The following is a 115,343-nucleotide window of genomic DNA, read 5'->3' as shown; positions in this document are numbered from 1 at the left end:
CCCAGGTGGCGGCCGTGGGCGTGGAAGCGGGCGTTGAGCTCCTCGGTCAGCGACGGCGTGTCCGACGGCGCCGTCTGGCTCTCGCCCTCCTCGCGCTCCAGCCGCTCGCGCAGGGCCTCGGCCTCCTGGGCGCGGGTGTCGCGCAGGTGCTCGCTCTCCGCGAGGCGCGAGCGCAGGGCCACATGGTTCTCGCGAGCCTCGTCCTCCACCTGAGCGGCGGCCTCCAGGCGGGCCTCGAGCTCGGCGAGCTCCGGGGTGTCCTCACGCAGGCGCTCGCAGCGGCGACGCAGCGCCTCCATGCGGGCCGCGGCACTGGTGACATCCACGTCCTGCCATCGGGTCTCGCGTGCGCGCAGGCAGGCATCGCGCCGGGAGCGCAGGGCGACGGCCCGCCCAGTGAGCTCATCGCGCCGGGCCTCAGCGGCCTCCTGGCGGGCGCGCAACTCGGAGACCTCCTGGGCGATCTGCTCCAGCCGGTCGCGCGCGTCCACGCCGATCGTCCAGGTGCGCGGGTCGGCAAGATCTCGGCGGTCGTCCTTGACGTGGGCGGTGCGCGAGCTCTTGACCTGGCCGGCGCGGGTCACGCCCCGCTCGATGCCGACCAGGGCGCCGGCATCCTCAACGCACCGGTGGTCGAAGCGGCGCAGCAGCTCGGCGTTGAGCCAGTCGGCGAGCCCGTCCCCGATGCCGGCGCGCGCTCCTCCTGCGCCCGGCACCGGCTCGATCTTGCGGGCCACGGCGTCGGCAGGCACCCCCGAGGGCGCGGTAACCGGCAGCATCCGGTCGTAGGACAGTCGCGCCCCCAACCGGTGGGAGTCGACCGCCTGGGCGACCTGCCGGTAGAGGTGGTCGGGCACGAGCAGGTGCCGGGCGAAGCCGGAGGCCACGGCCTCGATGGCGGCGCGCCAGTTCTCCTCGCCCTCCACGATGCGCAGGACCTCCCCGGCGAAGGGCAGCACGGAGCTCGGCTGGCCGATCGCCTCGGCGATGAGGCGGCGGGCCTCCAGCAGCGGACGGGGCATGGCTGAGCCGGTGGCGGTCACCTGCTCGGCGTCGGCGCGCAGCTCGGCAAGCCGGCTCCGCAGGCGCTCGAGCTCGACGACCAGGGCGGCCTCAGCCTCACTCAGAGCCTTCAGGTCCTGGTCGATCCGAGTCTCCTCGCGTCCCAGCGCCTGGACGAGCTCGTCAAAGGCGGCGTCGTCATCGGGAACCTCAGCCTCAAGAACCGCCAGGGCCGCCGCGAGGGAGCGGCGCTGGTCCTGGGCTCGGGCCAGGTCATGCTCGGCGGACTCCAGGCGGGCGGTGGCCTCCCCGAGCTCCGCGCCGCCGGCCCCCTGCCGCGCCACGGCCAGGTCCCGATGGGCGGCGCGGGCCTCATCCTCCGCCAGGGCCGCCCGGCGCACCTCAGCGCTCAGGGCCGCGGCGGCCTGGGCGGCCTTGTCCCGCTCGACTTCCAGGCGCTCCAGGCGCAGGCGCTGCGCGTGGTGCTCGACGGCGGCCGCGAGCGCACTGGTGCGCTTCTGCTCGGCGCGGGCCTCGGTGATGGTCCGGTCATGGTCCGCCAGCGGCCCCAGGACCTGCTCCTGCTCGCGGGCGGTGACGACTGAGGCGTGGGCGTCGCGCAGCTCGGAGAACTGCTCGACGGCGGCGTTCGCCTGGTCAAAAGTGGCAGGGGTGTCCAGCATGAAGTCACGCAGGAGCGTGTCCAGGCTGGTCAGGGACTTGGCGGCCTGGGTGCGGTGCAGGAGCCGCTGGGCGACCTCACTGGCCAGGCCCAGGCGCCTGCGGAAGGAGGCGGCGAAGGCATCGTACTTGTCGAACAGGCGCAGGCGCTCCCCCAGGTCACGGCGGATGGCGCGCCGGTCGATGCCACTGGCCACGTAGGGCATGAGCTCGTCCAGGTCGAGGTCGCCCTCGGCCAGGATGAGGGCCTGGGAGATGGCGTCCCCGGCGGCGCCGGAGGCCTTGGCGTGGAAGAGTCGCACGAGGGTCAGGCGCTCGGCGGGCTCCGCGCTGGCGAAGGTCAGTGCGATCCCGGAGCGGGTGGCGCCCTGCCGCAGGTAGTCGGTGGAGATCTCGCCGGTCGCGGGGTCGGGGCTGCGGCGGTAGGCGCCGCGCACGTAGCTGAGCACGGTGCGGGCGCGGTCGCTGCCACCGGAGTCCTGGGCGGCGGCGTTGAAGCGCAGGTTCTTGGCGGGCACGAGCACGGCCGCCAGGGCGTCCAGGAGGGAGGACTTGCCCGATCCCGACGGGCCGGTGAGCACCAGGCCGCGGCGGGGCACGGGCAGGTCGTGGTAGCCGCCGAAGGTGCCCCAGTTGTGGACCTGGACCCGGGCCAGGCGGTGCTGAGCGGCGGTGGGGTCCGCGGGGGCGGCGGGGCGGCGGCTCACTGATCCTCCTCGTCCGGGTCGGCTGCACCGTCCGCATCGTCCGGGTCGGAGCCCTCTGCCCCGGCTCCCGCTGCGGCGGGTCCCTCCGCCCCGGCGTCGTCCCCCAGCATGCGGCGGTACTCGCGGGCCACGGCGGCCACCTCGTCGGGCCCGAAGACCAGCGCGAGGATCGGGGAGATCTCGTAGCGCTCGCCCACTGAGGTCTCGCGCAGCAGGGAGGCCTTGAGCATCTTGGAGACCGAGGCGCTGACGCGCTTGTCGAAGCCGGACTCATCGGTGGAGGTGCGGGGGCGGTAGACGCGCAGGTGGTCGAGCAGCTCCTCGCGGTCCACGAAGGCGCGCTGGCCCGCGGCGGGCACGCGCAGCAGCAGGGTGCGCAGGTGCAGCAGGAGGGCGGTGTCGATGAAGGTCAGGGGCATGGTGCGCACGACGGACGGGGCGGCGCCGGTGGGGTCATCGGCGTTGCGCACGAAGGCCAGGCCCGTCTCGCGGTCGATGACGAGCGCCAGGAACATATCCGCCAGGTGCCGTTGGACGACGGCCTCATCACTCATGAGGGCGTTCCACAGGTCCGGCTGGCGCTCGGCGGACAGGTACGGGCCCTGGACCAGGCGCACGATGGCACGGCGCGTGTCGCGTGGCAGGGCTCCGGCATCGCCGTCCCACAGGGCGCCCGGCGCCAGGGAGGCGGGGTCGCGATCAGGCTCTGCAGGCTCTGGGGCAAGAGCATCGGGCGCCTGGGCCGCGGTCGCCTCGGCGGAGCCGGGCACCGCCTGCGCGTCAGCCGCGGAAGGGGCGCTGCGGAGGTCGTCACTCACGGAAGGATCCTCTCACCGGCGGGCGGTGTCGTCCGCCGCGCTCATGAGCAGGCGGGGGATGGTGGCGCTGCGGTGGGTGCCCGCCTCGGAGACCCAGGCGACGCACTCGACGGGGGCGGCGGCCTCCCGGTCCGCGGTGGCGGTGACGCCGTCGGCCCCATCGACCGGCTCGACCGCGAGGACCGCGCCGCGCTCGCGAGCCAGGAGCAGCAGGCCGATGACGCTGGCCAGGCCCTGGGTGGCGGGGTGGTCGGCCAGGATCTCGCCGATGGTGGCCACGCCGCGGGCCGCCAGGCTCGCCTCGATGGACTCGCCGAGCTCGGCCAGGTCGATCTCACTGGCCCGCACGACCTCCCTCATGGCCTCCAGGTCCAGGTCGGCGACGTCGTGGCGCACGACCTCCTCGGCAACCCGAGCGTCGGCGGGGTTGTGCAGGCGCCACGAGCCGATGCTCCCCAGGCTCATGCCGGTCAGGTCCAGGGCCGTGCTCATGCGCCGAATCGGGGAGGTGGTGGCGGCGGCGCGGGCCGCGAGCGCCTGGGCGCGGGCGAGCTCCTCGGCCAGGCGGCGGTGCTCCTCGAAGGCGCGCGACTGAACGAAGCGCCTCAGGGAGCGGGAGAAGCCGGTCATGGTCTGGCGGACGTTGGCGGACTCGGTGGACAGGGTCCCGCGCCAGTGGCGCAGGTAGCGGCGATCGGCGTCGGGCAGGAGATCGACGAAGGGGCGGGCCAGGACCTCGTCGAGGTGGTCGTCGAGGCGGGCTGAGGCCTCCGGGTCCTGGAAGAGCTCGAGGAAGGCGAGGAATGAGCGGCCCGCCTCGGAGGACTCGATGCGGTCGACGCCGCGAAAGACGTCGTCCAGCACCTCACCGCGTGAGCCGGGCATCTCGATGATGCGCTCGCGCAGGGAGCGGTTGAGCGCGATCAGCTCGGCGCGCACGCGGGAGAAGTCCCCGGGGACCTGCTCGGCCAGGGCGAGGATCTCGGCGAGGCGCTCGGCGCCCTCAGCGCCGCCGACTGGCTGGGTCTGGCCGGACTCGACGCGCTCGATCTCGGCGTCGATGGCGTCGCGCTGAGCGCGCAGGGCGGCCAGCCGGCCCTCGACAGAGGGGTCGGAGTCACGGACCAGGGCGTCGAGCTGGGAGGCGATGGTGGTCAGGCGCGACTGGGTGACGGCGGGGCGGGGGCGCTCGACCTGGGCGAGGTAGCGCAGAGCGGCCTCGGCGGGGGCGGAGAGCTCGTAGGTCTCCTCACGGCCGCCTGCCATAGTGGTGCGCACGAGGATGCCCTGGCTGCGCCACTGGTCGCAGTAGGTGCGGGCGGTCACGCTCTCGCCGAGCTCGACGCCGGCCTCCCGCAGGGCCGCGAGATCCTCCTCGATGAGGGCGTGCAGGTCGGCGGCGGGCAGGCGACGGACCTGGCCGCCCAGGTGCGCGGCCAGGACTGCGGCGGCAACGTGGGTGCGGTCCAGGCGCAGCAGGCGCAGGCCGGCGTCGGCATCCGGTCCGGTGCTCAGGCGGTGCAGCTCCAGGGCGGAGGCGACAACGCCGGTGGTCCGGGGCATGGGCACCTCCTGGTGCGTGGGGTCAGAGGCGGTTACGGCGCCATGGGCCATTGCGGCGCCGGCCAAGGCGGACCGGCCAAGGCGGCGCCGGCGAGCACGTGTCCTGGCCAGGATCGGTTGGCTGTGGCCCGCGCTTTGACACACCCTACGCGGGCGGTGGCGCCTCGTGGAGTTCGATGCCCGGGCCACCGGCCTGCCTGGCCGCAGCCCGGCGCCGGACTTGGTGGGGCGGCGCCGTCGGGGGCAGGCTGTCCTCATGAGCACACATGACAAACCCGCACCTCCCATTGCTCTGGCCATCGCGGGGAGCGAGGCGAGCGGCGGCGCCGGCGCCCAGACCGACCTCAAGACCTTCCAGCAGCTGGGCGTCTACGGCTGCGTGGCGCTGACCTGCATCGTGTCCATGGATCCCAAGAACGACTTCGACCACCGGGTCGTGGGCATTGAGCCGCAGGTCATCCTCGATCAGATCGAGGCCAATGTGGGCGTGCACGCCGGCATCGACGCCGTCAAGATCGGCATGCTCGGCTCGCTGCCCGTCATCGAGGCGGTTGATGAGGCCCTGGGCCGCTACGCCCTGCCCACCGTGGTCCTCGACCCGGTCCTGGTGTGCAAGGGCCAGGAGTTCGCCGGCGCCAAGGCGGTGGACGACGCCCTGCGCTCCAAGATCCTGCCGCGCGCCACGATGACGACGCCCAACCTCTTCGAGACCGCCACGCTGGCCGGCGTCGAGGAGATCACCACCGTTGAGGCGCTCAAGGACGCCGCCAAGCGCATCCACGACCAGGGCGTGCCCAATGTCCTGGCCAAGGCCGGCCCGTCGCTGGGCACCGGCACGGCCCTGGACGTCTTCTACGACGGCACCACCCTGGAGGTCCTCGAGGTCCCCGCCGTGGGCACCGAGCGGGTCCACGGCGCCGGCTGCACGCTGGCGGCCGCGGTGACCGCCGAGCTCGCCAAGGGGGCCACGCCCCTGGAGGCCGCCGTCACCGCCAAGGATGTGGTCGCCGCCTCCATCGGCATGCGCGGCAACATCCCCTTCCCCTACGTGTATCAGGGCTGGTACTCGGCCTGACGCAGCGCCGGAGCACGAAGCCTGCCGAGGATCCCGCCACTCCTTCCTTGCCGAGACCGACGACTGTCGGTCTCGGCAAGGATGCAGGAGTGTACGACTGACGCAGGACGCGCTGGGGCTGGGACGACACCTGGTCGGTGACAACCGCAAGAAGCGATGGCAAGATATCCGCATGAGGTTGACGCTGGCGATCGACGACGGGGAGCTCCCCTTGGTGCGGGAGCGTTTCACCCGCGATGGCGTCTCGACCAGTCAGTCACCACTGATCTCACGCAGAAAGGTCTTGGAGCGAATCACGTTCTCAGCGCGCGCCGATTCCCAACTTTCTCACCGCCATAGGGATTTATCAACCACCCGCCATCCACTAGAACGCACAACGCAGTGCCAGGACGACAATCAATAGAGATCAACAGCAACTGTCCATTTTCAATGCACTAATACTCCAAGACCATCAAGAAAGTTACACCACATCTCTTAGCACATAGTTGAGACCCCACAATTCAGCTAATCGACTCCCATAGCAACAGCATCCATATCCCATATAAATATCCTCTGACACAACCTCCCCCCTCAAGGAAGATTCCCTATGTCGCATACCTTCGAGGACTCGTTGACGATTCTCGCTAAAGCGCGATTCCCCATCCTCTATATCGAGACCTACGAGGAACAGCGGGCGCTTGCCAGCATTCACGCCACGCTTGGGCCGGGAGGCCGCCTCCCATCCCCTCGGCCAGTCCACACATGGAGTTGCAGCACTGGTCTGGTTGGGCCCGACGGTCGCACCGTGACAGGAACAACAGACCCCATGCATGCATTGGATGCCGCGTGTCGATTCAACGAAGCCGCCACCTTCGTCTTCCTGGACCTTCATGCGCATCTGGGAACAAACTCCATTCCGGCACCTCCCAACGTCGTGCGACGTCTCCGCGAGGTCGCCGCAGTATTCAAGAACGGCAGTCTTCGACGCACACTCATCCTCATCGCGCCATCCTTGTGCATTCCATCTGACCTTGAGAAAGAAATCCACTTGATGGATTTTCCTCTTCCCGCGAAGAACGACATTCGTCTCATCTTGGATACCCTAATCCGAGACAACGCGGCCTCCGGTCTGCAGGTTGATTTGAGCGAAGAGGACAAGGACCGCCTGGTCGGAGCTGCCGTTGGTCTCACGACCACGGAGACAGAAGGCGCGCTCGCCTATGCCATGGCCGAAGACGGCAGGCTCGACGCCTCCGACATCGAGATCGTCCTCAAGGAGAAGAAGCAGGCTGTACGTAAAGGCGGTCTACTGGAGTACGTCGACTCCGAAGGCGATTTAAACCAGGTCGGTGGGCTGGAGAACCTCAAGCGCTGGCTGGATCGACGCAGTAATTCCTGGCTCACCGAGGCGAAGCAGTACGGAATCAAGGCGCCCCGTGGTGTTCTCATCACAGGAGTACCCGGATGTGGAAAGTCGTTGACCGCCAAGGCTGTTGCCTCCACGTGGCAACTGCCTCTGCTCAGACTCGACATCGGCAAACTGTTCTCGGGCCTAGTCGGGTCTTCAGAGTCCAACCTGCGCAGCGCCATTCGCTCAGCTGAGAGCGCAGCCCCGGCAGTTTTGTGGGTCGATGAGATTGAGAAGGGATTTGCAGGGATCAACGGCGCGGCTGACTCCGGAACCTCAACTCGAGTCTTCGGCTCGTTCCTCACCTGGATGCAGGAGAAACGGTCAAACGTATTCGTTATCGCAACATCGAACAATGTCGAAGCACTTCCCCCGGAACTGCTCCGCAAAGGCCGATTTGACGAAATCTTTTTCGTCGATCTGCCATCCGCGAAGGAGCGTGCCGACATCTGGCATCTGCATATCTCTAAGCACGTTCTTACTGCTCCCCGTCACGCTTCTTTCAACCCGAGCAGAGCACTTCTCAACCGCCTCATCCAAGAATCCCAAGGTTTCTCAGGAGCGGAGATTGAGCAAGCCATTAACGATGCACTGTTTGATGCTTTCAGCGAGAGGCGCCCCCTTGTCGGACAAGATCTCCTCAATGCGGTCGAACGGACCGTGCCGCTTAGTGTCACGCAAGCCGAACAACTGGATGCGGTGCGAGCCTGGGCTCGGCCGCGAGCGGTCTCCGCGTCCAACGATCTAAGAACTGCGCCGGCGCGCACAGGTACCGTGCCACCCATGACATCATCCAGTCAGGCACCCCCGCCGCCCGACTTCCCATCAACAATGACCGGCTCAGCAGGTCGACACGTGGAGTTCTAAAAACATCATGAGTCTGACAGTCACCATCGTCCCTCTCGCCGCCGCTCTATTTGCCGCAGGTAAGGCCATTAGTGAAGGTAAGGCCCGTCCAGCTGCTCAGGATCCCTCTCAGATGTACGTTCAAACACGTATGAGCGATCCTGCGCTATTGGCTGGAGCTCTTCGGAGCCTTGGCCTCAACTGTCACTGGGAGACCTCGAACAATCTGAGAGTCTCCACAAGGCACAGGTCGGCTATTCTGGCCCGCGACAACTCTTCAGGTGTGTGGGTCGCGCGCTTTGCTGAAGGCTGGGCACTCGATGAAGCGCAGTCGTTTATCGCTGATCTCGACCACGCATATGGGCTACAGGTTCAAGACTCTGTGTTACGTAAACTGCGTGCGCGTGCGCCTGAACTCGGCATGCGCGTCGAGGAGCAAACTCGCGGCCATGAGCAACATGTCACTCTCGTCCTGACTGATGACCGTCGAGTCGACATGTCGGTAGACAGCCGAGGGGAAGTCCGTGCCGAGACTGTCGGCTTCACTGGTCATTCATGTCTGTCGCAGATCCCAGTGTTAGAGAAGCTTGTTGACGGACACGCTACCGAGAGCTCATTCACTTCCGCCTACGCCGCGCAACTTCAGAACATCACCCAGGAGAACACTGTTGCAACCCGACAGAATTGACGCTGCCATCTCTCGTCGTCCTCTGATCTGGCGCCTTGGTCACTCGGCTTGGATTCTGGTCATTGCAGGTAGTCTAGGTTTATTTGCTTTCGCCGGATGGCTCTGGGCAGGAAGCAAGGTGGGGACGCGACGCATGTGGATCATCGCATCGTTGTGGATCGCAGCCAGTGTTGTCATGTGGATTACTTTCGGAGGAGCCGAGAGTAATCCGACACTCGATCGCCTATCCAAAGGCGCCTTCGGCTCGGTGCTCATTCTGCTTGTCTGGATTGTCGGCACTATTCACGCACTATTCCTACGTCGCAGTGTCTTGCGAGCCGTAGCCGCGCGAGAGGAAAGGCTGAGGTTATTAGTGAATGGCTCAATACCATCCCATCAAGGCTATGCAACAATCACTCAGGTCCAGGCGACTCCACCTCGAGTATGCGCTCCTGGTTATCCCCAGTATTCTACCGCACGGCTAGTCCCGACATCCCAACCAGGCACGTCAGCTTCTCCGGCAAACTTTCACCACTTTCCCCCACAGCCAGCATCGTCCCGTTGGGCACCAGTACAGTCTGTACAACCTACACCCTCATCTGCACCAGGATCTTTTTCAGCACAGCCATCGAATGTTAGTCACAGCCATGCACCACATGGTGGTTTCGCACCCATTGATGTCAACACCGCCACTCGTGATCAGTTGATGGGACTGCCATCGTTAGACGCGGCCGCAGTCGATCGGATTCTTCGTGCGCGACAAGACTGTGGTGGATTCACAGACCTGGATCATCTAGTTGTCACCTCTTCTCTCCAGCCACATCAGTTGATTGCGCTGACCGAGCGAGTGTCCTTCAGCCCGCTTGCCCCGAACACCTCAAAACCCCCCACTTCGACCGGGCGCTTGCTCGACCTATAGATCGGAGGCGTTTACACATGGGTGAGGGTGCTACTATCGCACTGGCGCGGCTTATTGAGCAAACGGCCGCCGAAGGACCAGGCTGGAGAACTGCGATTTGGGTCCAGGGCTGCAGCATCCGCTGCGCAGGTTGTTTCAACCCAGATCTTTGGGGACACCATGGGGGCACTCCAACTCAGGTATCAGATATACTAGACCGCTTGCCGAGCAGCATCGAGGGAATCACACTACTCGGAGGAGAACCTTTCGAGCAGGCAGAGCCACTTGCCGCGTTAGCTAAGGAAGTTCGCGACCGAGACATGAGCGTCATGACCTTCACAGGATTTTTGCGGGAGGATCTTGAGGCATCTAATGATGCTAGCGTTCGTGCACTTCTCTCCCACACCGACCTTCTCGTGGACGGCCCTTTCGATGCTCAGCGGCTGGACACAGTCAGACCCTGGGTAGGTTCAACCAATCAGCGTTTTCATGCGCTGACCCCGCGATACGTCGATCTTGTCGCACAACTTCCAGCAATACCCGACCGACTGGAAATCCACGTTTCACCGACGGGCACTCTCGAAATCAATGGATGGGCATCTCCGGCCGTTCTCGAAGCGCTACTCAGCGATCTGTGAGTTTACGTCCAGCATTGGTTCCGCAGTAGGTGCGTGGAGGACCGGCGCTGCCTGAGCCGAGCGACCACGCAGACGGACGGACATGCCGCAATTCTCGGAAGTTCTCGTGCTTGGAGCAGTGGGCACACCTTCCACTTCCTAACCGGTTGTCAGTCTCTCTGGTATGCAGTTAGTCTGTATACCATGAGCGCCGCCACCGCCCGCCTCCTGCACGGCTTCCTGGAGACCTGCCTGCTCTCCCTCCTGGCCGACCACCCCGACTACGGCCTGGGTCTGGGCCAGCGCCTGGAGGCTGCCGGCCTGGGCCCACTGCCCGGCGGCACCCTCTACCCCGCGCTGCTGCGCCTGGAGAAGCGGGGCCTGGTGGCCGTGACCTGGCAGCCCTCAGCCTCCGGCCCCGCCCGCAAGTACTTCACCCCCACCCCCGCAGGCCACGATGAGCTGGCCGCCCGCCGCGAGGAGTGGCGCTCCTTCTCCTCCACCCTCGGCGAGATCATCGAGGGCGCCGCCCGGGCCGACGTCGCAGCCCCTCCCCCGCGATCCACCGCCTCCACGCGGGGGGCGTCCCGCTCATGAGCGCCACCCCGCCCAGCACCCTGTGGTACGCCTCCCTGGCCGCCGAGCTCGACGCCGTCGGCGTGGCCGCCGCGGAGGCCGGCCGGCTCCTGGAGGCCACGCGCGCCGAGGCGGAGGCCGCGAGCGCCGACCCCGCCGCCATGTTCGGACCAGCGACCCTCTACGCCCGCGAGCTCGCCGGCGCCCTGCGCGCCGCCGAGCCGGCGCGCCGCCCCCTGGCCCCGGCACCGGCACCGGCACCGGAGGTGGTGCTGCGCCTGCGGGGCCTGACCGTCACCCGAGGCGGGCTCGGCGGCGGGCCCCGCCTGCTCGGCCGTCGTCGTCGCGCCGTCCTGAGGAACGTGGACCTGGAGCTGCGCCGCGGGGAGGTCGTGGCCGTCGTCGGGGCGAATGGGGCCGGTAAGTCCACGCTCATGCAGGTCTGCGCGGGCATGCTCGCCCCCACGGCCGGAACGGTCGAGCGCACGGGGCGCTTCGGCTACGCGCCCCAGCGCGACTGCCTGTCCCCGCTGCTGACGGTTGACGAGCACCTGGCGCTCTTCGGGGCGGCCCGCCGCCAGTCCCGACGCCGATCCACCACAACCGGTCACCGTCTCCTGTCGCGCCTGGGCTGGCGGGCGCGCGGGGCACAGCGGCTGGGGACGCTCTCGGGCGGCACCCAGCAGAAGGTCAACCTGGCCCTGGCCCAGCTCGACGCCCCCGACCTGCTCCTGCTCGACGAGCCCTACCAGGGCTTCGACACCTCGGCCTACGAGGAGCTGTGGGAGCTCATCGACGCCTGGCGTGCCACCAGCGGGATCCTGCTGGTCACGCATCTGCTGCGCGACGTCGGGCTCGTGGACCGCGTGCTTGAGCTGCCCAGCCCGGAGGTGGACCGATGACCCGGCTCGTCGCCCGCGTGACCCTGGCAGAGCTCGCCAGGCGCCGCGGCGCCCTGGCCCTGACCCTCCTGCTGCCGCTGAGCTTCTTCCTGGTGCGCCTCGACACCCACTGGACGGCGCTGCGGCTGCTGTCCATGGGGCTGGGGTGGGCGGTCGCGACTCTCACCCTGTTCACGCAGGTCTCCGCCCGGCGGCTGGACCGGCGCCTGGTGGTGGCCGGAGCCTCGCCGACGTCGATCCACGCCGGCCGGCACCTGGCGGTCCTCGCCCTGGGGTGGGCGGTGGGCCTGGCCTACGCGGGGCTGGCGGCCGTCACGATCGGGCAGGACCTGCACCGTCCGGAGGCGGTGACCGTCATGCTCCTGCTCACGACGGCGATCGCCGTGCCCCTGGGGTCGCTGGTCGCCTCGCTGGTGCCGCACGACCTGGAGGGGGCGCTGGCACTCCTGGGGATCATGGCGGTGCAGTTGCTCGTGGACCCGGCCGACTCCTGGACGCGCGTCCTGCCGCTGTGGTCGACGCGTGAGCTGGCGAGCTACATCGTCGAGCCGGCCGCGGGGGCGCAGTACCTGCGCGACGGCCTGGCCCACGGCGCCACCTATCTTCTGGTGCTGGCCCTCATGGGCTCGATCCTCGGCTGGCGCCGCCTGCGCCCCCGGCGGGTGCCGGGGGTCGCGCCGGTCGCCGGAGCGGGGGTGGCGGAGGCTTAGCCGGGCGAGCGGAGGCCGGCGGCGGGCTCAGTCCTCGGCTAAGCCGCCCGACGTCGCCGTCCTCCACCGTCAGGACGGGCAGCCGCGCAGGCGCACGGACAGGCAGGTCACGCAGCCCTCGAGCTTCTCGTACTCGGAGATGTCGACCTCGGTGACCTCATAGCCCCGGGAGCGGAACAGCTCTGCGGACTTGGGCGCATCGGCCGCCATGAGCAGCCGATCGCCGCCCAGCAGCACCACATGGGCCCCCGACTCCTCGGGCACGGCCAGGAAGCTCTCCCACACCGAGGCGTCGTCCACGAGCGGCTCGTAGCCGATGACCGTGCCGTCGGGCAGCGCCGTGACCGCGGACTTCAGGTGCAGCACCTTGGTCAGCGGCACGCCCACGACCCGCGCCCCCTGCTCGGCGAGAATCTCACCGAGTTGGCGCAGGCCCTCGGCGTTGGTGCGCCCGCCCTGGCCCACCCATACGGTGCCGCCGAACTTGAGCACGTCCCCGCCGTCGAGCGTGCCCGGCGCCTCGATGCGGCGCACCGTGTAGCCCAGGTCGCGCACGGCGCGCTCAGCGGCCTCGGTCTCGGGCTTGCGCTCATCGGCGCCCGGGCGCGTCACCACGGCCACATCCCCGTAGACGACGACGGCGTCCTCGATGAACACCGCATCGGGGCAGTCCGGCGCGGGCTCGACCTCGATGGTCCTCCAGCCGGCGGCCTCCAGGGCCTCCACATAGGCCTGCCACTGGCGCTGCGCCAGCTCCAGGTCCACCTCGCTGCGCTCGATATGCGTGACCAGGCCCTCGGCCAGGCGGGGTCCGGGACGGCGCACCAGCGCCGCGAAGATCTCGGTCTCCATGAGCATCTCCTTCGATGCGGCCCCGCGCACGCCAGGGCCAGATGTGATAGAAAACGTTCCTTGTATGCATCCTCATGCAGGTCACTGCATGGTTTGTGGATCCCCACTGTACTCGACGAGGAGACACCGGACATCATGGGCAACGACGCTCACCCATCCCCCGTGCCCCCGGCACAGCCCGCCGCGGCCGCATCGCGGACCAGCACCGGCCAGACTCCCCCGACCGACTCCGGGGCGGGCCTGCAGCGGACCCTCAAGGCCCGGCACGTCAACCTCATCGCCGTCGGCGGCGCCATCGGCACCGGCCTGTTCGTGGGCACGGGCGCCTCCATCTCCACGGCCGGGCCCGCCGGGGCGATCGTCTCCTACGGCCTGATCGGCCTGGCGATCTACTTCATGATGACGGCCCTGGGCGAGATGGTCACCCACCGTCCCGTGGCCGGGGCCTTCGAGACCTACACCGGGGAGTACGTGGAGCCGGCTGTGGGCTTCATGCTCGGGTGGACCTACTGGTACTCCTGCGCCATGACGATCGCCGTCGAGCTGGTTGCCACCTCCATCATCATGAAGTTCTGGTTCCCGGGCTCCCCCTCCCTGCTGTGGAGCGCCCTGTTCCTGGCGATCATCCTGGGGCTCAACCTGTTCTCCGCCAAGGCCTTCGGGGAGGCGGAGTTCTGGTTCGCCGGCATCAAGGTGGTCACCATCATCGTCTTCCTCGTCCTGGGGGTGGCCATGATCGTCGGGATCATGGGCGGCGCCAGCCCCGGCCTGGACAACTGGGTGGTCGGGGAGGCCCCCTTCGTCGGCGGCCTGGGCGGGACCCTCGGGGTGCTCATGGTCGCCGGGTTCTCCTTCATCGGCGTGGAGTCGGCGGCCGTGGCCGCCGGGGAGGCGGAGAACCCGCGGGTGACCATGCCCCGGGCCATCAACTCGGTGTTCTGGAGGATCCTGCTGTTCTACGTCGGTGCGATCGCTGTGGTCTCGACCCTCGTGGCCTACACCGACCCGAGCCTGCTGCAGGCCTCGGAGGAGAACATCGCCGCCAGCCCCTTCACCCTGGTCTTCAAGCGCGCCGGCCTGGCGGCCGCGGCGGCCGTCATGAACGCCGTCGTGCTGTCCTCGGTGCTCTCCGCCGGCAACTCGACGCTCTACATCGGCTCGCGCCTGCTGTACTCCATGGCCCACACGGGCCGCGCCCCGAGGATCTTCGCGCGCACCTCCGCGGCGGGGGTGCCGGTGGCCGGAGTCATCGCGACCGTGGGGATCTCGACGCTCGGCTTCCTGTCCTCCCTGGTGGGCGACTCGGTGGCCTACACCTGGTTCTACAACGCCACCGGCCTGACGGGCTTCATCGTCTGGGCCGGGGTGTGCGTGGCGCACCTGCGCTTCCGGGCGGCCTGGCGGGCCCAGGGCCGCAAGGATGAGGAGCTGGCCTACCGGGCCAAGCTCTACCCCGTGGGCACCTGGCTCTCCCTCATCGTCTTCCTGGGGGTCATCGCCGGCCAGGGCCTCAACCTCGCCCTGTCCGGCGAGTTCACCTGGTACGGGGTGCTGGTGGCCTATGTGGGGCTGCCGATCGCCGTCGCCCTGTGGCTGGGCTACAAGGTGGCGCGCCGCTCCCGCCTGGTGTCCCTGCGGCAGATGGACCTGTCCGCCTCCGACGTCGCCGAGTAGCGCCGTCGGGCAGGGTCGCTGAGCGGCGCCAAGCGGGGTCGCCGAGCGGGCGGCGCCCCGGGACGGCCCGGTGCGGCGGTTGTCGTCCGGCGGCCGGCGGCGCGCCCCGGGAGGCCAGGGCCCCGGGGGAGGCGCGCCCCGACGTCGGGCCCGGCGGCCGGCGGGCCGGCAACCGATGGTCGGCGGCCGGCGCCTACTCGTAGGCGGGCTCGGGGACGATGTCGCGGGCCATGTTGGCGAAGCGCGACAGGTGCCCCTGGAAGGCCACCGGAATGGTGCGGGTCTGGCCGTTGCGGTGCTTGGCCACGATGATGTCGGCCTCCCCGGGGCGCTCCTCGGGGTTGTAGTACTCGGGGCGGTGCAGCAGCACGATGATGTCGGCGTCCTGCTCCAGGGAGCCGGACTCGCGCAGGTCGGACATCTGGGGCTTGTTGCCGGTGCGCTGCTCGGGTCCGCGGTTGAGCTGGGCGACGGCGATGACGGGGATCTCCAGTTCCTTGGCCAGGAGCTTGAGCGACCGGGAGAACTCCGAGACCTCCTGCTGGCGGGACTCCACGCGCTTGCCCGAGCTCATGAGCTGGAGGTAGTCGATGACCATGATCCCCAGGTTGTGCTGCTGCTTCATGCGCAGCGCCTTGGAGCGGATCTCCGGCATGGTCAGGTTGGGCGAGTCGTCGATGAACAGGGGCGCGTTGGACACGGGGTTGTAGGCCACGGCCACATCCGTCCAGTCGCGGTCCTCCATCTGGCGCGAGCCGCGGAGCTTGTTCATGTCCACCCCGGACTCGGCGGCCAGGATGCGCATCATGAGCTCCATGCGCCCCATCTCCAGGGAGAAGTAGCAGCTGGTGATGCCGTGGTGGATGGAGGCCGAGCGGCAGAAGTCGACGGCGAGGGTGGACTTGCCCATGGCGGGGCGGGCGGCGACGATGATCATCTGCCCGGCGTGCAGGCCGCCGGTGAGCTCATCGAGCTCCAGGAAGCCGGTGGGCACCCCGGTCATGGCGCCGTTGTCCCGGTTCTGGGCGGCCTCGATCTCCAGGTTGGCCTCGCCCAGGAGCTCGGCGACGGCGACGTAGTCCTCCCTCTCACCCTCGTTGTGGGCCACGGCGTATACCTCGGCCTCGGCCAGGGTGACGAGGTTGTCGATGTCCCCGGCGTCGGTGGAGTAGCCCAGCTGGGTGATGCGGGTGCCGGCCTGGACGAGCCCGCGCATCAGCGCCTTGTCCTTGACGATGCGGGCGTAGTAGCCGGCGTTGGCGGCGGTGGGGACGGTGGCCATGAGGGAGGCCAGGTAGGGGGCGCCGCCGATGCGCTCCAGCTCGCCCCGCTTGGAGAGCTCATCGGCCACGATGAGCGGGTCGGCGGGCTCGGAGCGGTTGTAGATCTCGACGATGGCGCTGAAGATCGACTCGTGGGCGGAGCGGTAGAACTCCGGGCCGCGCAGCACGTCGATGACGTCGGTGATGGCCTCCTTGCTCAGGAGCATGCCGCCCAGGGTGGCCATCTCGGCGTCCAGGTCCTGGGGCGGGAGGCGGTCGAAGGCCGAGTCGTAGCGCGCGTAGCCGCTGTGCTCCGGGCTCTCGGGCTCGTCGGCGCCCTCCATGCCGTCCATCACGCTCCCCTCCCGGTGCCTCGATCCGCGCCGGCCCGACGACGGTCGGCCCTCCTGTTCAGGCCGCGCGGGCGCTTGCGCGCGCGTGACCATAGCGGCTGTTGTCAGGGCGTGCAAACCCTCGACGGCGCACCTCTGGGGATATCCGGCAGATGGCTGTGGATGTGGCCACCTGCCCTGGGGATCTGCCAGGGCTCCCTGTGGATAAGTGTGTGCACAGCGACATCTGATCACACGACCGTCCGCACATGCTCCCTGTCATTCCAGGCAAAACAGCCATCAGGAAATACATAGGACTCTCTCACCAGATCACAACTTAATCTGTGGATAAGTGGGAATCTCTGTGGACAGAGGTGATCCTCGACTTGAGGTTAGGGCGCTTTGTGGGGGTCCTACAGGTCGATCGCCTTCGGTTTTCCCCAGATGCGCCCCCACCTATGAGTGCCAGGCACTTTCGGGCTTATTCTCAGGCTTCATTCAGAGACGTGGTGCGGGCGACATGCCGGTTCCTGTAGGAGTTCCACAGCCGTGTCGCCGGCGCCTCGGGGGTGGTCGGGCTGCTCGTCGCGACACGCCGAGGCCCGTCGGGCACAATTCAGGCCGTGCCCACCGCGCCCCGCAGCCTCAACCGGCAGATCCTCTCCCTGGCCCTGCCGGCCCTGGGGGCACTGGTGGCGGAGCCCCTGTTCGTCCTCATCGACTCGGCGATGGTGGGGCATCTGGGGACGGCGAGCCTGGCGGGGCTGTCCATCGCCTCGACGGTCCTGACCACCGCCGTCGGCCTGTTCGTCTTCCTGGCCTACGCCACCACCGCGACCACGGCGCGGCTCTTCGGGGCCGGGAGGAGGCAGGAGGGGCTGCGCGCCGGCGTCGACGGGATCTGGCTGGCCCTCATCCTGGGCCTGGGGGCCGGTTTGCTGCTGGGCGGTGGGGCCCCGCTCATCGTCTCGGCCCTGGGGGCGCAGGGCGAGGTGGCGGGCGCTGCCATCGCCTACCTGCGCGCATCGGCCCCCGGTATGCCCGGGATGCTCGCGGTCTTCGCCGCGACGGGCGTGCTGCGGGGGCTGCTGGACACGCGCACGCCTTTTATCGTGGCCGCGGCGGGGGCGGCTCTCAACGTTGTCCTCAACGCCGTGCTGCTTTATGGCGTGGGGATGGGGATCGCCGGCTCCGGGGCGGGGACGGCGATTGCCCAGAGTCTCATGGCGGTGGCGCTTGTGGCCCCGGTGATGCGCGCCGCCCGGGCTGAGGGCGTGGGGCTGCGGCCTCGCCGCGCCGGGCTCGGGGCCTCCCTGGGAAGTGGGCTTCCCCTGCTGGTGCGCACTCTCAGCCTGCGGGCGGCGATCCTAACCACGGTGTGGGCGGCGACGGCGCTGGGGCCTGTCCCTCTGGCGGCGCATCAGGTGGCCTTCGCCCTGTGGAGCTTCGCGGCCTTCGCCCTGGATGCCCTGGCGGTGGCGGCGCAGGCACTGGTCGGCACTGCTCTGGGGCGGGCTGATTCCTCCGGAGGGGACGCCCAGGGAGGTCCGGGGATCGGGGCTCTGCTGCGCCGGTGCCTGGCCTGGGGCCTGGGAGCGGGGGCGGGGATCTGCCTGGTCCTGGCGGTGGCCAGCCCGTGGCTGCCGCTGCTGTTCACCTCCGAGTCCGCGGTGGTGGCCGCGGCCATCCCCGTGCTGGTGGTCATGGCCTCGGCGATGCCCCTGGCCGGGGCCGTCTACCTGTTCGACGGCATCCTCATGGGGGCGGGCGATGGCCCCTACCTGGCCCGGGCGGGCCTGATCACGCTCCTGCCCTACGTGCCGCTGGCGCTGGTGGTGGGCATGGGCGCCGGAGGGCTGGTGACCCTGTGGCTGGCCTTCGCCTGGGTGTTCATGGGCGCCCGGGCCCTGACCACCGGCCTACGGGTCCGGGCGTGGATGCGCTGAGCGCTGCCGGGGCGGCTGGACCTTGCCGGGCCCGGGGACCATCGTCATGCCTGTGAGTGCAGCTGGGCCGCCAGGTCGCCGGATCGCAGTGCCCGTTTCACAATGCGCTCGGTAGCCGGGTTCTCACCGGCAGTCGTCCATCGGCGGCACAGGTCAAGGGCCCAGTCGGGGCGGGACTTGGCGGCGTCATTGATCCAGTTCGCCACCGAGTCCTGCACGTAGCGCGAGGGGTCGGCGCGCAGCGGGGTCAGGATCGGCTCGCCGCGCTCGGGGGCCTCCTTGAGGGCGGCGATATGAGTGGCCCAGACGCCGCGGGGCCGCAGTGACTCGCTGGCGAAGCGGCGGATGCGCTCGGAGGGGTCCTGCGTCCAGTCGGCCAGGTGGTCGATGCTGGCATCCAGATCGGACACGAGCGTGGGTCGGGCCGCCATCCACACCCACTCGCGCACCGAGAAGTGCTCGTCGTCCGCCAGGCCCCGCAGCTCCTGAAGCAGCCGAGCGGGTCCGGCACTCGAGCGCGCGGCGATGAGGAAGCAGGCCCACCCCGCACGGTGTCGCTGGGGTGGGAGGCCAGCCGCTCCACCTCGACGACCTGCGGGCGATCAGCCAGGGCCGCCCCGATGCGGGCCATGCGCTTGAGGATGCCCAGGCTCTGGGCGCGGTCGGCCTCGGCGAGAAGGTCATCGTCAGCCTCGGGCACAACAGCGCGCAGCAGCAAGAACTGGTCGATGGCCAGCGCCTCGGTGAGCGTGCGCGCAGGCGCCGTCCCGGCGTTGAGCGCCTCGAGATGCGCCGGGTCGATATCCGCCATGCGCGCCGTGCCTCGACGCCTGCTGCTCGTGGGCATGGCCTCAACCTACCTCGGCCTGCATCTCAGGGGCGGTGTAGGAGCGAGCGCATGCCAATGCTGAGGGGTAGGGACACCAGGGCCGGCACCGTGGGCGGCGGCTCATCACCAGGCGTGCCCTCATAGACCTCCGCCGGGGAGCGAGCGCCCAGCACCGTTAGAACCCTCTGACTCAGGGATGCACGGACCCGGGCGTGAGCCCGTGACGTGCTGCGTGCAGCCTCGCTGCTCCTGAGTGCCTCCGGGCCGCAAGAGCGCCTTCCGGATGGACTGGCTCGCCCGGCTGGGGGCGGCTATGCACATTCATTCATGACCTGGGTCGGGGTGATAGCAGAGGAATCCGCATGATTCTGCGGATTGGCCGCCCAAGCCCCTGGCGCTGCACCATGATGAATGTGCATGAGCGTCGCCGATGCACATTCATCCCTGTCGGAAGAAGCGCCCACGGAGACAGATCGTTGGAATTCCAACGATTCCTCATGCACGCACCCAAGATGAATGTGCAACGCGGGTCCGACCACGCTCCAACCCGACCGCCCGCGGCTACACCGCCGACACTCCCCTTGGCCCGCCAGAGTCATGGCTCGCTGCATGAGGAAGGGGATACCGTCGGTGAGGCGCACCAGTTCAGCGGCGACCTTCGGGGCCGGTTCAAGCCTCGCCCGGAGAGCCCCACCAACCCCGATCCCCGACAGGAGGCTCCGGAGCTGGCTCCTCGGCCTTCGCCAGTGACAGGGCTCCGGGGACACCTGGTTCAGGGTCACCCTTCGTACGTGGCCCACCACGTACACATGTACGTCATCCTCCACGTACATTTCTACGTGCCTGGTCACGTACATCTCGGGCCGCCCAGTGGCCCGGCCCGAGCCGCGGCCTGCTGGCTCATGCGCCGGGGGCGCCGCGCCTTGCCCCAGACACGCGAAACTCGATGCTTGGCGGCGAGCTCGTAGACAGAACTCACCACCAAGCATCGAGCTCGGTGCAGTGCGGGGCCGGCGACGACCAGCCGCGGGCCGGAGCGGGGCAGGCGGTCAGCCGCCCGCCCCCTGGGCCTCAGCGCTCGGCGACGACGTTGACCTCAAGGGGAGCGACGACGTCGGGGTGCAGGCGCACCGAGGCGCTGTGGCGCCCGGTGGACTTGATCGGGGGAACAACCTCGATCTTGCGACGGTCGATGGCCGGGCCATCGGCCTCCTTGACGGCCTCGGCCAGGGCGGCCGTGGTGACCGCGCCGAAGAGGCGGCCGTTGGCGCCGGCGGTGGCCGTCACGGTCACCACGTTCTCCGTCAGCCAGGCGCGGGCCGTCTGGGCCTCCTCCAGGGAGGCGATGGAGCGCTTGCGGCGAGCCTCGGTCATCTGGTCGATCTGCCGCTGGGCCCCCTTGGTCCAGGGCGTGGCCAGCTTGCGGGGCAGGAGGTAGTTGCGGGCGTAGCCGTCCTTGACCTCCACCACATCGCCGGCGGAGCCGAGCTTGGAGACGTCGTGGGTGAGGATGAGCTTGGTGGTCATGTCTCTCCCTCCGATCAGCGAGCCGAGCTCGAGTAGGGCAGCAGGGCCATCTCGCGGGCGTTCTTCACGGCCTTGGCGATCTTGCGCTGCTCCTGGACGGAGACACCGGTGACGCGGCGGGCACGGATCTTGCCGCGGTCGGAGATGAACTTGCGCAGCGTGGCGGTGTCCTTGTAGTCGATGACGCCGACCTTGATGGCCTTGACGGGGCCGATCTTCTTCTTCGGCTTGCGAAGTTGGGGCTTCGCCATAGTGGTACTCCTTGGTCTGAGCGCTCAGGGCGCTCTACGAGATAACGGTGATGATGAGGGGAACGGGGTGCCGCAGCGCCTCAGAAAGGGGGCTCGTCCCCGAAGGAGGTGGAGCCGCCGGTGGCCCAGGGGTCGTCCGGGGCGCCGCCGGCAGGGGCGCTGTAGCCGGGCTGGCCGCCGAAGCCGCCGCCCTGCTGGGGCTGCTGTCCCTGGCCGCCGAAGCCGCCCTGGTTGTAGCCCCCCTGGCCTCCCTGATTGAAGCCGCCCTGAGGCTGGCCCTGGTTGAAACCGCCCTGGTTCTGCCCGCCGAAGCCGCCCTGGCCTCCGCCGGTGCGGGTGACCTGGGCCTTGGCGCGCCGCAGCGAGGGGCCGATCTCATCGACCTGCATCTCCACGACGGTGCGCTGCTCGCCCTCACGGGTGGTGTAGGAGCGCTGCTGGAGACGGCCCTGGGCGATCACGCGCATGCCCTTGGTCAGCGACTCGGCCACGTTCTCCGCGGCGTCGCGCCAGATCGAGCAGCGCATGAACAGGGTCTCGGCGTCCTTCCACTCATTGGTCTGACGGTCGAAGGTCCGCGGCGTCGAGGCGATCGTGAAGGAGGCCACCGCAGCCCCCGACGGGGTGAAGCGCATCTCGGGATCCGCGGTCAGGTTCCCGATGATGGTGATGACAGTGTCTCCGGCCATGGGTCTCTCCGTTCCCGATGGGGCTCAGGCCTCGGGACGCAGCAGCTTGGTGCGCAGGACGGTCTCGTTGAGGCCGAGCTGACGGTCCAGCTCCTGGGCGATCTCGGGCGTGGTGGTCAGATCGGCGACGACGTAGAAGCCCTCGGACTTCTTCTTGATGTCGTAGGCCAGGCGGCGCTTGCCCCAGACATCGACCTTGTCCACGGTGCCCCCGTTGCTGGGGACAACCTGCAGCAGCTTCTCCAGCGACTGGGAGACTGTGCGCTCGTCCGTCTCAGGGTCGAGGATGATCATGATCTCGTAGTGACGCATGCTTGGTACCCACCTCCTCTGGTCTCAAGCGGTCACGGTCTTTCCGTGACAGGAGGGTTGATGCGTGCGCTGCGCTGATGGGCGGATGCCCGACGGCGCAGCCAAGTCGCCACAGTACCGGACACGCCCCATGGCCCGGAAGACGGGGGGTGGGCCGACGACGTGCCATGCGACACGTCGTCGGCCCCTGCGTCGAGGACGAGGATCTGCGTATTGGACGAGGGTTCGCGTCATCCGACTGGGGCTAGCACAGGGGTGAATGACGCAAAGGCTCGTCGTCGACGCAAAGGCTCGTCCGCGCCGCCCCATGGCTCGGAAGACGGGAGGTGGGCCGACGACGTGCCATGCGACACGTCGTCGGCCCACCTCACCGTTGGGGCCCGGCGCTAACCGCCGTTCTGATTCTGGTTCTGCTGGTTCTGGTTCTCCGGCTGGTTCGGCGGATTCGGCACCGGCTGCTGTGGATCAGGCACTTCCGGTTGCGGCTCGATCCCTCCGCCAGGGTTGGTGGGCTGATCGCCCGGTTGAGCGGTGTTGCCGCCTCCGCCCTCCCCAGTCGGCGCCTGCGAAGGCTCGGACGGCGCCTCCTGGGTGGGCGCCTGGGTCGCCTCGGCGGTCGGCTCCTGGGTGGGCTCCGGAGCGATCTCCTGGGTGGGCTCCTGGGTCGCCTGGGGAGCCTGAGTGGAGTAGTCCTCCTCAACCTCTCCCGGCTCGCCGTAGAGCGCGCCGCGAGTGTAGGAGCGGTCCGTGCGCGGGGGGAACTCCTCGATGGGAAGGTCCGCCAGGGCGGTCTCCATGTAGTCGACGAACAGGTCGGCGGGGTAGGTCGAGCCGGTGATCTCGTCGTACTCGCCCCACGGGGTGATGGACTCCTCCTCGCCGTTGGGGCCCGACTGGTAGAGGGTCACCGCCGTGACGACCTGCGGGGTGTACCCGACGAACTGGGCGGACTTGTTGTCCGAGGAGGACCCGGTCTTGGCGGCGACCGGCCGCCCCAGGGCCTGGACCTTGGTCGCGCTGCCGTCGTTGACGACCTGCTGAAGGGCGTAGCTGGTATCAGCCATGACACCCGAGTCGAAGGTCTGCTTGCCCTCGGTAGGGGCCGAGTAGGTCACGGTCCCGTCCGGGCCGGTGACGTTGTTGACGATATGGGTGTCACGGCGCACCCCCTGGGCCGCGAAGGTCGAGTACGCCGAGGCGATGTCGATGGTGTGCGGCGAGGCCGAGCCCAGAACGTTCTGCACGAAGTCATTCATGCCCTGGGTGTCCTCGGGGTATCCGGCACGGATCGCCACCTTGTTGGTCTCCTCGGGCCCCAGGTCCTCGTTGAGCTGGAGGTAGGGGGTGTTGACGGAGTCCTTGGTGGCCTCGATGAGGTTGATCCACCCGAAGGAGGCGTTGCGGAAGTTCTGGAAGGAGTGGCCCGCGATCGTCATCGGCGAGTCGCCCTTGTATCCGTTCGACAGGGTCAGGCCCTGCTCCATGCCGCCCACCAGTGCGAAGGGCTTGTAGGTCGATCCGGCCTGGGCCACGGCGTCCGTGGCGGTGTTGACCTGGTTGATCAGATAGTCAGGGCCGCCGTAGAGCGCCAGGAGGCCCCCGGTCTTGGCATCGACGGAGACCATCGCCACCTTCAGGTTCTCCGAGTAGCCCTCGGGCAGGCTCTGGGCGGTGCTGATGATGGCGTCCTGGTCGGCCTTGTCGATGGTGCTGGTGATGCGCAGTCCGCCGGTGTCGATCTGCTGATCGGTCAGCTTGGCATTCGTCTTGAGCTCGGCGCGCACCATCTGCAGCAGATGGCCGTTGGGCCCGGAGTAGACCTGCTCATTGGCCGGGGTGATGGTCTCGGGGAAGGCCGCCGAGTCGTAGTCGGCCTGGGAGATGTAGCCGTCGGCGAGCAGGTGGTCCATGACTCGCTGCCATCGCTCCTTGGCCTTGTCCGGGTTCTCGGCCGGGTCCCAGGCGCTGGGCGCGGGCAGGATGCCGGCCAGTAGGGCGGCCTCGGAGACGGTCATGTCCTTGGCGGACTTGTCGTAGAAGGCCTGGGCGGCCGCCTCGATGCCGTAGGCGCTGCGCCCGTAGTAGACCGTGTTGAGGTAGGCGCCCAGGATCTGGTCCTTGGACTGCTCCCGGTCGATCTTGATGGCCATGATGGCCTGCTGGAACTTCCCGAAGTACGAGTCCGTGGTGTCCACGTAGTAGTTCTTCACGTACTGCTGGGTCAGCGTCGAGGCGCCCTGGGTGTCACCGCCGCGCAGGTTGTTCCACAGCGCGCGGACGATGCCCTTGGGGTCCACGCCGTTGTTGGTGTAGAAGCTGCGGTCCTCCGAGGCCACGATGGACTGGCCCACGTAGTCGGGCAGGGTGGTGCTGTCCACGATGGTGCGGTCGATCTCGGCGAACTCGCCCATGACCGTGGTGCCGTCGGCGTAGTAGACGGTGGTGGTCTGGGCCTGGGCGAACTCGGAGGGATCGGGGACCTTGATGGTGGAGTAGGCGTAGGCGAACAGCCCGATGACGGCCAGGACGCCCATGAGGAAGCAGCCCAGCACGAAGCGCCAGCTGGGGATCCACCGGTGGATGGGGCCCTTGCCCGCACGGGGGTAGTTGAAGACGCGACGCCAGCCCGTGCGCTTGCTCGCCGCAGAGGCCTTGCCGCTCGCGCTCTTCGAGGTGGCACGAGGTTTCTTGGGAGGCTTAACGGAAGCCTGCCTCCCGGCGCTCAGCGCCTGGGAGAGCTTGCTGCCTCCAGGGCGGGGAACTCCCTGGTTCGTCCTGTGAGCCACGCGCTCCTCGTTTCGGTTGACTGTCATGACGGGCGGCAACGGCAAAGGTTGCCAATCTGTTGCCCAGTATGGCCGGACCTGGGGGCTGATGGATAGCGGGAGATTTCTGGGAAGCCGCCATGTGACCGGGAAGGCACCCGGCCGGCACCGGCCTCTGGCGCCCATGACCACCGGGCGCAAGAGGCGGCAGCGCAGGCCAAGGCCCGACCGCCATCCGCACCCGGCGCGCCCCCGAGGCGGCCCCGCCCCGAATACAGGCGTGAGCAAGGAGGCACCTCTATGACCAAGGCCTCCCCCACATGCCCGGACCTCCCGCGGGCGGGGCGGCGGGGTGGCTTTGGGCGGCGAGGCCTCCCACCCCATGAACCAGGCGGCCCCGTGGGGGCAGGAACCGGAGGGCTCAGGCCGCCTCGCCGTCGGGCACCGGATCCGCCCACGGGCCCAAAGCCCCAGACATCAGACGACCGCAGGCCCAGAGACCACCACCCCTGCAATCCCATGCCGTAAAACTACTGTGGCCATCGCCTCACCCATCTAACGTGGGAGTACGCACCACGGCGGTGCTCAGCCCGCCACCGTCCCGCCCCTGGAGGCTGCCCGTGGACGCCGTCATCATCATCCTCCAAGTCACCATCATCCTTGCCTGCCTCGTCTTCGGAGCGAAGAAGGGCGGGATGGCACTGGGCCTCATCGCAGGGATCGGCCTGGTCCTCCTCGTCTTCGTCTTCCGCCTGGAGCCGGGGGAGCCGCCCGTCTCCGTCATCCTGACCATCCTGGCCGTCATCGGCTGCGCCGCAACGCTGCAGCAGTCAGGAGGCCTTGACGTCATGATGCAGGCGGCCGAGCGCCTGCTCCGCCGCCATCCCGAGCAGGTGACCATCCTGGGCCCACTCGTCACCTGGACCCTGACCGTCCTGTGCGGCACCGGGCATGTGGTCTACACCATGCTGCCGATCATCGCCGACATCGCCATCAAGAAGGATATCCGCCCCGAGAGGCCCATGGCCGCCTCCTCCGTGGCCGCCCAGATGGGGGTCACGGCCTCACCGGTCTCCGTGGCCACCGTCTCGGTGGTGTCCATCATCGCGGAGAACACGGACAAGAACTGGTCAGTCCCCCAGATCCTCATGATCTCCATGCCAGCATCCCTGGCCGGCGTGCTGCTGGCGGCCCTGTGGTCCATGCACCGGGGCAAGGACCTGGACAAGGACGAGGACTTCCAGCGCCGCCTGGCCGACCCGGAGTTCAAGGCGAATGTCTACTCCGGATCCACCACCCTCATCGGCAAGGTGTTCCCGGCCGAGGCCTACCGGGCCACCTCGATCTTCCTGGGGGCGATCGCCGTGGTCGTCGTCCTGGGCGCCGTCGAGGCCCTGCGCCCCGCCTTCCCCGATCCGGAGACCAATGAGATCGAACCGCTGAGCATGAACCTGGCCATTCAGATCGTCATGCTCGCCGCGGGAGCGCTCATCCTGCTGACCTGCAAGGTCAACGCCGGGAAGATCGCCTCCACCGCCGTGTTCAAATCCGGTGCCACCGCCATGTTCTCGATCTTCGGAGTGGCCTGGATGACCGAGACCGTGGTGCACGCCCACCTTGACTCCCTCGAGAAGGGGCTGACCAGCGTCCTGGCCGATCACGTGTGGATGTACGCCATCGTGCTGTTCATCATCGGCAAGCTCGTCAACTCCCAGGCAGCCGGACTGCTTGTCGTCGCGCCGATGGCCCTGTCCCTGGGAGTCGACCCGGTCATCGTCATCGGCTTCATCGGAGCCTCCTACGGGTACTTCATCCTGCCCACCTACCCCTCAGACCTGGCCGCGATCGGATTCGACCCCACCGGCACCACGCGCATCGGCAAGTACATCATCAACCACTCCTTCCTGGTCCCCGGCTTCATCGGCGTCATCACCTCCTGCCTGGTGGGCACCGTCCTGGCCCAGCTGCTCCTGGCCTGAGCCGGTCGCCGACGCCGTCACGAGTCCGTCGCGCGCTGCCCGGCGCCCCCATGCCGGACTCGTGGTGGCGGGGCCCGGGGCGGCGGGGCGGCAGGGCGGCGAGGCCCGGGGCACCAGGAGCGTGACAGGCAGGTGTCGTGGCCTGCCACTAGGCTCGGGCCCATGAACACAGCCGCGGCCACGACCTCTGCCATCGCACTGCGCCTGGAGCTGCTGGGGCTACCCGCCCCCGCTGACGCCATCCAGGATGAGACCGACCGCCTCTTGTCCCCCATCGTCGCCCGCCAGCGCGAGCTCTCGCGCCGCCTGGCCCACCGGCCCTGCGCCACCGACAAGCGTATCCAGGCCTTCCTCGACTCCTACCTGGAAGACGCCCCCGTCGCCCCGACCCTGCCCCACACCACCTTCGTCCTGGACCAGCCCGGCCTGGCCCGCGCCCTGTCCCTTCCGGTTGGCGCCTCCAGCTTCGAGTCCGACTACGTGTCCAGCTACCGCGTGCAGGGCGGCGTCCTGCACAACCCCCGCAATGACCGGCGCACCACGGCCGGCGTCTTCCACGTGGCCGAGGGCGGCCTGCCCATCCCGGACGACAAGGCCGCCGTGCCACGCGACGTGTTCGCCCGCCTCCTGGACCACGCCCTCCAGGCCCCCGAGGGCCTCATGACCCTGCCCTGGGGCGCCGAGCAGCCCGAGCCCGCCCGCACCTGGGCCTCCCTGCTGCTGCGCCCCGTCGTCGTCCCCGAGGTTCCCGGCTACTCCACCGCCCGCAGCATGGAGATCCGCTTCATCGCACCGGGCGGACTGGTCTCCAACCTGGACTTCGTCGAGGGGATCTTCGGCAATGGCGGGGACCCCTACCTGCCGGAGAACGACGCCTCCCTGGCCCCCGAGTCCTGGACGGGGCACACCGGCTGCGTCATCCTGGCCCCCCACCTGACCGGCCTGACCAAGAAGGAGCTGGGCCTGCCCAGCTGGGATGAGGCCACCGAGCGCCAGCGCCGCGACGGCATGTGCTACCGCAGCGAGGACGAGCGCTACAACAACGGCCAGGCCTTCAAGTGCTGCGCCCGCGACCAGCGCGGCGTCGTGGTGACCATCATCGCGGACAACTACTTCGGCTACTGCAAGAAGGAGGTCAAGACCCAGATCGGGTACTCGGCCAACCTCTTCGGCTGCGTGGAGGAGGAGCACGCCGGCGGCGCCATCGCCCTGCCCCGCTACAACCTCGGCCAGGAGTACACCGAGAAGCACACGCCCGCCGAGGCCACGGTGGCCGGCGCCGTCGAGCTGGGGGCGGGCCGCTTCCAGGCCCAGCCCGAGGGCCACGCCGTCGACCTGAGCGACGACTCCATCATCATCGTGCCCGGCGGCGCCCACTACTCCATGCGCAGCCAGACGGTCACCTGGCAGGGCCCCGAGGGCCCCCACTCCATCCCCCTGCTGGCCGGCCGCACCTACGTGACCCCCAGCGGCTACCGCATCCACGCCAAGCACCGCGAGGGCGAGCCCACCCAGTGGCACCTGGTGGGCACCGCCCCCTGGGCCACCCACGCCCACAAGCCGGCCACGGTCTCCGGCGGCGGGAAGTCGGAGATCTCCAAGTCCCTCCTGGACGCCTTCGTCCACGGCGAGGCCTACATCGGGGATGTCGAGGCCGACCTCGACGCCGTCCAGGCCCTTCTGGACCGCGACTACTCCGAGCGCTTCGCCCAGGCCGAGGCCAATGGCAAGGACCACCGCCCGATCCTGTCCGAGGATCGCTCCCTGGGCAGCGTCATCAAGCTCTTCACCCCCTCCTCGGCCTTCAACGAGGACCACAACGCCTTCCTGGGGCGCATCCCCGCCCACATCAAGGAACTGGTCTTCACGGTCAAGCGCTACTACCAGCCCTCCTGGGGCACGCGCTGGCGCAACCACTTCTCCGTGGGCCTCATCAACGGGCGCCAGGGCAACTCCCTGCGCCTGGACGGGGAGGTCGTCAAGGTCAACATGCTGCGCGTGGGCTTCGAGGCCGACGGCTCCTGGCGACTGCTGTCCCTGCGCCCGGACTTCTCCCCGGCCGCCAAGGTCCAGACCGAGGATGACATCACCGCCTCCATCACCGTGCCGGGCAACCTGCGCGCCACGGCCGGGGCCTCGGTGTCGCGCAAGTTCGTGACCAACTGCGAGCGCCTGCTCTTCCAGCGGCCCGACGACGCCATCGTGCGCGGATACGACAAGCAGACCGAGGCGGACATGGCCCAGCCCCCCGCCGAGGGCGTGTTCATCTCCAACTTCGAGCCGCTCACGCCCGCCGATGCGCGCGCCATGATCGACGACGCCCCGGGCCTGGCCCGCTTCACCGCCCCCATGCAGGACCTGGTGCGCCGTGCCGCCCAGGCAGAGGAGGGCAGCTTCTGGGTCTCCTCGGCCAACCCCCGACTGGTCGACGGCGTCCCCTCGAAGAACCCCCGCTACCTCCAGGTCCGCCCGGATCTGGCCCAGCCGCGGGAGGCGGCCCTGACCTCCCTGTCCACCCACCTCTACCACGCGATGCCGCTGGGCGAGCCGCTGCGCCACTACGTCGACGTCGTGGCCGCCGGGCGCCGCAACAACCCGCCGGAGGACGGCGTGCCGCCGCTGTGCGCCTACAACCCGCTGCACTACATGGAGCTGCCCGAGCTGTTCATGGAGTTCATCTCCTCCATGACCGGCAAGTCGCCCTCCACCACCGGGGCGGGATCCGAGGGCGCGCTGACCAAGGCCCCCTTCAACGCGCTGCCGGCCATCTACGACCTCAACGCGGCCCTGCTGTCCTACGCCCTGGGGGGCTATGACGGCTGGCTGTCCTCTGCGGGGTACATCGGCCCCAAGGTCAAGGTGGCCCACGACATCTCCCTGCTCATCCCCGAGATCTTCTCGCGCATGAGCCCCGAGGAGCGCGACGCCGGGGCCCTCATCCGCCACGGCTTCCTGGAGAGGATGGAGGACTTCACCCACGAGGGGCGCACCATCGAGGCCTCCCGCCTGGGCTACCGCATGAACCAGGCCTTCGCCTCGACCTTCTTCGGCCGCATCTTCCTGCACCCCGATGTGGTCTTCACCGAGGAGATGCTGCGCCCCGAGCTGCAGGACCCGGAGGTCTTCGCCACCTCGGTGGAGGTCATCGTCACCACGCACAAGGCGGTGGCCGAGCACTACCGGGCCGACGGCTCCCTGGAGTGGGCGGTCCCGCCGCTGCGCGCCCTGCTGGAGATCATGATGGACGGCACCAGCCGCGAGGGCTGGACCCTGGCCGATCCGCAGTTCCGCGCCCTGTTCGAGCGCGAGGCCATCCTGGCCTCGGACTGGTACGCGGCCCGCCTGGATGCCAAGGTGACCCGGGACGCCCGTCAGGCCCACCAGGCCATCGAGGACCTGACCCGCTTCAACACCACCGAGCACAATGAGGAGGCGGCCGCGCGCCTGGACATCGAGGGCCGTCTGGCCGCCGCCCGCGCCTGGCTGGACGAGGTCACCTCCCCGGCCTACCGCGAGCACCTGGTGGGGACCCTGGGCCTCCAGCCCGATCTGGCCTGATCTGGCCCGAGACGCGGTCCGCGCGGCGGCTCGCAGGGCTCACCGGCCGAGCATGGCGCTGGGGGCTGAGCACGGGGTGCGACCCGTGCTCAGCCCCCAGCGCCGTCCTGTGAACCCCGCCCCAGGCGGGCCCGCGGGATTGCGGGCCCGCGCGCAGGGCTGCTGGGATTGCGCCTATGCCCATCACGGATACGCAGGCCGACCGCACGGCCCCCTACGCCCGCCCGGCCGAGGACGTCGCCGCCGAGCTCTCCACCGACCCCGCCGTCGGGCTGAGCCCCGCCGAGGCAGCGCGCCTCCTGGAGGAGGGCGGGCCCAACGAGCTGCCCTCCAAGCCGCCCGTGCCCGCCTGGAAGCGCTTCATCGCGCAGTTCAACGACCCCCTGGTCTTCCTGCTGCTGGGTGCGATCGTCATCTCCGCCATCGCCTGGGTCCTGGAGGGCGCCCACGGGGCGCCGGTGGACTCCATCGTCATCCTGGCCGTGGTCACCCTCAACGCGATCCTGGGCTTCGTCCAGGAGAACAAGGCGGCCGACGCCGTCGCCGCCCTGTCGGAGATGACCCGGGCCACCTCCACGGTGCTGCGCGACGGCTCCCGCGTCGTCGTGCCCTCCTCCGAGCTGGTCGTCGGCGACATCCTCGTCCTGGGCGAGGGCGACCAGGTCGGCGCCGACGCCCGCCTGCTGTCAGCCGCCGCCCTGCGCGTGGTCGAGTCCTCCCTGACCGGCGAGGCCGACGCCGTGACCAAGACCGCCGAGGCCGTGGGCCCCGGCACCGACCTGGCCGACCGCACCTGCATGGTCTACCGCGGCACCTCCGTGGCCCAGGGGACCGGCAGGGCCATCGTCGTGGCCACCGGCGGGGACACCGAGATGGGCGCCATCGCCAGGATGCTCGACGCCGTCGAGGAGGAGGCCACCCCGCTCCAGGAGGAGATCCACCAGATCTCCAAGATGCTGGGGATCATCGTGGTCGTCATTGCCGTGGTCGTGGTGGGCACCCTGCTGGCCATGGCCGAGGAGCGCAGCGCCGAGACCATCATCCACGCCCTCCTGCTGGGGGTCTCCCTGGCCGTGGCCGCCGTGCCCGAGGGCCTGCCCGCGATCCTGTCGGTGGTCCTGGCCCTGGGGGTCCAGCGCATGGCCCTGCACAAGGCCGTGGTCAAGAAGCTCACCAGCGTCGAGACCCTGGGATCGGCCTCGGTCATCTGCTCGGACAAGACCGGCACCCTGACCCGATCGGAGATGACCATCCAGGAGGTGGTCACCGCCTCGGGCCTGGCCGTGGTCACCGGGATCGGCTACAAGCCCGAGGGCGACGTGGCCCCTGACGCCGACCGCGACGGCCAGCCCGACGTCGATCCCCTCGCCGGCGGCCTGGCCGACGAGGTCACCGTGGTCCTCTCCGGGGGCGCCCTGGCCTCCGACGCCGAGCTGAGCGTGACTGACGACGTGTGGAGCGTCGTCGGCGATCCCACCGAGGGCGCCTTCCTCGTGGCCGAGAAGAAGCTGGGCACCGACGGGCACCGCGAGGAGCGCTTCGCCCGCGCCGGCGAGGTCCCCTTCACCTCTGACCGCAAGATGATGTCCGTCCTGCACACCGACACCAAGCACGGCATGATCATCGTGTCCAAGGGCGCCCCCGATGTCCTCATGGAGCATTGCGCCCAGGTGCGCGTCGACGGCACTGCGCAGGAGCTGACCGAGGCGATCCGCGGGCACTTCACCGAGCACATCGCCGACATGTCCGGCCGCGCCCTGCGCACCCTGGGCGTGGCCTACCGGGTGCTCGACGAGGCCGAGGCGGACCGTGTGAGGGCCGAGGGCGCCGACGCCGACTTCTCCGACATGGAGCGCGACCTGGTCATGGCCGGGGTCGTGGGCATCATCGACCCGCCGCGGCCCGAGGCCGCCACCGCCGTGGCCGAGGCCCACCGGGCCGGGGTGCGCGTCCTGATGATCACCGGCGACCACCCCGCCACCGCCGGGCGGATCGCCGCCGACCTGGGCATCGCTGAGCGCGGCGCCCGCGTGGTCACCGGCCGCGAGCTGACCGAGATGGATGACGACTCCCTGAGCGCCGCCGTGGCCGAGGCCAGCGTGTACGCGCGCGTGGCCCCCGAGCACAAGATGCGGATCGTCCACGCCCTGAAGTCCCAGGGCCACACCGTCTCGATGACCGGTGACGGCGTCAACGACGCCCCCGCCCTGCGCGCCGCCGACATCGGTGTGGCCATGGGCATCACCGGCACGCAGGTGACCAAGGAGGCCGCCACGATGGTGCTGGCCGACGACAACTTCGCCACCATCGTCCGAGCGGTGGGCGAGGGCCGGCGCATCTTCGACAACATCAAGAAGTTCCTGCGCTTCCTGCTGTCCTCCAACATGGGCGAGGTGCTCACGGTCTTCGGCGGCGTGGTGCTCGCCGGGGTGATCGGCCTGTCCGGGCACTCCGAGACCGGTGTGGTCCTGCCCCTGGTGGCCACCCAGATCCTGTGGATCAACCTGGTCACCGACTCCGGGCCGGCCCTGGCCATGGGCGTGGACCCGAGTGTGGAGGACGTCATGGGCCGCCCGCCGCGCAAGCCCACCGATCGCGTGGTGGACGGCGCCATGTGGGGCGGGGTCCTGCTGGTGGGAGCGGTGATGGCCTTCTCGACGCTGACCACCCTGGACATCTTCCTGCCCGGCGGCCTCATCGAGATCGGGGTGTCCACGGATGACCTCGACACCGCGCGCACCGCGGCCTTCACCACGCTGGTCTTCGCCCAGCTGTTCAACACCTTCAACGCGCGCTCCCAGACGGTGAGCGCCTTCAGCCACATGTTCGTCAACAAGTGGCTGTGGGGGTCGATCGCCCTGGCCGTCGTTCTGCAGATCGCCGTGGTGGAGGTGCCCTTCCTGCAGACGGCCTTCTCCACCTCCTCGCTGGACGCCGCCCACTGGATGGTGGTCGTGGCCATGGCCTCGCTGGTGCTGTGGGTCGATGAGATCCGCAAGCTGATCCTGCGCGCCCGCGGCTGAGGCCCGGGAGCTCGCCCTTCGCGCCGAGCCGGATCATGGCGAGGTCCGGGTTGCACATTCATCCTTGCGCGGTGCTAGAGGCCTGGGAACCAGATCCGCAGAATCATGCGGATTCCCACGTTGGCACTCCGACGCGGGTCATGAATGAATGTGCAACACCGGCCCCATCGGGCGATCCGCACCGGCCTCGGCGGCGTCGGTATCCGCGCCCTCCGTGGCGGTGGGCGCGGAGTCATAGGTCTCGCGGGCGTTGAGAACCTCATGGGTGTGCTCCTGGGCCCACACGCGCAGAACCTCCATGGGCCTGGCAAGGGTGGCGCCCAGAGCGGTGAGCTCGTAGTCGACGCGGGGCGGCACGCCGCCGGTGGCGCGGCGGCTCAGCAGGCCGTCGCGCTCCATCGAGCGCAGGGTCTGGGTGAGCACCTTGGGCGTGACACCGCCCACGCGCTGGCGCAGCTCTCCGAATCTCAGCGCCCCGTCCTGCAGGGCGACAACCACCAGCGGTGTCCAGCGATCCACCACATGGCGCAGCACCGTGCGCGAGGGGCAGTGCGGGGACAGGACATCGAAGTCGACAAGCGGCTCACTCCGCTCGGCTTCAGTGGGCTCAGTGGACGCAGTCGTGCCAGTGCTCACAACCCCTCCTTAGTATGCTTGAGGTACCTAGTATGCAAAGAATAGCATGAGAGCATCTCGCCCCGAACCTCGGGGCGCCATTGAATCCTGAGGAGGAGTCATGAGGATCGCCGTCATCGGAGGCACCGGAATGATCGGCTCGCGCACTGTGGCCGAGGCGGCCGCGCGGGGCCACGAGGTCACCAGCGCCAGCCGCTCGGGCCGTCCCGCCGAGGGAGCCGCCCGGGACGTCACCGTGCCGCTGGCCGATGTGGCAGAGGTGCGCTCCCTGCTGGCCGACAACGACGTCGTCATCATCACCACCTCCCCGGATCGCAGCGGCGGGCCGGTCCAGCCCACGATCGACGAGCACCGGGCGCTGGTGGACTCCCTGAGCGCCGAGCCGGTGGGGCGCCTGGTGGTGGTCGGCGGCGCCGGCGCCCTGGAGACCGAGCCCGGCTCGGGTCTGCTCATCAAGGACGCCCCCGGATTCCCCGCGGAGATCTACCCCGAGGCCAACGCCTACGCCCAGATCCTGGAGCTCTACCGCGCCGCCGGGAACGCCTTCGCCTGGAGCATCGTGGCGCCCGCGCCGGAGATCGGTCCCGGCAAGCGCACCGGCACCTACGAGCAGGCAACCGACTCCCCCGCCGGCCCGCGCGTCTCCGCCGAGGACATGGCCGTCGCCCTGATCGACGAAGCGGAGGCCGACACCCACCGCGGCACCCGCTGGACCGTGGCCTCCCAGGGCTGAGCCGCTGGTCTATTCCGCCGAGGTAGACATTTCCCGCCGAGGTAGACGCATTCACCGTCTATCTCGGCGGGACATGTCTACCTCGGCGCAGGCCCCACCAGCGCCGGTGCTTACGCGGATGCGCGGCCGCCGGGCTTGCGCAGGCACAGCACGGCGTCGGCGCGGCGGCCGGCCTGCCCCTGGGGCCCGGTGGCCTCGCGCCAGCGCTCCTCGGCGACGGCCACCTCCCAGCGGGCGGCGCCGCCGATCTCCGCCAGGAGGCCGGAGGCGGTGTAGGTGCGGGCGTGATGGGTGTGCCAGGGCGGGTTGACCGAGTGGACGGCGACCAGAAGGCGCCCGCCGTCGGTCAGGCGCGCGGCGGCACTGGTCAGCAGTGCGCCCAAGGACAGCCCGCCCTCCTCGGGGCCGCCGTGGACGTAGAAGCAGGTGACCAGGTCGAAAGGCCCCTGCGGAAGCCCCGCCGCCACATCCTGGGCTCGGGCGGTGATCCGCTCGCCCAGGCCTCGCCGCTCGGCCTCCCTGAGCAGTCGCTCGACGGCGGTGGCCGACAGATCCACCCCCGTGACCCGCCATCCGCGCTCGGCGAGCCAGAGGGCGTCGGCGCCCTCGCCGCAGCCGATCTCCAAGGCGGTTCCGGGGTCCCATGCGGCGGCCAGTTCGGGCAGCCACTCGTTGGGATGCCCGGACCAGAGCCGGTCGACCGAGGCGTACCGCTCCTCCCAGTGCTGTGCATGCTGGTTCGTCATGGCCGGAGCCTATCCGCGCCGCCGGCCCCGGAGTCCTACCCCGCCGGCCCACCCCGCCGAGGTCGACGTTGTCCGCCGACGTAGACGCATTCACCGTCTATCTTGGCGGGACATGTCTGCCTCGGCGCAGACCCCACCAGCGCCGGTGCCTGCGCGAGCAGCGCATCCGTCCCTCGCGCTCACCGATACGAGTGATGCAGATAAGGTATGCCTTACATACCAGTGGCGAAGCGAATGGAGGAGCGCTGAGATGGGCCGGGGATTCCAGGGGGCAGTGCTCAAGATGCTGCGCGCCCCCGAGCACGAGCTCGCCATCATCAAGGCCCGCGAAGCGCCCCCTTACACCGAGTTGACCGTCCAATGCCCAAGCCTCCTGGGTCCGGGCACAAACCTGCCTCCCACCTCCTGGGTTCGGATGTGGATCCCGGAGGGCGGTCGCGAGCACCAGCGCGCCTACACCCTCACCTGCTTGGACCGCGAGGCGGCCACTGCGCAGATCCTCGTGCTGCACCATGATCCCGCTGGCCCCGCCTCGCGATGGGCGCTCCGTGCGGAGCCGGGCAGCAGCGTGTCCGTCCAACTACTGGGCGGGACCAGCTACCGGACCCCGGCCGACGGCGACCGCATGCTGCTGGTGGGCGACCTCGCCTCGGCGCCGGCCATCGCTGAGGCCGTGGAGGCCGCTCCCCCGGGGTGCACCGTCGAGGTCGTCATGCTGGCGCATGCCGACGACTGGCTGCCGCGCGCCAGCCGCCCCCATCGTATGAGCCTGGTGGATCCCGAGGCGGCTGAGGCCGTGGTGCTCGAGGAGGTCGATGGGGCGATCGGAGCCACCGCACGGGGCGGAGCCCCTGATTGGACCTGGGTGGCGCTTGAGATGAGGCTGAACCGCGCGGTGCGCCGTCATCTGGTGTCGTCGGGGCTGGAGCGCCGATCCATCCAGCATCAGGCCTACTGGGTGCGCGGTCGGGCCATGGGCACGACGTCCTCCGCCTCGTCGCCGAGGTAGACGTTGTCCGCCGAGGTAGACGCATTCACCGTCTATCTCGGCGGGACATGTCTACCTCGGCGGGAAGCGAACCTCAGGGAGCGGCGTGAACCGCCACGAAGTTCTCCAGGATCCTCCACGACGGCGAGACGTCCTGGGTGCGCACCCGCGCCTGGAGAGCCTCCAGCTCATCGTTCTCGAAGTACCCGTGGCCCGCGTAGAAGGCCAGTCGGTGAGCCAGGTAGTCGCCATCGAGCTCGGGATGGAACTGGGTGGCGTACAGATTGCGGCGCACGCGGAAGATCTGGACCGGGCAGACCTCGCCCCGGCCCAGAAGCACCGCCGTCCTGGGCATCACCGTGACCCCCTCCTTGTGGGCCACGAAAGCCGGGAAGGCCTGCGGCAGTCCCGCGCAGACCGGGTCGGCGATCCCCTCCGGCGTCAGGGTCACCGTCGCGGCGCCGACCTCCTCGCGGTAGGTCGTGTCCACGACCGCGCCCTGATGGCAGGCCAGAGTCCCCACCCCGTAGCACGCCCCCAGGAAGGGGAAGTCCTGCTCCACCAGCCGATCCAGGAGCCCACTGAGCTCGGCCTCGACGCGCAGCTGAACCGGCGACTTGGCCTCGGGCGGCGTGGAGGCGTTGAAGGGCGAGCCGCCCACCAGGATGCCCGACCACTCCTGGAGATCCAGGTCGGGCAGTGGCGCGGACTCGAGCCGATGGCGCACCAGGGTGGACTCATCCAGTCCGGTGCGCAGCAGGAAGGCCTCGTACTCCGCGTCGGCGGGCTCGTCGTCGTCGCGGGTGGCCAGGAACAGGAAGGGCTTCACAGCGGTGACCCTATCGGGCCGACAGCCCGAATAGCGCGCGGTCTCACGGATCGTCGCCCCTCGATGCGGAGACTCACCGGTGCAAGGTGGCCAGGACGGTCTCGACGGCGTCGAGCACCACGGAGGCGGCGGGGCGCCGGAGCCGGGGGTCGGGAGCGGCCGCCCTGCGGCCCGAGGGCTGGGAGCCGGGAGAGGCGACGGCGTCGTCGATGACGGCCAGCGCCGTCGTGGGCACTCCCCGGGCGGCCAGTGCCATGCCCTCGGCCACCGTGTCGAACACGACCGCGTCAGCCCCCATGCCGTCCAGGATGCGGGCCTCGGCCGGAGTCGGGCGCATGGGGCCGGGGATCAGGGCGACGACGCCGGTGCCGCGCACTCCGCGCAGCCGGCCCAGTCGGGCGGTCAGGCCCCCATGCCAGGCGCCCGACATCGTCCGCTCGGCGGAGAACAGGGCAGCCCCGGACAGGTTGAGGTGGTCGCCGACGGCCAGCAGGTCGCCCGGAACGGCGGCTCCCAGTGAGGTCGCCCGGGTCAGCAGCAGGGCCGCCCTGACGCCCCTGGCCCCGACCATCTGGGCCAGGGCGGTGGTGAGATCAGCGGGCTTGCCCTCGAGCGGGCTGGTGCGTCCGCGCGCGATGAGCACGCTCAGGCCGTCTCGGCGGTAGGCGACCAGGGAGTCCTCCTGGCCGGCTGTGGCCGGGGCCGAGACCCCCGGCAGGCTGGACAGGCGCACGCTGCGCAGGGGCGGGCCCCAGGAGGCATCCAGTGAGGTCAGCATGGCGGGCTCGGCGACGACGAACAGATCGTGCCGGGAGCGGCCAGTAGCCACGAGGATGGAGGTGTCGGCGGGGTCGCCGCTCCAGGCTCCACGTGGGACAGGCTGGGCCATGGAACCTCCGGTCGAACTGCGTGGGGATGCTTCAGCAAAGTTTCTCAGCAAGGGTACCGGCCGCAGTATCCCCCTATGTGTGAGATGTGACTATCTCACGGAGAATCCTCTGGAGAATACCTCAGTCGAGCGGTCCGGCAGCCCGGTTCCGGAGCACGCGGCCCGCACATGTCCCGACATGCGGTGGCTGTCGACGGCGCCGGGAGCGCCGGGGCGCGCGGCCCGCGCAGGCTCCGGCGGGGGCTCACGGGCGCTCCGGGGCGCCCGGCGGGAGAGCCGGCCGCCGGCTCCGCGGGCCCGGCCGGCCCACCGCCAGCAGGCTCCCGGCCCGGCCTCCTCACCGCCAGCCCCGACGGCCCGGCAGCCGGGCGGGCCCGGCAGCCGAGCAGGCTCCCAACCCCGCAGCAAGGGACAATGCCGCCCATGAGCGCGGCCCCACGATCATCCTCGACCACCGTCCCGCCCTCGGCGGGCGACCCGATCGCCGCCCTGCTCGCCTCACCGCCCGATCTGCCCTTCGCCGCGGCCCTGGAGCCGCTGCGCGCCGCACTGGCCGGGCCGGGCCCCGCCGTCGTGGTCACCGCCCCCGCGGGCACGGGCAAGACCACCCTCGCCCCCGCCCTGGTCGCCGATGCCCTGGCCCGCGCCGGCAGCACCGGGCGGGTCGTGGTCACCCAGCCGCGTCGCATGGCCGCCCGCGCGGCCGCCCGCCGCCTGGCCGGGCTCCTGGGTCAGGAGCTCGGGGAGACGATCGGCTACGCGGTGCGCGGGGAGCGGCGCTCGGGCCCGGACACCCGCATCGAGATCGTCACCGCGGGGCTGCTCCTGCGCCGGCTCCAGGCCGACCCCGAGCTGGCGGGCATCGGTGCCGTCATCCTGGATGAGGCTCATGAGCGGGCGCTGGACTCCGACCTCCTCCTGGCGCTGCTCCTGGACGCCCGCGGCCTGCGCGAGGATCTGCCACTGGTGGCCATGTCCGCCACCCTGGAGGCCGAGCGCCTCACGGCAGTCATGGGGGCGCGGGCCGTGACCGCCCAGGGCGCAGCGCATCCAGTGGAGGAGCAGTGGGCGCCGGGGCCCGGGCGCCTGGGGGCGCGCGGCGTGCCCCGGGAGTTCCTGGCCCACGTCGCCCGGACGACGGCGCAGGCCCTGGAGGCCCATGAGGGCGATGCCCTGGTCTTCCTGCCCGGGGCCCGCGAGGTCGAGGAGGTCGTGGCCCGCCTTCGCGGCCTGGTGGCCCGGGAGGTCGATGTCCTGGCGCTGCACGGCCGCCTGCCTGCCAGCGCCCAGGACGCGGCGCTGCGGCCGGGGGCGGGGCGGCGCGTGGTCGTGTCCACGAATGTCGCGGAGTCCTCGCTGACCGTCCCCGGGGTGCGGATCGTCGTGGACTCCACGCTTGCCCGCGAGCCACGCCTGGATGTGGCGCGCTCGATGAGTGGGCTGGTGACTGTGGGCGCCTCTCGGTCGGCAGGCATTCAGCGGGCGGGCCGGGCCGGCCGCGAGGGGCCCGGAGCGGTCTACCGCTGCTGCTCGCCCACGGACTGGGCGCGCGCCCCCATGGCCCCCACCCCGGAGATCCTCACCGCGGATCTCACGCGCGCCGCCCTGGAGCTGGCCGCCTGGGGCGTGCCCGACGGCGCCGGCCTGACCTGGCTCGACGAGCCCCCTGCCCCGGCCATGGAGGCGGCGCGCACCACCCTGGAGGCGCTGGGGCTGGTCCTGGGCGGGGCCATCACCGCGGCGGGACGGGCGGTGGTGGCGGTTCCCGCCGAGGTTCGGCCGGCCCGGGCCCTACTGGCGGCCTGGCCGATCCTGGGGCTCCGGCGGGCGGCGCGGATGACGGCGCTGCTGACCGCCGACCTGCGACCCGCTGGCGCCGATCTGGCCCGTCTGGCGCGCGACCTGCGCGAGGACGGGCCGGGTCAGGGACGCGGCTCGGCCTGGCGGCTGGAGGCGCGGCGCCTGGAGCGCGCGGCGGCCCGGGCCGTCGGAATCCTGGACGACGGCGGCCCCAGCAGCACTACCGGGCCCGGCGCGCCCGGGGCCGGGGAGGTCGGGTCCGGCCCCGCCGGCCCCAACAACCCCGCCGGCCCCGCCGACCCCAACAACCCCGCCGGCCCCAACAACCCCAACAACCCCGCCGGCCCCAACAACCCCACCGACCCCAGCGGCCCCAGCGGTGCAGCCGAGGCCGGCTCGGTCAGTGCGGGCGGCGGAGAGGCGGGCCCGAGCTCCCAGCCGGCCGAGCCCATCGCCGGCCAGCCCGCCGCGGCGGGGCTGACTCCCGATGCCGTGGCGGAGCACTGCCGGGACCGCCACCTGGACACGGAGGAGGCGATCGCCCTGGTGGCCGGCCTGGCCCAACCGCAGTGGATCGCCCGGCGCCGCGGCGGCCCACCAGGGGCGGGCGCGCAGGCGGCCTACGCGACCGTGGCCGGAACGGGGCTGCGGCTGCCGGCGGACTCGCCGCTGGCGGACTCCCCGTGGCTGGCGGTGTCCCAGGTCGAGCGCGACGGCGGCCGGGACGCGCTGATCCGGGCGGCGGCCCCGCTGACCCAGGACATGGCCCTGCTGCTCGCCGCGCCCTGGCTGACCGTTGAGGAGCGCACGCTCTGGCAGGAGGGCCGGCTCCGGGCCGAGCGCGTGCGCCGACTGGGCGCCATCACCCTGGAGACCGCCCCCGCTGCCGCGCCCGGCCCACGGGAGACGGCGCGCGCCGTCGTCGACCTCGTGACCGACGACGGACTGGAGGCACTGACCTGGGATGAGGAGGCCCGGCGCCTGCGCGCCAGGCTCGCCCTGCTGCATGAGCACCTGGGCGAGCCCTGGCCATCGATGACCGACGCCGACCTGGTGGCCTGCGCCGAGACATGGCTGGCCCCGGCGGCTGCGGCTGTGGGATCGTCGTCGGGGCGCTTCAGCCTGGAGCGATTGGATGTGGCCGAGGCCCTGCGCGCGCTCCTGCCCTGGCCCCAGGCCGCGCGACTGGAGGACCTGGTGCCGGAGCGCCTCGAGGTCCCCTCGGGCTCGCAGCTGCGCGTGGACTACTCCCAGGGGCAGCCGGTGCTGGCCGTGGCGGTGCAGGAGTGCTTCGGCTGGCAGGCCACCCCGCGCATCGTCGAGGGCAGGGTGGCGGTGCTCCTCCACCTGCTCTCCCCCGCGCGCAGGCCCGTGGCCGTCACCGAGGACTTGGCCTCCTTCTGGGCGCAGGGATACCCGCAGGTCCGGGCCGAGCTGCGGGGCCGCTACCCCAAGCACGCCTGGCCCGAGGATCCCGGGACCGTTCCACCGCATCGCGGCACCCGTCGTCGGTCCACCTGATGGGCGGGCGCCGCAGACGCTGATCCCCGGCGCTCCGCGAGGGGGTGCCGGGGATCGTGCTGGCGGTAGCGCTGGGATTCGAACCCAGGGTGGCTATGAACCACACAGACTTTCGAGATCTGCACCTTCGGCCGCTCGGACACGCTACCTCAGGCGACGAGAGTACACGCCCGCCAGTCCCCGCCCAAGTCGCCGGCCCTGCGGCATGGGTCACGGGCTCGCGCCCTCACTGGGGAGCCTCGCGAGTCGGCCCGGACGGAACCCACCGGCGATGGTGCGCGGCGCCGCCTCCTCGGCGCCGGCCGGCCCAGCTCAGCGCCGTCGGGCGAAGAACTCCGTGAGCAGGGCCTGGGACTGCGACTCCCGCAGGCCGCCGCGCACCTCCACCCGATGGTTGGAGCGGGGGTCGCGCACGACGTCGCGCACCGACCCGCAGGCACCAGTGCGCGGCTCCCAGGCGCCGAAGACCAGGCGGGCCACCCGCGCCAGGACGATCGCGCCGGCGCACATGGTGCAGGGCTCCAGGGTGACCACGAGCGTGCAGCCCTCCAGGTGGGAGTCCCCCAGGGCGGCCCCGGCGGCGCGCAGGGCGAGGATCTCGGCGTGCGCGGTCGGGTCGTGGCGGGACTGGCGGGCGTTGGCGGCCTGGGAGAGCCGCCCCCCATCAGGCCCCAGGACGACGGCGCCCACGGGCACCTCCCCGGCGGCTGCGGCCTGCTCGGCCAGCCCCAGCGCCCGGTCCATGGCCTGATCCACGGCCCGGTCCGCGGGCGACAGGAGGTCATGCATCACGCCTTCAGTGTCCCATCCCCGGAGCGCCCGGGGAGCGGGGCCCGGGACTCAGGGACCCAGGGAGCGGCCCCGCCGTCGAGTCGGCAAACCTACGACTTGGCGTGCGCAAACCTACGACTTCACGCTTGCAAACCTACGACTTCAGGTCCGCGAATCTTCGAGCAGAGGGGTCTGAACAGGTAGTATGCTGCCATGAGCAGGCTTCTTCCTCGCGCTCTGGAGTTGCGCGCCCAGGAGATTCTTGACTTCTCCCCTATCCTCACGCTGCAGGGGGCACGGCAGGTGGGGAAGTCCACGCTGGCCCAGATGCTCGCCAAGGACCGACCCGCCCAGGTCGTCACACTCGACGACTCCGGCGTCCTGGCCGCGGCCCGGCGCGACCCCCGCGGCTTCGTCGACCAGGCCGGGGAGCGGACCCTCGTCATCGATGAGGTCCAGCGCATGCCTGAGCTGACGATCGCGGTCAAGGCCTCAGTGGATCGCGACCGCAGGCCCGGCCGCTTCATCCTCACCGGCTCCTCTGACCTGGCCCGCGTGCGCGGCGACAAGGACTCCCTGGCCGGCCGTGCCATGGGCCTGCACGTCTTCCCGCTGAGCCAGGCCGAGGCCGAGGGGCTCGAGCCCCGCGGCTTCGTCGATCGCCTTCTCGCCGATGGCCCCGACCTGGACGCCCTGCAGAGCGCCCAGCCAATCGCTCGCGGCGAGCTCATCACCAGGATTGTCCGCGGCGGCTATCCAGCGATCCGAGACGCCAACCCCCGGCTTCACAGTCGTTGGCTCAGCGACTACACCAGTCGCCTCCTGAGAATCGATACCAGGGACCTGGGCATTCGGCTGAACCCAGCACGCCTGGAGGCACTGCTCCGCCTCATCGCGGCCAACCAGTCCGGCGAGCTTGTCAAGGCTCGCCTGGCGCAGGAGGCCTCGCTGCCGACGTCATCAGTGACGGCCTACCTGGATGCGCTCTCCCGGCTTTACATGATGGAGACCCTGCGCCCATGGACGCCGAACCTGACCACACGGGAGATCGGGCGCCCCAAGGCCCTGGTCGCCGACTCGGGACTCGCCGCCCGGCTCATCGGAGCCAGTGCCGCTGCCCTCGACGACGTCGTCGCCGGAGCCAAGACCCTGGGAGCACTACTGGAGGGATTCGTGGCCTCCGAGCTGCGCGCCCAGCAGGAGTGGGCGGATGCTGACTACGAGCTCTTCCACTGGCGCGACCGGTCGGGCAAGGAGGTCGACATCATCATCGAGCTCGCTGACGGCTCAGTGATCGCCCTGGAGGTCAAGAGCTCCCAGTCCCTGCAGGCGCGGCATTTCACGGGCCTTGACTTCCTGCGGGAGCGCCTGGGCGATCGGCTTCGCGCAGGAATCGTCCTGGCCTGCCTCGACACGCCCTTGCGCTATGGGCCTGGCCTGTGGGGCCTGCCCATCACCGCGCTCTGGCGGTAGCAGCCGGGCCTCCCCGAGCGCCGGGGAGCGGGGCCCGGGCCCCGCCGTCTCAGACGGGCTGACGAAGACGGTCCATGACGGGACGCCGATCCACCTGGGCGGGCAGCCAGGTGGTGGTGATGGACAGCACGAGGACGGCGACGATAACGGGTGCCAGGGCGCCCACCGGCATGGCGGCACGGAGCATGGCCCCGCCTCCCCCGGAGATGAGTGCCGCCATGCACGCGCTCGCCGTGGTGGCGATCAGGCCGGTGAGGATGCCGGTGACGGCGTAGATGGTCCCCTCCAGAATGGTGGTTAGCATCTGGGTGCGGTGGTCCGCCCCGATCACCCCCAGCAGCGCTCCCTCCTGGCGTCGGCTCGAGCCCACCATGGCGATATTCGCGACGCCCCCGATCCCGGCGATGATGAAGATGGGGACGGCGACAGCGCCGAACCCACTGACGCCGCCGGATCCGCTCGCGGCCCGGAACGCCCCGTCCACGGAGAAGATGGTGCCGGTCATGCCCACGCAGATGGCGAAGGGCACCACAGTGGTCAGGCTGATGGCCGAGCGGTGCAGGGCGTTGGCCCGCGCGGCGAACCAGGCCGGGCTGCGCCCGGGAACGAGCGCCGTCCATGCCGCCTGCAGGGGCCGGAGGGTCCAGGCGGGCACGCACAGGGCCGCCATGAGCAGCATGATGACGGCGACGCCCGCCGCATCCGCCCCCGTCCCGCCCGCGGCCTGCATCTCGGCCAGCTCTGCCGCGGCCTCGGGATCCAACCGGCTCAGCTCCTCGGCCGTGGGGTCGATCAGAGCCGATAGGGTCACCGACACGACGCCGATGAGCAGGATCCCCGCCACCACCCACTGCCAGATGCGGGTGCGGGCGACCGGGGCCGCCGCCTCCCGCAGGGCCTGCATCTCCGGGGTGGCGGCCGCGCGGCGCGCGGCCCCCAGCCCTCCCAGGAGGCTGAAGGCGGCGGTCAGCACCACCGTCAGCGGCAGGGTGAAGGCCGGCATGACCACGGGCATATCCGACGGGTAGAGATCGAACTCCTGCCAGGTGAGCAGGTACCAGCGGGTCGCCAGGGGCGAGAGCGCGCCGCCCAGGAGCCCTCCCAGCGCCCCCACCACAGCCACCTGACTCATGATGATCCGGCGGATGCTGTAAGCCGGGATGCCGATGATCTTCCACATGGCGTGGGCACGGGCCTGAGCGGTCACCGTCAGGGACAGGGTCGAGGAGACCACGGCAGCGATGGCCAGGCCCACGTAGTTGACGAGATTGCTGCCCAGGACGTGGGCGGCGGTGGTGTACTCACCGGGGTCGGCCTGGGCGGCCGACCATTCCAGGGCGCTGCTCCAGGAGACGATGATGACGCCGATGAAGACGGCGCCGGTCGTGGTCACGCACAGGGACCACACCCACTGACGGGCGTGGTGGCGCAGGTCCTTCCAGATCAGTGCAGTCATGGGGCTCTCCAGCTCAGTAGATGCGGGCGCGGTGGACCAGCTCGGCGATGCGTGCGGCGTCGCGGCAGTCCGACCAGGTCGCCAGACGCCCGCGGTCCATGACGACCACAGCGTCGGCCCGGGCGGCGGCCTCGACGTCGTGAGTCACCATGACCACGGTGGTCCCGCGCTGGGCGAGGTGGCTCAGCCACTCCAGGACCACCTGCCCCGAGGTCAGATCGAGGGCCCCAGTAGGCTCATCGGCGAAGACGATTCGGGGCTGGGAGGCCATGACGCGGGCGATGGCGACCCGCTGCCGCTCGCCTCCGGAGAGCTGGTGCGGCTTGAGCCCGGCCCGGTCGGCCAGGCCGACGGCCTCCAGCGCCGTCAGGGCCTGGCCCTCAGGCAGTGGGCGGCGGGCCAACCGGGAGGGCATGGAGACGTTCTCGGCCGCCGTCATCGAGGCGATGAGGTTGTAGTCCTGGAAGACGAAGCCCACGTTGCGCGAGCGGAACTGGGCTCGCTTGGCCGATGTCAGGGAGGTGATCTCCGTGCCCAGGAGGCTCACCCGCCCGCTGGTGGGCTCGTCCAGGCCGGCCATGGTGTGCAGGAGGGTCGACTTGCCCGACCCCGAGGCGCCGACCACGGCGGTGAAGCTCCCGGCGGGCAGCTCCGCGCTCACGCCGTCCAGGGCGACGACTCGGGCGTCGTGCCGGCCGGGCACCTCGTAGATGCGGGACAGGCCCCGCACGCTGATCGCAATGCCCTGCCCGGCGGGCGGGGGCATCAGGGCATCGACTGTGTCGTGAAGAGTCATGCCCCCATGGCACCAGTGGGCACCCGCCGGCGTCTGTGCGGCCAGCACCCGTCCCAGAGTCGGGCTGCCCCCACCCCCAGATGTCCGCGAGGAGCATCCGGGGGCGGGGCTCGTCGCCCAGTCACTCCTCGCGACTGGGCCTTGACCTGCAACTCTGCGAAGCGCCGTCGTGGGGTCGCGCTTCACAGGCGCGCGTCGCGGAGGCACACGAGAGCCAGCGGACCAAGCGGCAGGAGCGCACCGATGACGGGCAGGGCCAGCATGTTGACGCTCATGGCCTCATGGAGCAGCACGATGGGCAGGCCGAAGACCAGGGCAATGGCGAAGGCGGCCAGCAGCCTCACCAGCAGCGCCGCCCGGCCGCGCACCAGGAGGGAGACGGCCAGAGCCGCCAGGCTCAGCGCGGCGATGTAGGACAGGCCGGGCGCCCACACGGCGCAGGCCAGGGTCGCGGCCATGAGCATCCCCACCACGGCGGCGGCCGCAGCCGGCTCCTGACGACGGCGCCAGATGAAGCGCCCCAGCCAGGCACCGCCCAGGGCCACCATCCCCAGGAACTCCCAGAGGAGCAGCGGATTGGGCCCCACTCCCCCGGGCATCGCACCCCAGCCCAGGAATCCGACGGCGTAGTGGAGGCCCGTGGCGGCGACGGCAATGAGGGCCGAGCGCCACACCACGCCCCAGCACACCCTGAGCGCGTCCCTCACGCGCCAGGGGCGCAGCCCCCATGCGGCCAGCGCGCCCAGGATCAGGGCTGCGGCCGCAATCCCCAGGCCCACGGCCTCCGGGTAGCCGACCATCATTCCGCGCCACAGGGGGAAGTAGTGGAGGTCGTGGTCGGCGGTCAGCCCCAAGGCATCGGCGTCGTCGAGCCAGGCCTGCGTCAGGCCCAGCACCTGGTCGCCGTAATGCTGGAGGGTCGCGGCATTCGCATGCTCCGGGGCATCTGTGGCGTGGTGGTAGTGCTCTCCGCCTGAGATGGCTGCGATGTTGAGCCCGGTGAAGCCCTCGTCCAAATAGACGCTCAGGTCCGTGCCGTTGGGCATGTTCCGGTAGACGGTCGGCAGGAAGGAGGTGGTGACCGGGTTGGGGGCGCTGGCCAGGAAACGGCGCATGACGGCGGAGTTGTTCTGGGAGGTCTCGAACATGAGGGCGGGTCCGCTCATGCCCCGGGCCTCCAGATTGACGATGAGCTCGACGTCGTCGAGAGTCTCCCGGTGGTGGGTGACCTCGTTGAGGGCACCGACCATGCCGACCTCCTCGGCATCCGTGATGACGATGAGCAGCGAGTTCTCCGGCTGGCGCCCCTGGGCCTTGAGCGCCCGCAGGGTCTCGATGATCGTGGCCACGCCGTAGCCGTCGTCGCCGGCGCCATGGGAGTCCCCCGGCGCGACCTGGTCGCCCTCCTGTGATGCGGCGGAGTCGTAGTGGGCGGTGAGCATGAGGGTGCGCTGGGAGGCCCCGGGCACGCGCACCACGATGTTCTGGGACTCCAGGTCCTCGATCGGGCGGAACCAGGCGCGGTCGGCCTCGGTGACCATCCCGCTCCAGGTGTTGAGAATCATCGGGTCGGCATGGATCTCCGGCTCATAGCCCAGGTCGCGGAACATGCCCACAACGTCGTCGCGGGCCCGATCGTGGGCCGCCGTGTCGGGGACGGAGTGAGGCTCGTCGGCCAGTGTCTCAACATGCCTCATCGCCCTGTGGGCGGAGAAGCGCGCGGGGTCGGCGTCCTCGGGCAGGGGGCGGGGCAGGATGAGCACGGAGGCGGTGGCGGCGATCGCCAAGAGGACGCCGAGGAGCGGCACGAGGAGGGGGAGGAAGGAGGCTCGCGAGCGCGTGGACGCGGGTGGTGCGGGCCGTGCGGTGGGTGAGGTGCTCACAGGACCACCCCCGGGGTCATCGGCGAGCAGGGTCGGGACGGATGCTTGAGAAGGATCATGAGAATCATGGCTCCATCCCAGCGCCCGGCCTCCCGCGGGTCACTGGGCCCACCGCCCAACCATGGTGGAGCCAGCTCCACCGGGAAGGCGGGTGCGGGCCCCACTGCCCCGGTAGGCGCCGCGCGGTAGCGTCGCCACCATGCCCGAGTCCATGCAGCAATCCGCCATGCCACCGCGGGAGGTGGCGCGGCGCGTGTGGGAGCGCCTCATGGCCTCCTGGCGAATGCGCCTTGTCATCCTGGTGCTCCTCGAGGCGGCCCGGGCCGCTCTCCTCATCCCCTCAGCCATCCTCCTGGGCCTGAGCTCCCTCGCCCTTCCCCTGACGATCCCACTGGCGGCGGAGGCTGATCGGCTCACGGCCCGCCTCCTGGGCGCCGAGGCGCCCTCGGGATGCAGGCCCGGCACGCCGCTCCCGATCTGGCTGGCCTCCCGCGTGACCAAGCGACCCTTCTGGAGGCAGGACCTGCCCCTGGTGATCTCCTCCCTGCTCATGTCCGGCCCCAGCTTCGGGGCGGGCGTCATCGGCGTCCTGGGGCTCCGCTTCATCCTGCGCGGCCTCAGGAGCCTGCACTCGCCGGGAGACTCCTGGTGGGCTCCTCCCCTGGGGGTGGGATTCTGCCTCTTCACGGTGCTGGTCCTCGCTGTCGTCGCCACTGCGCGTCTGCGGCTGATCGCTGCTCTGAGCCGGGATCAGGACGCCGAGTGGGCCGCCCTGGCCCAGCAGGTCGGGGACCTGCGCCGCGGCAGGGCCACCCTCGTGGACGCATTCGAGGCCGAGCGCATCCGCATTGAGCGCGACCTGCACGATGGCGCCCAGCAGCGCCTGACCGCACTGACCATGACCCTGGGAGCCGCGCGGCTGAGCGCCGAGTCCCTGCCGGAGTCTGCTGGCCCGGCTGGCCCCGCCGGCTCTGCCAACTCCGCCGGGCCGGCCAACTCCGCCGGGCCTACCAGCACCGTCGGCCCAACCAGCCCCGCTGGGCCGGCCGATTCTGCCAACTCTGCCGGCCCTACCGACCCTGCCGGCTCTGCCGGCCTTGCCAGCCCCGCTGGCTCTGCCGGCTCCGTCGACCCCGCCAGCACACCGGAGACCACCGCTCGGGACCGGCTCATCTCCCAGCTCGACCGCGCCCAGGAGCAGGCGGAGGCCGCGCTGGCCGAGCTGCGCAACACCGTGCGCTCGGTGCGCCCTGCGGTCCTGACCGAGCGCGGTCTCATCGCCGGGGTGCGCGAGCTGTGCGCGGGCGCGGGCATCGAGGTTGCCCTGACGGCCTCCAGGGATGACTCCGGCCTGAGCGATCCGGTGTCCACGGCCGTCTACTTCGCCATCAGTGAGGGGCTGACCAATGCCGCCCGCCACTCGGGGGCAAGCAGCGCCCACGTCCACCTGCTCTGCGGCGCCACGGGGGTATCCGCCCGCATCGAGGACAAGGGCGTCGGCGGGGCGATCCCCGAGGCGACGGGTGGGGGAACAGGCCTGGCGGGGATCGCCCAGCGATTGGAGACCGTCGGCGGCAGCATGCATCTGGACTCGGCCCCGGGCGAGGGCACCACCCTGCTCATCCAGGCCCCGGCATCGCCGCCATGGTGAGCCGGGCGAGCGCCGCACCGCACATTTAGCTTCTCTGCTCGCGGCAGCGATCGGCGGAATGACGCGGTTCACCTCTGAGTTGTAGGGGCCTCGCCCGGCGATGAATGTGCAACGACACCCCTCCTTGCACATTCATCACCCTCCAGCGCCCGCCATGATCGGCAGGTTCCTTGGAATAGCAGCGATCGTCGCGGCGCCCCCGCGGAATGAATGTGCAACAGCCGCTGGCTGGTGCCAGGATCGCCCCATGAGGATCGTGCTGGCCGACGATGCCGCTCTCGTGCGCGAGGGCCTGGCCGGATTGCTGAGCGCGGCGGGGCACGAGGTGGTGGCCCAGGCCGCGGATGCCGATGAGCTGCGCTCAGCCGTGACCAGCCTGGCCGAGCAGGCCGCCCTGCCCGATGCTGTCGTCACCGATGTGCGCATGCCCCCGGGCGGTACAGATGACGGCCTGCGGGCCGCTCTAGAGCTGCGCCGCTCCCACCCGGGCCTGCCGGTCATGGTGCTCTCCGCCTATGTGGCCGGCCCCTATGTGCGCGACCTGCTGGAGGACGATGCGGGCGCGGTGGGCTACCTGCTCAAGGAGCGCGTGGGGCGGGTTGCCGACTTCATGCACTCCCTGGAGGTCGTTGTGGGCGGCGGCGTGGTGGTCGACCCCGAGGTGGTGGCCCGACTCCTGGCAGGAGGCCGCACCACGGACGCCGCGCATCCAGGAATAGCGCGCCTGACCGAGCGGGAGCGCGAGGTGCTCGCCCTCATGGCCGAGGGTCTGACCAACGCCCAGATCGTGGAGCGCCTCGTGGTCTCCGAGGGCGCGGTGGCCAAGCACGTGGCCAATATCTTCCTCAAGCTGGATCTGCCTCCCGGCCAGGACAACCGCCGGGTTCGCGCCGTGCTGGCCTGGCTGCGCGCCACCGCCTGACCACCTCGGCGCCCCCAAAAGTGTCCGTCATGAACAACTTTGACGCGTCTCGCCACTCGGCTACACCCAGCACTCCACCAGCCCGGGCCCCCGCCCGTGGATACAAGCCTGCTGTAGCCTTCACCATGAAGGTGCCCCTCTCCAGGATCATCGCGAGCTTCGACAACCCGCATTATCCCAGGAAAAGGGGCACCTTCACCCCTACCCCCACCACCCCAACAACGAAAACCCGAGGCTAAAACGGCAGGAGTCAGGTCTGTGGGACCCGTCGGGCCCCCGTGCGCCTCACTCGGCTGACTGGCATACGGGAGTCCCGGCGGGTGAGACCTGGACCACCTTGTCCGCACCGGCCGCGGTGGATGAGCGGTGGGTGCTCAGCATCACGGTCGTACGCCCCCTCAGAGTGCGTAGAGCCTCCAGCAACCGCCTCTCGTTGTGCCCGTCAAGCTGGGCGGTGGGCTCATCGAGCAGCAGGAGGCGCGGCCTGCGCAGGAGGGCCCGCGCGATGGCGATCCGTTGACGCTCCCCGCCGGAGAGGCTGACACCATGGTCCTCGATGTGGGAGTCCAGCCCCCCGGGCAGGCTGTCCACTAGCGGACGGAGACCGAGCCGCTCGACGACCTCGTCAACCTCCTCCACTGAGGGCTCCGGAAACACCCCATAGCACAGGTTGTCACGCACGGTCCCCCAGAAGACCGGTGTCTCCTGCTGCACCACCGCGACACCGTCGAGGACATCTCCCGCGCGCTCCTCGGTCAGTGCCTCGCCGTCGATGAGGACCTCACCGGAGTCGGGGCGCTCCAGGCCTGCCAGAAGGTAGAGCGTGGTGGTCTTGCCGCTTCCGGACTCACCGAGCAGGGCGGTAAGCCCGCCGGTCTCCAGCTCCAGGCTGAGACTGTCAAGTACAGGGGCCTCACGCATGGAGTAACGGAAAGTGACATCGGACAGCGCCGCCGAGAATGGGGGGCTGCCCTCGTCGGGGACGTAGTGGCGGTCCAGAAGGCCATCCACCGGATCCTCGACAGGCTCGTCCAGCACTTCCGATATCCTCCCAACCGCTCCCAGGCAGCGCTGGACGGTCGTCAGAGCGGTCATGCCCATGATGATCGGAGGGGTGAGGATACCGAAGTACAGGATAAAGGAGATGAATTCGGCGACACCCAGGCGCCCCTCGGCGACTCTGACTCCTCCTACACCGAAGACGACGAGAAATCCGAGATTCATCCCAAGCAGCAGGATCGGGGTCGTCAGGGCGTCCCAGGCGGCGGCCCTGCGGCCTGCCCGCCAACTCGCCCGCGCATCACCCGCCAGGCGCTCACGCTCCAGAGAACGCATTCCTGATGTGATGACCGTGATGAAGCCGGTGACGGCGCGGTCCAGGTCAGCGGAGAGGACCCCCAACTCCTTGTTAGAGCGCTCGGTCTCCCGTGAGATCTGCGGCAGAAGCGCCACGGCGCTGGCTCCGGCGAGGACAAGCGCCGCGACGGTACAGCCGAAGAGGACCGGATCGATGACGATCATGATCCAGATTGCTCCCCCCAGCATGAACACGGAGCCCACGACGTCAACGGTGCCATCACTGAGAATACCTCGCAGAGTACCCGCGTCATTGCTGACTCGCGAGATGAGGTCCCCACTGCGGTGCCTCCTCAGGGTCGGCAGGCGCCAGAAGATAATGCGCTCTATGAGCAGCGTGCGCACGGTGAGGACGAGATCCTCCCCTGCCCGTAGGAGCACCCAGGCCTGCAGCCCGGACAGGACGACGTCAAGCAGCAGCAGGAGCGCCAGCAGCGCAAAAGGTCGGGCCACCGACTCCTCCAGAAGCGTCGCGTTAATCACCTGCGCCATCACTATCGGCTGGGCCAACGACGCCACCGCACCTGCTAGGGCGAGGACGATGCCCAGGACGATCCTCGCCCTGAGGGGGCGAAGGAAGGGCCACAGCTGTCTAAGCCGCGGTCCGGACTCGAGGTCCTGGGCAGAGTCTGCCCAGGCCGGGCCGTCCGCGTCCGGGCCTCCTTCCCTGCCAGGGCTCTGATTCAATGGACTCTCCTTTCCTGGAGTACTTCTCTCGGCTGCACAAGGTCGTCATGGGAGAGCATGACGACAGCGTTGTACAGCGTGTGCGCCACCAGTGGCGCCAGTATGCCAAAAATAACGTACAGCACACCGAGACCCGCGCCCACGACCCAGAGCTCGACATAACGGTAGTACGAAGGCTGACACGCCTGGGTCGAGTGCGCCAGCGACCACAGTAGGGCGCTGACCGCCACCGCTGCCACCGTGGCCCACGGCTCCGGTAGCACAGGGGCTAACAGCACCTGTGTCCCAGAAAGGACGAACAGGCGGAACACGGTCTCCTCCGTCAGGGCACTGACCAATGCGTTAAGAACTCCGTTGACACGGGCTCCGGGAAGCATGAATATATAACTTCGTGACGGGTTCCTGAACACCCGGCAACCAGCCCTCCTGGACACAAACGAGTACAGTCCTGAAGAGACCACGAGCCAGAACATGGCAAAAGCAGTACCTGACAGGATAGGCAGCACCAACCCCGGACCTGCCAGCCCCAGCGTCGCGTTGGGCGACACCGACAGCGCCGCGCAGGAGACAATGAAGACGACCACTCCGTTGAGAATCGCAAGAGTCGCGTTGGTGATCACGGTCAGCACTATGTAGGCCCCAGCCCGCACACCGGGCGGCAGGGCACCCGCAACGATGCCGGAGGGATAGAGGATCCCGTTTAGGAAGCTGGCCAAGAATGTTGCAGCAGCCAGAGCCGAGGGCACCTCCCAGTCAGGACGGCCCTGACCAACTACGAGAACCACCATCCCACCGCCCACAGCCAGTACAGTCATGAGCATCGCACCAGCACCGGCGAGCTCCTGTCTATCCTGGACCGGCTGCTCCGCTCCACTCTGGTTCGTTACCTCCAGCCGCCGGTCAACGCGGGTGAGCCTCCCAGCGCTGAAGCGGGTCACATGCTCCGACACCAGGCGCCCGGCAGTGTGGCGGAAGTGGGCGACGCGCGGGCCGCCAGAATCCCTCTCCTCGCGTTGCCAACTGATGGCATCCGGCTCAGTGCCCAATCCGATCACCGATGCCTCCAGCACAGGAGAGGCATCTTGCTCCGGAGCATCGGTCCTCGGCTGCCCCAACTCTCCGCGAGCCTCAAACAGGCTGAGCCGGCCACCGGCTGCCAGACCGATCAGGACGGAGGACTCCTGGCGAAGATCGGGAATGAGGCGGACGTACCACTCCCCCGTATACCCCCTCTGATTCACAAACTCGGTCTCTTCCGCCGTCGGCCCTCCGGGAAGCAACTCAACGGCGGCGAGCGCCTCCTCGTCCCTGGAGGTGGTGGCGAAGGCGTGCCAGTCTCCCGTACTGACTCCCAGAAGCACGTCGGCGTACTGGCGGGCGCGCGATATGGCCTCCTCCCTCTGCAAAAGCCCCGGATCTCCCGCTATCGGGTGCCCTGTCGGGCGAAGGCTGCGGTACACCCGAGCGAGCAGAAGGACTGCGGCAAGCGTAACAAGGGCCTGCGCCATGGCTGTCATCGGACGGCCTCCGCGTACGGGTGACCACAACTGGTGGGCCGCGACACGTACTTCATGCACCGGCACCCGAACGACTTCTGCGCCGCCGCCTCAAGGTTGTCCAGTGAGCCGATCCGCTCCAGAGCATCGGTTCGAACGTTACCGATCGCACCAACCTCCTCAAGAGTGCACGGTGTCACCCGCCCGTCACTTAGGACGTGCCAACTGAGGTAGCCCGGGACAAGGTACTCCGACTCCCGTCCTGTAAGAACCTCAACCTCCTCTCCGAGGTCGCACCCCGTCCCCTGGACGATCTCCAAATTGCGTCCCCGGGCGCTAAAGCGCTCCATTTGCTCCTCCACCGCGGCGGCCATTTCCTCTGCCAGCCTAAACTCGTCACTGCCCGCCGCACGGCCGAGGGTCTGAATCTCCGCTACACGGAGCCGGTAAGCGCCCGCATCATCCAGAACTGCCGCCAGGTCCTCGACCTGACGGTAGTTTTTTGGCGTGGCAACCATCGCCGCATCAACCGACACCCCCTGCGCGGTGAGATCGCTGATCGTCTTTAGGGTCTTATTAAAGGCGTCCCGTCCGCCTCGAATAGTGTTGTGGGTCTCCCCAACCCCATCAAGGCTTACCTGGACGTCGACGTTGCCCAGTGCAGCGATAAGGCTGATTGTCCTGCGGGAGAGCGCGTACCCGTTAGTGAACAGAGAGACAGTGGTGAAGTAACTTGCGGCGGCGGTGAGGATATGATGGAAGCCCCTGGCCATAGTGGGCTCCCCTCCAGTCAATGTACAAGACAGCACCCCGAGGGAAGACCCCCGTTTGATGACGTCGATCCACTCCTGGGCGCTCAACTCGCTGTCACGCCTGGCTCCGGAAGCCGCATAGCAGAAGGAGCATTCGAGGTTGCAGCCGTTCGTCAACTGCAGCGACATCGTGACAGGAACGTAGGACTGCTCCGACCCAGTAACCCGGATCTCGGAGTCCACGCCGCCCTTCAGCCACTCCCCTGTGAGCGGGTCCCCGGAGAGCAGCTGGACAAGTGCGGCCCTGGCCTCTGCGACGGTGACGTTCTCGAGAACCGCCCTTGCAGCTGCGACATCATCCAGGCTTCGCCCCTTGGAGAACTGAAGCATCAGCTCCGCCGCGAGCGGAGTGAGGCGCACGTAGTAGAGACTCGACTTGTCCACGAGGATCATGCCGTCCGGCTGAGAATGGAGCACCCACCGGGAAGCGTAGTCCCGACCCAGGGTAGTTCTTTCTGCGATTTTCATAGGTAACCTTCGTTGTGATCAGACACCAGCACTCCTTCCGGTTCGGCCCCGGGCCACGAGCACACCGGCCCGCGCCCCGGGGCACCAACTCCCGGCCAGGAGGTCACAGGGCCAGGAGGATCGGGTTCGGCCTTCCACAGGCTCGCCGCACTGCAACTACCTTGCGGAAGCGCCAGCAAGCGATGCACCCAGCACTGCGCACCATCGGCGTCCCAGCATCCTTGCCTGCGTCAGCAAGCGCACTCATCAGCGTCATCACACACCTCCTTTCCTAAGGGATCACACAGCTCGTTCATTGAGCTGCCATATAAGTGTGATTGGATACACACAGAGTGTCAAGCAGATCACGCGAATTTAGCGTTTCTATACGTGACTTTTACCACTTTATAAGAAGTATGGAAGCCTTCGCTTATATTGTTGCGCTACTCTTTTCGCTGTCGTCTTGCGCCACGTCCCAGCCACCATCGGCTCTGACCGGTGGGCGGGTATCAGCACCCGCACCCACGTGCGCCTCTCCCCACGACCTGCGCGACTCGCCACGCAGATGGGCCGTAGTCTTTCACCATGCACCTGCACGTTGCCGATCACCCCCTCATCGATCACAAGCTCTCCGTCCTGCGCGACCAGAGGACGCCCTCGGCGGTCTTCCGCCAACTCGTTGACGAGCTCGTCACCCTCCTGGCCTACGAGGCCACTCGCGAGGTGCGAACGGAGGCCGTGGAGATCACCACCCCTGTTGCCGTGGCGCAGTGCCGCCGCATCGCCTCGCCCCGGCCCATCGTCGTGCCGATCCTGCGCGCGGGCCTGGGCATGCTAGAGGGCATGACCCGCCTGCTGCCGACGGCCGAGGTCGGCTTCCTCGGCATGAAGCGCGACGAGGACACCCTGGAGGTGGAGACCTACGCCAACCGCCTGCCCGACGACCTCTCAGGCCGCCAGTGCTTCGTCATCGACCCCATGCTGGCCACCGGCCACACCCTCGTGGCCGCCATCGACTACCTCCTGGAGCGCGGCGCCCGCGATGTCACCGCCCTGTGCCTCATCGCGGCCCCCGAGGGCGTCAAGACCCTGGAGGAGGCCGTCGGCGAGCGCGCGAATGTCACCGTGGTGACCGCGGCGGTGGATGAGCGCCTCAATGAGCACGCCTACATCGTCCCGGGTCTGGGCGACGCCGGAGACCGCCTCTACGGCATCATCGACTGATCGCGCTGTCCCGTATGTCCGCGGCCAACGACGTCCCCTCACTACGCTGAGCCCATGAGCCAGGACCCACCCTCCCCTGCCGACCACGACGCGGTGACGGCGGGGAGTCGATTTGCCCCACCCCAGCAGTGGAAGCGCATCGCGGAGCAGCGCCCCGACCTGCACGCCGTCCTGGCCTCGAATCCTGCGGTCCCCGCCGAGGTCCTCGACCTCATGCGCGACTCGTCGGACCCCCAGGTCCGTGAGGTGCTGATCCAGCGGGGGCATCTGCAGGCCGACGCCGCCTCGGCGTCCCAGGATGCGGCCCAGCCGGTCAACACGGTGGCCAAGCCCACCGGCACTCCTGCCGAGTCGCCGGCAGATGGATCCGCTGAGCGCCCCGCGGCCGCGGAGTCAGGACTGCCGACGCCGGCACCGGCCGCTCCTGCGCACAGCGCCCAGTCCCAGCAGTCCGGACAGTCCGGCCCGCCGGCCCCAGCACCCTATGGGCATAGCGCTCAGGCCGCTCCTGCGCCGAACGCCCAGGCCGCTCCGAGCGCCCTCCTCAACAGCGGCCCGCAGCCGGGCCAGCCCGGCCAGCCGGGCCAGCCCGGCCAGTTCGGCCAGCAGTGGGGCCCCCAAGCACCGATGGGACAGATGGCGCATCCGCAGGCGATGGCCATGGGCCCTGCGCCGCGCAAGCGCCGGCGCGCTTTGGTGGTGGGCATCGTCGTCGCCACGGTCCTGGCACTGGTGGTCGCCGGAGGCGGGGTCTGGTACGCCTTCTTCCGCCAGCCGGATGTGCGGGTGACCTATGCGGGCAACATCGTCCTGGCCGAGGCCTGGGCCTCGGGGGCTCGGCAGGTCTGGGAGGAGAGCATCGACGAGGGCACCGGGGCCATTGCTGTCAACGGCAGGGTGCTGACCATCGGCGGGGAGTCGGACGACCTGGAGATCACCGGCTACAGGGCCTCCGCCGAGGGCATCGAGAAGGCATGGCAGACACGCCCTGATGACCCTCCCAGATCCATCGTCCATGTGCTCGCCTGGGGCGAGGACAAGGCCGTCCTGGGCTCACTCGTCCTCAATCTCAATGACGGCTCCACCTCACAGGCCCCCTGGAAGGAGGAGCAGGTCGCGATCGTCGAGGATGTGGCCATCAGCTGCAATGAGGACGACTCCTGCACAGCATGGTCCGCCGATGGCTCACGGCTGTGGCGCGCTGAGATCGAGGATGCCGGCCCCAGTGCTGATGACGACGAGTACTCAACGGACACGGGAATCGCGGGCTACCTGCCGCTCATCCAGCGCGATGAGAAGCGCTTCACCACAGTGGAGACGAACGTGATCAACATTGACAGCGGCGAGGTCATGGAGCTTGACAGCCCTCTGCCGAAGAGCAAGACCGCTTACACCTATATCGCCCCCGCCAAGGACGGGTGGGCCGTGATCGCCTCCGGCAAGGACGACGAGGATCGCCAGGTACGGCTCTTCACGCCCGAGGGGGAGAAGATCAGGGACTTCACCGCACCTGATCCTGAGCTGCAGAAGTTCGGCCTGGAGCCTGTCAACAGTGTCAGCACGCTGGAGGATTTGGAGACCACGCTGACCAAGCCCGACGATCCACCGAGCGGGGTCACCATCAGCATCACCTCTGCGTGCATCACCAAGGTCACCATGGGAGACAAGTCATTCTCCCCCGAGTCCTCCGACGACTACTCGTCCTGCCCGAATTGGGCCCATCTGTCCCAGGGGGGCTCCGTGGTCGCCCTGCACCATACCCCGCAGAGCATCAGCGGCATATTCCAGAGCCTGGTGAGCACCAAGACCGGCAAGGAGATCGCCTTCCCGGGAGCGCCCTCCATCGAGACGGGGATCTTCATGGTGGTGAGCCCCGGCCTTGTGGTCAGCCACGACCGTGAGACGGGCAGCCTCATCGGCTACGTCCCCGCGGACTGAGGCACCACAGCCCAGCCGACGACGACCACCGCCGGCTCCGGCGCCGGGACCGCACCCTGCGGCGAAGACTCCACCCTGATCAGCGGCCCTGTCTCATCCGCGGCGCTCCCTGCGCGACCAGAGCCTGACCCAGGCCGGGTGCCTGGCCGGGCGCCGCACCCGCCCGGTGAGCTCGCGCTCGGCATTGTCGAGGAGATCCTCGATCACGGCGTCGTGCAGGGACTCGACCAGGACGGGGAACAGCAGGCGCATGGTGCCGCGCGCCCGCCCCATGAGCACGTGGCGCATTCGGCAGCGGCCACCGGGCAGGGCCTGGATCTCGAGTTCGTGGAAGCCCTCGATGCCCGTACCGGGGGTGAAGGCGAAGCGCACACGCTGTCCCGGCTCGTATTCCACGACGCGATAGCGGATGGAGCCGTGGCCGCCGTCGGCCCCGACGGCGAGCGGGCGATCCAGCACCATGGGCTCCCAGAGCTGCGCGGGCCATAGGCGATCCCCGGGGCGGCCGAGGCCGTCGAGCAGGGCGCCGGCGGCCTCGGCGCCGGCCTGGATGCTGCGCTCGTGGACGTTGCGGATCACGGCTCCTCCTGTGATGCCGCCGCGCTGTCCCTGCCATTGTAGGCAGCCGCCCCGGCGAGGGCCCCTCCCAGTGCCGATTGACGTCACGACGAGCCATGAGAAGACAGGCAACGAGCGCGGCAATCAGGGCCGCGAGCGCGAAGGCCGCCAGCGCAGGGGCTGCCGGATCCTCCTCGGGGATGCGCGGCACATGCGTCATCGGGGCGGTGTTGCGCAGCCACTGGGGCAGGTCGAGGGTCTGCGCGAACACCCCGACCACCGCGCTGTGCGCCACCACCACCCAAGTCAGGGGCGACAGGCGCGCGGAGGCTCCCACCACCAGCGCGCCCAGCCCGAGGACCACCCAAACAGCCGGCATCTGCGCGACGACGATCCAGGCCAGGTCGGTGACCTCGTAGTCGGCTCCAGCGATCTGAGCGCCGAGTGCCAGTCCGACTCCGCCCAGGGCCAGGAGAGCCGTGGCGATCCCTAGCGTGACGGCGGTTGCCAGCAATTGCCACCGCCCCCGCCCCACGGGTCGCGCGAGAACGGCGTCCAGTCGCCCGGAGGTCTCCTCGCGGGCCAGGCGCCCCAGGAGCGCGGTTCCGCAGGATATGGCGAGGACCGCCAGAAGCGCCGCGGCGAATCGCAGCACGCCCAGGACATTGGCGTCCTGCCTCCCGAGCACCACTGCCGCACCCTGTGCCCCGGCCGACTCGATCTCCGCGGCCACCAGTCCGAAGGCGATCCCGAGCGCGGCCATGACCAGCCCCCATCCGATCGCCGCGCCGCGCAGGTGGGAGACGAGCAGACCGGCGGGCCTCGTCAGCCACCGTGAGGCACTGGCCGGACCCGGCCGCTGCTGCCAGATCCCGGCGCCCGAGTCCCGGCGCTCCCGCAGGAGGGCGGTGACCCCCAGGAGGAGGAGAAGAGCCGCAGACCCCAGGGCAAGGGGGCCGAGGTCGGGCTCGTCGAAGGGGCGCAGGGCCTGGGCCCAGGCCAGTGGGGAGGCCCAGCGTGCGGCGGGATTCCCCATATCGGCCGCTCCGCGTACCAGGAAGGCCACCAGGAGGAGTATGAGAGTGGCAGTGCTGGCCGATCCGGGCTGTTCATAGACCTCAGCGGCGACCAGGGCGATTCCTGCGAATAGCACTCCGGCCAGGGCGAGGGAGGCTCCGTAGGCCACGGCACCGCGCCAGGGCAGTCCCGCCGCCCACATCCCGGTAGCGCTGGCACCGCCCCAGCAGAGGGCCTGCCCGGCGACGACGATGAATGCGGCAGTCTCTGGAGCGCAGCGGCCCACTCGACCGGCTCCGAGGAGCTCGGCACCGCCCTCGGCCTCCAGCGCGCGGGTGTGGCGCACGGCGGTCAGCAGGGACAGGGCAGCCACCAGCACCAGGAGGTACCCGCCGATCTCGAAGACGACGACGCCTCCCAGGCTGTCGATACGAGCGCCCGGGCTGGCCCCAGGGCCGTTGAAGAAGCGCTGAACAGGAGAGGCCTTCATCGCGGCGCTGTAGGCGGCCAGGGCCTGGGGGGTGGACATGGTGTCGCGGAAGGAGCGGGTGGTTGCGGCCAGGAGCGCGGCGAGCAGGGCGGCCCATGCCGCGGTGGGGATGATCTCGCGGCGGGCGGCCAGGCGGATGAGGGTGGGGGTTCCGGCCAGGCGTGTCATCGGGCGTCGACCTCGTAGTGCTCGAGGAAGATCTGCTCCAGGCTGGGAGGCCGGGCGCTGAGCTGCTCGACGCCGGCGGCCAGGACCTGGGTGAGGACTGTGTCGAGCTCAGCGGTGGGGGCCTCGACACGCAGGTGGCGCCCGGCATTGGAGAGCTCGGCGCCCAGGGCCGGGTCGAGCGCGACGGGCTCGCGGGTGCGAGCCTCGATGGCGGTGCGGGTGAGGGATTGGATCTCGGCGAGGGTCGAGCTTCGCACGGTGCGGCCATCGCGGATGATGGTGACCCGACCGCAGAGCTCCTCGACCTCGGTGAGGATATGGCTGGACAGGAGCACGGTGGTGCCGCGCTCGGCGGCCCGGCGCACTTCGTCGCGGAAGACGTCCTCCATGAGGGGGTCGAGGCCGGAGGTGGGCTCGTCGAGGATGAGCAGTTCGACGTCGGCGGCGAAGGCGGCGATGAGGGCGACTTTCTGCCGGTTGCCCTTGGAGTAGGTGCGGGCCTTCTTGGTGGGGTCCAGGGCGAAGCGCTCCAGGAGCTCATCGCGGCGGCGCGGGCTGTGGCCCCCTCCAAGGCGGGTGAGGATGTCGAGGGCCTGTCCTCCGGTCAGGCCCGGCCACAGGCCTACGTCCCCTGGCACGTAGGCCAGGCGGGCATGGAGGGGAACGGCCTCCCGCCACGGGTCTGAGCCGAAGAGCTGAACGACGCCGGAGTCGTGGCGGGCCAGTCCGAGCAGGATGCGGAGGGCGGTGGACTTGCCGGCGCCGTTGGGGCCGCAGAAGCCGTGGATCTCTCCGGGGCGCACCTCCAGGTCGAAGCCGTCCAGGGCGCGCAGGCGACCGTAGGTCTTGACGACGCCGTCGAAACGGACAACCGAATTCACAGTGACCTCCAACTTGATAGTGACTGTCACATATGAGCGTATCACCGCGCATCGACGTTGACCACCGCACTCGCCCTACTCCTCAGCGGCCCGCATGGGCGCTGAGGACTGCCGGCTCCGCGGGAGGAACCTCGTAGACTGCCCGCGTGAGCGAGGAGACCGGCAGGGATGAGGACTGGGCGCAGCACCGGCATGCGGCGCCCAACCTGAGCCTGCGCGAGCGGGCCAAGCGGGAGGCCATGCGCCAGATCCAGACCGTGGCCCTGGACCTGTTCGACGAGCGCGGCTACGACGCCGTCACAGTCGAGGAGGTGGCCAAGGCGGCGGGGGCCTCGGCGTCGACCGTGTACCGGTACTTCGGCACCAAGGACAGGCTCATCGTCCACGACGAGTACGACCAGTCCGCAGCCGATCTCTTCCTGTCAGGGATCGACGAGGGCCTCTCCCTGGTGGGCGCCGCCCGCAAGGCCGTGGACGCCATGGCGCAGAGCCTGCGCGAGGACCCGGCATGGCGGCGTCGGGCCCGCTACATGAGCGAGCAGCCCAGCATCTGGGCCCAGCAGATGATCGAGGCCAGCAGCGCCGTCAGAGTCATCACCCAGGAGGTGGCTCGGCGGCGGGGCGTGGAGGCGGGCCCGGAGCTGACCATCAAGGTCAATGCGCTGGTAGGCACGCTTCTGCTGGCCCTGGAGGAGTGGTGGCAGCAGGAGGATGCCGACATCCCGCAGCTCATCAATGAGGCCCTGGACGTCCTCGAGGCCGGGATCCGGGATTAGCCGTGCGCGACTCGCAGGGCCAGGTACTACTCGCGCCCAGCCCGGGTGCGCAAGACGTGAGTTTGCGTAGAGGACGTGAGTATGCGTCGACGACGTGACTTTGCGTCACCCGCCCCTGTGCTAACCCCAGTCGGATGACGCGAACCCTCGTCCGCGACGCAGATCGGCGTCCGCTGCGTGCCTGACCCGCCGTGACCGCCCCGCCGTGACCGCCCCGCTGTGACTGACCCGCTCGGAGCCGCCCGTTCAGGGGGCGGGGGCGCGCTCGGGCTCGGCCATCTCCGCCGACACCTCAACGGTCGGCGTGGCCCCGGTCCCTGTTCCCGATCCCGTCGTCCCCTCACTCCGGCAGGACTCGGGGTCGACCTCGTCGCGGCAGGCACCCTCATAGACGATCTCGACCAGTGCCGCCGTATTGCCGGACCACTCCGCGCCGATGACCACCGAGCGCGCCGGGGCGCCCCTTCCCCCCGTCGCCACCGCGGTGTAGCCGGGCAGGTCGAGGTCCTCGGCATCAGCCACCACGGTGCAGCGGGTGCCCACGGGGAAGGTGGCGTCGACGGCGCTCAGCGCCCCGGTCCCCGGCACGCGCATCACGCCCTCCTGGCCGTCCGTGCAGGTGTATCCCAGGACGTAGTCCCTGGTCAGCGCCACCGGGACTCCCTTGGCGGTGACCCCGACCTCCAGCGTGCCCTCGCCCGCGGCCTGCACGGGAACGGGCATCAGTGCCAGGCCGAGCGCCAGGAGGACCAGGGCGGCGCACACGACCAGGATCTGCCTGATGTACATCCCCGCCAGGGTCTGAGTCGAGTCCATGATGCGCCCTCCTTTCTCACGGCCCTTTCCTGAGGCATTCGGCATCGGGGACCGAGAGGCTAAGCCCGCCAGACTCCGCGCAACAATGCGCCTTCTCCGCTTGTGCTCAACTCTTGACGCAACCGTGACGGCTTCATGATCTGGGCGTTCATAGCGCCGCCGGCTCGTGACGGGGGCGAGACGGCCCCGTGACGCGGAGTAGCCATAAAAAAGGGAGAAAGCGGCGCGCCCCCTCTCGCTGCCCGACGGCGCAGACCCTCCGCATCCGCCGCATCGGATGGCGGCCAGGGCCGCCCCATCCCGGGCGGCCCTGGCCGCTGCATCGAGACCGCAGGCGCGACGCGGGGGCCGGATGGGCCGCTCATGGCGCATCCGACCCCCGCATGGGCGTCCGCTCCCGACGTCGCGGGGCGGGCCAAGGGTCGCCTGTACGTGCTGCAGGCGGCCCGGCTCGCTCCCCGCCGTCGCGGGGCGGGCCTCAGAAGGCCGGCATGACGGAGCCGTCCGCCCAGGACTCCTCGATGAAGGTCTTGACCTTGGGGTCGTTGAGGAGCTTGGCGAGCTTCTGGAGGTGCTCGTTGTCCTTGTCCTCGGTGCGCACCACGAGCTGGTTGATGTGGGCGCTGCCCTCGGCCTCCTCCAGGACCAGGGCATCGGTCTTGGGGGTCAGGCCCGCGTCGATGGCGTAGTTGCCGTTGATGACGGCGGCGGCGGCGTCCTGCATGGAGCGGGCGGTCTGGGCGCCGTCGACGGTCTGGAAGGTGAACTTCTTGGGGTTGTCGGTCACGTCGTCCACGGTGGGCATCTTCACCGAGTCGTCGAGCTTGATGAGCCCGCCCTGGACCAGCAGCTGGAGGCCGCGGGCCGTGTTGGCGGGGTCGGAGTTGAGGATGATGAGGCCACCCTCGGGCAGCTCCTCCACGGAGTTGTAGGTGGAGGAGTACAGGCCCATGGGCTCGATGTGGACGTCGCTGATCGCGGTGAAGTCGTAGCCCTTCTCCTCGATCTGCTGCTCCAGGAAGTTGGGGGTCTGGAAGAAGTTGGCGGCCAGGGTGCCGTCATCCAGGGAGGTGTTGGGGGTCTGGTAGTCGTTGATCTCAACGATGTCCAGGCTGATCCCGGAGCCCTCGATGAGGTTGTCCTGGACGTACTGGAGGATGGTGACGTGGGGCTGGGGGGTGGCGCCCACGGAGATGACGGTGGTGCCGCCGTCCTCCTTGAGGCCTCCCACGCCCTCGGAGCGGCCGCAGGCCGCCAGGGTTGCGCCGACGGCGACCACTGCTGCGATGGAGAAGTTGCGACGGGTCATGGTTGCGGACATGGGTGTTCCTTTCACTGGCCGCCCCGTGGCGGGGCGTGGAGCATGCGGGTGGAGTGGGTATGGGGCGCTGGGCGCGGGCGCTGCCGGCTGGTGGCGGCCTCAGCGGTGGTCCACCAGCCGGCTGAGCATGTCGCCCACGACCTGGATGACGGCCACGATGAGGAGGATGACGACGACGGACACGACCATGACATCCGACATGTTGCGGTTGTAGCCGTACTGGATGGCCAGGTCGCCCAGGCCTCCCCCGCCGATGGTGCCGGCCATGGCCGTGTAGCCCAGCAGGGTGATGAAGGTGACGGTGGCCGCCTGGATGAGGGTGGGCAGGGCCTCGCGCACCAGCACGCCCCAGGTGATCTGGGTGCCGGAGGCCCCCATCATGAGGGCGGCCTCGACCTTGCCGTGCTCAACGTTGTTCACGGCGGTCTCCACCAGTCGGGCGTAGAAGGGGATGGCGCCCAGCGTCAGGGGCACGCAGACCGCCTGCCACCCCAGGGATGAGCCCACGATGAGGCGGGTCACCGAGGCGATGGCCACCATGAGGACGATGAAGGGCATGGAGCGGCCGATGTTGACCACGAGGGACAGGGTCTCGTAGAGGGGGCGGTTGCGGTGCTGGCCGCGGGCGCCGGTGGTCACCAGGGCCAGGCCGAGCAGCAGTCCGAAGACCACGGTCAGGGCCCCGGAGACGAAGGTCATGAGCAGGGTCTCGGTGATGGCCTCCAGGAGGCGGCGCTCCAGGACCCGGTTGTTGAGCCAGGTCCCGTCATTGGCGGCCGTGGCGAGCAGCTGGTGGGCGCTGAGGGTCAGTGCGGTCATGAGCGGGCCTCCGCGGTGATGCCGGCCGTGCGCATGGTGCTCAGGGCGCGCTCGACGTCGTCGGCGGGAACGGTGATGGCCAGGCGGCCGATCTGGGCGGTGCCGATGGTCTCGAAGACTCCTGCGGCCACGTCCCCTCCGAGTTCGGCCACCATGGACAGCAGGGCGACGGCGGCGGGCTGGCCGGGGTGGGCGGTGATGGAGACGTCCAGGACGGCCTCGCCGTGGGCGACGGCGGCCTCGGGGACCTCGGGGAAGGGGACGATCTCACGGGAGAGCCGGGAGCCGACGTCGAGCACGACGTCCTCCAGGCGGCCGCCCTCGACGATGCGGCCGGCCTGAAGCAGGCTCACCGAGTCGCAGACCTGGCGGACCACGCTCATCTCGTGGGTGATGATGATGACGGTCAGGCCCAGGGTGTCGCGCACGTTCTTGATGAGGTCGAGGATGGAGCGCGTGGTCTCGGGGTCCAGGGCGGAGGTGGGCTCGTCGCACAGGAGGACGGCGGGGTCGTCGGCCAGGGCGCGGGCGATGCCCACGCGCTGCTTCTGGCCGCCGGAGAGCTGGGCGGGGTAGGAGTCGCCGCGGTCGGCCAGGCCCACGAGGTCGAGCATGCGGGCCACGGTCTGGTGGCGGTTGCCGGAGGGGACGCCGGCCAGGGTCATGGGGTAGGCGACGTTCTGGGCGGCGGTGCGCTGGTCCAGGAGGTTGGCGTGCTGGAAGACCATGCCGATGCGACGGCGGGCCTCGCGCAGGGCCCGGGGACTCAGGGCGGTCATGTCCTTGCCCTCGACCAGGACGTGGCCGGAGGTGGGGCGCTCCAGGGAGGTCAGGCAGCGCACCAGGGTGGACTTGCCGGCGCCGGAGGTGCCCACGATGCCGTGGATGGAGCCGGGGGCCACGTCCAGGCTCAGGCCGTCCAGGGCGCGCACCTCGATGCCGCCGCGCAGGCGGTAGATCTTGTGGACGTCGCGCAGGGAGATCATGGGCTCCTCGGGGCTGCTGTCCTGGGAGTCCTCGACCTGCGAGGCGTCGTCGATCTGGGCGCCCTCGGGCGACTCGGGGGTCCTGGTTTGGCTCACGCGCTCCTCCATCGGTCCTGGCGGAAGCACCCTCACCGCGAAGGGGGTTGCTGCAGCGTCGTCGAGCCAGGTCTCTCGGCTGCTCTGGATGGTCACGGTTAAGGTACGCAGCCGGGTGGCCGGGGGCAAGCCGAGAGGCCCGCTAGGGACGAAAGTCACGCATCTCCTGCAGGACGCGCGGGCGCCGGGCCCGTGCTTGTATTGACTCCATGACCGTGCCCCCCATGCCGAGTGAGCCCGCAGAGCCCATCGAAGCCACTGAGCCCCCGCGTCCTGAGCGGATCGAGGCCTCCGGGATCGAGCCCGACCTCCTGGGCGAGCCCTGGGTGGCGCGCCGCATCCCGGTGACTCCCGCACCGGAGGCTGCGGTGGGCGATCATGCGGTTCTGGTGCATCAGCGTCAGGCCGGTGGCCGCCATGATCGCGCTGTGCTCCACCTGCACGGCCGCAGCGACTACTTCTTCCAGACGCATATGGCCCAGGCCTTCCTGGATGCCGGGTATGAGTTCTACGCCCTGGACCTGCGGGCCTGCGGGCGGGCGGGCATCGGCCTCCCCTCCCCGCATGATGTGCGGGATCTGCGCGTCCATGCCGAGGAGATCCGTCGGGCGCTGCGCATCATCCGCTCTGAGCACGGGCATGGCGAGGTGGTGCTCCACGGGCACTCCACCGGGGGCCTGCAGGCGGTGATCTGGGCGGCGGATCATCCTGGGACCGTGGATGCGGTGGTGCTGAACTCGCCGTGGCTGGATCTGCGGGGCACGGCCCTGGTGCGCTCCTATGGTTCGGCGCTGGTGGATCTGATCTCGCGGCGCTGGCCCGATCGGGTGATCGATGATCCCGGCGCGAGTCGGGACAAGCCGGATGTCTATGTCGAGGCGCTGCACCGGGACTGGTCGGGTGAGTGGGACTGGGATCTCAGGCTCAAGCCCTTCCCGGCCTTCCCGGTGCGCGCCGGCTTCCTGGCGGGGGTGCGGCGCCTGCAGCGGAGGGTGCATCACGGCCTGGGAATCCGGGTGCCGATCCTGCTGTGCTGCTCGACGACGACCGGCTCGCCCGACGCCGACCTGGAGGAGGCCAAGCGCAGCGATGTGGTGCTGTCCGTGGAGCAGATGATCGCGCGGGCGCCGTTCCTGGGAAATGACGTCACGGTGCGCCAGATTCCCGACGGCGTGCATGACTTGTCGCTGTCGGGGCCGCGGGCTCGCGAGGAGTACTTCGCGGCGGTGACCGGGTGGTTGGCCGCCCGCCTGGGCTGAGGCGGTGGGCTGGGGCGCGGCGACCGGCAGTGCAGGGGCCCGGGCCGGGCGCCTCAGGGAGACTTAGGGTGCTGCGGTGGAGGTCTCGTCGGCGAGGCGGGTGGCCAGGGCGTCACTGACGCGTTCGACGACGGCGAGGGTGTCCTCGAAGTCGGCCTCCGTGCCGTACCAGGGGTCGGGGACGTCGAGGTCGGTGGCCGGGCCGGCCTCGGGGTCCAGGGAGCGGTACATCCGGATGCGCGTGAGGTCGGCGCCCAGGCGCTCGGCACGGCGGCGCAGCTCGCGCTCGTGGCGGGCGGTCATGGCCAGGATGAGGTTGGAGCCCAGGATCTCCTCGTCGGTGATGCGGTGGGCCCGGTGGTGGTCGATGACCTCGGCGGCGGGGCCGGTGGTGTAGTCGGCGGCGGCCAGTACTCGGCGTGCCCGGTGGTCCATGGGGTTGCCGTGCTCCTCGTCGGAGACGCCGGCGGATGAGACGTGCACGCGCTGGGCGAGGGGTCCGGCCAGGCGATCGCGCAGGACGGCCTCCGCCATGGCCGAGCGGCAGATATTGCCGGTGCACACGAGGATGACGCGGTACAGGGACGACGAGGACTCAGGGTTGAGGCGTGTCATGCCGCCATTGTGGCAGGCTGAGGGCAGGCGACGCTGCGCGGGGTCGGGATATTCTGAGACCTGCACCACATTTCATCGGAGCGCTCAGCATGGCCTCTCAAGTCCCGGTAACGTGCGGGTGACGCAAGCGTCGGGTCACGGCATCGAGTCACCACGTCTGATCATTCGGCGCGCCGCACTCCCGTTCCACTACTCAAGGGCGCGTCGGCCATGGGAAGAGCGAGCCTTTCTCATAAGTGTGGCGTACCGGGTAAGGCGGTCCAGCAGATCGTGCGCGCGCAGGGAAACGTCGGCGACGTCATGACAGACAATTACACGGATGGCTACGGCAGCGCATACGACATTTATAGGAAGTAGTGAGGACATGACGGCGCAGCGACCTCGTAAGTTCGTCAGGCACTGCGCGATATGGTGCGCGATCATTCTGACGACGTCATGCTCCCTGGTGACTAAGAGATCTAACCCTAGCACTACCCCTAGCGTAGTAGAGGCGTCGCCATCCGTGATGGTGTCACCATCCGTCGACCCGAGTTCGACCTCATTTCACTGCCCGGGGGTACCTGATTCTTCGATCGAGGCAATGTTCTCAGATCCGATCTACGAGTTGTTTAGTGGAAGTAGGGAAAATGGAGATCATGTACAGCAGATAGAATGCTACATTAGAGTTCGCGCTGAAGGTGCGGATGGTACCGAAATAGAAGAAACCAAGCGGGCCGCCTACGTTCATTTCGGCCGCGATTTCGACTGGGACAAGTGGGATCTTTCTGGAATGTACCACGCTGATGAATACGAGGAATCTTTTCCTGTTCCTGACGTTCCTGGAGCCACCGGTGAGGTGCGCACGTCGAAGGAAGGCGGCGGGGCCGCCGTCATCGCCTGTGGCGATGCATTCATCGCGACGTCCATCAGCCCTAAAGGAAAGATGCGCGGAGACCTCAAGGGCAACCTGGTCAACCTTGCCCTCTCCATCACCCCCTGGGCCTGCAACGGCGAGCCGATCCCAGGCCTGAACACTCCCCTGGCACCAGCAACCACTGATCCCACAGAAACTCCCGGCACAGAGACCTCATAAGACGATTTCTTTTTCTTCGGCCTAGGAGCGCAGGGATTGCTTCGTTTCCCGTCGGCGATGGAGGGCGCGGGCGGAATACGGCAGGGACCACGACAATCGGCTGATCCCTGGAGCACCTGCAAATATTTCAGGAACTTCCCAGGTTGGTTCCATGGCACCAGAGGGCACTGTGTCTTATCGTTGACGCAGCAGACCGTCAGCACCCTTGCATCTGGAGGTTCCGTGCGCACAAAGGCAAGGCGCGGCATGGTCACCCTGTGCTCCCTCGTCGCCGCATCGTCACTGATCGCCTGCTCGGGCCAGGAGCCCTCGAGCCAGACGTCAATTCCATCTCTGGCAAGCCCAGGCACCGCCGCCTCCACCTCCGCGGGCACCGCCCCTCCACCCTCGGCCGCGCCCACTGTCTCCGTGCCCCCAGTCGAAGAGATCACCACGGAATCGCTGTCGGACTGGGACAACGGGTATCAGGTGGTCTCCATCCCCGAGAACATGGACGCGAAGCAGGCGGAGGCCTTCATGTATTTCATGGCCTTCGACAAGACGGTATGGCTCGCTTTCATGAACATGGAGAACTCAGAGGAAACTCAAGCCACGATGACTGGCGAGGAGCTCCAGCTCTACCAAGACGTCTTCGCAGAGTTCGAAAATCAAGGCTGGAGGGCCTCAGGTTTCTACAGCGTCAGTGTTGCATCGGTTAGTCTCACCGCAGATGATTCCGCAGAAGTCTTAGTGTGCACGGATTACACCAAAATGAAGGTCGTCAACGAGCAAGGGGACGAGGTCGACGCACGAAGTTATCAGCATGCCTATACTCGAACATATCAGATGGTCAAGAAAAACGGCACATGGCTTGCCAGCAAGAGTGAGGAATTAGGGACAGACGAATGCGCATGATAAGTCAGCATCTAACTCTTAGTCGAACATATTTTGTGACCCTTATCGCCGCCACGGCGCTTGTGTGCAGTATTTTTGACGCACCGTCATTCGCGTCACCTAAAGGTGGAGGAAACTCCGATGCGGGCGGCAGCGTGTCCGGGGGTGGAGCCGACTCGATCGAGGTTCAGGCCCAGGCCTCCGAGACAGTTGTCTCCGACGGTTCCGGGAGCCCAACATCAGCCGCTCCAGGTACAGGTGCATCGGTCGATGTCTCCGGCATCGCCGTCGACCCGATCTGCTGGTACGAGTACGTCGGCAGCGGTGAAGAAGTGGCCAAGAATATGGAGGAGCGCAAGGAGCAGATTGAGAAGGACAAGAAAAGCAATTCTGGCGTGTCAATAGGGCGAGCTCTCATCTATGCGTTTGATAGTTACGCCGATTGGGAGGATCGTCGGGATCAGGACGGCGGATGGTACAAAGTCAACTGTGATCCCAGCCGCGCCGCATCAGAGGAGGAGTACCGTCAGACTTTGCTGGGCATGCGTGAGAGCGCGATTAGTCCCAACGTCTGGCTGCCTGCCGGCACTCCCATGCCGCAGCCCTACATCGCCGGGGAGACTCTGGCCCGGGCGGTGATGGCCAGCGCCACCATCCCCACACCCACTATCGAGACCAACCCCGCCATCGGTAATCAGGGCTCAACTCTGGTCGGCTACGACACCTGGGTATGGGCCACGGATGCCACCGTCCGCTCCACCACCATCTCCGCCACCGCAGGTTCCACCACGGCCACCGTCACCATTGCCGCCACCGGCCTGAAGCTCTCTGCTCCGGACTCCCAGGTCAAGTGCACCGGCTTCGGTCAGCCTTGGACTCCGCAGACCCCCGACTGGGACACCACCGACTGCCTCATCGTCTTCACCCGGTCCAGCGCTCACCTCGGTGGAACCACCCCGTTGACCACCACCATCAACTATCACACCACCTTCACGGCCACCGACGGAACCAGCGGCAGCCTGGGCATCACCAGCACCCAGTCCGAAACCCCCATCCCCGTCGCCGAGGTCCAGACCCTCAACACCACCGACGACGACTGAAATCTCCTGCACCCCGCTCCGGACGCTCTATCCGCTGGCTGTGCGGCGCGCTTACGCATCCTGCGTGGGTGTCGACTGCGGTTTCGGGCGCTCCAGCTCCTCCAGGGTCTCCTGTCGACCAGGGATCGTCTCCCCACCGCACACCCACGGCGTCATCGACGTCGCAAGATTCACCATATTGCTCTTCAGGTCGCCCTGGACCTCCTGGCGGGGGTAGATGGACACCAGCACATAGTGCCCATCACATTGGAACACTGCGACGCCCCCGCCCTCTTTAGCTGTATCTACGGTCCCTTCACCCTCGACGCCGGGAACCGAGAAGTTCTCCCGATTTGGCGCTTGGTACGCATTTGTCGTATCGATCGGATCCCCATAGTCAGGAATACGACCATAAGACACGTATACCGCGATCCGCCCGCCACTGTCGGCGCGACTAACGGTGCACTCAATCGAGGAAACGGCGTCACGCTTCCAATATAGCGTGCGCTCACTGTAGGTGATCGCGGAGTCAAACATCTTGCCGACCGACTCATCCGGGACGCCAGCACAAGAGAATTTTTTCCCCTCAACGGCAACACTGGGAGGCACGGTCCGATAGGCATCGCCATCACCCGACACTACGCAAGAGGTGAGCGCAAGGACACACAATGACGCCCCACTAAGGACAGAAAATCGCCGCACCGTATACAATCCGCTCTCGTTAGTCCCAAGGCGCAGGATCCGCACCATTGTCAGGTTTGGCATTCCTAGATGCTTCTGTGTAACGGGTTGTCACCCGATCCGTAATGTCCGTTAGACCCGCATTATCACCTGATGGAAGTACTCCGCCGACTTCCACCAGTGCATCGTATTGCTCAGGAGTAAGAGAGGAGACCTCTCCTTGAGAATCGGGTCCCACGAGAACTTCCCCATCGGAAGCGATGACACTGCTCGCATCCACAGCTACTCCCTTGCGCGTCGAAGCCAGTTCCTCAGCCGAATATATTCCGCTCTGCAGCAAAGTCATTGTAGTGAGTGCCTGGTTATATGTCACTCCCTCGGCGTAGTTCTTCTGATTCTCATTTTTCGCCTCAGTTTCCGCTGTTGCAAGCGAATTCACGATGGAGTTCTTAGCCCCGTCTCTTGCCTCTGACATCGCGAAACTTACTGCCGTATCGATCGCAGCGCCCGCGCCGGGCGCCACAGGAATAGCGCTCACGAGGTTAGCAGCCGAATCTGCATAGAACTTCACACGTTGGTCGGCAGCGGCTCCAATCTGCTCGCTCGTTCTTCCGATAGCACCCATGAAAAACCCGCTAGTACTGCTTTGGTCTTGGAGAGCCTCCGCCAAAGCTGCCTCACCGCCGCTATCATCTTCTGCGTGTTCAACGATGGCCGCTACCCTCTCATGATTGTATACAGTTTGAGACGCCTGCAGTTCAACTATTGCACGATCATCTTGCCCCACTTGACCCACAAGGTTTGACAATGCGAGATCGGAAAAGAGCGGCTGTTCCTGGAGATTAGCCGCCCAAAGTGAGTTGCTGTCTGGGGAAGTAGTATATTTTTTAGGATTCCCAGCTTGCGCCGAAATGTCGACGCCCATTGGATAACGCTCCAACGTATCACCAACAAGATTTCTCGCAGTCCCAGATAGCGTGAACTCGCTGCTGGTCTCACCCATGGCATTACTGCTGCTCTCACCCATGGCATTCAGGACTCCAGAGACCACAGCAGCACTATCCCTACCATTCATAGGCGAGGAGGCGCCAAGAGCCGTTTGATTCGCGGCCTGGGCTGACACGTTCTCCGCCAGCTTGGCCCAGTCATCTGTCCACTGGTTGTCTCCGATTGCACTGTTATCCATCATGGCACGGATACGGCTAACCGTGCTGTCGGCATCTACCCTGACCGTCGGTGGCTGCGTCGCAGCAGGAGCAAGCCACTGCTTGGCAGCCTCAGGATTGGCAGCCATTGCATGCACAATACCACTCAGTGGGTTGCTTGAGTCTCCAACTCTGGGTCCTTCCTGATGATCGAAATATTGGTTAGACGTAGGGGCATTTTCCAAATTCTGTCCCATCCGCACCAAGAAATCTGTTCCATAAGTGAGCCCCAGACCGTGATCTTCAGTCTCTTCGATCCCGTCGAGGTCGCCTTCTTGGGATACTCCAAGCATCGTGTTCAGTGCCCCCATTCGTGGAGCATTCACGTTGCTACCACCCCAGTCCTTCTTGGGGTCATCTTTCACGGAGTTTGCTACCGCATCCGCTACGGCCTGACTTTTTTCAGTATCCCAGGTCGTAGACCCTGCGGCTAGCATATGACCAAATATCTGAGCAATGGCATCTCCATGCTCAGTATTCTCCCATTCCGTCTTCGAGACAATGCCTCCTCCAGTTTTAGAATCGACATAAACATCCTCAACGTCGACGGGAATTTGTGTCAAATTTTCAGGTCCGACAGCATCGATAAACGTGGAAGCATAGACAGGATTGTCTTGTCCGCCCTTAAGTTTCGCAAGTAACTCCTGATAGCGCGCATCATCCTCTTCACCCTTATCAATAAAGGCCTGAAGACCCTTGGCGTCCTTCGTCGCCTGGGCTTGGGCGTCACTATTGTGCTTTTTGACATTTGCGGCGGTATCGGAGACACCCTCCGGCAGGTAATAAGAAATGGTTCCAGTCTCTGGGTCACTAATAGTAACGCCATCCTCATTCATTGCGACTGCTTCGTCGAGGCGAGTCTGCAAATCTGAAGCATGGGACCTCAACTCCCCGGCTTTAGTTGCAAGAGTCGAATCTCCCCCGTTAACCATATCTGAAATTTCAGTCGGATACGAATTAATCCATAACTTGATGTACACCTGACCACGTTCATTGTCCACGCTATCTGCGTAAGAGTTGAGGCCACTGATGAAGGTTTGAAGGGAATCCTTATTAAGACTGATGAACGTCATTCTTTAATGCTCCTTAGTTTGAGTTTCCTTCGGAATCTACTTCACACACTCAACTGGGCCGAGGGCTTCGTGTAAACCACCGCGCCTCCAAACTCTCAGAATCAACGTCATCCGGCTCTTTATCGTAATCACTCTGAACCTGAGTCTCGATACTACTCCATTCAGTACCTATTCCACTTACGGTGGTTGATATAGCGGTCTCCACATCTTCCGCTGCCGGGGACTGCCAGGCATCGGACAGTGTCGAAGAAAGATCGCTACTCTTTGTTCCACCCTCTTCAAGGCCCAATGCGCCGCGGGATGCTTTCGTTTGCGTCAAGACTTCCTCGATCGCTTGCTTTTTTTGATTCTCCGCCACAAGTCGTCTCCTTTTTGTCAACTCGCCGCTTTCAGGCCGCCTCAACGATATGACTTCTGACATAGACTGCCTCAGAGCACAGCGAACAGCAAGGCCAGCCGACACCTTTGTTAGTGACTTGCATCTCGTTTTTTCCAGAACCCCGCCACGTCCACGACTCCGCCGCTGGCCTCGAAGTCGGCGCGCACGCGCTGGCGGAGAGCGCCGTCATGCAGCCAGTCCAGGGCCACTGCCGCCAGGCCGTAGGCGCCGTCCACCGCGGCCGCGTCCCCCGTCGCCGATCCCGCCGCCGCTGCCATCTCGCGGGTGTGGAGGGCGACGTCGGGCCGCTCCGTGGCACGGATGAGCGGGTGGATGCCCGGCACCCGCAAGGACACATTGCCGAAGTCCGTGCCCGCCGCGATCGTCTCGGAGACCACGCCCGACGGAAGAGGATCGCGCCCTCGCTCGCGCTGAGCCCGCACCCACGACTCCAGCAGGGGGCCGTTGTCCCTCACCGGCATCTCATTGGTGTGCTCGTCGGTCCTGATCTCCACGCCCGTCCCGGTCATCAGCGCCGCCCCGCGCAGCACGTCCTCCACGCGCTCCACGATGTCCCTTAAGGTCTCGGGGTACTTCGAGCGCACCATGATGGCCAGCTCGGCGCGCTCCGGAATGACATTGGCGACCTGTCCCCCATCGACCACCACCGCATGGAGCCGATCCATGGGCAGGATGTGCTGGCGCAGCATCGCGAAGCCGCTGAGCGCCAAGGTCGCGGCATCCAAGGCATTGCGCCCCATGAAGGGCTGGGAGGAGGCATGCGCCGCCACCCCGTGGAAGACCACCTCCAGGCGCCGAACCCCCAGCCAGGTCTGACGGGTGAGGTCCATCGGGTAGGCATGGGTCTGGATGGCCGCCTCGACGCCGTCGAGCATGCCGCGCATGCACAGGACCTCCTTGGCGGTGGAGTTCTCCTCAGCGGGGGTGGACTGCAGGATCACCCGGCCGGGCAGCGCCCCCGGCCGGGCCCGCTCCAGCTGCGCCAGGGCCAGGAAGGCCCCCACCGAGTTGGCGCACATGACATTGTGGCCGCAGCCATGACCGATGCCCGGCAGCGCGTCGTACTCCGCCAGAATCGCGATCGCGGGCCCGCTCCGCCCGATCTCGGCACGAAGAGCCGTCTCCATCCCGAAGACCCCGACCTCCGGCTCAATCCCATGAGCGCGCAGGCGCCCCGCCACGGCCGCGACCGCATGGTGCTCCTCGTAGCCGAGCTCGGGATGGGCATGAATATCCCGGGACAGCGCCACCACCTCATCGGCCAGCGACCCCACGGCCTGGCCCAGCGCCTGGCGCAGGTCGACCGGCGCGCCGGCGTCCGGTGCCAGAGCCACGGCCGGGCCACTGGCCTGCAGGCGCTCAGCGGTCTCAGCGGCCATGCGGGCCTGGATGGCTCGTGACGGGGCAGTCGGACGGGCAAGATCGCTCAGGTCGCGCATAGAGCAATCATGCCCACGCCCCACCGCAGCCGCCAGGGCATGGGTGGGGCGTAGGGTCCTCGGGGCCGACGACGTCACGTCACTGCCTCGGGAGCCTCATCATCTCTGCGCCGCAAGGGCGGGGCCCGCCTCGCCGGGCCAGAGGCCTCATATCCCCCGCCCGGACGACGCGACTCAGCGGTCGGCCTGGGAGCCGGACTCGGCCTCGGCCTTGAGCCGGGCGTTGACGCGCTCGACATCCAGGCGGGTGAGCAGGAGAAGAATGATGACATTGGCCGCCAGCGGCAGCCACACATACATCACGTACATCATCTGGATGGCCGAGTCCGGCTGGACGTCGACCCCGCCCACATAGCCGCTGGCGGCCAGGAGCCACCCCGACAGCGCCGTCCCGACGCCGCCGCCCACCTTCACCCCAAGAGAGGTGCAGGAGAACATGAGGCCATCGATTCGCTTGCCATGGCGCAGCAGCGTGTTCTCCGAGGCCTCGGCGATCAGCGCATTGAGGGTCCCCTGAAGCGGGCTCATCCCCAGGGAGGCGATCGCCGAGAACAGCAGCATGAGCGGGATCGAGCCGGCATAGGCGGCCGCCACCACCCCCAGTCGCCCGGCCACCGCCAGGGCGTAGCCCCAGGCGTTGACCCGGAACATCTCACCGAAGCGCTTGACCAGCAGGGGCGTGACCAGCAGTCCCACGATGAGCGGGACATTGATCGCCCAGGCGAAGCTCCCCAAGAGCTTGGCGTCGCCCAGGACATAGGTCATGAAGTAGATGCCCATGTTGAGCATGGCCGTGAAGATCTGCGCCAGCAGGAAGACCACCAGAATGATGGCGTAGTACTTGTTGGACAGCAGCATGCGCACGGAGTCCTTGAGGGAGACCTCATCAGCCGCCTCAGCGCTGTGGGCCGCACCGACGGCGCCGGACTCCCCGGTGTCAGCCAGCTCCTCCGGGGAGAGCTCGCGCACCGACATCGCCGAGAGCGTGTTGACCGCCAGGCCCAGCAGCGCGTAGATGATGGCCATGGCCCGCCAGCCCTCGGCCCCGCCGCCCAGGGCCTCAACCCCCTGGACCGTGATGCTCTGGATGAGCAGGCTGGTGCCGAAGGCGAACATGAATCGGATCGAGCCCATCTGCACGCGCTCGGCGCTGTTCTTGGTGATCAGCGCGGTCAGGGCCGAGTAGGCGATGTTGTTGGCCGTGTAGAACACGGCGTTGAGCAGGGTGTAGGCGATGAAGAACCAGGCGTACTTGGCCCCGTCCCCCAGGCTCAGCGGAATCGCGAAGATCGCGATGATCATGGCGGAGCATCCCACGAACCCGCCCAGCATCCACGGCCGGGCCTTGCCCAAGCGTGTATGCGTGCGGTCCAGGAGCCTGCCGAAGATGATGTCGGAGAACCCGTCGAAGAGCCGCGAGATCATCATGAGCGTGCCGATGATCCCGGGATTGAGACCGGCGGTGTCCGTCAGATAAATCATGACGAAGGCGGACAGGAGCGCGTAGACGACGTTCCCCGCCACGTCTCCCGAGCCGTAGCCGACCTTGTTGTACCACCGCAGGTAGGTCTTCTCCGTGCCTGCGCTATGAGCCTGTGGCGCCATGTCTCACCTCGTTGTGCATGACGGGGTCGCCTCTGCCACCCCGAATGGTGACGTTAACATACGCCGACCATCCGGCTTTCGCAAGCAACATCAGGGATGCCCTCAAGACTCTGGTTGCGTTACCATACAGGTCAGGGGAAGCGCAAGCCCCACCTGATAACCTCGCAGCCATGGCAGAGGCGACATCACGGAGACGCAGGGCATCAGGCGCCCCCTCCCTCGTCGACGTCGCCCGCCTGGCCGGCGTCTCCCCGCAGACCGCCTCGCGCGTCTCGGCAGGCGCCCCCAATGTGCGCGCCGAGACCCGCCAGAGGGTCGAGCGCGCCATGGCTCAACTCGGCTACGCCCCCAACCGCGCCGCCCAGGCCCTGCGCCGGGGCTCCTTCAAGACCATCGGCGTACTCACCCAGCAGATCCAGCGCACCGGGGAGGCCCTGACCACCGCCGGGGTCCTGGAGGCGGCCACCGCCGCCGGCTACGCCGTCAACCTCACCCAAGTGGCCCAGCCCGAGTCCCAGGAGCTGCGCGAGGCCTCCCACCGCCTGGTCAACCAGGCCATCGACGGGCTGGTCGTGGTCCAGGCGGGCCGGGCCGGGCGCGAGCACCTGGCCCTGCCGCCCACCATGCCCGTGGCCGTCTCAGACTCCACCCTCGTGGGCCACTACCCCTCCGCCTCGGCCGACCAGGCCCAGGGCGTGCGCGACGCCGTCGGGCATCTCCTGGCCCTGGGGCACCGCACGGTCCACCACGTCACCGGGCCCCAGGGCTCCCAATCCGCGCTCATCCGCAGCGCCACCTGGGCCGCCTGCCTGCGGGAGGCCGGCGCGATCGTCCCCGAGCCCGTCCCCGGGGACTGGGAGGCCGCCGCGGGCTATGCGGCCGGCCAGCGCCTGGCGGCTAACCCGCAGGTCACCGCGGTTTTCTGCGCCAATGACGAGGTGGCCCTGGGGCTGATCAGGGCCATGCACGAGCAGGGCCGGCGCGTGCCCGACGACGTCTCCGTCGTCGGATTCGACGGCCTGGCCCTGGGCGAGTACTCCTTCCCGCCGCTGACCACGGTCCGCCTCGACTTCAAGCGCCACGGCCGGGAGATGGTGGGCCTCATCCTGGAGCAGGCCGAGCACGGCCCCCTGGACGGCTCGCGCAGCATCACCATCCCCGCCGAGCTCACCCTGCGCGCCAGCACCGCCCCGCCGCGCTGACAATCCCGGCGCGGATCGCGGGGCTTGGGCGCGTGCCCGAGCGCGCTGCCCGGGCCCACCGCCTTCAGGCGCCCTCTCAGTCCTCCGGCAGGAGGATCGAGGCCCCCAGCGCGAAGGGGAAACCCGGTTTGAGCAGGCACTGGACCGCGGGCTGAGCCATCTCCAGCACCCGGTCCGCATCCAGGCCCTCCTCCCCCTCCTGGCCGAAGTCCGCCACCAGGTCGGTGTAGGGAACCGTCAGGTCCAGCATCGCCATCCCCTCTGAGTGGCGGGCCGCATCCCAGGCGCCGCCCTCCATCTCCAGGAGCGTGCCCAGGTGGAAGCTCATCACGCCCTCCTCATCGCTGCTGGCCGGCATGGACAGCAGGTGGTGGGGCTCAGGGTCCCGGGGGGCGCGCAGAGTGAAGACGACGATTCCGCCGTCGCGCGCCGCCCGCAGCATGATGCGCCCGATGTGGATGCCGAAGCCCACGATGTCGAAGTCGCCCTCCATCGCCTCCTGGAAGCCCAGGGGCTCGTCCAGCACAACCGGGGCGCCCTCGCCCGGGTCGTTGATGGCGCGCCGGCCCGTGGGCGTGGCCGCGCGCAGCAGCAGGACCCGCCCGCCCTCGGTCAGGGTGCCGGTCTCCACATGCTCCGCCCAGCCATCCGGTGCCTGGGTGGGGCCGGGCTCGGTCTCCACCAGGCCCATGCCCAGCACCGTGGCCAGGTCGGTGCCATCAGTGGGCCGGTGCCAGGTGATGGTGGCGTCGTCGTGCCAGATGGGGACCACGCCGTTGAAGGGGATGCCGAAGCGCACATGCTCACGCTCATCGGCCGGACGCTGAGGGTCGGCGTGCCTGCCGGGCCCCGCCAGGTACTCGCTCATGGAGCCAGGGTAACGGCGCTCGCGCCCGTCCCGGCCCGCAACCGCCTCGCCGTCGGCCCGCCGTGACCCAGCGGGGCCCGGCAGGGGCTCAGCTGAGACCCAGCGGGGCTCAGCGATCGCCGAGCCCCGCCCGACGCAAGCGCTTGCCCCCGGCCCGGCGGCGGCGACGCTCCGCCTTGCGCGCCCGCTCCCAGCGAGGCACCGGACGGGCCGTCAGCGTCAGCAGCGCCAGAACCGTCAGCGCCGATGTGGTCAGCAGCCCCACCGAGACCTGGCGCACCCCCATACCCGTCACCTGGGAGAAGTCCATGAGGAGCCGCAGGGTCAGGGCCATCAGCAGGGCGATGCGCCCGCGAGGGTGGCCGTGCCAGGCCGCCACCCCCAGTCCCGCTGCGGCCAGGGCCAGAAATCCTGAGATCGTGGCGATCATGACATAGGCATTCGCCGCGGCGTCGACCAGGCCGTAGGCCTCGGCCTCCTGCACCACCCGGGCGATATTCCTGCCCCCCAGGGCGATGACGACATTGGTCACGGTCAGCGCCGCGATGAGCGCCAGGGCGACGAGCAGCTGGATGGGGCGGTTGCGCTGAGCCTGGGCATCGGCCGCCCGGGCCCGGGCCAGCTCCACCGAATGGCGGGAGTCGGCCACGACCTCCTCCAGGTCCAGGACATAGAGGTCGCCGTCGGTGATGACACGGTCGCCGCCGCCGTTCTTGTCGTGGTAGGAGGTGAAGAAGTCCGTCCAGATCGACAGACGGGCCTGGGGGCAGGCCCAGCGCAGGTCATCGACCACGTAGTTGCGCTCGATGTCGATATCCGCGTCGATCCGGTGAGTGACCTGGAGGGTCAGGCCGGACAGGCCCACCGCCCGGTCATAGGTGGCGGCCGCCAGCCAGTCCACGCCCCGGCCGCCGGGCAGGACCCAGCCGGAGGGAGTGTGCCAGAAGCGGATGTGGTGGCGCTGGGAGGGGTTTCCCTCCACCTCCTTCTGGTAGGCGAAGTCCTGCGCCCGCCCGAAGAGCTGGAGGGTGGAGACCGGAGCCGCCGGGTAGGAGCGGCGCAGCATCCAGGACTTGATGATCCCCCAGGAGGATGCCAGCGTGATCGGGTCGGCCCGCACCCAGCCGGCCGAGCGCATCGCCTCATGGATGTCATCCTCATCGCCCTGAATGGCCAGGTTGACCGGATCGCCCAGGAGCCCATCGGGGGTTCGGGTGCGCCCGATGAAGTAGTCGGGCACGTACAGCCACGTCAGGACCTGGTGGAGGCGGGGGATGGCCAGGTAGGCCAGCATTCCCCAGAAGGCCAGGCCCGCCACGACCGCCCACGGCGTGAGGTGCCATCCCGCCCCCAGGATCAGCCAGGCCAGCCAGAGCGCGGCCAGAGCCGCCACCGCGAAGAAGAGGGCATCGACGACGTCGTCCACGCCCCAGCTGCGCACCTCCGCCTCGGTGAGCTTCTCACGAGAGGCCTGGTAGACCGGTGGGGCAGTGGGTCGGGGACGGGTGGCCGCGCGCTCGCTCATGGCGCCACGTTAGTCACCCGGCCATCATCTGCTCCAAACGCGCTGGCGCTGAGCAGGTCCCTATTTGATGACGAGCTTCGCCGTGTCGGTGTGGGCCTCGTAGATCTCCCCGGTGTCGGTGTTCTGAAGGGCCTGGCGGTCATAGCTGACCGTCGTGGCGCCCTCGGGCAGCGGCATGGCCTTGCCATCAAGCTCGAGGACCTGGATGGCCACCCAGGCGGTGGTGCTGGCCTTGCCGTACTCGTCGAAGCTGATGCCGTCGAGCCCGGCCGCCCGGTAGTCCTCCTCCAGATCCGTGGAGAACACGGCATTGCCGTCGCCGACGGGATTGTCGTCGTTGCGGAGGGTGACGTTGTTGATGGTCCTGACGTCGACGCCGACGTCGCCGGTGAACTCGAAGGAGCAGTGCAGCAGGTAGAGAGTCCTGTCCGTGTCATACTCGGCCTTGTAGACCGGGGCGTCGAAGTCCTCGATGATCTGATCACAGGTCTGCGTCAGGCCCAGCTCCGTGTCGGTGAAGACGACGGGCTCGATGGCCTTGGCCTCGGCGGCACCGCTGGTCTCCTTGGGCGAGGCGGACGTGTCCTTGCCGGGGGTCTCCTTCGAGCCCTCGTCGGGGCTCTCCTTCGAGCCCTCGTCGGGGCTCTCCTCAGCGCCCCGGGACTGGGAGGCGGTGGCATCCTCACCGGCGGTGGCCTGCTCCTCGCAGGCGCAGAGCCCCACCGCCAGGGATGCGGCAGCAAGAGCGGTGATAAGACGACGGGTGCGCATGATGAACCTCTTCCATGGTGAAGCAGCCCAGAGGGATAACACTGGGAACTATGCTCCGCACCCCCGGATCCCGCGATGGGCGCCCCTGCACGGGGTGGACTGCCCGTGCGAGGGCCACCGGCTCGTCATGTGTCCACCGTGAACAGTTTTAAGCCTCAGCGCCTCGCAGGTCATTTTCATCAATGCAGGTCACCCCTTAGTCACTGAAAGTGACTAAGGGGTGACGGGTCTTAAAGTTGTTCATCGTGGACAACTTCGCCGGCAATCCGCCTCAGAAGTCCCAGTCCTCGTCCTGGGTGGCCTCGGCGGTGCCCATGACGTAGGAGGATCCCGAGCCGGAGAAGAAGTCGTGGTTCTCATCGGCGTTGGGGGACAGTGAGGCCAGGATCGCGGGGCTGACGTCCACGGCATCAGCCGGGAAGAGCGCCTCGTAGCCCAGGTTCATCAGCGCCTTGTTGGCGTTGTAGCGCAGGAACTTCTTGACGTCCTCGGTCAGGCCCAGCTCGTCGTAGAGGTCCTCGGTGTACTGCTCCTCGTTGTCGTAGAGCTCCATGAGCAGCTCGAAGGTGTAGTCCTTGAGCTCGTCCTGGCGGGCCTGGGAGGACTCGCGCACCGCCAGCTGGTACTTGTAGCCGATGTAGTAGCCGTGGACGGCCTCGTCGCGGATGATGAGGCGGATGAGGTCGGCGGTGTTGGTGAGCTTGGCGTGGCTGGACCAGTACATGGGGGCGTAGAAGCCGGAGTAGAAGAGGAAGGACTCCAGCATCGTGGAGGCCACCTTGCGCTTCTCCGGGTCGTCCCCGCGGTAGTAGTCCAGGATGATGCGGGCCTTGCGCTGGAGGTTCTCGTTCTCCTCGCTCCAGCGGAAGGCCTCGTCGATCTCGGCGGTGGAGATGAGGGTGGAGAAGATCGAGGAGTAGGAGCGGGCGTGCACCGACTCCATGAAGGCGATGTTGGTCAGCACCGCCTCCTCGTGGGGGGTGCGCGCATCGGGGATGAGGGAGACCGCCCCCACGGTGCCCTGGATGGTGTCCAGCAGCGTCAGGCCCGTGAACACGCGGGTGGTCATGTTCTTCTCGGCCTCGGTCAGGGTGGCCCAGGACTGGACGTCATTGGACAGCGGCACCTTCTCCGGCAGCCAGAAGTTCCCCGTGAGCCGGTCCCAGACCTCCAGGTCCTTGTCGTCAACGAGGCGATTCCAGTTGATCGCCTGGACACGGTCGACCAGCTTGATGGGCTCGTGCATCAGTTCCTCCAGGGTGCTCGGCGTGATCACCTCATGCTACCGATGACCCGGGCCCGCACGCCCGAGCGGCGCCGCATCCCCTGGAGTCACGCACCCCGGCTCAGCGCCAAGCTGAGGGAGGTGATGAGAATCCGCAGCAGCGGACGACGGCGACGCGACCGAGGGTGTGACTGCTCAGCACTCATACCAGCACAGTAGGGCAACCCTCCGACACGACGACATGGGCCCTACTGCCCGCGCCCGCGTCGAGGGGCGCCCGTGGGCCACGCGGTGATGGGGAGACGAGAGCGCCGGCCCGCGTCGAGGACGCCGTTTTGCGTCGACGACGAGCCTTCGCGTCAATCACCCCTGTGCTCACCCCAGTCGGATGACGCGAACCGGCGTCCTCGACGCAAAGGCACGTCCGCGGGCGCGGCGTCACACCGTCACACCGCGAGCTCCTCCATGTCCTCGAGCTCCTTGCCCTTGGTCTCGGGCACCTTGAGGAACACGAAGATGAGGGACAGCAGGGCGCATGCGGCGTAGAAGCCGTAGGCGAAGGTCAGGCCGATGTCGGAGAAGACCGGGAAGGTGGTGGAGATGAAGAAATTGGCGACCCACTGAGCCGCGGCCGCCACCGCCAGCGCGCCGGCGCGAATCCGGTTGGGGAACATCTCCCCGAGCAGCACCCACACCAGCGGCCCCCAGGTGGCGCCGAAGGCCACGACGAACAGGTTGGCGGCCACCAGCGCGATCGGCGCCCACGGGGCGTCGAGGGTGACCTCGTCGCCGCGAACCGTGGCAAAGGAGAATGCCAGGGCCATGAGCCCCAGGGACACGGTCATGAGGATCGAGCCCACGAGGAGCATGGGCCTGCGCCCAACCTTGTCCACCAGGAGGATGGCCACGATCGTGACCACGATGTTGGTCACCGAGGTGATGACCGTGATGGTCAGCGCATCGGACTCCTCGAAGCCGATGGTGCGCCACAGGGTGGTGGAGTAGTAGAAGATGACGTTGATCCCCACGAACTGCTGGAAGACCGACAGCAGGATGCCCACCCACACGATGGGCTTGAGGCCCATCCTCGGACCGCGAAGATCGCGGAAGGACTCGCGCTTCTCAGCATCGAGGGTGGAGCGGATCTCCTCGATCTTGAGGTTGACGTTGACCACGCCGGTGAAGTCGTAGAGGACCTGGGAGGCCTTGTCATAGTTGCCGCGGGCCACGAGGAAGCGCGGGGACTCGGGCAGTCGGAAGGCGAACAGGCCGTAGACGAGGGCCGGCACGGCCTCGGCCATGAACATCCATCGCCAGGCGGGCATGCCCATCCACAGGGTCTCCGCAGCGCCCCCCGCGATCCCGGCGAGCCAGGAGTCGGAGAGCAGGGCGGTGAAGATGCCGGTGACGATGGCCAACTGCTGGAGGGATCCCAGGCGGCCCCGCACCGAGGCCGGGGACACCTCGGCGATGTAGGCGGGAGCGATGACCGAGGCCGCACCGACGCCCAGACCACCGATGACGCGCCAGGCGATGAAGTCGACGATGTGGAAGGCCAGGCCGGACCCCACGGCGGAGACCACGAAGAGCACTGCCGCGATGAGCATGACCGGGACGCGTCCCATGCGGTTGGCGATCGCCCCGGCGAACCAGGCGCCCAGGGCGCAGCCGATGAGGGCCGAGGAGACCGCGAAGCCCTTGAGGAAGGGGCTGAGGACATAGTGATCCGACAGGGCGTCGACGGCACCGTTGATGACCGCCGTGTCGAAGCCGAAGAGGAAGCCGCCCAGGGCTGCGGCGATGCAGATCCCGATGACGCGGGCGTTGAGCCGGCTCACGCCTGGAGCCGAGGGGGTTGAAGAGGCGGATGAGGTCTCTGACATGATGACGGTCCTGACGTTGGGGTCGTCGTTGCTGCGAACGCCAGCGGGCTCGCGCGCAGCGAGTCCGAGGGACCGTACAAGGCTACGCCCGAGTGACCACCGCCACGCCGCTTTGCTCATTCGACTTCCGGCCCCGCGGCCCGCCACCCGCGCTCACGGATCGAAGGACAATGGGCAGATGACTCCCGTGCAACGCGCAGGCGATATCGGCGCCCTGGCCAGTGAACTGCTCCAAACCCTCTCCGGCCGCCTCGCCGCAGCCCCGGCGCGCCTCGTCGTCGGCCTGACCGGGCCGCCGGGAGCGGGCAAGTCCACCCTCGCCGAGCAGCTGGAGGCCGACCTGGCCGAGCGGGGCCTGCTGGCCGGCACCGCCCCCATGGACGGCTTCCACCTGTCCAACGCGGTGCTCGACGCCCTGGGCCGCCACGGGCGCAAGGGAGCCCCCGACACCTTCGACGTCGAGGGCTACCTGGCCCTCCTGGACCGGGTGCGCACCGGGGCCGATGTCCTCGCCCCCATCTACCGCCGGGACCTGCATGAGCCGGTGGCCGCCGGCAGCCTCATCAGCGGGCCGGGCGTCGTCATCACCGAGGGCAACTACCTGGCCCTGGAGGACCACGGCTGGCACGCCGCCCGCGAGCGCATCGACCTGCTCATCCACCTCGAGGTCGAGCCGGAGGAGCTGGCCCGGCGCCTGGTGGCCCGCCACGAGAGCTTCGGGAAGGACCGGGCCCGGGCCGCCCACTGGGTGCGCACGGTGGACATGCCCAATGCCCGGGTGGTGGAGACCGGCGCCCACCGCTGCGACGAGGTCTGGACGGTCGCGCCCCAGCGCTGAGCCCCGCTGCCCGCCGCCTCAGCCACGACGGCGGTGGACCAGCCAGGAGGTCCCCAGCACCACGAACCACAGGGGCGTGATCGTCACGGCCAGGAGGGTCTCCAGCTCCAGGGTCAGCGTCCAGGCCACGAAGGCGAAGAAGGCCAGACTCGTCCAGGCCGCCGCCCGCCCACCGGGCACGCGGAAGGCGGACTCCTTGTGCCGCTCGGGCCTCAGCGCGCGGAAGCGCAGGTAGGAGACCACGATGATCCCCCACACGAAGATGAACAGAACGCTGGCCACCGCGGTGACCACGGTGAAGGCCGAGAAGATGGAGGGCGAGACGTAGAGCAGCGGGATCGAGCTCAGCAGCGCCGCGCAGGTCACCACCAGTGCGGGGCCCGGCACGGAGCGGGTGGTCAGGTGGCGGAAGACCCGCGGGGCACTGCCGGCCCAGGACAGTCCGAAGAGCATCCGCGAGGTGGAGTAGATCCCCGAGTTGGCCGAGGACGCCGCCGCCGTGAGCACGACGAAGTTGATGACGCCGGCCGCCACCGCCAGCCCCGCCAGGGAGAACATGGCCACGAAGGGGCTGCCCTCCGGGCTGATCGAGCGCCAGGGGATCACCGCCATGATGGCCATGAGCGCCCCCAGGTAGAACACGACGATGCGCACGGGGATCGCGTTGATCGCCTTGGGCAGGTTGACCTCGGGGTCCTTGGCCTCGGCGGCGGTGGTGCCCACCAGCTCGGTGCCCACGAAGGCGAAGACCGCGATCTGGAAGGCCGCGGCGAAGCCCCCGAATCCGTTGGGGAAGAAGCCGCCCTCCCAGATGTTGCCCACCGAGGCCTGCGCGCCCGCGGCCGCGCTGCCCGCGGGCAGGATGAAGCCGGTGGACACCATGACGATGCCGACCACCACCAGGGCCAGGATCGCCAGGATCTTGATGGTGGAGAACCAGAACTCGATCTCCCCGAAGGCCCGCACGGTGGTCAGGTTCAGTCCCAGGAGCACGACGACGGTGACGGTGGGCGCCACCCACAGCGGCAGCCACGGCCACCAGAAGCTCACGTACTCGGTGATAGCGATGACCTCGGCCACGGCGGTGACCAGCCAGGAGAAGTAATAGGTCCAGCCCGTCATGTACCCGGCCCAGGGCCCGATGAGGTCGTGGGCCACATCCGCGAAGGACTTGTACTCCAGATTGCTCAGCAGCACCTCGCCCAGGGCGCGCATGACCAGGAACATGATGGCCCCGATGAGCGCGTAGACGATGAGGACGCCGGGGCCGGCCAGGGAGATGGTCCGGCCCGAGCCCATGAACAGGCCGGTGCCGATCGCCCCGCCGATGGCGATGAGCTGGATGTGGCGGTTGGACAGCCGGCGCTGGAGCCGGGGCTCTCCGGGCAGCGGGATCTCAGCGTCGCAGACACCGCCGGTAGGCGCAGGGCGACTGTCGGGCATAGGGACCTCCTCGCGGTCTCGTCACAGGCGGGCCGCGGTTCGCCGCGGTGGCGAGAGGGTAGTCCCCTACCGCTTAACGCGCGAGTCACACGGGTAGGCTCCCATCCGTGAAGATTCGCGCCCTCAAGGAATACGCCCCGCCCGCCGTTGTCGTCGCGATCGGCGCGTGGGCGATGATCGCCTTCTCCGTGGCCCAGTGGCGCACGATGCAGGTGCCCAGTTGGGATCTGGCGATCTTCTCCGAGCTGGCCAAGGCCTATTCGCGATTCGAGGCGCCGATCGTGCCGGTCAAGGGGGATGGCTACAACCTCCTGGGCGATCACTTCCACCCCATCCTGGTCCTGCTGGGCCCCATCTGGCGCCTCTTCCCCACCCCGTTGAGCCTGCTGATCGTCCAGGACCTGCTCCTGGCGGCGTCGGCCTGGCCCCTGACCCGCCTGGCCTGCCGCCTGACCAATGCCTGGGTGGGGGGAGCCCTGGGCCTGCTCTACGTGCTGTCCTGGGGGCTGCAGGGAGCGGTGGCGGCCCAGTTCCATGAGATCGCCTTCGCGGTGCCCATGCTGGCCTTCGCCTCGGTGGCCTTCGTGGAGCGGCGCTGGCGGGCGGTGGCGGCGTGGTCGGCGCCCCTGGTCCTGGTCAAGGAGGACCTGGGGCTGACGGTGATGCTCATCGGGCTGGTCATCGTCCTGGTTGCCCGCGACCAGCCGCGCACGAGGGCGCTTGGCCTGTCCCTGGCGGCCTTCGGGCTGGCCGCCTTCATCGTGACCATCATGATTCTCCTGCCCGCCCTCAATCCCAACGGCGAGTGGGCCTACGGCCTGGGGTCGCAGGACGGGCAGCCCATCACCGTGGTCGACCTGCTCACGCGCCCGTTCATCCCGCCGATCAAGGTCCAGACGACGCTCATCCTGGTGGCCACGGCCGGTGCGGTGGGCCTGCGCTCGCCGTGGATCGTTCTGGCGGCCCCCACGCTGGCCTGGCGCTTCCTGGGCTCGGTCGACTTCTACTGGGAGTGGAGCAACTGGCATTACAACGCGGTGCTCATGCCGATCGCCGTGGGGGCGCTGCTCGACGTCGTCGCCCGGGCCCACTGCCGGGGGCGCTGGGCGACGGAGGATGAGCCGGCCCTAGAGCCGCAGGCGGATGCGGACCCCGCCCCGGCCATGTCGCCTCCGCGCCAGGGCTGGCTGACGGTGCCGCTGCCCCTGCGCCGGATGGTCGCCGTCGGCCTGGCGGTGACCTTCGCGACGGGGGCGCTGACCGCCCCGCATCTGCCGCTGTGGGCGATGACCCAGAAGGGCTTCGGCGTGGCGCAGTCCCGGGTGGACAGCGCCCGCAGGGTCATGGATGCGATCCCGGAGGGGGCGACGGTGGAGTCGGATCTGTCCCTGCTGGCCTACCTGGTCCCCAAGGCGGAGGTCTCCTGGGTGGGGACCAGCGAGTCGGACAAGGAGTACGTGGTCATCGACCGCCAGGCCCCCTCCTGGGGCGGCGGCGCCCCCCGGGACGCGGCGACCTGGGCCGAGGAGCAGTCCCCCACGGGCGCCTCCTACACCCTCATCCTGTCCCTGGACGGCTACCAGGTGGCGCGTCGCGATGGCTGATGGGCGCGCCCACGCGCCCCGAGGGCTCGGGACCAGTGGTCTCAAGAGGGTCTTGGCGCGCCGCGGATGCCGCTATTCTTCAGTCATCGGCGCGCGGGTGCGATCGGAGCAGCCGACGTTCCCGGCATGACAGCGAAGGAGCATCGGGCATGGCACTGAGCATCGGCGTGGACGTTGGCGGGACCAAGATCGCGGCGGGGGTCGTCGATGACGACGGCGCGGTCCTGAAGACCATTCGGCGCGACTCCCCGGCCACGAGTCAGCAGGCGATCATCGAGACCATCATCTCCGTGGCCAGCAGTCTCAAGGCGGACTTCCCCGAGGCGGAGACCGTGGGGATTGGCGCCGCGGGCTTCGTCTCCTCGGACCGCTCGACGATCGCCCACGGCACCAACCTGGACTGGACGGGCCTGGACCTGGGGGAGGCGATCTCCCAGGGGGTGGGCCTGCCCGTGGTGGTGGAGAACGATGCCAACGCCTTCGGCTGGGCCGAGGTGCGATTCGGCGCCGCCCGCGGCAAGGCCAATGCCCTCATCGTGGCCATCGGCACGGGACTGGGCGGCGCGATCGTCGTCGACGGGCGCCTGGTGCGCGGCGCGGCCGGATTCGCCGCTGAGATCGGCCATATCAATGTGGTTCCCGACGGCCGGCCCTGCGGCTGCGGCCAGCGCGGCTGCTTGGAGCGCTACAGCGCCGGAACGGCCCTGGGCGTCAACGGCTGGGAGCTGGCCCGCTTCCGCCCCGACTACGCCGCGCGCATCATCGAGCTCTCAGGGGGAGACTCCAACTCCATCTCCGGCAAGGCGGTCACCGCCGCCGCCCGCGAGGGGGACCCGGCGGCCCTGGAGTGCTACGCCCAGCTCACCCACTGGCTGGCCATCGGCCTGGCCGACCTGTGCGCCGTCCTGGACCCCGAGGTCATCGTCATCGCCGGGGGCCTGGCCGAGGCCGGCGACATCCTCCTGGAGCCCACGCGCGAGGCCTTCACCCGGTTCCTCACCGCCGGCCGGGCCCGCCCCGCCATCCCGATCGTCCTGGCCGAGGGCGGCCAGGCCGCCGGCCTCGTGGGCGCCGCCGACCTGGCCCGCCAGGCCTGAGTCCTCGGGCACGGGTCCTCGGCCTGCCTTCTCCGGGCCTCTCCGGACCTCTCCGGGCCTGGCGCAGTCCTGATCCTGCGCCGCCCGGGAGGCACCGAGGTGCGACCGGCAGTGGGGCACACCACCAGTCACGATCTTGTTAGGTAACCCTACCCTCAATTAACGTCTGGCTGGTCAGATCCCCTCACGCGCCCAGCGCAGAGAAGAGGCCCCGTGTCCATCTCCCGCAAGTCCTTCCTCACCGGTGCCGCCGCCCTGCCCGCCGCCGCCCTCCTGGCCGCCTGCGGCAACCCCTCCGGCTCCGCCGGCGGATCGGGTGCGACCACCCCGGTCAAGCACGCCCTGGGCACCGCGGAGGTCCCCGAGAGCCCCACCCGCATCGCCGCCGTCAACTGGCTCAACCACGATGTCCTGCTGGCCCTGGGCATCATGCCGGTGGGCTTCGCCAAGCAGACCTGGGGCGTGGAGGACGACTCGGGCATGCTCATCTGGGTCAAGGAGAAGGTCGACGCGCTCGTGGCCGACGGCGCCGACCGGCCCACGCTCTTCGATGAGACCTCCGGCATCGACTTCGAGGGCGTCAGCTCCACCAAGCCCGAGGTCATCATCGCCACCTACTCCGGGCTGGAGCAGGCCGACTACGACAAGCTCGCCAAGATCGCCCCCACCGTCGCCTACCCCTCCATCCCCTGGGGCACCCCCTGGCGCGAGTCGATCACCATCACGGCCACCGCCATCGGCAAGAAGGCCGAGGGAGACGCGCTCGTGACGGACATGGAGAAGCTCGTGGCCGACACCGTGGCCGCGCACCCCCAGATCAAGGGCAAGCGCTCGGCCTTCTTCTACGTCGATGAGCAGAGCGGATCGATCGGCTTCTACACACCCGTCGACCCCCGCACCGCCTTCCTGGCGGATCTGGGCCTGCCCCTGCCCGAGTCCATCAAGGCCATCGCCGCCAAGGACTCCACGACCTTCGCCCACGAGGTCTCCAAGGAGAACGCCGACCAGCTCTCCGACCTGGACCTGGTGGTCATGTACGGCAAGGATGAGGACCTGGCCGGCTACCAGTCCAATCCGCTGCTGTCCGCCATCCCCGCCTTCAAGAACGGCGCGGTGGCCTTCGTGGGCAATGGCGACTCCCTGTCGGCCTCGGCCAACCCCAGCCCACTGGCCACCCCCTGGGGCATCGAGAAGTACACCGCCCTCATCGCCGCCGCCGCCGACAAGGCCGCGTGAGCACCGCACGAACCGGCCGCTGCCTCCTGGTCCTGGCGGCCCTGCTGGTCCTGGTCGTCGTGGCCGCCGTGGCCTCGGTGGCCTTCGGGGCCCGGGTGGTCAGCGCCGCGGAGGTGGTCGGCGGGCTGACCGGCACCAGCTCCGAGATCGGGGCGATCGCCGTGGCCGAGCGCCTTCCGCGCACCGTCACGGCCCTGGTGGCCGGCGCCGCCCTGGGGCTGTCAGGCGCCCTCATGCAGGCGGTGACCCGCAACCCCATCGCCGATCCCGGGATCCTGGGGATCAACATGGGAGCCTCCCTGGCCATCGTCATCGGCATGGCCTTCTTCGGACTGGGCTCCCTCGGGCACTTCCTGTGGCTGGGCATCATCGGGGGCATGGCCACCGCGATCCTGGTCTACGCCGTGGGCTCCATGGGCCCGGGCGGAACCACCCCGGTCAAGCTCGCCCTGGCCGGAGTGGCGACGACGGCGGCCATGTCCTGCGCGGTCAGCGCCATCCTGCTGCCCCGGGCCCAGGGCCTGAGCAACTTCCGCTTCTGGCAGGTGGGAGGCCTGGGGCGCGGATCCTGGCAGGCCCTGGCGACCCTGGCGCCCCTGCTCATCCTGGCGGGCCTGGTGGGCCTGGCCCTGGCCCAGTCCCTGAACTCCCTGGCCCTGGGCGATGAGATGGCCGTGGGCCTGGGCGTGAACGTGGCCGCCACCCGCCTGACCGCGGCCGGTGCCGGCGTCGTCCTGTGCGCGACGATCACCGCCCTGACCGGGCCCATCGGATTCGTCGGGCTCATGGTCCCCCATGCGGCGCGCATGCTGACCACCTCCGACCACCGCTGGCTCCTGCCCCTGTCCGCCCTGGGCGGGGCCGGACTGCTGACCCTGGCCGACGTCGTCGGGCGCGTCATCAACCGGCCCGGTGAGGTGGCGGTGGGGATCATCACCGCCTTCGTGGGGGCCCCGGTGCTCATCGCGATCGCCCGCAGCGCCCGGGTGCGTGCCCTGTGAGCGCCGTCGACTCCCTGGGCCAGCCGGCCCCCGGCTTCACCACGGCGGGACGAGCGCGCCGCGAGCGCCGCTTCGCCCTGGTCGTGGTGGGCCTGGCCCTGGTGGTGGCCGGCCTGTGGTGGGCGATGATCCTCATCGGCCAGACCCCCTACACCGCCTCGGAGGCACTGGCCGTCATCTCCGGCCACCAGGTGCCCGGCGCCTCCTTCGACATCGGGGAGATCCGCCTGCCGCGCGCCCTGGTGGGGCTCCTGTCGGGCATGGCCCTGGGAATGGCCGGCACCACCTGTCAGACCATGCTGCGCAACCAGCTGGCCAGCCCCGACATCATCGGCATCACCTCGGGTGCCTCGGCCTCGGCGGTCTTCGCCATCCTGGTCCTGGGGTGGTCGGGCCTGGGGCTCAACATCCTGGCGGTGATCTGCGGCATCACCACCGCCCTGGTCATCTACCTGCTCTCCGGCTCGGGCCGCGCCCAGGGCGGGCGCCTGATCCTCATCGGCATCGGCATCTCCTCGATGTTCACCTCGGTGACCTCCTACCTGCAGATCAAGGCCAATGTCTACGACGTCCCCAAGGCCATGCGCTGGCTGTCGGGATCGCTGTCGGAGGCCGAATGGGCGCAGGTCCCCATCCTGGCCACCGCGCTGGCACTGGGCGGCGGGGCCCTGCTGGTGGTCGCCCGGGACCTGCGGCCCCTGACCCTGGGCGAGGAGGCGGCCACGGGCCTGGGGGTGTCCGTGTGGAGGACGCGCCTGGTGCTCATCATCATGATGGTGGCGCTATCGGCCTTCGCCACGGCCGCCACCGGGCCGATCGCCTTCGTGTCCTTCCTGGCCGGCCCCCTGGCGGCCCGGCTGGTGGGCCGCACCGACCGGACCCTGCTGGTGCCCGCCGCCCTCATGGGGGCCGCGATCGTCCTGGGCGGTGACCTGGTGGGTCAGAACCTCATGCCCGCCAAGCTGCCGGTGGGCGTAGTCACCGGGATGGTGGGCGCCCCCTACCTCATCAGCCAGCTTCTGCGACTCAACCGACAGGGAGCCTCCGCATGACCACCACCGGGCTGACCACCAGGGCCCTGCGCTCGGGATACGGCAAGCGCGTCGTCGTCGACGGGGTGGAGACGACCATCCCCGACGGGCGCATCACCGTCATCGTGGGCGCCAACGCCTGCGGCAAGTCGACACTACTCAAGACCATGGCGCGCATCCTGGCCCCGATGGAGGGCGATGTCCTGCTCGGGGGAACCCCGGTGGGGGACATCCCCACCAAGGCGCTGGCCCGGCGCCTGGGGCTGCTCCCCCAGCAGCCCATCGCCCCCGAGGGCATCGCCGTGGCGGACCTGGTGGGCCGCGGCCGCCACCCCCACCAGTCCCTGCTGTCCTCCCTGAGCATCGGCGGGGCCGAGGACCGTCGCATCATCGAGGAGTCCCTGGTGGCCACCGGCACCGCCGATCTGGCCGACCGCAGCATCGAGGAGCTCTCCGGGGGCCAGCGCCAGCGCGTGTGGATCGCCATGGCCCTGGCCCAGCGCACGGATGTGCTGCTGCTGGATGAGCCCACCACCTTCCTGGACCTGGCCCACCAGGTCGAGGTCCTCGACCTGCTGACCGACCTCAACCGGCAGCGGGGCACCACCATCGTCATGGTCCTGCATGACATCAACCTGGCGGCCCGCTACGCCGACCACATGATCGCCATGAAGAAGGGCCGAGTGGTGGCCAGCGGGGAGCCGGCCGCGATCGTGGACGCCGAGCTGGTCGGCGAGGTCTTCGGCCTCAAGGCCCGGGTCATCACCGACCCGGTCTCCTCCACTCCCCTCGTCCTGCCCCAGGGACGGCATCATGCGGGAGACCGGCCAGCGGGAGGCCGGCCATGAGCGCGCAGGAGCCCTTCGGGTTCTTCGAGGCCACGGTCGCGGGCCTGGAGGATCTGACGCCGGCCATGCGGCGGGTGACGCTGCGCGGATGCCAGCTGGCCTCCTTCGGCGATCCGGGATGGGACCAGCGCATCAAGCTGGTGCTGCCGGCCCCGGCCTCGGGATATACGCATCTGCCCACCGGTGGGGACTGGTACCGGGCCTGGCTCGACCTCGATGAGGCCCATCGCCCGCCGATCCGCACCTACACGACCAGGGCCGTGCGCTGGGAGGCCGACCCCAACCACTGCGAGGTGGATATCGACATGGTGCGCCACCCGGGCGGCAGCGGCCCGGCCGCCCGATGGCTGGAGTCCGCCGGGGTGGGCGATGCGGTGGTGCTGCTGGGCCCCAACCGTCGCTTCGAGGGGACGCCCGGTGGAGTGGACTTCGTGCCGCCCGAGGTCACCGAGCGCTTCCTGCTGGGTGGCGACGAGACGGCCGCCCCGGCCATCGCCCGGATCCTGGAGGGCCTTCCGACCAGCGCCCGGGGGATCGCCGTCGTCGAGCTGCCGGGACATGCGGACGCCTCCTACCTGCCCCGTCACCCGGGCATCGAGGTGCGCGCCCTGGGGCGCCAGGGCGCGCACCACGGGGAGCTGCTCGTGGCCGGCGTGCGCCAGGCGGCCGCCGAGCTCTGCCCGCCGGGTGAGCCCCAGGAGGTCGAGGAGATCGACGTCGACCATGAGCTGCTGTGGGAGGTGCCCCGACACGCCAAGGGAGGGGCCGCCCTGAAGCGCACCACCCTCTACGCCTGGCTGGCCGGGGAGGCGGGCGCGGTGCGCGCCATGCGCCGCCACCTGGTGGCCGAGCGGGGCATCGACCGGCGCAGCGTGGCCTTCATGGGCTACTGGCGCCTGGGCCGAGCGGAGAACTGAGGGGTGCTGAGGCGGCCGGATCGGGGCTAAGCCTTGGGCTCCGCCGTGGCCCGCGCCTCGGTCGGGTCCTCGGCCTTCGCCACGGCCTGGCCCTCGGGCTCACCGGCCCACTCCGGGTCCTGGGCGCCGACACCGTCCCCGTCCAGGTCGGCCTCCTCCAGGAGCCGGGGGTCGACCTCGTCAGGGTCGCGCACCGGGTGGTCCCCGGCCGACAGGAAGATCCCCACCCAGCGCGAGCGGGGGTCGGAGTCGATGAGCAGCGCCTTGGCGAACAGGGTCAGGGGCACGGCCAGGATCGTGCCCAGCCCGCCGATGACCGCCGACCAGAACATGAGCGAGATGAAGGTGGCCGTGGTGTTGAGCCCCACCGCGTCCCCGGTGAACTTGGGCTGGATGAGGGTCTGGATGACGAAGTTGAGCACCGAGTAGGCCACGATCACCCACAGGGCCGTCCAGGGGCCCGAGTCCACCAGGGCCAGCAGGGCCGGTGGGATCACGCCCAGGACGAAGCCGATATTGGGGATGTAGTTGGTGATGAAGGACAGCACCCCCCAGGTGATGGCCAGGGGCACCCCCAGCATCTCCAGGGCCACCACGTCCAGGATCGCCACGATGAGGCCGAAGACCGTGGAGACCAGCCAGTAGGAGCGCACCGAGCGGGAGAAGCCCGACAGCGCCGCCGCCATATCCGGCTTGATCAGGGCCAGCGCGGCGGCGCGGGTCTCGATCTTGGCGGTGTCGAACATGAGGAAGACGACGGTCAGCGCCATGATGCCCAGGATGGAGCCCATGGAGGTGACCTGCTCCAGGATGGTCTGGGCCACGGAGACCACGCGCGCCGTGTTGATGGAGCTCGTCAGCTGGTTGAGCAGCGTGCCCTGGTCGATGCCGCGATCGGCCAGGAAGGACAGGACCGAGCCCCAGATCGTCTCGAACTTCTCCGAGTACTGGGGCAGCACCTCCACGAGCTGGGCGATCGACACGCCCAGGGCCACGAACAGCCCGATGACGAAGGCGAAGACCAGGAGGATCGCCCCCACGGCGGCGATGGGCCGAGGCACGTGATGGCGGGCCGCCCAGGCGACCAGGGGGCGCACCGTGACCACCAGGGTCAGGGCGAAGAAGGCCGGCCCGATCAGGGCGCGCATGAAGTACAGGCCCACCGCCCCCACCACCAGGGCGGCCACGGCCATGGCGATGATCTCGCCCTGCGTGCGCGAGGGGGGATGGACGGGCTGAGACGGTGCTTTCGCTGTGTCGACGCTGGCTGACATGCGCATATCCTCCCACCTCCGGGGCATTAGAGCACTATCGCTCACTATCGCTGCAGCCGGGGCGCACTCAGCGCAGCGCCTCCATGGCGCGCACCTGGTCCAGGGCGCGCAGATGCGGCAGCGGGTCCAGCCCCTCGTCCAGGACGAAGCTCGTCAGCTGGGTGCGCACCACCTCGTGGAGCTGCTCGGGCCGCCAGGGCTTGGCGATGTAGTGGTCCAGGCCCGCCTCGTTGACGGCCCGGATCGTGTCGGCCTGATCGGCCTGACCGGTGACCAGCACCTTGCGGGCCGCCGCCGTGCGCTCATCGCCGCGCATCTCCACCAGCATGTCCACGCCCGTGCGCCCGGGCAGGCGGTGGTCGGCCAGCACCAGGGCGATGAGGTCGCCGTCGGCCTCGACCTCCCCGACCACCTCCAGGGCATCCTCAACGTCCTCCGCCGGCTCGATGCGCACCTGGGCGGCGAAGGGCGCAAGATCGGCGACGACGGCGTCGCGCACCTCCGGCTCGTCCTCAACCACGAGGATGGTCAGCTTCATGAGTCCTCCTTGTGCTGGCAGGGCAGGGTCACAGTGACACGGGTGCACCCGGGCCGGGAGTCCACGGCGATCGTGCCTCCATGGGAGTCCACGACACTCTTGGCCAGCCCCATCCCCAGACCCAGTCCGAAGCGCACCTGACCATGCTTGGTGGTGAAGCGCGGCTCGAAGATCCGGGGCAGGACCTCGGGCGAGATCCCCGGCCCATTGTCCTCCACCTCGACGCGCACGCCCAGGGGGACGGCGGCGACCCGCAGGGTCACCCGGGGCTCGGCCGTCTCACCGGCCGCCAGCGCATCAGCGGAGTTGGAGACGATATTGGTCCACACCTGGGCCAGCTCCCCGGCCCGGCCCCGCACCAGGGGAACCTCCTCATAGTCGCGCACCACCTCCACATCGCGCAGGCGGTGGGCGGTCAGGCGCAGGGAGTCCTCGAGGACCTCGCGCACATCGAGGTCCTCATCCATCTCCCCCTCGGGGCGGACATAGGTGTTCAGGGAGGACACCAGCCCCCGGATGCGGCCCGTGGCCAAGTCGATGTTGCGCTGGTTGCGGCCGATGGAGGCGGCGTGCTCCACCTCCGTCAGGCGCCCGGGCTGGCGCGCCAGGGCACGGGCCTCCTCAGGATCCGACACCCCGGCCGACACGAGCCGGCGGGCCAGCTCGCGATCCCCCACCGCCTCCTCCAGGGCGCGGCGAATCCGCCGCTCCTCCTTGGTCGAGGCGGCCGGGCGGGTGCGCGCCTCCTGTCCCACCCGCTCGATGAGCTCACCGTGGGGGTGGGAGGCCAGCAGGGCCGAGACGTCGGAGCGCAGATGCTCGGCGGCCCGCCCCAGGGCGGCCACAGGATTGTTGAGCTCATGGGCGATGCCCGCGGCCAGCTCGCCCAGGGTGGCGAAGCGCTCCTGGGTGAGCAGCTCGGCGCGCGCCTGCTCCAGGGCCTCCAGCGCCGCCTGAGCCTGAGCCTTCTCCACATCCAGGGCGGCGGCCAGCTCGATCTTCTCGACCTGGAGGACCTCCGATCGCGACAGGCGCTTGGTCAGCGAGCCGATGAGCAGCGCCGCCAGGACCTCCTCAGTGGCCGGATTCTCATGCAGCGCCCGGTCGAGCTGCTCGATGGACAGCAGGATGAGGTCGACATCCGTCGTCGTGGTCGCCGTCACGAAGGCCCGCCCCTGGGAGGCCAGGGAGACCAGGCCGATCACCCGGCCCGTGGTGGCGTGGTGGAGAACCACCTCCCCCACCCGGGTATCGCGCGTCAGGGCCACTGCCCCCTCGACGATGATGTACACGCTGTCGACGATCTGCCCCTCATGGGTCAGGCGCACCCCGGGCGGCAGGCGCAGCCGGGGCCGGGGCCCCAGCACGTCCTCGCAGGCCTTGATCAGCCTGCGGGTCAGCACCTCCGGGGGCTGGGTGAGCATGTCCAGCAGGGGCGAGCGCCCCGAATGCTCCAGCGAGGCCGAGGAGCCCAGCAGGCCGCGGCGGGCGTCGTCGGGCCGGTTGTCTCGTATCCAGCGGCGGACCTGGGCGGCGGCACGGTCCGCGATGGCGCCCGGCGTCCAGGGGACGGCCACCACCTCGCGCACCAGGTCCTCATCGATGGCCCGCCCGATGTCGCTCAGCTCGGTGCGCTCGGTCAGCAGCACCAGGCGCGCCGAGACCAGGGAGGGGAACCGGTCCACGGCAGCGGCGACGTCGTCGAGACTGCCCACCTCATCGGTGGCCACGATCAGGGCGACCGGCCCCAGGTCCCCGGCCCGCTCCAGCAGCTCCTCCAAGGTGCGCATCCGCACCACGTCGGCCACCGCGGACACGGCGCTCTCCACCTCGTGAGCGGCCTGCGCCCCCAGGGAGACCGGGGAGACAACAGCGGCGATGAGGCGCTCGCTCATAGCATCCCCAGAGCGGACCACAGCGGGGGCATGAGGAAGACCAGCAGGACCGTGCCCGCGATCCCGATGATGACGCCGGTGCGGGCCATATCAGGCGTGCTGACCTCGCCGGTGGCGTAGGCGATGGCGTTGGGGGGCGTGGAGATCGGCAGGCTCATGCCCAGGGAGCAGGCCAGGGCCAGGACCACCGCGATGGTCACCGGCTCCAGGCCCTCGATGCCGGTGGCCAGGCCCATGGCCAGGGGGATCAGCAGGTTGGAGGCGGCCGAGTGGCTGATGACATTGGACATGCCCAGGCCCAGCGCCCCCATGACGATGATGACTGTCAGGGCGCCCATGGCATTCCAGTCGAACAGGCCCAGGATCCAGGCGTCCAGGCCGGTGGAGCCCACGCCGTCCCCCAGGGCGATGCCCCCGGCCACGAGCCACAGGACCGGCCAGGACAGCTTGCCCAGATCAGGGCCCCCCATGACCCGGGTGACCAGAAGGGCCACCACCGCCAGGAAGCCCACCACGTTGGCGCTCAGGCCGTGGAGGGACTCGGTCATCCACGCCAGGATCGTGGCCCCGGCGATGACGTAGAACATGACCGCATTGCGGTCGGTGTCCCAGGAGGCGCGCATGTCCAACTCGACGGCCAGGCCGCCGGGGATGAACATCACGCACAGCAGCGCCCAGGAGCCCAGGAGGATGATCAGCATGAGGGGCACCGCCATGATCATCCAGTCGGCGAAGGAGATGTGGTGGCCGGCCTCCGCCAGGGCCCCCAGGGCGATGGCATTGGGGGGCGTGCCCACGGGGGTGCCGATGCCGCCCACATTGGCGGCCACCGGGATGGCCAGGGCCAGGCCGGCGCGCGGCTTGCCCTCGGGCAGGGCGCCCAGGATGGGGATGACCACGGCGAACATGGTCGCGGTGGTGGCCGTGTTGGACATGAACATGCTCAGCAGGGCCGTGATGACCATGAGGCCCAGCACCGTGCGGCGGGCCGAGCCGGTGAAGGGCTTGATGAGGACGGCGGCCAGGTTCTTGTCCAGGTGGTACTTGGCGGCGCCGTCGGCGATGAGGAAGCCGCCCAGGAACAGGATGATGACCGGGTTGGCCAGGGCGGAGAGGAACTCGGAGTAGGCCGGGGCGTCCTCGGGCACGGCCAGGAGCGCCTGGTCGGAGACCAGGAGGATCTCCAGGGCGATGACCAGGACGGCGGTGGCCACCAGGGGGATGGCCTCGGTGACCCACAGGACGATGGCCAGCAGGAAGACCGCGAGCATGCGCTCGCCCATCGGATCCAGGTTGGGGACATCGAGGACCAGGGGGAGCACGAAGGCGATGGCGCCCAGAATGAGGCCGATCAGCTCCTTGCGGCTCAGCGCTGGTGCACGACGGGTCGCCTGCATCTGTTCCTCCTCGACGCGGTTCCGCCCGATCCTAGGCGGTCAAAAGGTCAGGACATTGGGACTTCGGGCTGTTGGGGTGGACAACGCGCGGATGTGTCCACGGTGAACAACTTTCAACCCCGTCGGCTTCGGCGCTCGGGAAGCAAATGCTGTCTGACCTGCGGGTTTACTCGCGCCTCCTCAGCGCAACCGAGGCGAATCCCGCTTAAAGTTGTTCACCGTGGACAACGTCGCCCTCAGCGGCTTGCCGCAACTCCCAGGCGCTCCAGCCAGGCGTCAACCGCCGCGTAGAAGGCCTCGGGGGCGAAGCGCCTGACCTGATGGCCCGCGCCGGGGATGACCACGCCCTCCAGCCGCGGATTGAGACCGGCCATGACCTCCAGGCCCTGCGGCCCCACGCGCGCGCCCTGCCCATCGCCTGTCACCAGGAGAGCCGGCACGCCCATCTCCTCCACGGCCTGGCGCCAGGGGACCTCGGGGCACACCACGCCGGAGCGCAGCAGCGCGGGGTCCGTGCGCTGGGCGGCCCACACGCCGGGCAGGATCTCGGTGGGCAGGGCCGTGGAGCGGGCCAGGGAGCCGGCCGGGTCCGCGGCCTCGGCGGCTCGGGCCCGCTCGCGCGCGGCGCCTCGCGCCACCAGCTCCTCAGGGCTGCGCGTGCCGTAGAGGGCGGGGTCCTCCAGAACCACTCCCGCCATGAGGTCGGGGCGACGGCCAGCCACCACCATGGCGGTCGCCGCGCCCATGGAGTGGCCGATGACCACCGGCCCGACACCCGGGGGCGCGGACCGGCCGGCCGGCCCCAGACCCTCCAGGACCTCCACCAGGTCCTCGACCAGGACCTCACCGGCGCGCTCGATCTGCTCGGGGGACCATCGCGGTGAGAGCCCGTGACCGCGGGCATCAACCGCCACCACGCGCAGGCCCCGCCCCACCCAGTGATCGATCGCCCCGGCCAGGGATATGGCGGACCCGGTGATGCCGTGCAGCAGCACCAGGGTCGGGGCGCGGTCAGGCCCGGCGATGATACGTGCCAGTGAGCTCATGGCCCCATCCTGCCCCAGGCCCGTAGGCTTGGCGCATGAGTCAGCCCCGCATGCGAGTCGAGTCCTTCAATCTTGATCACACGGCCGTGTCCGCGCCCTACGTCCGGGTGGCCGACCGCAAGGAGCTTCCCGGCGGGGATGTCCTCATCAAGTACGACGTGCGCCTATGCCAGCCCAACCGCGAGCACCTGGAGATGAAGGCGGTCCATTCCATCGAGCACCTGAGCGCTGAGCTCATGCGGGCCCACACCGACCGTCTCATCGACTTCTCCCCCATGGGCTGCCAGACCGGCTTCTACGCCCTCATGCTGGGCGTGGAGACCCCGCAGTTCCTGGAGCTGCTCGAGGCCACCTGCCGCGACCTGCTGGAGGCCACCGAGGTCCCCGCCGCCAACGAGGTCCAGTGCGGCTGGGGCGCCAACCACTCCCTGGCCGCCGCCCAGCAGGCGGTGCGCGCCTTCGTGGAGCGCCGCGACCAGTGGGAGGCCGTCATGGCGAGAGCCGGCACTGACAGCGCATCGGGCTCCGCCGATGCCCAGCCGGCCACCTGACCCGATGGACACCCTTCTCACCGGTCCCGCCAATCCCTCGCTGATCTGGTGGGTGCTCTCCCAGCCCACACTGGTTCTCACCTCCTTCCTGGTCGGCCGTCTCACGCGCTTCCTGCTGCGCGGCCGGGTGACGGTCTCGGATTCGGCCGCCACCCTCATCACCCTCATGGGTTTGTGGCTGGGGCTGCTGCTATCGGCCTGGCTGTTCCAGGCCGAGGACCTCATGTCCCCCAAGATGCTCATCACCGCCTGCTCGGTGGCCGCCGTCGTACTGATCGTGGCCTCGGCGATCCTGGCGCAGCGCCAGCGCCACCGGGTCCTGGCCCCGATCGCGGAGATGGCCCGGCTCGGTGAGTCCGACCGCCTGGAGTTCAAGTCCTCGGCGCGCTGGAATCTGCGCACTGACAAGCGCGATGAGGCCATGGAGACCGTGGTGGCCAAGACGGTGACCGCCTTCCTCAACTCATCGGGCGGCACGCTGCTGCTGGGCGTGGACGACGACGGCACCCTCATCGGCCTGGGCCCGGACTACACGACCCTCAAGCAGCCCGACGCCGATCGCTTCGAGTTGTGGCTGCGCGACATGTGGCGCACCCGCCTGGGCACCAATGCCGCGGCCCTGCCCCTGGTGGACTTCGCCCCGACGCCGCAGGGCGACGCCGAGGTGTGCCGAATCACCGTGCCCCCCGCTCCCTGGCCGGTCTACCTGCGCTCCAAGGGCCGGGACGCCGAGCTGTGGGTGCGGGTGGGCAATTCAACGCGCCGCCTGGAGGTCGACGACGCCGTGGACTACGTGTCGCTGCGGTGGCCGCGGATCAACCGCGTGTCCTGGCCCACCAGGATCGGGGACTTCCTGCTGCGGCGGGATCGAGTGCGGCCACTGAGCCCGGCGGCGATTGTCACGGCCAGAGCCGAGCGCACCGGCTCGGGCGCCTGGGATCCGGACGCGTAGTCTCGGGTCATGACCTCAGTGGCCTCACCGGCCTCATCACCTGTCATCGTCTCGGTCGCCATGGACCGCCATGGACATGGAGGCGGCCCCCGGAGGCACCGTCTCAGCGCGACAACGCTGCGAGCGGAGCCGGTTCTGGGAGGGTGATCCCTCCCGGAACCGGCTCCGCCTTTGATGCTGCCCGCGAGTAGCCGACCCCTCAGGCCTCGGCCAGCTGCTGTCGCAGCTCACCCAGACTGGTGGAGCGCCGACGACGCACCGCTAGGACCGCGACTGCTCCACCGGCCGCCGCCCATACGACCAGAAGCGCCACGCACGCCCACAGACCCATCCCGGATCCCCCACCAGAACCGGCCATGACGGTGCTCAGCGCATCGACGGCGATGTTGAGGGGTGCGATGCCACGGACGTAGGCAAGGAGATCCCCCACTCCCCCCGATGGGGCCGCGCTACCCAGCGCTGCCACCTGGAGGACGAGGGCGAGCAGGGAGACAGCGATACCTGCGCGCCCGCCCAGCCCTGCGGTCAGCGCTGCGTGCAGCAGGGTCATCGTCACCGCCCCCAGCACCAGGACGGCTGTGAGCGCGGCGGCGTTGCCCAGAGCAATGCCGGCGACGGCCATCGCCCCGACCAGCATCAGACCCTGGAGGACCGACAGGCCCAGGGCGGGCCGCAGTGAGCGCCAGGCCAGGCGCCCGGGCGCGGCGGCAGACTCCACAGCCCTCCGGCTCATGACTCCCAGGCCGTGGACCGTGATGAGAGCCCCAATCCACAGCGCAATGGCGCAAGCCGCCGGGGCGGCACCGTCAGCGGCTCTCACTTGGGAGGCGGGGCTGGAATCCACGGAGACCGGCTGGCTAAGACCCTCAGCCAGGGACGAGACCTCCTCCTCGTCGTAGGAGGGCACCGAGTCGGCGGCCTCGGTCAGGCCGGTACTGATGGAGGAGGCCCCGTTAGTGAGGGTGGATGACTGCGAGGACAGGGTATTGAGCACTCCGACGACGCTTCGCCCCGTTCCGGTGGCAGGGTCGTAGACGTCGGTGCTCGAGCCGATGGCTCCCGAGACCGCGCTGGTCGCGCCGGCTACCTGGGTGAGCGCCTGACAGGTGGGGTCGCTGGCACCGTGACTGGCTACGCACAGCTCGTGGGCCTGGGCAGCTCCCGAGGCAGCGGCACCGGCTCCGCCGGCGAGATCGTATCCGGTGGAAGGATCGGCCGTAGTGACGGTGGTGCGCAGGCTGTCCACGGCACCGGTGTAGGAGCTCACACCCTCGGACAGACTCGATGCCCCGGTGGCGGCCTCGTCCAGGGAGGTCGACAACGTGGTCATCCCCTCAAGGCTGCCGGTGAGGTAGGACAGGGTGATGGTGGTGCCCAGGCTGGTGGCGGCGTCGTCAACCGCCGATTGACTCATGGTCCTGACCTCGGCCGAGGCGGCCCGCGCGGTCTCGATGGTGATCGGCGCCCGCGCGGGGGTGCCGTCCAGGGTGGAGGCCATGGAAGAGGAGAAGTCGGCGGGGATGGTGATGACGACGTCATAGGTTCCATCGGTCAGCCCCTGCTCGGCGGTGTCAGCACCCACCACGGAGTAGTCGAGGGTGGTGAGGGCCAGCTCCTCGGAGGCAGTCCGCGACTCGGCGGTCAGCGCCGCCTGCGGATCCGTCAGGCGTCCCAGGAGGAGGCGCCCCGCGGGCAGGGTGGTCCCATCAGCGGTGGTGGCGGGCACGTCCAAGTTGACGACAGCGGCCCGCACAGAGGCCGACTCCTCCTGGGGCGTGGTGGCCGAGAAGATGATGAGGAACCCGGTCAGGGCTGGCAGGAGGGTCAGGAGCAGGGCGGTGATAAGTGTGCGGCGCTTCATGCGCGGACCTCGCTTCCATGGGTCTGGTCGGTGGATGCGTCGGGTGGCGTATCGGTGGATACGCCGGGGTCGTGCGGGCACTGAGACTGCTCCTGCACCGGACGCCGAGGTTGCGAGGGCCCGGTCAGGGTGGTTGCGCGCCCCGCTGTATCGATATCGACGACAACGGCGGGCCAGGGACCCCGATCAGATCCGACACTCGGATGGTCGGACTCGGGCATGTCCAGGGCAGCGCCCTCGGCCAGCGTCACCAGGACGGCCATCCCGGAGGAGGCCAGGTCATGGATCCGCCTCCAGCGCCTCTTGCCCGGGTCGTCCACGACGACGAGTCGCACGTGCTCGGGCACGTCCTGGTCCCAGTGGCGCAGCGAGGTGGTCACCGACTGGATGGAGGCCGTGCCGTCGGGCAGGACGTGATCATCCACCACCAGCAGTCCGTCGGCGGGCCGCAACCGCCCTCCCAGAGCGGCCGCCAGAGCGCGGCGGGCCAGCAGCGAGGGGGCGCGCAGGAGCCCGATCTCTCCGGGTCTCAGGACCAGGTCGAGTCCCTCGATGACCGTGCCCTCGGCATCGGCCAGCCTCAGGCCCTCGGCGCGCACGACGGCACGCCCGTAGGAGGCGCTCCACTCCTCGTGCTCCAGGGTGCGGCTCAGCCCCTCCCCCTCAACATCGATGACGGGCAGCTGCCGGTCGAGCCATGCGGGCAGCCACCAGGCCCTGTCCCCCAGGGCTGCCATGATGGCGGGCACCAGGGTCATGCGCACGAGGAAGGCGTCCGCGACGATGCCCACGCTCAGGCCCAGGGCGATGGGCTTGACGTAGACGTTGTCGGTGTGGATGAAGGCCGCGAAGACGCCGATCATGATGACGGCGGCAGCCCCCACCACCGTTGCGGAGCCGGTGAACCCGGACTCGACGGCTTCCACTGCGGCCCTGCGCCGCTGCTCGGGCGAGGCCGAGTCCGCGGGGCGGCGGCGGATCCACTCCTCGCGCATACGTGAGACGAGGAAGACCTCATAGTCCATGGCCAGGCCGAAGAGCACGCCCATCACGATGACGGGCAGGAAGGAGATGACAGCGCCGACCCTGGTCACGGCCAGCAGGTCGGCCGCCCAGCCCCAGCCGAAGACGGCTCCTACTGCCCCCATGCCGGCTGCCAGGGACAGGAGGTATCCCAGGGTGGCGGTCACAGGGACGGCCACGGAGCGGAAGACGATCATGAGCAGGAAGAGGGACAGGCCCACCACGACGATGCCGAAGGGCAGAAGAGAGGCGTTGAGGGACTCGGCCACGTCGATGGCCACGGCTGTCTGACCGGTGACCATGATGTCGGTGACCCCGTGGGCCCTCTCATAGTCCCCGGCGCGATCGCGGATCTCGCGCACCAGGTCCATGGTGCCGGGGTCCGCCTGGGACTTCTCGGGGCGGATCTGGATGAAGGCGAGGGTGCCGTCCTCATTGGGGGTCGCCAGCGCGACCTCCTCCACGCCATCGAGGGAGGAGACCTCCTGGGCGAGCTCATCGACGGCTTTCCGGGGGTCGGAGGTGTTGGTGATGTCAGCGATGACGATGATGGGCGAGTTGTAACCCTCCCCGTAGGCCTCGGAGATGGCGTCGTAGGTCTGGCGCCGCTGGGTGCCCTCGGCCTCGAAGCCGTTGTCGGTCAGGGCCAGGCGCAGGCCGGTGATGGGCACGGCGCACAGGCCCAGGAGCACGACGACGGCGCTGATGGTCAGCCAGGGGCGGCGGGTGGCGACGCGAACCCAGCGGGCAGCGGGGCCGCTGGACCTGCCGCGGCGGGCGCGTGCGTCACGGCGTGAAGACCGTGGTAACCGGGGCATGAGGCGCGTGCCGATGAGCCCGATGAGGGCGGGCACGACGGTGAGTGCAACAAGCACCGAGACGGCCACGACTGCGACCGAGGCCAGGCCCATGGTGGTCAGGAAGCCAATACGGGCCACGCTCAGGCCGCATAGGGCCACGATGACTGTGATCCCGGCGAAGACGACGGCGCTGCCGGAGGTGGCGGTCGCGCGCCCGGCCGCCTCGATGGGGGCAATGCCCTCGGCCAGGTACTCCCGGGCGCGGGAGAGGATGAACAGGGCGTAGTCGATGCCGACAGCCAGGCCGATCATCACAGCCAGGACCGGGGTGGTGGAGTTGATGTCGACGACTGCGGCCGTCAGCAAGATGCCGAGCATGCCGCTGCCCACTCCGATGAGGGCGGCCAGGATGGGGGCACCGGCGGCCAGGAAGGACCCGAAGGTGATGAATAGGACCACCGCTGCGATGACGACGCCAATGAGCTCGGTCGCCGAGATGCCGATACCCACGTTCTGGCCGATGTTGCCGCCGAGTTGGACTCTCAGTGCGGGGTCGGTCTCCTGGGCGTCCTGGGCCAGGTCCTCCAGATCGCGGGAGAGCTCGGTCGCTCGGTCGGTAGTGCCTGAGGTGATCGAGCCCACTGAGGAATCGGCCTGGATCTGAACCAGGACGTGCGCGCCATCCCGGGAGACGGTGGAGGGGGCACCGGTGTCCTGATCGCCGAAGGGACTGGAGACCAGGGCCACGCCGTCGAGCCCGCTGACCTGCTGCACGAAGCCCTCGATGGCTTCGCGGTGGTTCTCGATCTGGCCGTCGGAGGCGGTGAACAAGACCTGCTCACTGGTGCCGGCCGCCTGGGGAAGGCGCTCCTCGAGCACCTCCAAGCCATCCATGGACTCGGTGCCGGAGATGGCGAAGGAGTCCGAGAGGTGCATGCCCACAGCACTGACGGCACCGCCGAGCAGGGCGATGAGCAGGAACCAGGCGGCCAGTACGCGTCCGGCATGACCGGCGCACCAGCGGCCGAGCCGGTGAAGGAGGGAGGACATGAGCAGCGCTTTCCGTCGGGATCAATTTCAGTACGTGAGTGTATTCAGTACGGTAACGTATCGAAACGTGCGACCCTGTGCTCCCTGTCACTGCTCAGTCGTCCAGACCCGTGCACCGGCGTACCCTTGGAGGCCTCATGTGCCCTTCCACCGCCTCCCCCACACGCGCCCGCGCCGCCGGCCGGAGCCGCGAGCGCAGCCTGCGCAAGCGGGAGAACACGCGCGCCCGGCTGGTCGAGGCCGCGGCCGACGTCGTCGCGTCCAAGGGCATCGCCAGCACTCGGATCGACGACATCGTCAAGAAGGCGGGCTTTACACGAGGCGCCTTCTACTCGAACTACTCCTCGGTCGAGGAGGTCCTGCGCGAGGCGATCGTGGCACGGGCCGAGTTCCTGGCCCACCAGTTGCGCGAGGCGGTGGAGGCCATCGAGGGCCCTCCCAGCGTGGACACGCTCATGGAGGTGCTCGACGCCATCCGGCCCGAGGGCCGCACCATGTACATCCTGACCACCGAGTATCGGCTCTATCGCATGCGCAGCCCCGAGGCTGAGGAGATCCCGGTGGCGCGCCGCGAGCAGTTCTCCTCGCTGGTGGCGGGGACCGTGCAGGACGCGCTCGCCCGGATGGGGCGTCACCCCAGGGTCTCGCCCGAGACCCTGGCGGATGTGCTGGCAGCCTTCTTCCTCGACTCCATCGCCTCGGAGAGTGATCACGCCTGCCAGGGCGCCGACGACAGCGACCCGCGCGTGCTCCTGCGTCACGTGGTCGAAGCGGTGATCATCGGTCTGAGCGAACCGATCCAGGGCGAGCCCAGGCCCGAGGATGCGCAACGCGTGACAAGAGCACTGAATAGCTGGTCTCGCCGCGCGAGGACCGATGAGAAGGAGCGGTGAGCCGGATGCTATCGACCTCCTCACCTGTCATCGTCTCGGTCGCCATGGACGTGGAGGCGGCCCCCTTCCTGGAGGCGCTGCCCCGGCGCGACGGCGACCTGGACCTGCCGGGTGCTCGGGCCTGGAGCCTGGATCTGGGCGGGCGCGAGCTGATCCTCATCCGCAGTGGGATCGGACTGGTGGCCGCGGCCAGCGCCCTGGCCGGGACGCTGGGGCGGGTGACCCCGGGGGCCGTCGTCTCGGCGGGAACGGCCGGGGGGCTGGGTCGCCAGGTGGAGGTCGGCGATGTGTGCGCCTCGACCCACCTGGCCTATGCCGACGCCGATGCCACGGCCTTCGGCTACGCGCGCGGGCAGATCCCGGGGCAGCCCGTGGCCTTCGAGGCCGACGCGGGCCTGCTGGAGCGACTCGCCCTGGCGGGCCCGGCCCTGGACACCCATGCGGCCTCCCTGCGCACCGGGCAGATGCTGGCGGGAAACTCCTTCGTCACGGCGGCCACGGTCGCTGATATCCGCCGGGCCTTCCCCGAGGCGGTCAGCACGGATATGGAGTCCACCGCCCTGGCGCAGGTGGCCGCGAGCGCGGGCCTGCCCTTCATCTCGGTGCGCGGAGTCTCCGACCTGTGCGGGCCCGAGGCGGGGCAGGACTTCCACATCGGCGCCGAGGTGGCGGCTGCGCGCAGTGCCGCCGCGGTCCTGGCGCTGCTGGGCTGAGTCGTCTCAGGCGCCTGCTCAGCCCTGGCGCAGGTGGTCCTCGACGCGCTGGACCTTGGCCTCCATCTGGCCGCTCCAGCCGGGGCGGATATCCGCCTTGAGGACCAGGGAGACACGCGGGCTGACCTCGGCCACGGCCTGGCAGGCGTCCTTGACCACGGCCATGCACTCGTCCCACTCACCCTCGATGGTGGTGAACATGGCGGTGGTCTGGCTGGGCAGCCCGGAGTCGCGCACCACTCTCACGGCGCGCGCCACGGCCTCGCTCAGCGATCCGTCGGGGGTCTGGGATGTCACCGGGGAGACGGAGAAGGCAATGAGCATGCCGTCATGCTAGTCAGGGCCGCCCCGCCGGTCGACGGCGGCGCCATCCTCCATCGGGCGGCTAGCATGTCACGGGTGAGCACCGCCGACGCCGCCAGCGCCCCCAGCACGCCCCACACCACGACCCCCTTCGATGATGGTGCCGCCACCGCGGCCGATCCCGAGCGCGAGAACCTCACCTGGGAGCTCTTCGGGCGGGCTGAGCGCGAGCTGGCCGCCCAGATCGTCGCCTCGGGCTGGATGCCCGATCTCATCATCGCCATCGCCCGCGGCGGCCTCATCCCCGCCGGCGCCCTCGGCTACGCGATCGGCATCAAGGCCATGGGCGCCATGAACGTGGAGTTCTACACCGGCGTGGGCCAGACCCTGGAGGAGCCGGTCATCCTGCCGCCGCTCATGGACGCCTCGGAGCTTCCCGGCAAGAAGGTCCTGGTGGTCGACGACGTCGCCGACTCCGGCAAGACCCTGCGGATGGTCATGGAGCTGCTCGCCCACGAGGGCCTGGACCTGGGCGGCCAGACGGTGCATGTCGAGGCCCGCAGCGCCGTCATCTACCGCAAGCCCCGCTCGGTGTTCACGCCCGACTACTGCTGGCGGGAGACCGACAAGTGGATCAACTTCCCCTGGTCGGTCCTGCCGGTCATCACCCCGGAGTCCCTGGCGCAGGGGCGAGCCTGAGCCCTGCGCCGCATCGTGGCGGGGCGGCCGTCCGGACTCTCCCGGTGATGGCCCTTTAGCATGGTCATCGTGACCACCGCGCAGCCCGCATCACCGGGGGCCGGCCCTGCCCAAGCGCCCGCTGCCCGCCCCGCCCGACCGGTGCGGATGCAGCGCCACGACCCCGCCCAGCGCCCGATGCTGGTGACCTGGGAGGCGACCCGCGCCTGCGCCCTGGCCTGCCGCCACTGCCGGGCCGAGGCCGTTCCCCTGCGCAGTCCCGCCGAGCTGTCCTTGGAGGAGGCCAAGTCGCTCATGGATGAGGCCGCCTCCTTCGGCCAGCCCGCGGTCATCTTCATCATCACCGGGGGCGACTGCTTCGAGCGCCCCGACCTGGCCGAGCTGGCCGCCTACGGCACGGGCCTGGGGCTGCATGTGGCTCTGTCGCCCTCGGGAACGGACAGGCTCACCAAGGAGGCCCTGGCCGAGCTCCAGGAGGCGGGGGTCAATGTCATCTCCCTGTCCATCGACGGCGCCACGGCCGCCACCCATGACGCCTTCCGCGGGCTGGAGCGGACCTTCGACCGCACGATCGCCGGCTGGCGGGCGGCCCGCGAGCTGGGCATGCGCGTCCAGATCAACTCGGTGGTGGCCCGCCACAATGTCCACGAGCTGCCGGATATCGCCGCCCTCGTGCGCGAGCACGGGGCCATGACCTGGTCGGGATTCCTCCTGGTGCCCACCGGGCGCGGCGTGGATCTGGGGGCCCTGGACGCCGACGAGGTCGAGGACGTCCTGGGCGCCTTCTACGACATGGGCGAGACCGTCCCGGTGCGCACCACGGAGGGCCACCACTTCAGGCGGGTGTGCTTGCAGCGCCAGGTGCTCGCCGAGCGCGGCATCGTCGGCGAGGAGATGATGCGCGTCATGGGCTACGGCCCGCTGTACCGCGAGCTGCGGGGGCGCATCGCCGAGCTCGGGCTGGATGCCGGGCAGCGCCGTCGTCGGCTGCCGATCACCGTCAGCTCCGGCAGCGGCTTCGTGTTCGTCTCCCACACCGGGGAGGTCACGCCCTCGGGCTTCCTGGAGAAGAGCGCCGGGAATGTGCGCGACTCCTCCCTGACCCAGATCTACCGCAGCTCCGAGGTCTTCACCGGGGTGCGCGACCCCGAGCTGCTCAAGGGGCGCTGCGGGGCCTGCGAGTACAGGTCCGTCTGCGGGGGCAGCCGTGCCCGGGCCTACAACATGACTGGCGACCTGCACGCCGAGGACGCCTCCTGCAACTACCGTCCCGGGAGCTTCCCCTACGCCCAGGAGGCGGCGGCGCTCATGGCGCGCCCCACCGGGCCCCGGCCCCGCCGGGGCGCGCGCGAGGGCCGATAGCCTGATAGCCGCCTAAGGACGACAGGCGCCCAGGATCCGCCCCGGGGTCCTTACCCACGGAGGCGCGCGGGTCTAGTCTAGTGGGGCAATCGGGCCGGGTTATCCACCCGACCCGTCTCTCAACGCCGAGGACGGTCCCCATGCCCACGCACACAGAACTGCCCGAATACACCGCCGAGGAAGAGGCGCGGATCATCCGCAACAAACAGGGGGTGCCAGTGGGGATCCGCCCTGACAACTCCTGGACGCCGAAGAAAATCGCCGCATGGGCGGTGATCACCGCCCTGGGGGTGCTGGGCTGGTGGATGCTGGCCGTCTGGCGCGGGGAGCAGGTCAACACGATCTGGTTCGTGGTCACCGCCGTGTGCACCTACGCCATCGGCTACCGCTTCTACGCGCTGTACATCCAGCGCCGCATCATGCGCCCCGATGACACCAACGCCACTCCGGCCGAGCGCATCAACAACGGCCGCGACTTCGACCCCACTCACCGCGTGGTCCTCTACGGCCACCACTTCGCGGCGATCGCCGGCGCCGGCCCCCTGGTGGGCCCGGTCCTGGCCGCGCAGATGGGCTACCTGCCCGGCACCCTGTGGATCATCCTGGGCGTGCTCGTGGCCGGGGCGGTCCAGGACATGCTCGTCCTGTTCTTCTCCATGCGCCGCGGCGGCCGCTCCCTGGGACAGATGGCCACTGATGAGATCGGCAGGGTCGGCGGGACGGTGGCGACCATCGTCGTGTTCGTCATGCTCATGATCGTCCTGGCCGTCCTGGCGATGGTCTGCGTCAACGCCCTGGCCGAGTCGCCGTGGGGCGTGTTCTCGGTGGGCTGCACCATCCCGATCGCCGTGGGCATGGGCCTGTGGCTGCGCTATGTCCAGCCCGGCCGGATCACCCAGGTCTCGGTGGCCGGATTCATCGTGCTGATCGCCGTCATCATCGGCGGGCGCTGGGTGGCCGAGTCCTCCTTCGGCGAGCACCTGCACCTGTCCCCCACGGCCCTGGTGTGGGCGATGATCATCTACGGCTTCCTGGCGGCGGTCCTTCCGGTCTGGGTGCTGCTGACGCCTCGCGACTACCTGTCGACCTTCATGAAGGTGGGCACGATCCTGGTCCTGGCCGCCGGCATCATCATCGTGCGCCCCCTGGTGGAGGTGGCCGCCGTCTCGGAGTTCGCCTCCAACACCGAGGGCCCGGTCTTCGCCGGCACGCTCTTCCCCTTCCTGTTCATCACCATCGCCTGCGGGGCCCTGTCCGGCATGCACTCCATGGTCTCCTCGGGCACGAGCCCCAAGATGATCGAGAAGGAGTCCCAGGCCCGGATGATCGGCTACGCCGGCATGCTCATGGAGTCCTTCGTGGCGGTCATGGCCCTGGCGGCCGCGGTGAGCCTGAGCCCGGGGGTGTACTTCGCCATGAACACCTCCAGCGCCACCCTGGGGGAGCTGGCCGGGCCGGAGGTGGTGGCGTCTGCCTCCTCGCCCGAGGAGATCGCTGATGCGGCGGTTGGCAAGCTGGAGGTGACCGACGCCCACGGCAACTCCCTGGACCCGATCTGGGAGTCCTGGGACAAGGCCGGCAACCCCACCACCTATACCGGGGAGCAGGCCCTCCACCAGCTGGCCGACGACGTCGGGGAGCCTTCGGTGGTCTCGCGCACCGGCGGCGCCCCCACCCTGAGCGTGGGCATGGCTCATATCCTCCACCAGATCGGCGGGGGCAGGGCCATGATGGGCTTCTGGTACCACTTCGCCATCATGTTCGAGGCGCTGTTCATCCTCTCGGCGGTCGACGCCGTGACCCGCGTGGCCCGCTTCCAGCTCTCCGACGCCCTGGGCAACGCCTTCCCGCGCTTCCGCGACCCCTCCTGGAGGGTGGGCGCCTGGGGGACGACGGCGGCGGTGGTGGCCGCCTGGGGCTCCCTCCTTCTCATGGGCGTCACGGATCCGCGCGGCGGCATCCAGACCCTCTACCCGCTGTTCGGCATCGCCAATCAGCTCATCGCCGCGGTGGCCCTGCTGGTGGTCACGGTCATGGTGGTGCGCAAGGGATATCTCAAGTGGGTGTGGATCCCGCTGGTGCCCCTGGTCTTCGACACGGTGGTGACCTTCACCGCCTCCTGGCAGAAGATCTTCTCCACCGACCCGCGCATCGGCTACTGGCAGCAGTGGCGCGACGCCCGGGCCCTGCTGCCCACGCTGAGCAACCCCGAGGAGATCGCCGTCCAGGAGGCGATTGTGCGCAACACCTTCATCCAGGGCACGCTCTCGATCGTCTTCCTGCTCATGGTGGCCTTCACCATGGTCTGCGCCATCATCCGGGTGGTCTCGGTGCTGCGCACCGGGGACGCCTCGACCTCGGAGGACCCCTACCAGGAGTCGAACTTCTTCGCTCCCGAGACCATGGTGGCCTCGCCCCTGGCCCGCAAGGTGGTGGCCGAGTACGAGCAGGTGGGGGATCCGGCCCTCATCCCCAGTCGCCAGAGTCACGCGGGTCACTGATGTCCAGGACGGTCAGGACGGCCAGGACGGGGCGCGCCTCGCCCATGGGACGCTCACGAGACGCGCAGCACCTGGCGGCGGGGTCCCGCTCCCCGGCCGCGACAGGCGGCGGGATGCGGGCGGCGGTGGCACGGATGCGGAGCCTGTGGCGGGACATGACCGGGGAGTCCGCCTACGAGCGCTACCTGGCCCGGCATGCCCTCGAGCATCCGGGCTGCGCGCCCATGAGCTCGCGGGAGTTCTGGCGGGCGCGCTCGCGCCTGGCCGAGGAGTCGATCTCCACCGGCTGCTGCTGACAGGGCGCCGCCGCGCTGATGCGCGCCGACGGCGTCGCGGGCGTGCCGTGGCGTCAACGTATCGCCAGTGACCCGGGCGGCCGGCAGTGGTATCGGCAGTGGTACCGGAAGGCAGCACAGACAGCACAAGGCCCGGACCGTTTGGCCCGGGCCTTGTCGCCGGTGCGCGAGGGGGGACTCGAACCCCCATGATCGTTAGATCACACGGACCTGAACCGTGCGCGTCTACCAATTCCGCCACTCGCGCGAAGCGAGGATGACATTAGCCTCCCGAGAGCTCCCCCGTCCAATCCGTTTCATGTCGCGGCGCCGTGAGACCGCTCACGGCCGATTCCACGGACACCACTACCCTCACTTCCCAGCAACGGCCCCGATACGGTTACGATGGGCTTGGTCGTGGCCTGAGCGCAGGCCCGGGGAGACGGGGCAGTCCTATCTCCCGGCCCGGTGGGCCGCCACCGCAACGTTGGAGGAGGTACTGTCCATGGGATTCTTGGACAAGTTCGAGAAGGGCGTCGAGAACGTCACGAATCGCGCCATGTCGCGGTTCTCTGACGACGTCGAGCCCATCGAGATCGCCTCGAAGCTCCGTGAGACCATGGACAAGCGCGCTGCGTCCTTCGCGCGCGACCGCTCCGTGGTTCCCAATATCTTCCGCATCCACCTGGCCCCCGCCAACATCGAGCGCATCACCACCTGGGGCCAGGACGAGATGATCCGGCAGATGGAGGAGGTGGCCACCACCTATGCGGCGGAGCAGGGCTACTCCTTCGTCGGTCCGGTAGAGGTCTCCTTCATCGTCAACGAGGCTCCCGGCGCCCAGGCCGTGGAGATCGAGTCCTCCACCCGCCGGGGCTCAGCGGCCCCCGCCGCCGCGGCCAGCGCCTCCCCCGCCCACCCGATCGTCGACATCAACGGCCAGCGCTACCTGCTGACCGGCCCGGTCACCGTCATCGGCCGCGGCTCCGA

92 protein-coding genes, 2 tRNA genes and 1 riboswitch (2 of these 95 only partly in view) are annotated in these 115,343 nt (G+C 69.1%); of the genes, 45 read left to right on the top strand and 49 right to left on the bottom strand.

What is annotated here, in order from left to right:
- The 3 genes in view from EL266_RS03305 to EL266_RS03295 are tightly spaced (at most 12 nt apart) and all read right to left on the bottom strand, a layout consistent with a single transcriptional unit that may run on beyond the window.
- On the bottom strand, positions 1-2,390 hold the 5' portion of the coding sequence (locus EL266_RS03305; protein WP_051280956.1) for an ATP-binding protein. The gene continues 1,231 nt to the left of window position 1, outside the view; 2,390 of the gene's 3,621 nt are visible here — the first part of the coding sequence; it begins with the start codon at positions 2,388-2,390; the stop codon falls past the left edge of the window.
- The gene (locus EL266_RS03300) at positions 2,387-3,208 is read right to left on the bottom strand and encodes a DUF4194 domain-containing protein (protein WP_232012100.1); all 822 of its coding nucleotides are present in this window, start codon (positions 3,206-3,208) and stop codon (positions 2,387-2,389) included. The genes EL266_RS03305 and EL266_RS03300 overlap by 4 nt, the downstream gene beginning before the upstream one ends.
- Before the next feature lie 12 nt (positions 3,209-3,220).
- Positions 3,221-4,771: a DUF3375 domain-containing protein gene (locus EL266_RS03295; protein ID WP_034514627.1), complete on the bottom strand. Its 1,551-nt coding sequence runs from the start codon at positions 4,769-4,771 to the stop codon at positions 3,221-3,223.
- Between the two features lie 256 nt (positions 4,772-5,027).
- On the opposite strand from EL266_RS03295, the gene EL266_RS03290 reads away from it, so the two are divergent.
- From EL266_RS03290 to EL266_RS03255, 8 genes are all read left to right on the top strand, one after another.
- On the top strand, positions 5,028-5,846 hold the full coding sequence (locus EL266_RS03290) for a hydroxymethylpyrimidine/phosphomethylpyrimidine kinase (RefSeq protein ID WP_026426350.1): 819 nt from the start codon (positions 5,028-5,030) through the stop codon (positions 5,844-5,846).
- A gap of 586 nt (positions 5,847-6,432) precedes the next feature.
- On the top strand, positions 6,433-8,100 hold the full coding sequence (locus EL266_RS03285) for an AAA family ATPase (RefSeq protein WP_034514626.1): 1,668 nt from the start codon (positions 6,433-6,435) through the stop codon (positions 8,098-8,100).
- A gap of 7 nt (positions 8,101-8,107) precedes the next feature.
- Positions 8,108-8,767, top strand: a complete 660-nt coding sequence (locus EL266_RS03280; protein ID WP_084500467.1) for a DUF2997 domain-containing protein — start codon at positions 8,108-8,110, stop codon at positions 8,765-8,767.
- A 133-nt stretch (positions 8,768-8,900) separates the two neighbouring features.
- The gene (locus EL266_RS14020) at positions 8,901-9,665 is read left to right on the top strand and encodes a ComEA family DNA-binding protein (RefSeq protein ID WP_084500465.1); all 765 of its coding nucleotides are present in this window, start codon (positions 8,901-8,903) and stop codon (positions 9,663-9,665) included.
- Positions 9,666-9,682: 17 nt separating this feature from the next.
- Positions 9,683-10,282 (top strand): 4Fe-4S single cluster domain-containing protein, encoded by a 600-nt coding sequence (locus EL266_RS03270; protein ID WP_034514625.1) that lies wholly within the window; start codon positions 9,683-9,685, stop codon positions 10,280-10,282.
- Between the two features lie 183 nt (positions 10,283-10,465).
- Entirely contained in the window at positions 10,466-10,858 is a 393-nt protein-coding gene (locus EL266_RS03265) for a PadR family transcriptional regulator (RefSeq protein ID WP_051280955.1), read from the top strand.
- Positions 10,855-11,739, top strand: coding sequence for an ATP-binding cassette domain-containing protein (locus tag EL266_RS03260; protein WP_026426349.1), 885 nt, complete (start codon positions 10,855-10,857; stop codon positions 11,737-11,739). Before EL266_RS03265 ends, EL266_RS03260 begins: the two co-directional genes overlap by 4 nt.
- Positions 11,736-12,449 carry a hypothetical protein gene (locus tag EL266_RS03255; protein ID WP_026426348.1) on the top strand — a complete coding sequence of 238 codons (714 nt, stop codon included), beginning with the start codon at positions 11,736-11,738 and terminating at the stop codon, positions 12,447-12,449. The genes EL266_RS03260 and EL266_RS03255 overlap by 4 nt, the downstream gene beginning before the upstream one ends.
- A 69-nt stretch (positions 12,450-12,518) precedes the next feature.
- Here the strand turns inward: EL266_RS03255 and ddaH are convergent, their stop codons facing one another.
- Positions 12,519-13,301, bottom strand: a complete 783-nt coding sequence (gene ddaH / locus EL266_RS03250) for a dimethylargininase (protein ID WP_026426347.1) — start codon at positions 13,299-13,301, stop codon at positions 12,519-12,521.
- A gap of 135 nt (positions 13,302-13,436) precedes the next feature.
- Here ddaH and EL266_RS03245 point away from each other — a divergent pair, with 135 nt between their 5' ends.
- Positions 13,437-14,975: an amino acid permease gene (locus EL266_RS03245; protein ID WP_084500463.1), complete on the top strand. Its 1,539-nt coding sequence runs from the start codon at positions 13,437-13,439 to the stop codon at positions 14,973-14,975.
- A gap of 193 nt (positions 14,976-15,168) precedes the next feature.
- Here the strand turns inward: EL266_RS03245 and dnaB are convergent, their stop codons facing one another.
- Positions 15,169-16,581 (bottom strand): replicative DNA helicase, encoded by a 1,413-nt coding sequence (gene dnaB / locus EL266_RS03240; RefSeq protein WP_126412449.1) that lies wholly within the window; start codon positions 16,579-16,581, stop codon positions 15,169-15,171.
- Between the two features lie 611 nt (positions 16,582-17,192).
- On the opposite strand from dnaB, the gene EL266_RS03235 reads away from it, so the two are divergent.
- Positions 17,193-18,515 carry an MATE family efflux transporter gene (locus EL266_RS03235; RefSeq protein ID WP_408608485.1) on the top strand — a complete coding sequence of 441 codons (1,323 nt, stop codon included), beginning with the start codon at positions 17,193-17,195 and terminating at the stop codon, positions 18,513-18,515.
- Between the two features lie 44 nt (positions 18,516-18,559).
- Here the strand turns inward: EL266_RS03235 and EL266_RS13635 are convergent, their stop codons facing one another.
- From EL266_RS13635 to EL266_RS03205, 6 genes are all read right to left on the bottom strand, one after another.
- Positions 18,560-18,964 carry a hypothetical protein gene (locus EL266_RS13635; RefSeq protein ID WP_232012099.1) on the bottom strand — a complete coding sequence of 135 codons (405 nt, stop codon included), beginning with the start codon at positions 18,962-18,964 and terminating at the stop codon, positions 18,560-18,562.
- A 1,451-nt stretch (positions 18,965-20,415) separates the two neighbouring features.
- A complete protein-coding gene (gene rplI, locus EL266_RS03225; protein WP_026426344.1) occupies positions 20,416-20,871 on the bottom strand; it encodes a 50S ribosomal protein L9 in 456 nt (151 codons plus the stop codon).
- Positions 20,872-20,885: 14 nt separating this feature from the next.
- Entirely contained in the window at positions 20,886-21,122 is a 237-nt protein-coding gene (rpsR, locus tag EL266_RS03220; protein WP_026426343.1) for a 30S ribosomal protein S18, read from the bottom strand.
- 80 nt (positions 21,123-21,202) lie between these two features.
- Complete coding sequence (locus EL266_RS03215) at positions 21,203-21,811, bottom strand: single-stranded DNA-binding protein (protein ID WP_026426342.1); 609 nt, start codon at positions 21,809-21,811, stop codon at positions 21,203-21,205.
- 24 nt (positions 21,812-21,835) lie between these two features.
- The gene (rpsF, locus tag EL266_RS03210; RefSeq protein ID WP_026426341.1) at positions 21,836-22,123 is read right to left on the bottom strand and encodes a 30S ribosomal protein S6; all 288 of its coding nucleotides are present in this window, start codon (positions 22,121-22,123) and stop codon (positions 21,836-21,838) included.
- Between the two features lie 386 nt (positions 22,124-22,509).
- Positions 22,510-24,936: a transglycosylase domain-containing protein gene (locus tag EL266_RS03205; protein ID WP_084500461.1), complete on the bottom strand. Its 2,427-nt coding sequence runs from the start codon at positions 24,934-24,936 to the stop codon at positions 22,510-22,512.
- A 566-nt stretch (positions 24,937-25,502) separates the two neighbouring features.
- Here EL266_RS03205 and EL266_RS03200 point away from each other — a divergent pair.
- The 3 genes from EL266_RS03200 to EL266_RS03190 all read left to right on the top strand — a co-directional run bounded on the left by EL266_RS03200 (position 25,503) and on the right by EL266_RS03190 (position 33,448).
- A complete protein-coding gene (locus tag EL266_RS03200; RefSeq protein WP_034514663.1) occupies positions 25,503-26,867 on the top strand; it encodes an anaerobic C4-dicarboxylate transporter in 1,365 nt (454 codons plus the stop codon).
- 162 nt (positions 26,868-27,029) lie between these two features.
- Positions 27,030-30,425 (top strand): hypothetical protein, encoded by a 3,396-nt coding sequence (locus EL266_RS03195; RefSeq protein WP_026426339.1) that lies wholly within the window; start codon positions 27,030-27,032, stop codon positions 30,423-30,425.
- A gap of 176 nt (positions 30,426-30,601) precedes the next feature.
- A complete protein-coding gene (locus tag EL266_RS03190; protein WP_034514623.1) occupies positions 30,602-33,448 on the top strand; it encodes a cation-translocating P-type ATPase in 2,847 nt (948 codons plus the stop codon).
- A 138-nt stretch (positions 33,449-33,586) separates the two neighbouring features.
- Here EL266_RS03190 and EL266_RS03185 read toward each other — a convergent pair whose 3' ends face one another.
- The gene (locus tag EL266_RS03185; protein WP_084500459.1) at positions 33,587-34,084 is read right to left on the bottom strand and encodes a winged helix-turn-helix transcriptional regulator; all 498 of its coding nucleotides are present in this window, start codon (positions 34,082-34,084) and stop codon (positions 33,587-33,589) included.
- A gap of 100 nt (positions 34,085-34,184) precedes the next feature.
- Here EL266_RS03185 and EL266_RS03180 point away from each other — a divergent pair, with 100 nt between their 5' ends.
- Complete coding sequence (locus EL266_RS03180; RefSeq protein ID WP_026426338.1) at positions 34,185-34,817, top strand: NAD(P)-dependent oxidoreductase; 633 nt, start codon at positions 34,185-34,187, stop codon at positions 34,815-34,817.
- A gap of 110 nt (positions 34,818-34,927) precedes the next feature.
- On the opposite strand, the gene EL266_RS03175 is transcribed toward EL266_RS03180, so the two are convergent.
- Positions 34,928-35,563, bottom strand: a complete 636-nt coding sequence (locus EL266_RS03175; protein WP_026426337.1) for a class I SAM-dependent methyltransferase — start codon at positions 35,561-35,563, stop codon at positions 34,928-34,930.
- Between the two features lie 250 nt (positions 35,564-35,813).
- Here EL266_RS03175 and EL266_RS03170 point away from each other — a divergent pair, with 250 nt between their 5' ends.
- Positions 35,814-36,572 carry a siderophore-interacting protein gene (locus EL266_RS03170; RefSeq protein ID WP_034514622.1) on the top strand — a complete coding sequence of 253 codons (759 nt, stop codon included), beginning with the start codon at positions 35,814-35,816 and terminating at the stop codon, positions 36,570-36,572.
- 73 nt (positions 36,573-36,645) lie between these two features.
- On the opposite strand, the gene EL266_RS03165 is transcribed toward EL266_RS03170, so the two are convergent.
- Positions 36,646-37,380 carry a glutamine amidotransferase gene (locus EL266_RS03165; protein ID WP_026426335.1) on the bottom strand — a complete coding sequence of 245 codons (735 nt, stop codon included), beginning with the start codon at positions 37,378-37,380 and terminating at the stop codon, positions 36,646-36,648.
- A 73-nt stretch (positions 37,381-37,453) separates the two neighbouring features.
- Positions 37,454-38,269, bottom strand: a complete 816-nt coding sequence (locus EL266_RS03160) for a nucleoside phosphorylase-I family protein (RefSeq protein ID WP_026426334.1) — start codon at positions 38,267-38,269, stop codon at positions 37,454-37,456.
- A gap of 423 nt (positions 38,270-38,692) precedes the next feature.
- On the opposite strand from EL266_RS03160, the gene EL266_RS03155 reads away from it, so the two are divergent.
- Positions 38,693-41,590 carry an ATP-dependent RNA helicase gene (locus tag EL266_RS03155; RefSeq protein WP_051280978.1) on the top strand — a complete coding sequence of 966 codons (2,898 nt, stop codon included), beginning with the start codon at positions 38,693-38,695 and terminating at the stop codon, positions 41,588-41,590.
- 60 nt (positions 41,591-41,650) lie between these two features.
- On the opposite strand, the gene EL266_RS13370 is transcribed toward EL266_RS03155, so the two are convergent.
- Positions 41,651-41,739 (bottom strand) — tRNA-Ser (locus tag EL266_RS13370).
- A 163-nt stretch (positions 41,740-41,902) separates the two neighbouring features.
- Positions 41,903-42,379 (bottom strand): nucleoside deaminase, encoded by a 477-nt coding sequence (locus EL266_RS03150; RefSeq protein WP_051280953.1) that lies wholly within the window; start codon positions 42,377-42,379, stop codon positions 41,903-41,905.
- 195 nt (positions 42,380-42,574) lie between these two features.
- Between EL266_RS03150 and EL266_RS03145 the strand changes: the two genes are divergently transcribed.
- Complete coding sequence (locus EL266_RS03145) at positions 42,575-43,834, top strand: ATP-binding protein (RefSeq protein ID WP_026426331.1); 1,260 nt, start codon at positions 42,575-42,577, stop codon at positions 43,832-43,834.
- A gap of 49 nt (positions 43,835-43,883) precedes the next feature.
- On the opposite strand, the gene EL266_RS03140 is transcribed toward EL266_RS03145, so the two are convergent.
- The 3 genes from EL266_RS03140 to EL266_RS03130 form a co-directional block, all read right to left on the bottom strand.
- Positions 43,884-45,290, bottom strand: coding sequence for an ABC transporter permease family protein (locus tag EL266_RS03140; RefSeq protein WP_026426330.1), 1,407 nt, complete (start codon positions 45,288-45,290; stop codon positions 43,884-43,886).
- Positions 45,291-45,303: 13 nt separating this feature from the next.
- Positions 45,304-46,086 (bottom strand): ABC transporter ATP-binding protein, encoded by a 783-nt coding sequence (locus EL266_RS03135; RefSeq protein ID WP_051280952.1) that lies wholly within the window; start codon positions 46,084-46,086, stop codon positions 45,304-45,306.
- A 182-nt stretch (positions 46,087-46,268) separates the two neighbouring features.
- Positions 46,269-47,969: a M20/M25/M40 family metallo-hydrolase gene (locus EL266_RS03130; protein WP_051280951.1), complete on the bottom strand. Its 1,701-nt coding sequence runs from the start codon at positions 47,967-47,969 to the stop codon at positions 46,269-46,271.
- A 199-nt stretch (positions 47,970-48,168) separates the two neighbouring features.
- Between EL266_RS03130 and EL266_RS03125 the strand changes: the two genes are divergently transcribed.
- Complete coding sequence (locus EL266_RS03125) at positions 48,169-49,620, top strand: sensor histidine kinase (RefSeq protein ID WP_026426328.1); 1,452 nt, start codon at positions 48,169-48,171, stop codon at positions 49,618-49,620.
- 247 nt (positions 49,621-49,867) lie between these two features.
- The gene (locus tag EL266_RS03120; protein ID WP_026426327.1) at positions 49,868-50,542 is read left to right on the top strand and encodes a response regulator transcription factor; all 675 of its coding nucleotides are present in this window, start codon (positions 49,868-49,870) and stop codon (positions 50,540-50,542) included.
- Between the two features lie 285 nt (positions 50,543-50,827).
- On the opposite strand, the gene EL266_RS03115 is transcribed toward EL266_RS03120, so the two are convergent.
- Genes EL266_RS03115 through skfB form a run of 3 tightly spaced genes read right to left on the bottom strand, consistent with a single transcriptional unit; the run spans position 50,828 to position 55,361 of the window.
- On the bottom strand, positions 50,828-52,585 hold the full coding sequence (locus tag EL266_RS03115) for an ABC transporter ATP-binding protein (RefSeq protein ID WP_051280950.1): 1,758 nt from the start codon (positions 52,583-52,585) through the stop codon (positions 50,828-50,830).
- Complete coding sequence (locus EL266_RS03110; RefSeq protein WP_026426326.1) at positions 52,582-54,093, bottom strand: CPBP family intramembrane glutamic endopeptidase; 1,512 nt, start codon at positions 54,091-54,093, stop codon at positions 52,582-52,584. The genes EL266_RS03115 and EL266_RS03110 overlap by 4 nt, the downstream gene beginning before the upstream one ends.
- Positions 54,094-54,098: 5 nt before the next feature.
- A complete protein-coding gene (skfB, locus tag EL266_RS03105) occupies positions 54,099-55,361 on the bottom strand; it encodes a sporulation killing factor system radical SAM maturase (protein ID WP_026426325.1) in 1,263 nt (420 codons plus the stop codon).
- A 564-nt stretch (positions 55,362-55,925) separates the two neighbouring features.
- On the opposite strand from skfB, the gene upp reads away from it, so the two are divergent.
- Both upp and EL266_RS03095 read left to right on the top strand, forming a co-directional pair.
- Positions 55,926-56,564, top strand: a complete 639-nt coding sequence (gene upp / locus EL266_RS03100) for a uracil phosphoribosyltransferase (RefSeq protein ID WP_026426324.1) — start codon at positions 55,926-55,928, stop codon at positions 56,562-56,564.
- Positions 56,565-56,618: 54 nt separating this feature from the next.
- Complete coding sequence (locus tag EL266_RS03095; protein WP_034514621.1) at positions 56,619-58,502, top strand: variant leucine-rich repeat-containing protein; 1,884 nt, start codon at positions 56,619-56,621, stop codon at positions 58,500-58,502.
- A 93-nt stretch (positions 58,503-58,595) separates the two neighbouring features.
- On the opposite strand, the gene EL266_RS03090 is transcribed toward EL266_RS03095, so the two are convergent.
- Complete coding sequence (locus EL266_RS03090) at positions 58,596-59,081, bottom strand: SRPBCC family protein (protein ID WP_026426322.1); 486 nt, start codon at positions 59,079-59,081, stop codon at positions 58,596-58,598.
- A gap of 70 nt (positions 59,082-59,151) precedes the next feature.
- Between EL266_RS03090 and EL266_RS03085 the strand changes: the two genes are divergently transcribed.
- Entirely contained in the window at positions 59,152-59,553 is a 402-nt protein-coding gene (locus EL266_RS03085; RefSeq protein WP_126412112.1) for a hypothetical protein, read from the top strand.
- A gap of 1,178 nt (positions 59,554-60,731) precedes the next feature.
- Here EL266_RS03085 and EL266_RS03080 read toward each other — a convergent pair.
- Positions 60,732-61,616 carry an ABC transporter ATP-binding protein gene (locus tag EL266_RS03080; RefSeq protein WP_034514620.1) on the bottom strand — a complete coding sequence of 295 codons (885 nt, stop codon included), beginning with the start codon at positions 61,614-61,616 and terminating at the stop codon, positions 60,732-60,734.
- A gap of 146 nt (positions 61,617-61,762) precedes the next feature.
- Here EL266_RS03080 and EL266_RS03075 point away from each other — a divergent pair, with 146 nt between their 5' ends.
- Positions 61,763-62,392 carry a TetR/AcrR family transcriptional regulator gene (locus EL266_RS03075; RefSeq protein WP_051280949.1) on the top strand — a complete coding sequence of 210 codons (630 nt, stop codon included), beginning with the start codon at positions 61,763-61,765 and terminating at the stop codon, positions 62,390-62,392.
- A gap of 246 nt (positions 62,393-62,638) precedes the next feature.
- Here EL266_RS03075 and EL266_RS03070 read toward each other — a convergent pair whose 3' ends face one another.
- From EL266_RS03070 to EL266_RS03055, 4 genes are all read right to left on the bottom strand, one after another.
- Positions 62,639-63,208 (bottom strand): DUF5979 domain-containing protein, encoded by a 570-nt coding sequence (locus tag EL266_RS03070; RefSeq protein ID WP_026426320.1) that lies wholly within the window; start codon positions 63,206-63,208, stop codon positions 62,639-62,641.
- Between the two features lie 478 nt (positions 63,209-63,686).
- On the bottom strand, positions 63,687-64,529 hold the full coding sequence (locus tag EL266_RS03065; RefSeq protein WP_026426319.1) for a MetQ/NlpA family ABC transporter substrate-binding protein: 843 nt from the start codon (positions 64,527-64,529) through the stop codon (positions 63,687-63,689).
- Between the two features lie 99 nt (positions 64,530-64,628).
- Positions 64,629-65,348 carry a methionine ABC transporter permease gene (locus EL266_RS03060; RefSeq protein WP_026426318.1) on the bottom strand — a complete coding sequence of 240 codons (720 nt, stop codon included), beginning with the start codon at positions 65,346-65,348 and terminating at the stop codon, positions 64,629-64,631.
- Positions 65,345-66,388, bottom strand: a complete 1,044-nt coding sequence (locus tag EL266_RS03055; protein ID WP_232012137.1) for a methionine ABC transporter ATP-binding protein — start codon at positions 66,386-66,388, stop codon at positions 65,345-65,347. Before EL266_RS03055 ends, EL266_RS03060 begins: the two co-directional genes overlap by 4 nt.
- Positions 66,389-66,435: 47 nt before the next feature.
- Positions 66,436-66,525, bottom strand: a riboswitch (SAM riboswitch).
- Positions 66,526-66,639: 114 nt separating this feature from the next.
- Between EL266_RS03055 and EL266_RS03050 the strand changes: the two genes are divergently transcribed.
- Positions 66,640-67,689: an alpha/beta hydrolase gene (locus EL266_RS03050; protein ID WP_084500453.1), complete on the top strand. Its 1,050-nt coding sequence runs from the start codon at positions 66,640-66,642 to the stop codon at positions 67,687-67,689.
- A 63-nt stretch (positions 67,690-67,752) separates the two neighbouring features.
- On the opposite strand, the gene EL266_RS03045 is transcribed toward EL266_RS03050, so the two are convergent.
- Positions 67,753-68,304 carry a low molecular weight protein-tyrosine-phosphatase gene (locus EL266_RS03045; RefSeq protein WP_034514656.1) on the bottom strand — a complete coding sequence of 184 codons (552 nt, stop codon included), beginning with the start codon at positions 68,302-68,304 and terminating at the stop codon, positions 67,753-67,755.
- A gap of 580 nt (positions 68,305-68,884) precedes the next feature.
- On the opposite strand from EL266_RS03045, the gene EL266_RS03040 reads away from it, so the two are divergent.
- From EL266_RS03040 to EL266_RS13850, 3 genes are all read left to right on the top strand, one after another.
- Positions 68,885-69,376 (top strand): hypothetical protein, encoded by a 492-nt coding sequence (locus tag EL266_RS03040; protein ID WP_126412110.1) that lies wholly within the window; start codon positions 68,885-68,887, stop codon positions 69,374-69,376.
- 246 nt (positions 69,377-69,622) lie between these two features.
- Positions 69,623-70,270, top strand: coding sequence for an IMS domain-containing protein (locus EL266_RS03035; RefSeq protein WP_026426314.1), 648 nt, complete (start codon positions 69,623-69,625; stop codon positions 70,268-70,270).
- A 521-nt stretch (positions 70,271-70,791) separates the two neighbouring features.
- On the top strand, positions 70,792-71,349 hold the full coding sequence (locus tag EL266_RS13850; protein ID WP_126412443.1) for a hypothetical protein: 558 nt from the start codon (positions 70,792-70,794) through the stop codon (positions 71,347-71,349).
- A gap of 51 nt (positions 71,350-71,400) precedes the next feature.
- Here EL266_RS13850 and EL266_RS03025 read toward each other — a convergent pair whose 3' ends face one another.
- The 4 genes from EL266_RS03025 to EL266_RS03010 form a co-directional block, all read right to left on the bottom strand.
- Complete coding sequence (locus EL266_RS03025; protein ID WP_126412106.1) at positions 71,401-72,093, bottom strand: hypothetical protein; 693 nt, start codon at positions 72,091-72,093, stop codon at positions 71,401-71,403.
- Positions 72,050-74,287, bottom strand: a complete 2,238-nt coding sequence (locus EL266_RS03020) for a DUF6571 family protein (RefSeq protein ID WP_126412104.1) — start codon at positions 74,285-74,287, stop codon at positions 72,050-72,052. The genes EL266_RS03025 and EL266_RS03020 overlap by 44 nt, the downstream gene beginning before the upstream one ends.
- Positions 74,288-74,755: 468 nt before the next feature.
- Positions 74,756-76,126: an amidohydrolase gene (locus EL266_RS03015; protein WP_026426312.1), complete on the bottom strand. Its 1,371-nt coding sequence runs from the start codon at positions 76,124-76,126 to the stop codon at positions 74,756-74,758.
- Between the two features lie 174 nt (positions 76,127-76,300).
- Complete coding sequence (locus EL266_RS03010) at positions 76,301-77,731, bottom strand: MFS transporter (protein WP_026426311.1); 1,431 nt, start codon at positions 77,729-77,731, stop codon at positions 76,301-76,303.
- 170 nt (positions 77,732-77,901) lie between these two features.
- Between EL266_RS03010 and EL266_RS03005 the strand changes: the two genes are divergently transcribed.
- Positions 77,902-78,933, top strand: coding sequence for a LacI family DNA-binding transcriptional regulator (locus tag EL266_RS03005; RefSeq protein ID WP_051280948.1), 1,032 nt, complete (start codon positions 77,902-77,904; stop codon positions 78,931-78,933).
- A gap of 76 nt (positions 78,934-79,009) precedes the next feature.
- On the opposite strand, the gene EL266_RS03000 is transcribed toward EL266_RS03005, so the two are convergent.
- The 5 genes from EL266_RS03000 to EL266_RS02980 form a co-directional block, all read right to left on the bottom strand.
- Positions 79,010-79,801 carry a hypothetical protein gene (locus tag EL266_RS03000; protein WP_232012096.1) on the bottom strand — a complete coding sequence of 264 codons (792 nt, stop codon included), beginning with the start codon at positions 79,799-79,801 and terminating at the stop codon, positions 79,010-79,012.
- 109 nt (positions 79,802-79,910) lie between these two features.
- The gene (locus EL266_RS02995; RefSeq protein ID WP_026426308.1) at positions 79,911-81,326 is read right to left on the bottom strand and encodes an LssY C-terminal domain-containing protein; all 1,416 of its coding nucleotides are present in this window, start codon (positions 81,324-81,326) and stop codon (positions 79,911-79,913) included.
- Positions 81,327-81,386: 60 nt separating this feature from the next.
- Entirely contained in the window at positions 81,387-82,097 is a 711-nt protein-coding gene (locus EL266_RS02990) for a hypothetical protein (protein WP_026426307.1), read from the bottom strand.
- A gap of 271 nt (positions 82,098-82,368) precedes the next feature.
- Positions 82,369-83,343 (bottom strand): class 1b ribonucleoside-diphosphate reductase subunit beta, encoded by a 975-nt coding sequence (gene nrdF / locus EL266_RS02985; protein WP_026426306.1) that lies wholly within the window; start codon positions 83,341-83,343, stop codon positions 82,369-82,371.
- 425 nt (positions 83,344-83,768) lie between these two features.
- On the bottom strand, positions 83,769-85,205 hold the full coding sequence (locus EL266_RS02980; RefSeq protein WP_034514653.1) for a sugar porter family MFS transporter: 1,437 nt from the start codon (positions 85,203-85,205) through the stop codon (positions 83,769-83,771).
- A gap of 178 nt (positions 85,206-85,383) precedes the next feature.
- Between EL266_RS02980 and EL266_RS02975 the strand changes: the two genes are divergently transcribed.
- On the top strand, positions 85,384-86,043 hold the full coding sequence (locus EL266_RS02975; protein WP_026426304.1) for an AAA family ATPase: 660 nt from the start codon (positions 85,384-85,386) through the stop codon (positions 86,041-86,043).
- 18 nt (positions 86,044-86,061) lie between these two features.
- On the opposite strand, the gene EL266_RS02970 is transcribed toward EL266_RS02975, so the two are convergent.
- The gene (locus EL266_RS02970) at positions 86,062-87,486 is read right to left on the bottom strand and encodes an amino acid permease (protein ID WP_084500451.1); all 1,425 of its coding nucleotides are present in this window, start codon (positions 87,484-87,486) and stop codon (positions 86,062-86,064) included.
- A 107-nt stretch (positions 87,487-87,593) separates the two neighbouring features.
- On the opposite strand from EL266_RS02970, the gene EL266_RS02965 reads away from it, so the two are divergent.
- The 7 genes from EL266_RS02965 to EL266_RS02935 all read left to right on the top strand — a co-directional run bounded on the left by EL266_RS02965 (position 87,594) and on the right by EL266_RS02935 (position 95,220).
- Positions 87,594-89,090, top strand: a complete 1,497-nt coding sequence (locus EL266_RS02965) for a DUF2079 domain-containing protein (RefSeq protein WP_051280947.1) — start codon at positions 87,594-87,596, stop codon at positions 89,088-89,090.
- A 149-nt stretch (positions 89,091-89,239) separates the two neighbouring features.
- On the top strand, positions 89,240-90,187 hold the full coding sequence (locus tag EL266_RS02960) for an ROK family glucokinase (protein WP_026426301.1): 948 nt from the start codon (positions 89,240-89,242) through the stop codon (positions 90,185-90,187).
- Positions 90,188-90,400: 213 nt separating this feature from the next.
- On the top strand, positions 90,401-91,423 hold the full coding sequence (locus EL266_RS02955) for an iron-siderophore ABC transporter substrate-binding protein (protein WP_026426300.1): 1,023 nt from the start codon (positions 90,401-90,403) through the stop codon (positions 91,421-91,423).
- Entirely contained in the window at positions 91,420-92,424 is a 1,005-nt protein-coding gene (locus tag EL266_RS02950; RefSeq protein WP_034514618.1) for a FecCD family ABC transporter permease, read from the top strand. Before EL266_RS02955 ends, EL266_RS02950 begins: the two co-directional genes overlap by 4 nt.
- Complete coding sequence (locus EL266_RS02945; RefSeq protein ID WP_051280946.1) at positions 92,421-93,476, top strand: FecCD family ABC transporter permease; 1,056 nt, start codon at positions 92,421-92,423, stop codon at positions 93,474-93,476. The genes EL266_RS02950 and EL266_RS02945 overlap by 4 nt, the downstream gene beginning before the upstream one ends.
- Entirely contained in the window at positions 93,473-94,303 is an 831-nt protein-coding gene (locus EL266_RS02940) for an ABC transporter ATP-binding protein (RefSeq protein WP_026426297.1), read from the top strand. Before EL266_RS02945 ends, EL266_RS02940 begins: the two co-directional genes overlap by 4 nt.
- A complete protein-coding gene (locus tag EL266_RS02935; RefSeq protein ID WP_026426296.1) occupies positions 94,300-95,220 on the top strand; it encodes a siderophore-interacting protein in 921 nt (306 codons plus the stop codon). The genes EL266_RS02940 and EL266_RS02935 overlap by 4 nt, the downstream gene beginning before the upstream one ends.
- A 26-nt stretch (positions 95,221-95,246) precedes the next feature.
- On the opposite strand, the gene EL266_RS02930 is transcribed toward EL266_RS02935, so the two are convergent.
- The 5 genes from EL266_RS02930 to EL266_RS02910 form a co-directional block, all read right to left on the bottom strand.
- Complete coding sequence (locus EL266_RS02930; RefSeq protein WP_051280945.1) at positions 95,247-96,494, bottom strand: AI-2E family transporter; 1,248 nt, start codon at positions 96,492-96,494, stop codon at positions 95,247-95,249.
- Positions 96,495-96,561: 67 nt separating this feature from the next.
- Positions 96,562-97,032 (bottom strand): response regulator, encoded by a 471-nt coding sequence (locus tag EL266_RS02925; protein WP_026426295.1) that lies wholly within the window; start codon positions 97,030-97,032, stop codon positions 96,562-96,564.
- The gene (locus EL266_RS02920) at positions 97,029-98,927 is read right to left on the bottom strand and encodes a sensor histidine kinase (protein WP_051280944.1); all 1,899 of its coding nucleotides are present in this window, start codon (positions 98,925-98,927) and stop codon (positions 97,029-97,031) included. The genes EL266_RS02925 and EL266_RS02920 overlap by 4 nt, the downstream gene beginning before the upstream one ends.
- On the bottom strand, positions 98,924-100,324 hold the full coding sequence (locus tag EL266_RS02915) for an SLC13 family permease (RefSeq protein WP_026426294.1): 1,401 nt from the start codon (positions 100,322-100,324) through the stop codon (positions 98,924-98,926). The genes EL266_RS02920 and EL266_RS02915 overlap by 4 nt, the downstream gene beginning before the upstream one ends.
- 236 nt (positions 100,325-100,560) lie before the next feature.
- Positions 100,561-101,370 carry an alpha/beta fold hydrolase gene (locus tag EL266_RS02910; protein ID WP_026426293.1) on the bottom strand — a complete coding sequence of 270 codons (810 nt, stop codon included), beginning with the start codon at positions 101,368-101,370 and terminating at the stop codon, positions 100,561-100,563.
- Positions 101,371-101,405: 35 nt separating this feature from the next.
- Here EL266_RS02910 and EL266_RS02905 point away from each other — a divergent pair, with 35 nt between their 5' ends.
- Positions 101,406-101,921: an S-ribosylhomocysteine lyase gene (locus tag EL266_RS02905; RefSeq protein ID WP_026426292.1), complete on the top strand. Its 516-nt coding sequence runs from the start codon at positions 101,406-101,408 to the stop codon at positions 101,919-101,921.
- Positions 101,922-101,925: 4 nt separating this feature from the next.
- Positions 101,926-102,873: an AlbA family DNA-binding domain-containing protein gene (locus tag EL266_RS02900; protein WP_026426291.1), complete on the top strand. Its 948-nt coding sequence runs from the start codon at positions 101,926-101,928 to the stop codon at positions 102,871-102,873.
- A gap of 199 nt (positions 102,874-103,072) precedes the next feature.
- Here the strand turns inward: EL266_RS02900 and EL266_RS02895 are convergent, their stop codons facing one another.
- Both EL266_RS02895 and EL266_RS02890 read right to left on the bottom strand, forming a co-directional pair.
- Positions 103,073-104,734 carry a hypothetical protein gene (locus EL266_RS02895; protein ID WP_026426290.1) on the bottom strand — a complete coding sequence of 554 codons (1,662 nt, stop codon included), beginning with the start codon at positions 104,732-104,734 and terminating at the stop codon, positions 103,073-103,075.
- A complete protein-coding gene (locus EL266_RS02890) occupies positions 104,731-107,607 on the bottom strand; it encodes an MMPL family transporter (protein WP_084500449.1) in 2,877 nt (958 codons plus the stop codon). Before EL266_RS02890 ends, EL266_RS02895 begins: the two co-directional genes overlap by 4 nt.
- Positions 107,608-107,744: 137 nt before the next feature.
- On the opposite strand from EL266_RS02890, the gene EL266_RS02885 reads away from it, so the two are divergent.
- A complete protein-coding gene (locus EL266_RS02885; protein ID WP_084500447.1) occupies positions 107,745-108,500 on the top strand; it encodes a TetR/AcrR family transcriptional regulator in 756 nt (251 codons plus the stop codon).
- A gap of 5 nt (positions 108,501-108,505) precedes the next feature.
- Positions 108,506-109,213, top strand: coding sequence for a 5'-methylthioadenosine/S-adenosylhomocysteine nucleosidase (mtnN, locus tag EL266_RS02880; RefSeq protein WP_197719266.1), 708 nt, complete (start codon positions 108,506-108,508; stop codon positions 109,211-109,213).
- Positions 109,214-109,231: 18 nt separating this feature from the next.
- On the opposite strand, the gene EL266_RS02875 is transcribed toward mtnN, so the two are convergent.
- On the bottom strand, positions 109,232-109,537 hold the full coding sequence (locus EL266_RS02875) for a thiamine-binding protein (protein ID WP_026426288.1): 306 nt from the start codon (positions 109,535-109,537) through the stop codon (positions 109,232-109,234).
- Positions 109,538-109,603: 66 nt separating this feature from the next.
- On the opposite strand from EL266_RS02875, the gene EL266_RS02870 reads away from it, so the two are divergent.
- From EL266_RS02870 to EL266_RS13970, 4 genes are all read left to right on the top strand, one after another.
- The gene (locus EL266_RS02870) at positions 109,604-110,215 is read left to right on the top strand and encodes a phosphoribosyltransferase (RefSeq protein WP_051280976.1); all 612 of its coding nucleotides are present in this window, start codon (positions 109,604-109,606) and stop codon (positions 110,213-110,215) included.
- Positions 110,216-110,284: 69 nt separating this feature from the next.
- The gene (locus EL266_RS02865; protein WP_232012095.1) at positions 110,285-111,577 is read left to right on the top strand and encodes a TIGR04053 family radical SAM/SPASM domain-containing protein; all 1,293 of its coding nucleotides are present in this window, start codon (positions 110,285-110,287) and stop codon (positions 111,575-111,577) included.
- Positions 111,578-111,717: 140 nt separating this feature from the next.
- The gene (locus tag EL266_RS02860; RefSeq protein ID WP_026426286.1) at positions 111,718-114,078 is read left to right on the top strand and encodes a carbon starvation CstA family protein; all 2,361 of its coding nucleotides are present in this window, start codon (positions 111,718-111,720) and stop codon (positions 114,076-114,078) included.
- Positions 114,078-114,374: a YbdD/YjiX family protein gene (locus tag EL266_RS13970; RefSeq protein ID WP_331852936.1), complete on the top strand. Its 297-nt coding sequence runs from the start codon at positions 114,078-114,080 to the stop codon at positions 114,372-114,374. Before EL266_RS02860 ends, EL266_RS13970 begins: the two co-directional genes overlap by 1 nt.
- A 163-nt stretch (positions 114,375-114,537) precedes the next feature.
- Here the strand turns inward: EL266_RS13970 and EL266_RS02850 are convergent.
- Positions 114,538-114,621 (bottom strand) — tRNA-Leu (locus tag EL266_RS02850).
- 237 nt (positions 114,622-114,858) lie between these two features.
- Between EL266_RS02850 and EL266_RS02845 the strand changes: the two genes are divergently transcribed.
- Positions 114,859-115,343: the 5' portion of an FhaA domain-containing protein gene (locus EL266_RS02845; protein WP_026426284.1), read on the top strand. 223 nt of this gene lie beyond the right edge of the window; only the first 485 of its 708 coding nucleotides appear in the window; its start codon is at positions 114,859-114,861; the stop codon falls past the right edge of the window.

It is taken from the genome of Actinomyces slackii, from assembly GCF_900637295.1.
Taxonomy (GTDB): domain Bacteria; phylum Actinomycetota; class Actinomycetes; order Actinomycetales; family Actinomycetaceae; genus Actinomyces; species Actinomyces slackii.
Note: the sequence above shows the minus strand (reverse complement) of the source record. Positions and strands in the feature narration are given on the sequence as shown.

What these genes read in the sequence shown, in the direction of transcription:
- EL266_RS03295 (WP_034514627.1), bottom strand. Translation starts at nt 4,771, where the DNA reads ATGCCCCGGACCACCGGCGTTGTCGCCTCCGCCCTGGAGCTGCACCGC.
- EL266_RS03290 (WP_026426350.1), top strand. Translation starts at nt 5,028, where the DNA reads ATGAGCACACATGACAAACCCGCACCTCCCATTGCTCTGGCCATCGCG.
- EL266_RS03285 (WP_034514626.1), top strand. Translation starts at nt 6,433, where the DNA reads ATGTCGCATACCTTCGAGGACTCGTTGACGATTCTCGCTAAAGCGCGA.
- EL266_RS03280 (WP_084500467.1), top strand. Translation starts at nt 8,108, where the DNA reads ATGAGTCTGACAGTCACCATCGTCCCTCTCGCCGCCGCTCTATTTGCC.
- EL266_RS14020 (WP_084500465.1), top strand. Translation starts at nt 8,901, where the DNA reads ATGTGGATCATCGCATCGTTGTGGATCGCAGCCAGTGTTGTCATGTGG.
- EL266_RS03270 (WP_034514625.1), top strand. Translation starts at nt 9,683, where the DNA reads ATGGGTGAGGGTGCTACTATCGCACTGGCGCGGCTTATTGAGCAAACG.
- EL266_RS03265 (WP_051280955.1), top strand. Translation starts at nt 10,466, where the DNA reads ATGAGCGCCGCCACCGCCCGCCTCCTGCACGGCTTCCTGGAGACCTGC.
- EL266_RS03260 (WP_026426349.1), top strand. Translation starts at nt 10,855, where the DNA reads ATGAGCGCCACCCCGCCCAGCACCCTGTGGTACGCCTCCCTGGCCGCC.
- EL266_RS03255 (WP_026426348.1), top strand. Translation starts at nt 11,736, where the DNA reads ATGACCCGGCTCGTCGCCCGCGTGACCCTGGCAGAGCTCGCCAGGCGC.
- ddaH (WP_026426347.1), bottom strand. Translation starts at nt 13,301, where the DNA reads ATGGAGACCGAGATCTTCGCGGCGCTGGTGCGCCGTCCCGGACCCCGC.
- EL266_RS03245 (WP_084500463.1), top strand. Translation starts at nt 13,437, where the DNA reads ATGGGCAACGACGCTCACCCATCCCCCGTGCCCCCGGCACAGCCCGCC.
- dnaB (WP_126412449.1), bottom strand. Translation starts at nt 16,581, where the DNA reads ATGGAGGGCGCCGACGAGCCCGAGAGCCCGGAGCACAGCGGCTACGCG.
- rplI (WP_026426344.1), bottom strand. Translation starts at nt 20,871, where the DNA reads ATGACCACCAAGCTCATCCTCACCCACGACGTCTCCAAGCTCGGCTCC.
- rpsR (WP_026426343.1), bottom strand. Translation starts at nt 21,122, where the DNA reads ATGGCGAAGCCCCAACTTCGCAAGCCGAAGAAGAAGATCGGCCCCGTC.
- EL266_RS03215 (WP_026426342.1), bottom strand. Translation starts at nt 21,811, where the DNA reads ATGGCCGGAGACACTGTCATCACCATCATCGGGAACCTGACCGCGGAT.
- rpsF (WP_026426341.1), bottom strand. Translation starts at nt 22,123, where the DNA reads ATGCGTCACTACGAGATCATGATCATCCTCGACCCTGAGACGGACGAG.
- EL266_RS03205 (WP_084500461.1), bottom strand. Translation starts at nt 24,936, where the DNA reads ATGACAGTCAACCGAAACGAGGAGCGCGTGGCTCACAGGACGAACCAG.
- EL266_RS03195 (WP_026426339.1), top strand. Translation starts at nt 27,030, where the DNA reads ATGAACACAGCCGCGGCCACGACCTCTGCCATCGCACTGCGCCTGGAG.
- EL266_RS03190 (WP_034514623.1), top strand. Translation starts at nt 30,602, where the DNA reads ATGCCCATCACGGATACGCAGGCCGACCGCACGGCCCCCTACGCCCGC.
- EL266_RS03180 (WP_026426338.1), top strand. Translation starts at nt 34,185, where the DNA reads ATGAGGATCGCCGTCATCGGAGGCACCGGAATGATCGGCTCGCGCACT.
- EL266_RS03175 (WP_026426337.1), bottom strand. Translation starts at nt 35,563, where the DNA reads ATGACGAACCAGCATGCACAGCACTGGGAGGAGCGGTACGCCTCGGTC.
- EL266_RS03170 (WP_034514622.1), top strand. Translation starts at nt 35,814, where the DNA reads ATGGGCCGGGGATTCCAGGGGGCAGTGCTCAAGATGCTGCGCGCCCCC.
- EL266_RS03160 (WP_026426334.1), bottom strand. Translation starts at nt 38,269, where the DNA reads ATGGCCCAGCCTGTCCCACGTGGAGCCTGGAGCGGCGACCCCGCCGAC.
- EL266_RS03155 (WP_051280978.1), top strand. Translation starts at nt 38,693, where the DNA reads ATGAGCGCGGCCCCACGATCATCCTCGACCACCGTCCCGCCCTCGGCG.
- EL266_RS03150 (WP_051280953.1), bottom strand. Translation starts at nt 42,379, where the DNA reads ATGCATGACCTCCTGTCGCCCGCGGACCGGGCCGTGGATCAGGCCATG.
- EL266_RS03145 (WP_026426331.1), top strand. Translation starts at nt 42,575, where the DNA reads ATGAGCAGGCTTCTTCCTCGCGCTCTGGAGTTGCGCGCCCAGGAGATT.
- EL266_RS03140 (WP_026426330.1), bottom strand. Translation starts at nt 45,290, where the DNA reads ATGACTGCACTGATCTGGAAGGACCTGCGCCACCACGCCCGTCAGTGG.
- EL266_RS03135 (WP_051280952.1), bottom strand. Translation starts at nt 46,086, where the DNA reads ATGACTCTTCACGACACAGTCGATGCCCTGATGCCCCCGCCCGCCGGG.
- EL266_RS03125 (WP_026426328.1), top strand. Translation starts at nt 48,169, where the DNA reads ATGCCCGAGTCCATGCAGCAATCCGCCATGCCACCGCGGGAGGTGGCG.
- EL266_RS03120 (WP_026426327.1), top strand. Translation starts at nt 49,868, where the DNA reads ATGAGGATCGTGCTGGCCGACGATGCCGCTCTCGTGCGCGAGGGCCTG.
- EL266_RS03110 (WP_026426326.1), bottom strand. Translation starts at nt 54,093, where the DNA reads ATGGCGCAGGCCCTTGTTACGCTTGCCGCAGTCCTTCTGCTCGCTCGG.
- skfB (WP_026426325.1), bottom strand. Translation starts at nt 55,361, where the DNA reads ATGAAAATCGCAGAAAGAACTACCCTGGGTCGGGACTACGCTTCCCGG.
- upp (WP_026426324.1), top strand. Translation starts at nt 55,926, where the DNA reads ATGCACCTGCACGTTGCCGATCACCCCCTCATCGATCACAAGCTCTCC.
- EL266_RS03095 (WP_034514621.1), top strand. Translation starts at nt 56,619, where the DNA reads ATGAGCCAGGACCCACCCTCCCCTGCCGACCACGACGCGGTGACGGCG.
- EL266_RS03070 (WP_026426320.1), bottom strand. Translation starts at nt 63,208, where the DNA reads ATGGACTCGACTCAGACCCTGGCGGGGATGTACATCAGGCAGATCCTG.
- EL266_RS03065 (WP_026426319.1), bottom strand. Translation starts at nt 64,529, where the DNA reads ATGTCCGCAACCATGACCCGTCGCAACTTCTCCATCGCAGCAGTGGTC.
- EL266_RS03060 (WP_026426318.1), bottom strand. Translation starts at nt 65,348, where the DNA reads ATGACCGCACTGACCCTCAGCGCCCACCAGCTGCTCGCCACGGCCGCC.
- EL266_RS03050 (WP_084500453.1), top strand. Translation starts at nt 66,640, where the DNA reads ATGACCGTGCCCCCCATGCCGAGTGAGCCCGCAGAGCCCATCGAAGCC.
- EL266_RS03045 (WP_034514656.1), bottom strand. Translation starts at nt 68,304, where the DNA reads ATGACACGCCTCAACCCTGAGTCCTCGTCGTCCCTGTACCGCGTCATC.
- EL266_RS03040 (WP_126412110.1), top strand. Translation starts at nt 68,885, where the DNA reads ATGTTCTCAGATCCGATCTACGAGTTGTTTAGTGGAAGTAGGGAAAAT.
- EL266_RS03035 (WP_026426314.1), top strand. Translation starts at nt 69,623, where the DNA reads ATGGTCACCCTGTGCTCCCTCGTCGCCGCATCGTCACTGATCGCCTGC.
- EL266_RS13850 (WP_126412443.1), top strand. Translation starts at nt 70,792, where the DNA reads ATGCGTGAGAGCGCGATTAGTCCCAACGTCTGGCTGCCTGCCGGCACT.
- EL266_RS03025 (WP_126412106.1), bottom strand. Translation starts at nt 72,093, where the DNA reads ATGCCAAACCTGACAATGGTGCGGATCCTGCGCCTTGGGACTAACGAG.
- EL266_RS03020 (WP_126412104.1), bottom strand. Translation starts at nt 74,287, where the DNA reads ATGACGTTCATCAGTCTTAATAAGGATTCCCTTCAAACCTTCATCAGT.
- EL266_RS03015 (WP_026426312.1), bottom strand. Translation starts at nt 76,126, where the DNA reads ATGCGCGACCTGAGCGATCTTGCCCGTCCGACTGCCCCGTCACGAGCC.
- EL266_RS03010 (WP_026426311.1), bottom strand. Translation starts at nt 77,731, where the DNA reads ATGGCGCCACAGGCTCATAGCGCAGGCACGGAGAAGACCTACCTGCGG.
- EL266_RS03005 (WP_051280948.1), top strand. Translation starts at nt 77,902, where the DNA reads ATGGCAGAGGCGACATCACGGAGACGCAGGGCATCAGGCGCCCCCTCC.
- EL266_RS03000 (WP_232012096.1), bottom strand. Translation starts at nt 79,801, where the DNA reads ATGAGCGAGTACCTGGCGGGGCCCGGCAGGCACGCCGACCCTCAGCGT.
- EL266_RS02995 (WP_026426308.1), bottom strand. Translation starts at nt 81,326, where the DNA reads ATGAGCGAGCGCGCGGCCACCCGTCCCCGACCCACTGCCCCACCGGTC.
- EL266_RS02990 (WP_026426307.1), bottom strand. Translation starts at nt 82,097, where the DNA reads ATGCGCACCCGTCGTCTTATCACCGCTCTTGCTGCCGCATCCCTGGCG.
- nrdF (WP_026426306.1), bottom strand. Translation starts at nt 83,343, where the DNA reads ATGCACGAGCCCATCAAGCTGGTCGACCGTGTCCAGGCGATCAACTGG.
- EL266_RS02980 (WP_034514653.1), bottom strand. Translation starts at nt 85,205, where the DNA reads ATGTCAGAGACCTCATCCGCCTCTTCAACCCCCTCGGCTCCAGGCGTG.
- EL266_RS02975 (WP_026426304.1), top strand. Translation starts at nt 85,384, where the DNA reads ATGACTCCCGTGCAACGCGCAGGCGATATCGGCGCCCTGGCCAGTGAA.
- EL266_RS02970 (WP_084500451.1), bottom strand. Translation starts at nt 87,486, where the DNA reads ATGCCCGACAGTCGCCCTGCGCCTACCGGCGGTGTCTGCGACGCTGAG.
- EL266_RS02960 (WP_026426301.1), top strand. Translation starts at nt 89,240, where the DNA reads ATGGCACTGAGCATCGGCGTGGACGTTGGCGGGACCAAGATCGCGGCG.
- EL266_RS02940 (WP_026426297.1), top strand. Translation starts at nt 93,473, where the DNA reads ATGACCACCACCGGGCTGACCACCAGGGCCCTGCGCTCGGGATACGGC.
- EL266_RS02935 (WP_026426296.1), top strand. Translation starts at nt 94,300, where the DNA reads ATGAGCGCGCAGGAGCCCTTCGGGTTCTTCGAGGCCACGGTCGCGGGC.
- EL266_RS02930 (WP_051280945.1), bottom strand. Translation starts at nt 96,494, where the DNA reads ATGTCAGCCAGCGTCGACACAGCGAAAGCACCGTCTCAGCCCGTCCAT.
- EL266_RS02925 (WP_026426295.1), bottom strand. Translation starts at nt 97,032, where the DNA reads ATGAAGCTGACCATCCTCGTGGTTGAGGACGAGCCGGAGGTGCGCGAC.
- EL266_RS02920 (WP_051280944.1), bottom strand. Translation starts at nt 98,927, where the DNA reads ATGAGCGAGCGCCTCATCGCCGCTGTTGTCTCCCCGGTCTCCCTGGGG.
- EL266_RS02915 (WP_026426294.1), bottom strand. Translation starts at nt 100,324, where the DNA reads ATGCAGGCGACCCGTCGTGCACCAGCGCTGAGCCGCAAGGAGCTGATC.
- EL266_RS02910 (WP_026426293.1), bottom strand. Translation starts at nt 101,370, where the DNA reads ATGAGCTCACTGGCACGTATCATCGCCGGGCCTGACCGCGCCCCGACC.
- EL266_RS02905 (WP_026426292.1), top strand. Translation starts at nt 101,406, where the DNA reads ATGAGTCAGCCCCGCATGCGAGTCGAGTCCTTCAATCTTGATCACACG.
- EL266_RS02900 (WP_026426291.1), top strand. Translation starts at nt 101,926, where the DNA reads ATGGACACCCTTCTCACCGGTCCCGCCAATCCCTCGCTGATCTGGTGG.
- EL266_RS02895 (WP_026426290.1), bottom strand. Translation starts at nt 104,734, where the DNA reads ATGAAGCGCCGCACACTTATCACCGCCCTGCTCCTGACCCTCCTGCCA.
- EL266_RS02890 (WP_084500449.1), bottom strand. Translation starts at nt 107,607, where the DNA reads ATGTCCTCCCTCCTTCACCGGCTCGGCCGCTGGTGCGCCGGTCATGCC.
- EL266_RS02885 (WP_084500447.1), top strand. Translation starts at nt 107,745, where the DNA reads ATGTGCCCTTCCACCGCCTCCCCCACACGCGCCCGCGCCGCCGGCCGG.
- mtnN (WP_197719266.1), top strand. Translation starts at nt 108,506, where the DNA reads ATGCTATCGACCTCCTCACCTGTCATCGTCTCGGTCGCCATGGACGTG.
- EL266_RS02875 (WP_026426288.1), bottom strand. Translation starts at nt 109,537, where the DNA reads ATGCTCATTGCCTTCTCCGTCTCCCCGGTGACATCCCAGACCCCCGAC.
- EL266_RS02870 (WP_051280976.1), top strand. Translation starts at nt 109,604, where the DNA reads ATGTCACGGGTGAGCACCGCCGACGCCGCCAGCGCCCCCAGCACGCCC.
- EL266_RS02860 (WP_026426286.1), top strand. Translation starts at nt 111,718, where the DNA reads ATGCCCACGCACACAGAACTGCCCGAATACACCGCCGAGGAAGAGGCG.
- EL266_RS13970 (WP_331852936.1), top strand. Translation starts at nt 114,078, where the DNA reads ATGTCCAGGACGGTCAGGACGGCCAGGACGGGGCGCGCCTCGCCCATG.